113 protein-coding genes (1 of these 113 running past the window's edge) are annotated in these 110466 nt (G+C 65.0%); 56 read left to right on the forward strand and 57 right to left on the reverse strand.

Annotated features, from left to right (window positions below):
- Positions 1-549: the 3' portion of an acyl-CoA thioesterase domain-containing protein gene (locus QRQ56_RS13750; RefSeq protein WP_438740705.1), read on the forward strand. It extends 240 nt beyond the left edge of the window; only the last 549 of its 789 coding nucleotides appear in the window; its start codon lies off the left edge, out of view; the stop codon is at positions 547-549.
- A 60-nt stretch (positions 550-609) separates the two neighbouring features.
- Here QRQ56_RS13750 and QRQ56_RS13755 read toward each other — a convergent pair whose 3' ends face one another.
- Positions 610-1077 carry a nuclear transport factor 2 family protein gene (locus QRQ56_RS13755; protein ID WP_438740707.1) on the reverse strand — a complete coding sequence of 156 codons (468 nt, stop codon included), beginning with the start codon at positions 1075-1077 and terminating at the stop codon, positions 610-612.
- 158 nt (positions 1078-1235) lie between these two features.
- Positions 1236-2045, reverse strand: a complete 810-nt coding sequence (locus QRQ56_RS13760) for an alpha/beta hydrolase (RefSeq protein WP_438740709.1) — start codon at positions 2043-2045, stop codon at positions 1236-1238.
- Positions 2046-2296: 251 nt separating this feature from the next.
- Here QRQ56_RS13760 and infC point away from each other — a divergent pair, with 251 nt between their 5' ends.
- Positions 2297-2836, forward strand: a complete 540-nt coding sequence (gene infC / locus QRQ56_RS13765; protein WP_438741466.1) for a translation initiation factor IF-3 — start codon at positions 2297-2299, stop codon at positions 2834-2836.
- Positions 2837-2974: 138 nt separating this feature from the next.
- On the opposite strand, the gene QRQ56_RS13770 is transcribed toward infC, so the two are convergent.
- Positions 2975-3379 (reverse strand): hypothetical protein, encoded by a 405-nt coding sequence (locus QRQ56_RS13770; RefSeq protein ID WP_438740710.1) that lies wholly within the window; start codon positions 3377-3379, stop codon positions 2975-2977.
- A 273-nt stretch (positions 3380-3652) separates the two neighbouring features.
- Here QRQ56_RS13770 and rpmI point away from each other — a divergent pair, with 273 nt between their 5' ends.
- Together rpmI and rplT are read left to right on the forward strand one after the other, a co-directional pair.
- Positions 3653-3853 (forward strand): 50S ribosomal protein L35, encoded by a 201-nt coding sequence (rpmI, locus tag QRQ56_RS13775; RefSeq protein WP_129270305.1) that lies wholly within the window; start codon positions 3653-3655, stop codon positions 3851-3853.
- Between the two features lie 90 nt (positions 3854-3943).
- Positions 3944-4303: a 50S ribosomal protein L20 gene (gene rplT, locus QRQ56_RS13780; protein WP_220012688.1), complete on the forward strand. Its 360-nt coding sequence runs from the start codon at positions 3944-3946 to the stop codon at positions 4301-4303.
- An 8-nt stretch (positions 4304-4311) separates the two neighbouring features.
- On the opposite strand, the gene QRQ56_RS13785 is transcribed toward rplT, so the two are convergent.
- Positions 4312-4734 (reverse strand): hypothetical protein, encoded by a 423-nt coding sequence (locus QRQ56_RS13785; RefSeq protein ID WP_438740712.1) that lies wholly within the window; start codon positions 4732-4734, stop codon positions 4312-4314.
- 149 nt (positions 4735-4883) lie between these two features.
- On the opposite strand from QRQ56_RS13785, the gene pheS reads away from it, so the two are divergent.
- Genes pheS through QRQ56_RS13800 form a run of 3 tightly spaced genes read left to right on the forward strand, consistent with a single transcriptional unit; the run spans position 4884 to position 9161 of the window.
- On the forward strand, positions 4884-5966 hold the full coding sequence (gene pheS, locus QRQ56_RS13790) for a phenylalanine--tRNA ligase subunit alpha (protein WP_438740714.1): 1083 nt from the start codon (positions 4884-4886) through the stop codon (positions 5964-5966).
- Complete coding sequence (gene pheT / locus QRQ56_RS13795) at positions 5963-8371, forward strand: phenylalanine--tRNA ligase subunit beta (protein WP_438740715.1); 2409 nt, start codon at positions 5963-5965, stop codon at positions 8369-8371. Before pheS ends, pheT begins: the two co-directional genes overlap by 4 nt.
- A 19-nt stretch (positions 8372-8390) precedes the next feature.
- Positions 8391-9161, forward strand: coding sequence for a sulfite exporter TauE/SafE family protein (locus QRQ56_RS13800; RefSeq protein WP_438740717.1), 771 nt, complete (start codon positions 8391-8393; stop codon positions 9159-9161).
- A gap of 177 nt (positions 9162-9338) precedes the next feature.
- On the opposite strand, the gene QRQ56_RS13805 is transcribed toward QRQ56_RS13800, so the two are convergent.
- Positions 9339-10727, reverse strand: coding sequence for a flavin monoamine oxidase family protein (locus tag QRQ56_RS13805; RefSeq protein WP_438740719.1), 1389 nt, complete (start codon positions 10725-10727; stop codon positions 9339-9341).
- 192 nt (positions 10728-10919) lie between these two features.
- Here QRQ56_RS13805 and QRQ56_RS13810 point away from each other — a divergent pair, with 192 nt between their 5' ends.
- A complete protein-coding gene (locus QRQ56_RS13810; RefSeq protein ID WP_438740721.1) occupies positions 10920-11897 on the forward strand; it encodes a YiiX/YebB-like N1pC/P60 family cysteine hydrolase in 978 nt (325 codons plus the stop codon).
- Positions 11898-12177: 280 nt separating this feature from the next.
- Here QRQ56_RS13810 and QRQ56_RS13815 read toward each other — a convergent pair whose 3' ends face one another.
- Positions 12178-12453, reverse strand: coding sequence for a metal-sensitive transcriptional regulator (locus QRQ56_RS13815; protein ID WP_438740723.1), 276 nt, complete (start codon positions 12451-12453; stop codon positions 12178-12180).
- A gap of 61 nt (positions 12454-12514) precedes the next feature.
- On the opposite strand from QRQ56_RS13815, the gene QRQ56_RS13820 reads away from it, so the two are divergent.
- The 3 genes from QRQ56_RS13820 (at position 12515) to QRQ56_RS13830 (ending at position 16524) form a co-directional block, all read left to right on the forward strand.
- Complete coding sequence (locus tag QRQ56_RS13820; protein WP_438740724.1) at positions 12515-14977, forward strand: heavy metal translocating P-type ATPase; 2463 nt, start codon at positions 12515-12517, stop codon at positions 14975-14977.
- Positions 14978-15109: 132 nt separating this feature from the next.
- The gene (gene nikR / locus QRQ56_RS13825) at positions 15110-15556 is read left to right on the forward strand and encodes a nickel-responsive transcriptional regulator NikR (protein ID WP_438740726.1); all 447 of its coding nucleotides are present in this window, start codon (positions 15110-15112) and stop codon (positions 15554-15556) included.
- Between the two features lie 227 nt (positions 15557-15783).
- The gene (locus QRQ56_RS13830) at positions 15784-16524 is read left to right on the forward strand and encodes a sulfate transporter family protein (protein WP_438741467.1); all 741 of its coding nucleotides are present in this window, start codon (positions 15784-15786) and stop codon (positions 16522-16524) included.
- Between the two features lie 10 nt (positions 16525-16534).
- Here the strand turns inward: QRQ56_RS13830 and nth are convergent, their stop codons facing one another.
- Entirely contained in the window at positions 16535-17317 is a 783-nt protein-coding gene (gene nth / locus QRQ56_RS13835) for an endonuclease III (RefSeq protein WP_438740728.1), read from the reverse strand.
- Between the two features lie 22 nt (positions 17318-17339).
- Between nth and QRQ56_RS13840 the strand changes: the two genes are divergently transcribed.
- Positions 17340-17873 (forward strand): DUF2244 domain-containing protein, encoded by a 534-nt coding sequence (locus tag QRQ56_RS13840; protein ID WP_438740730.1) that lies wholly within the window; start codon positions 17340-17342, stop codon positions 17871-17873.
- A gap of 56 nt (positions 17874-17929) precedes the next feature.
- Positions 17930-18826 carry a methylated-DNA--[protein]-cysteine S-methyltransferase gene (locus QRQ56_RS13845; RefSeq protein WP_438740731.1) on the forward strand — a complete coding sequence of 299 codons (897 nt, stop codon included), beginning with the start codon at positions 17930-17932 and terminating at the stop codon, positions 18824-18826.
- 45 nt (positions 18827-18871) lie between these two features.
- On the opposite strand, the gene QRQ56_RS13850 is transcribed toward QRQ56_RS13845, so the two are convergent.
- The 8 genes from QRQ56_RS13850 to dnaK form a co-directional block, all read right to left on the reverse strand.
- Positions 18872-19495 (reverse strand): 2,3-bisphosphoglycerate-dependent phosphoglycerate mutase, encoded by a 624-nt coding sequence (locus QRQ56_RS13850; protein WP_438740733.1) that lies wholly within the window; start codon positions 19493-19495, stop codon positions 18872-18874.
- Between the two features lie 17 nt (positions 19496-19512).
- Entirely contained in the window at positions 19513-20328 is an 816-nt protein-coding gene (gene dapB / locus QRQ56_RS13855; RefSeq protein ID WP_438740735.1) for a 4-hydroxy-tetrahydrodipicolinate reductase, read from the reverse strand.
- 228 nt (positions 20329-20556) lie between these two features.
- A complete protein-coding gene (locus QRQ56_RS13860) occupies positions 20557-20868 on the reverse strand; it encodes a DUF1330 domain-containing protein (RefSeq protein WP_438740737.1) in 312 nt (103 codons plus the stop codon).
- Positions 20869-20893: 25 nt separating this feature from the next.
- Positions 20894-21604 (reverse strand): orotidine-5'-phosphate decarboxylase, encoded by a 711-nt coding sequence (gene pyrF / locus QRQ56_RS13865; protein WP_438740738.1) that lies wholly within the window; start codon positions 21602-21604, stop codon positions 20894-20896.
- 6 nt (positions 21605-21610) lie between these two features.
- Complete coding sequence (locus QRQ56_RS13870; RefSeq protein WP_438740740.1) at positions 21611-22189, reverse strand: NADPH-dependent FMN reductase; 579 nt, start codon at positions 22187-22189, stop codon at positions 21611-21613.
- 57 nt (positions 22190-22246) lie between these two features.
- Positions 22247-22846, reverse strand: coding sequence for a class I SAM-dependent methyltransferase (locus QRQ56_RS13875; RefSeq protein ID WP_027534962.1), 600 nt, complete (start codon positions 22844-22846; stop codon positions 22247-22249).
- A gap of 87 nt (positions 22847-22933) precedes the next feature.
- On the reverse strand, positions 22934-24061 hold the full coding sequence (gene dnaJ, locus QRQ56_RS13880; RefSeq protein ID WP_438740743.1) for a molecular chaperone DnaJ: 1128 nt from the start codon (positions 24059-24061) through the stop codon (positions 22934-22936).
- Positions 24062-24305: 244 nt separating this feature from the next.
- Complete coding sequence (gene dnaK / locus QRQ56_RS13885) at positions 24306-26207, reverse strand: molecular chaperone DnaK (protein ID WP_438740745.1); 1902 nt, start codon at positions 26205-26207, stop codon at positions 24306-24308.
- A gap of 395 nt (positions 26208-26602) precedes the next feature.
- On the opposite strand from dnaK, the gene QRQ56_RS13890 reads away from it, so the two are divergent.
- Together QRQ56_RS13890 and pncA are read left to right on the forward strand one after the other, a co-directional pair.
- On the forward strand, positions 26603-27544 hold the full coding sequence (locus QRQ56_RS13890; protein WP_438740747.1) for a hypothetical protein: 942 nt from the start codon (positions 26603-26605) through the stop codon (positions 27542-27544).
- Positions 27545-27831: 287 nt separating this feature from the next.
- The gene (gene pncA / locus QRQ56_RS13895; RefSeq protein ID WP_438740748.1) at positions 27832-28554 is read left to right on the forward strand and encodes a bifunctional nicotinamidase/pyrazinamidase; all 723 of its coding nucleotides are present in this window, start codon (positions 27832-27834) and stop codon (positions 28552-28554) included.
- A 121-nt stretch (positions 28555-28675) separates the two neighbouring features.
- On the opposite strand, the gene grpE is transcribed toward pncA, so the two are convergent.
- The gene (grpE, locus tag QRQ56_RS13900; RefSeq protein ID WP_438740750.1) at positions 28676-29281 is read right to left on the reverse strand and encodes a nucleotide exchange factor GrpE; all 606 of its coding nucleotides are present in this window, start codon (positions 29279-29281) and stop codon (positions 28676-28678) included.
- Positions 29282-29391: 110 nt separating this feature from the next.
- Positions 29392-30480, reverse strand: coding sequence for a heat-inducible transcriptional repressor HrcA (hrcA, locus tag QRQ56_RS13905; RefSeq protein WP_438740752.1), 1089 nt, complete (start codon positions 30478-30480; stop codon positions 29392-29394).
- A gap of 193 nt (positions 30481-30673) precedes the next feature.
- Here hrcA and rph point away from each other — a divergent pair, with 193 nt between their 5' ends.
- The 3 genes from rph to hemW are packed head-to-tail and all read left to right on the forward strand — an operon-like array spanning position 30674 to position 33234.
- Positions 30674-31387, forward strand: a complete 714-nt coding sequence (gene rph / locus QRQ56_RS13910) for a ribonuclease PH (RefSeq protein WP_438740754.1) — start codon at positions 30674-30676, stop codon at positions 31385-31387.
- 10 nt (positions 31388-31397) lie between these two features.
- Complete coding sequence (gene rdgB, locus QRQ56_RS13915; RefSeq protein WP_438740756.1) at positions 31398-32033, forward strand: RdgB/HAM1 family non-canonical purine NTP pyrophosphatase; 636 nt, start codon at positions 31398-31400, stop codon at positions 32031-32033.
- A gap of 16 nt (positions 32034-32049) precedes the next feature.
- A complete protein-coding gene (hemW, locus tag QRQ56_RS13920) occupies positions 32050-33234 on the forward strand; it encodes a radical SAM family heme chaperone HemW (RefSeq protein WP_438741469.1) in 1185 nt (394 codons plus the stop codon).
- Positions 33235-33350: 116 nt separating this feature from the next.
- On the opposite strand, the gene QRQ56_RS13925 is transcribed toward hemW, so the two are convergent.
- Complete coding sequence (locus QRQ56_RS13925) at positions 33351-34586, reverse strand: penicillin-binding protein activator (RefSeq protein ID WP_438740758.1); 1236 nt, start codon at positions 34584-34586, stop codon at positions 33351-33353.
- A gap of 339 nt (positions 34587-34925) precedes the next feature.
- Here QRQ56_RS13925 and rsmI point away from each other — a divergent pair, with 339 nt between their 5' ends.
- The 7 genes from rsmI to QRQ56_RS13960 all read left to right on the forward strand — a co-directional run bounded on the left by rsmI (position 34926) and on the right by QRQ56_RS13960 (position 42097).
- A complete protein-coding gene (gene rsmI / locus QRQ56_RS13930) occupies positions 34926-35888 on the forward strand; it encodes a 16S rRNA (cytidine(1402)-2'-O)-methyltransferase (protein WP_438740759.1) in 963 nt (320 codons plus the stop codon).
- A complete protein-coding gene (locus tag QRQ56_RS13935) occupies positions 35875-36276 on the forward strand; it encodes a YraN family protein (protein WP_438740760.1) in 402 nt (133 codons plus the stop codon). Before rsmI ends, QRQ56_RS13935 begins: the two co-directional genes overlap by 14 nt.
- A gap of 10 nt (positions 36277-36286) precedes the next feature.
- The gene (gene gshB, locus QRQ56_RS13940; protein ID WP_438740761.1) at positions 36287-37231 is read left to right on the forward strand and encodes a glutathione synthase; all 945 of its coding nucleotides are present in this window, start codon (positions 36287-36289) and stop codon (positions 37229-37231) included.
- Between the two features lie 461 nt (positions 37232-37692).
- The gene (gene cpaB / locus QRQ56_RS13945) at positions 37693-38499 is read left to right on the forward strand and encodes a Flp pilus assembly protein CpaB (protein WP_438740763.1); all 807 of its coding nucleotides are present in this window, start codon (positions 37693-37695) and stop codon (positions 38497-38499) included.
- Positions 38500-38509: 10 nt separating this feature from the next.
- Positions 38510-40027, forward strand: a complete 1518-nt coding sequence (locus QRQ56_RS13950; protein WP_438741470.1) for a type II and III secretion system protein family protein — start codon at positions 38510-38512, stop codon at positions 40025-40027.
- 49 nt (positions 40028-40076) lie between these two features.
- Positions 40077-40811 carry a CpaD family pilus assembly protein gene (locus QRQ56_RS13955; RefSeq protein ID WP_438740765.1) on the forward strand — a complete coding sequence of 245 codons (735 nt, stop codon included), beginning with the start codon at positions 40077-40079 and terminating at the stop codon, positions 40809-40811.
- Positions 40808-42097: an AAA family ATPase gene (locus tag QRQ56_RS13960; RefSeq protein ID WP_438740766.1), complete on the forward strand. Its 1290-nt coding sequence runs from the start codon at positions 40808-40810 to the stop codon at positions 42095-42097. Before QRQ56_RS13955 ends, QRQ56_RS13960 begins: the two co-directional genes overlap by 4 nt.
- A 21-nt stretch (positions 42098-42118) precedes the next feature.
- Here QRQ56_RS13960 and QRQ56_RS13965 read toward each other — a convergent pair whose 3' ends face one another.
- Together QRQ56_RS13965 and QRQ56_RS13970 are read right to left on the reverse strand one after the other, a co-directional pair.
- Positions 42119-42904 (reverse strand): tetratricopeptide repeat protein, encoded by a 786-nt coding sequence (locus QRQ56_RS13965; RefSeq protein WP_438740767.1) that lies wholly within the window; start codon positions 42902-42904, stop codon positions 42119-42121.
- A 79-nt stretch (positions 42905-42983) separates the two neighbouring features.
- Entirely contained in the window at positions 42984-43229 is a 246-nt protein-coding gene (locus QRQ56_RS13970) for a PilZ domain-containing protein (protein ID WP_280709899.1), read from the reverse strand.
- 228 nt (positions 43230-43457) lie between these two features.
- Here QRQ56_RS13970 and QRQ56_RS13975 point away from each other — a divergent pair, with 228 nt between their 5' ends.
- The 5 genes from QRQ56_RS13975 (at position 43458) to QRQ56_RS13995 (ending at position 49832) form a co-directional block, all read left to right on the forward strand.
- Complete coding sequence (locus tag QRQ56_RS13975; RefSeq protein WP_438740768.1) at positions 43458-44996, forward strand: YifB family Mg chelatase-like AAA ATPase; 1539 nt, start codon at positions 43458-43460, stop codon at positions 44994-44996.
- 107 nt (positions 44997-45103) lie between these two features.
- The gene (locus QRQ56_RS13980; protein WP_438740770.1) at positions 45104-45571 is read left to right on the forward strand and encodes a hypothetical protein; all 468 of its coding nucleotides are present in this window, start codon (positions 45104-45106) and stop codon (positions 45569-45571) included.
- A 125-nt stretch (positions 45572-45696) separates the two neighbouring features.
- Positions 45697-47922, forward strand: coding sequence for an ATP-binding protein (locus QRQ56_RS13985; protein WP_438740772.1), 2226 nt, complete (start codon positions 45697-45699; stop codon positions 47920-47922).
- A gap of 107 nt (positions 47923-48029) precedes the next feature.
- Complete coding sequence (locus QRQ56_RS13990; RefSeq protein WP_438740773.1) at positions 48030-48659, forward strand: histidine phosphatase family protein; 630 nt, start codon at positions 48030-48032, stop codon at positions 48657-48659.
- A 114-nt stretch (positions 48660-48773) separates the two neighbouring features.
- Positions 48774-49832: an AI-2E family transporter gene (locus tag QRQ56_RS13995; protein ID WP_438740774.1), complete on the forward strand. Its 1059-nt coding sequence runs from the start codon at positions 48774-48776 to the stop codon at positions 49830-49832.
- A gap of 55 nt (positions 49833-49887) precedes the next feature.
- Here the strand turns inward: QRQ56_RS13995 and coaA are convergent, their stop codons facing one another.
- The 7 genes from coaA to hisB all read right to left on the reverse strand — a co-directional run bounded on the left by coaA (position 49888) and on the right by hisB (position 54625).
- Positions 49888-50844, reverse strand: a complete 957-nt coding sequence (coaA, locus tag QRQ56_RS14000) for a type I pantothenate kinase (protein WP_438740776.1) — start codon at positions 50842-50844, stop codon at positions 49888-49890.
- Positions 50845-50872: 28 nt separating this feature from the next.
- Entirely contained in the window at positions 50873-51199 is a 327-nt protein-coding gene (locus tag QRQ56_RS14005) for a phosphoribosyl-ATP diphosphatase (protein WP_063198762.1), read from the reverse strand.
- Positions 51200-51277: 78 nt separating this feature from the next.
- On the reverse strand, positions 51278-52051 hold the full coding sequence (gene hisF, locus QRQ56_RS14010; protein WP_438740778.1) for an imidazole glycerol phosphate synthase subunit HisF: 774 nt from the start codon (positions 52049-52051) through the stop codon (positions 51278-51280).
- 3 nt (positions 52052-52054) lie between these two features.
- Complete coding sequence (gene hisA / locus QRQ56_RS14015) at positions 52055-52792, reverse strand: 1-(5-phosphoribosyl)-5-[(5-phosphoribosylamino)methylideneamino]imidazole-4-carboxamide isomerase (protein WP_438740780.1); 738 nt, start codon at positions 52790-52792, stop codon at positions 52055-52057.
- Positions 52789-53439 (reverse strand): imidazole glycerol phosphate synthase subunit HisH, encoded by a 651-nt coding sequence (hisH, locus tag QRQ56_RS14020; protein ID WP_438740781.1) that lies wholly within the window; start codon positions 53437-53439, stop codon positions 52789-52791. The genes hisA and hisH overlap by 4 nt, the downstream gene beginning before the upstream one ends.
- Positions 53436-53966: a DUF2628 domain-containing protein gene (locus QRQ56_RS14025; protein WP_438740782.1), complete on the reverse strand. Its 531-nt coding sequence runs from the start codon at positions 53964-53966 to the stop codon at positions 53436-53438. Before QRQ56_RS14025 ends, hisH begins: the two co-directional genes overlap by 4 nt.
- 65 nt (positions 53967-54031) lie before the next feature.
- Positions 54032-54625, reverse strand: coding sequence for an imidazoleglycerol-phosphate dehydratase HisB (gene hisB, locus QRQ56_RS14030; RefSeq protein WP_438740783.1), 594 nt, complete (start codon positions 54623-54625; stop codon positions 54032-54034).
- 191 nt (positions 54626-54816) lie between these two features.
- Here hisB and hslV point away from each other — a divergent pair, with 191 nt between their 5' ends.
- The 5 genes from hslV (at position 54817) to QRQ56_RS14055 (ending at position 59167) form a co-directional block, all read left to right on the forward strand.
- Positions 54817-55377, forward strand: coding sequence for an ATP-dependent protease subunit HslV (gene hslV / locus QRQ56_RS14035; protein WP_438740785.1), 561 nt, complete (start codon positions 54817-54819; stop codon positions 55375-55377).
- 183 nt (positions 55378-55560) lie between these two features.
- Positions 55561-56046, forward strand: coding sequence for a GNAT family N-acetyltransferase (locus tag QRQ56_RS14040; protein WP_438741471.1), 486 nt, complete (start codon positions 55561-55563; stop codon positions 56044-56046).
- Positions 56043-56660 (forward strand): DUF2585 domain-containing protein, encoded by a 618-nt coding sequence (locus tag QRQ56_RS14045; protein ID WP_438740786.1) that lies wholly within the window; start codon positions 56043-56045, stop codon positions 56658-56660. The genes QRQ56_RS14040 and QRQ56_RS14045 overlap by 4 nt, the downstream gene beginning before the upstream one ends.
- A 49-nt stretch (positions 56661-56709) precedes the next feature.
- Positions 56710-58014: an ATP-dependent protease ATPase subunit HslU gene (gene hslU / locus QRQ56_RS14050; protein WP_438740787.1), complete on the forward strand. Its 1305-nt coding sequence runs from the start codon at positions 56710-56712 to the stop codon at positions 58012-58014.
- 28 nt (positions 58015-58042) lie between these two features.
- The gene (locus tag QRQ56_RS14055) at positions 58043-59167 is read left to right on the forward strand and encodes a hypothetical protein (protein WP_438740789.1); all 1125 of its coding nucleotides are present in this window, start codon (positions 58043-58045) and stop codon (positions 59165-59167) included.
- On the opposite strand, the gene QRQ56_RS14060 is transcribed toward QRQ56_RS14055, so the two are convergent.
- From QRQ56_RS14060 to QRQ56_RS14070, 3 genes are read right to left on the reverse strand one after another with little or no spacing between them, the layout of a single operon-like run.
- Positions 59164-59766 carry a Smr/MutS family protein gene (locus QRQ56_RS14060; protein WP_438740790.1) on the reverse strand — a complete coding sequence of 201 codons (603 nt, stop codon included), beginning with the start codon at positions 59764-59766 and terminating at the stop codon, positions 59164-59166. The two genes, QRQ56_RS14055 and QRQ56_RS14060, sit on opposite strands and share 4 nt — an antisense overlap.
- A complete protein-coding gene (locus QRQ56_RS14065) occupies positions 59763-61301 on the reverse strand; it encodes an MltA domain-containing protein (protein ID WP_438740791.1) in 1539 nt (512 codons plus the stop codon). The genes QRQ56_RS14060 and QRQ56_RS14065 overlap by 4 nt, the downstream gene beginning before the upstream one ends.
- Positions 61279-61986, reverse strand: coding sequence for a Tim44/TimA family putative adaptor protein (locus QRQ56_RS14070; RefSeq protein ID WP_438740793.1), 708 nt, complete (start codon positions 61984-61986; stop codon positions 61279-61281). Before QRQ56_RS14070 ends, QRQ56_RS14065 begins: the two co-directional genes overlap by 23 nt.
- Before the next feature lie 401 nt (positions 61987-62387).
- On the opposite strand from QRQ56_RS14070, the gene secB reads away from it, so the two are divergent.
- Positions 62388-62879 carry a protein-export chaperone SecB gene (gene secB / locus QRQ56_RS14075; protein WP_438740794.1) on the forward strand — a complete coding sequence of 164 codons (492 nt, stop codon included), beginning with the start codon at positions 62388-62390 and terminating at the stop codon, positions 62877-62879.
- Positions 62880-62902: 23 nt separating this feature from the next.
- On the opposite strand, the gene dnaQ is transcribed toward secB, so the two are convergent.
- From dnaQ to QRQ56_RS14095, 4 genes are read right to left on the reverse strand one after another with little or no spacing between them, the layout of a single operon-like run.
- On the reverse strand, positions 62903-63619 hold the full coding sequence (gene dnaQ / locus QRQ56_RS14080; protein WP_438740796.1) for a DNA polymerase III subunit epsilon: 717 nt from the start codon (positions 63617-63619) through the stop codon (positions 62903-62905).
- A gap of 51 nt (positions 63620-63670) precedes the next feature.
- Positions 63671-64270, reverse strand: coding sequence for a dephospho-CoA kinase (gene coaE, locus QRQ56_RS14085; protein ID WP_438740798.1), 600 nt, complete (start codon positions 64268-64270; stop codon positions 63671-63673).
- A gap of 21 nt (positions 64271-64291) precedes the next feature.
- Positions 64292-64900, reverse strand: coding sequence for a Maf family nucleotide pyrophosphatase (locus QRQ56_RS14090; RefSeq protein WP_438740800.1), 609 nt, complete (start codon positions 64898-64900; stop codon positions 64292-64294).
- Positions 64901-64909: 9 nt separating this feature from the next.
- On the reverse strand, positions 64910-65749 hold the full coding sequence (locus tag QRQ56_RS14095; protein WP_438740802.1) for a pyruvate, water dikinase regulatory protein: 840 nt from the start codon (positions 65747-65749) through the stop codon (positions 64910-64912).
- A gap of 456 nt (positions 65750-66205) precedes the next feature.
- Between QRQ56_RS14095 and hemJ the strand changes: the two genes are divergently transcribed.
- The 7 genes from hemJ to QRQ56_RS14130 all read left to right on the forward strand — a co-directional run bounded on the left by hemJ (position 66206) and on the right by QRQ56_RS14130 (position 75048).
- On the forward strand, positions 66206-66640 hold the full coding sequence (gene hemJ, locus QRQ56_RS14100) for a protoporphyrinogen oxidase HemJ (RefSeq protein ID WP_438740804.1): 435 nt from the start codon (positions 66206-66208) through the stop codon (positions 66638-66640).
- A 248-nt stretch (positions 66641-66888) separates the two neighbouring features.
- Complete coding sequence (gene rho, locus QRQ56_RS14105) at positions 66889-68154, forward strand: transcription termination factor Rho (protein WP_008133567.1); 1266 nt, start codon at positions 66889-66891, stop codon at positions 68152-68154.
- Positions 68155-68455: 301 nt separating this feature from the next.
- Entirely contained in the window at positions 68456-69811 is a 1356-nt protein-coding gene (gene mnmE / locus QRQ56_RS14110) for a tRNA uridine-5-carboxymethylaminomethyl(34) synthesis GTPase MnmE (RefSeq protein WP_438740807.1), read from the forward strand.
- A gap of 633 nt (positions 69812-70444) precedes the next feature.
- On the forward strand, positions 70445-72325 hold the full coding sequence (gene mnmG / locus QRQ56_RS14115) for a tRNA uridine-5-carboxymethylaminomethyl(34) synthesis enzyme MnmG (protein WP_438740809.1): 1881 nt from the start codon (positions 70445-70447) through the stop codon (positions 72323-72325).
- Positions 72326-72398: 73 nt separating this feature from the next.
- A complete protein-coding gene (gene rsmG, locus QRQ56_RS14120; RefSeq protein WP_438740811.1) occupies positions 72399-73121 on the forward strand; it encodes a 16S rRNA (guanine(527)-N(7))-methyltransferase RsmG in 723 nt (240 codons plus the stop codon).
- 29 nt (positions 73122-73150) lie between these two features.
- A complete protein-coding gene (locus QRQ56_RS14125) occupies positions 73151-74017 on the forward strand; it encodes a ParA family protein (RefSeq protein WP_438740813.1) in 867 nt (288 codons plus the stop codon).
- Positions 74018-74160: 143 nt separating this feature from the next.
- A complete protein-coding gene (locus tag QRQ56_RS14130) occupies positions 74161-75048 on the forward strand; it encodes a ParB/RepB/Spo0J family partition protein (protein ID WP_438740815.1) in 888 nt (295 codons plus the stop codon).
- A 173-nt stretch (positions 75049-75221) separates the two neighbouring features.
- On the opposite strand, the gene holA is transcribed toward QRQ56_RS14130, so the two are convergent.
- The 3 genes from holA to leuS all read right to left on the reverse strand — a co-directional run bounded on the left by holA (position 75222) and on the right by leuS (position 79551).
- Positions 75222-76250, reverse strand: coding sequence for a DNA polymerase III subunit delta (gene holA / locus QRQ56_RS14135; RefSeq protein WP_438740817.1), 1029 nt, complete (start codon positions 76248-76250; stop codon positions 75222-75224).
- 129 nt (positions 76251-76379) lie between these two features.
- On the reverse strand, positions 76380-76931 hold the full coding sequence (gene lptE, locus QRQ56_RS14140; protein WP_438740818.1) for an LPS assembly lipoprotein LptE: 552 nt from the start codon (positions 76929-76931) through the stop codon (positions 76380-76382).
- On the reverse strand, positions 76918-79551 hold the full coding sequence (gene leuS, locus QRQ56_RS14145; RefSeq protein WP_438740819.1) for a leucine--tRNA ligase: 2634 nt from the start codon (positions 79549-79551) through the stop codon (positions 76918-76920). The genes lptE and leuS overlap by 14 nt, the downstream gene beginning before the upstream one ends.
- Before the next feature lie 191 nt (positions 79552-79742).
- Here leuS and QRQ56_RS14150 point away from each other — a divergent pair, with 191 nt between their 5' ends.
- Entirely contained in the window at positions 79743-80789 is a 1047-nt protein-coding gene (locus QRQ56_RS14150) for a GGDEF domain-containing protein (protein WP_438741472.1), read from the forward strand.
- A gap of 11 nt (positions 80790-80800) precedes the next feature.
- Here QRQ56_RS14150 and QRQ56_RS14155 read toward each other — a convergent pair whose 3' ends face one another.
- Both QRQ56_RS14155 and QRQ56_RS14160 read right to left on the reverse strand, forming a co-directional pair.
- Positions 80801-82504: a diguanylate cyclase domain-containing protein gene (locus QRQ56_RS14155; RefSeq protein ID WP_438740821.1), complete on the reverse strand. Its 1704-nt coding sequence runs from the start codon at positions 82502-82504 to the stop codon at positions 80801-80803.
- 93 nt (positions 82505-82597) lie between these two features.
- Entirely contained in the window at positions 82598-82747 is a 150-nt protein-coding gene (locus tag QRQ56_RS14160; RefSeq protein ID WP_438741496.1) for a hypothetical protein, read from the reverse strand.
- On the opposite strand from QRQ56_RS14160, the gene QRQ56_RS14165 reads away from it, so the two are divergent.
- A complete protein-coding gene (locus QRQ56_RS14165; protein ID WP_438741474.1) occupies positions 82683-83303 on the forward strand; it encodes a YggS family pyridoxal phosphate-dependent enzyme in 621 nt (206 codons plus the stop codon). The two genes, QRQ56_RS14160 and QRQ56_RS14165, sit on opposite strands and share 65 nt — an antisense overlap.
- A 177-nt stretch (positions 83304-83480) precedes the next feature.
- Here the strand turns inward: QRQ56_RS14165 and QRQ56_RS14170 are convergent, their stop codons facing one another.
- Together QRQ56_RS14170 and QRQ56_RS14175 are read right to left on the reverse strand one after the other, a co-directional pair.
- Positions 83481-84266, reverse strand: coding sequence for a 2-keto-4-pentenoate hydratase (locus QRQ56_RS14170; protein ID WP_438740822.1), 786 nt, complete (start codon positions 84264-84266; stop codon positions 83481-83483).
- A 6-nt stretch (positions 84267-84272) separates the two neighbouring features.
- On the reverse strand, positions 84273-84842 hold the full coding sequence (locus tag QRQ56_RS14175) for a L,D-transpeptidase family protein (protein WP_438741475.1): 570 nt from the start codon (positions 84840-84842) through the stop codon (positions 84273-84275).
- A 203-nt stretch (positions 84843-85045) separates the two neighbouring features.
- Between QRQ56_RS14175 and QRQ56_RS14180 the strand changes: the two genes are divergently transcribed.
- Both QRQ56_RS14180 and QRQ56_RS14185 read left to right on the forward strand, forming a co-directional pair.
- The gene (locus tag QRQ56_RS14180; RefSeq protein WP_007598630.1) at positions 85046-85732 is read left to right on the forward strand and encodes a response regulator transcription factor; all 687 of its coding nucleotides are present in this window, start codon (positions 85046-85048) and stop codon (positions 85730-85732) included.
- A gap of 59 nt (positions 85733-85791) precedes the next feature.
- The gene (locus QRQ56_RS14185) at positions 85792-86235 is read left to right on the forward strand and encodes a cyclic nucleotide-binding domain-containing protein (protein WP_028133428.1); all 444 of its coding nucleotides are present in this window, start codon (positions 85792-85794) and stop codon (positions 86233-86235) included.
- Positions 86236-86356: 121 nt separating this feature from the next.
- Here the strand turns inward: QRQ56_RS14185 and xth are convergent, their stop codons facing one another.
- The 12 genes from xth to QRQ56_RS14245 form a co-directional block, all read right to left on the reverse strand.
- Entirely contained in the window at positions 86357-87172 is an 816-nt protein-coding gene (xth, locus tag QRQ56_RS14190) for an exodeoxyribonuclease III (protein ID WP_438740825.1), read from the reverse strand.
- A gap of 211 nt (positions 87173-87383) precedes the next feature.
- Complete coding sequence (locus tag QRQ56_RS14195) at positions 87384-88142, reverse strand: outer membrane lipoprotein carrier protein LolA (protein ID WP_438740826.1); 759 nt, start codon at positions 88140-88142, stop codon at positions 87384-87386.
- 152 nt (positions 88143-88294) lie between these two features.
- Positions 88295-90781 carry a DNA translocase FtsK gene (locus QRQ56_RS14200; protein WP_438740828.1) on the reverse strand — a complete coding sequence of 829 codons (2487 nt, stop codon included), beginning with the start codon at positions 90779-90781 and terminating at the stop codon, positions 88295-88297.
- 9 nt (positions 90782-90790) lie between these two features.
- Positions 90791-92005: an aminotransferase class I/II-fold pyridoxal phosphate-dependent enzyme gene (locus QRQ56_RS14205; protein ID WP_438740830.1), complete on the reverse strand. Its 1215-nt coding sequence runs from the start codon at positions 92003-92005 to the stop codon at positions 90791-90793.
- Positions 92006-92351: 346 nt separating this feature from the next.
- Complete coding sequence (locus QRQ56_RS14210; protein WP_438740832.1) at positions 92352-92756, reverse strand: GFA family protein; 405 nt, start codon at positions 92754-92756, stop codon at positions 92352-92354.
- A 203-nt stretch (positions 92757-92959) separates the two neighbouring features.
- Positions 92960-94408 (reverse strand): ammonium transporter, encoded by a 1449-nt coding sequence (locus tag QRQ56_RS14215; RefSeq protein WP_438740833.1) that lies wholly within the window; start codon positions 94406-94408, stop codon positions 92960-92962.
- Positions 94409-94445: 37 nt separating this feature from the next.
- Positions 94446-94784, reverse strand: a complete 339-nt coding sequence (locus QRQ56_RS14220; protein ID WP_008142813.1) for a P-II family nitrogen regulator — start codon at positions 94782-94784, stop codon at positions 94446-94448.
- 402 nt (positions 94785-95186) lie between these two features.
- The gene (locus QRQ56_RS14225) at positions 95187-95789 is read right to left on the reverse strand and encodes an ATP-dependent Clp protease proteolytic subunit (protein ID WP_438740834.1); all 603 of its coding nucleotides are present in this window, start codon (positions 95787-95789) and stop codon (positions 95187-95189) included.
- A gap of 40 nt (positions 95790-95829) precedes the next feature.
- Entirely contained in the window at positions 95830-96186 is a 357-nt protein-coding gene (locus tag QRQ56_RS14230; RefSeq protein WP_438740835.1) for an SRPBCC family protein, read from the reverse strand.
- Positions 96187-96198: 12 nt separating this feature from the next.
- Complete coding sequence (locus tag QRQ56_RS14235) at positions 96199-96513, reverse strand: ArsR/SmtB family transcription factor (protein WP_438740837.1); 315 nt, start codon at positions 96511-96513, stop codon at positions 96199-96201.
- 51 nt (positions 96514-96564) lie between these two features.
- Entirely contained in the window at positions 96565-97866 is a 1302-nt protein-coding gene (locus QRQ56_RS14240; RefSeq protein WP_438740839.1) for an ammonium transporter, read from the reverse strand.
- Positions 97867-97996: 130 nt separating this feature from the next.
- Positions 97997-98335: a P-II family nitrogen regulator gene (locus tag QRQ56_RS14245; RefSeq protein WP_142250739.1), complete on the reverse strand. Its 339-nt coding sequence runs from the start codon at positions 98333-98335 to the stop codon at positions 97997-97999.
- Positions 98336-98581: 246 nt separating this feature from the next.
- Between QRQ56_RS14245 and QRQ56_RS14250 the strand changes: the two genes are divergently transcribed.
- Both QRQ56_RS14250 and QRQ56_RS14255 read left to right on the forward strand, forming a co-directional pair.
- On the forward strand, positions 98582-99478 hold the full coding sequence (locus tag QRQ56_RS14250) for a DUF4339 domain-containing protein (RefSeq protein ID WP_438740842.1): 897 nt from the start codon (positions 98582-98584) through the stop codon (positions 99476-99478).
- Between the two features lie 32 nt (positions 99479-99510).
- Positions 99511-100359, forward strand: coding sequence for a DUF4339 domain-containing protein (locus QRQ56_RS14255; RefSeq protein ID WP_438740844.1), 849 nt, complete (start codon positions 99511-99513; stop codon positions 100357-100359).
- Here QRQ56_RS14255 and QRQ56_RS14260 read toward each other — a convergent pair.
- On the reverse strand, positions 100350-101126 hold the full coding sequence (locus tag QRQ56_RS14260) for an IclR family transcriptional regulator (protein ID WP_438740846.1): 777 nt from the start codon (positions 101124-101126) through the stop codon (positions 100350-100352). The genes QRQ56_RS14255 and QRQ56_RS14260 overlap by 10 nt on opposite strands.
- A gap of 186 nt (positions 101127-101312) precedes the next feature.
- Here QRQ56_RS14260 and QRQ56_RS14265 point away from each other — a divergent pair, with 186 nt between their 5' ends.
- From QRQ56_RS14265 to QRQ56_RS14280, 4 genes are read left to right on the forward strand one after another with little or no spacing between them, the layout of a single operon-like run.
- Positions 101313-102875: an acyl-CoA synthetase gene (locus QRQ56_RS14265; RefSeq protein WP_438740849.1), complete on the forward strand. Its 1563-nt coding sequence runs from the start codon at positions 101313-101315 to the stop codon at positions 102873-102875.
- A gap of 15 nt (positions 102876-102890) precedes the next feature.
- Positions 102891-104030 carry an FAS1-like dehydratase domain-containing protein gene (locus tag QRQ56_RS14270; protein ID WP_438740851.1) on the forward strand — a complete coding sequence of 380 codons (1140 nt, stop codon included), beginning with the start codon at positions 102891-102893 and terminating at the stop codon, positions 104028-104030.
- Between the two features lie 24 nt (positions 104031-104054).
- A complete protein-coding gene (locus QRQ56_RS14275) occupies positions 104055-105278 on the forward strand; it encodes a CaiB/BaiF CoA transferase family protein (protein WP_438740853.1) in 1224 nt (407 codons plus the stop codon).
- Positions 105279-105334: 56 nt separating this feature from the next.
- Entirely contained in the window at positions 105335-106297 is a 963-nt protein-coding gene (locus QRQ56_RS14280) for a Bug family tripartite tricarboxylate transporter substrate binding protein (RefSeq protein ID WP_438740854.1), read from the forward strand.
- A gap of 21 nt (positions 106298-106318) precedes the next feature.
- On the opposite strand, the gene tesB is transcribed toward QRQ56_RS14280, so the two are convergent.
- Positions 106319-107191, reverse strand: coding sequence for an acyl-CoA thioesterase II (gene tesB / locus QRQ56_RS14285; protein ID WP_438740855.1), 873 nt, complete (start codon positions 107189-107191; stop codon positions 106319-106321).
- A gap of 138 nt (positions 107192-107329) precedes the next feature.
- Between tesB and QRQ56_RS14290 the strand changes: the two genes are divergently transcribed.
- On the forward strand, positions 107330-108550 hold the full coding sequence (locus QRQ56_RS14290) for a ubiquinone biosynthesis hydroxylase (RefSeq protein WP_438740857.1): 1221 nt from the start codon (positions 107330-107332) through the stop codon (positions 108548-108550).
- A 178-nt stretch (positions 108551-108728) separates the two neighbouring features.
- Here the strand turns inward: QRQ56_RS14290 and QRQ56_RS14295 are convergent, their stop codons facing one another.
- Positions 108729-108926, reverse strand: a complete 198-nt coding sequence (locus QRQ56_RS14295) for a Trm112 family protein (protein WP_007598651.1) — start codon at positions 108924-108926, stop codon at positions 108729-108731.
- Between the two features lie 44 nt (positions 108927-108970).
- A complete protein-coding gene (locus tag QRQ56_RS14300; RefSeq protein WP_438740859.1) occupies positions 108971-109501 on the reverse strand; it encodes a TetR/AcrR family transcriptional regulator in 531 nt (176 codons plus the stop codon).
- Positions 109502-109589: 88 nt separating this feature from the next.
- On the opposite strand from QRQ56_RS14300, the gene QRQ56_RS14305 reads away from it, so the two are divergent.
- Positions 109590-109940, forward strand: coding sequence for a hypothetical protein (locus QRQ56_RS14305; RefSeq protein ID WP_438740860.1), 351 nt, complete (start codon positions 109590-109592; stop codon positions 109938-109940).
- 187 nt (positions 109941-110127) lie between these two features.
- Positions 110128-110406 carry a PepSY domain-containing protein gene (locus QRQ56_RS14310; protein WP_063198686.1) on the forward strand — a complete coding sequence of 93 codons (279 nt, stop codon included), beginning with the start codon at positions 110128-110130 and terminating at the stop codon, positions 110404-110406.
- Positions 110407-110466 lie beyond the last annotated feature (60 nt).

The raw sequence follows: 110466 nt of genomic DNA on the forward strand, positions 1-110466 counted from the left end.
CGCGTGGTCGAGGCGGAATTCGTCTCCGGCGGCGTCAGCATGGCGCGCGCCTCGTGCCAGCTGCTGCGCAAGACGCAAAACCCCGATGGCAATGTCTGGTCGCCGCCGAATTGGGACGTGCCGAAGCCGGATGACATTCCAAAACCCACCGATCCCAGGCTCGGCATGAACGGCAAATGGACGACGCGCCCCATTGTCGGACATATGGGCGCGCTCGGCCCGCGCCGGCTCTGGATGAGCGAGGTGCGTGAGCTCGTCGCGGGCGTGCCGATGACGCCGTTCGTGCATGTCGCCGCGGGTGCGGATTTCGCCAGCCCGTTCGCCAATGCCGGCGACAAGGGGCTCGGCTACATCAACAGCGACGTCACGATCTATCTGCATCGCCTGCCGGTGACGAAGTGGATCGGCTTCGACGTGATGAACCATCAGGCCACCGACGGCGTCGCGATCGGCGAATGCTGGCTTTATGACGAACAAGGCCCGATCGGCACCGCCACGGTCGCAGCGCTGGCACAGCGCAAGCCGATGACGAAAGTGCCGCCGCCGTAGCCTCCGGTCATTCCGGGGCACGAGCCAATTGGCGCGCCCCGGAATGACGGGAGGAGAAGCTCAGGCCAGATGCCGCTTCATCTCCGGTCGCGCCTTCAGCTCGGCGCCCTGCTTGGCGACGATCTTGGCAATCCGTTCCGGTGCGAATTTCAGATCGACGAATGCCGGCGCGGTGTTGGCCACCTCGTGATAGCCAGCGATCTTGCCCTCGCGTAGCGTCATGATCGCGACGCCCTCGAACATCGCCCGTGCACCATTCGCTTCGGGCAGCGTCGATTTGTAGCTGAAAGTGTAGCGTGCATAGAGCGTGGTGCCGTCGGTGACGGGGTCATGCATGTCCCAGCGGAAATCGGTCGCCGTGCGATAGAACCAGTCGTCGATCATCGCGGCGATCTTCTCGCGGCCTGCGAAGGCGCCGTAGAAGACGTCGTGATAGACGCCGTCCTCGGTGAATAACTCGGCAAACGCACGGCCATTGCGCTGCTCGACGGCGTCGCAGAAGGCGCGCAGCATCGCGGTGGTCGTCATGGGTGTGTCTCCTTCTTCGTCATGCCCCGCGCAGGCGGGGCATCCAGTACGCCGCGGCCCATCGGCTCAATCACGACCGCTGGTGGAATACTGGATCGTCCGCCCCAGCGCGCAATTGCGCACAGGGCGGACGATGACACGGAATTCCGAGCAACACTTCACCCGATCTCCGCGACCGCGGCAAGAATGCGCGCGATGTCTTGCGGGCGGGAGAGGCGGTGATCGCCGTCCTGGATCATGGTCAGCACGACATCGTCGGCCGGCAGGCGATGCGTCAGCGCGAAGGCGTGCTGCCAGGGCACGTCGGGGTCCTGCGCGCCTTGCAGGATGCGGACCGGGCAGCCGAGATCGATGGCGCTGCCGAGCACGAGGTGGTTGCGCCCCTCCTCGATCAGGTTCCGCGTGATCGGATAGGGCGAGCCGTCGCCATACTCCGACGGGCGCAGCCAAAACCCCTTGGTCTCGATCTCCTGCTTCACCGCGGCCGAAAAATTCTTCCACATCAGCTCTTCGGTGAAATCGGGCGCCGGCGCGATCAGCACGAGGCCCGCCAGCGATCCCTTGAATCCCTTGGCCTGTTGTCCTTCTTGTCGCTTTCTGATCTCGCGCGCCAGCAGCAACGCCATCCAGCCGCCCATGGACGAGCCGATCAGGACCTGCGGACCGTCGCAGAAGCGTTCGAAGACCGCGACGCTGTCCGCGAGCCAGCTGCCGATGGTCCCATTGGCGAAATCGCCCCCGGATTCGCCGTGGCCGGAATAATCGAACCGGACGACGGCGCGGCCGTGATCCCGGGCCCAGCCGTCCAGCGCCACGGCCTTGCCGCCCTGCATGTCCGACTTGAATCCGCCCAGCCAGACCAGGCCGGGGCCCTCCCCGGCGCGGTGACGCACCGCTATCCGGCGTCTGGACGGGCCTTCGCCCACGTCGATGAAGTCGAGCACGGCTTCGGGAATGGCATCGGTCATGGAACGTTTACTCTGTCTGTGCGGTTTGAGCTGTCCGGGGTGCCCGCTGGGACGCGTCCAGATGCGGCATTGGCCCTTTGGGACGCTTGCGGAACAGGGGCAAGGTGTCTATGTCGGGCAACGTGTCGGTGGGCGTGACCGAAATGCCTCGCATTTGAGGGTTTTTCACCTTCTGCACGAGCGAATTGCTTGCCGGCAAAGCTATCTTCCTTCAAAATAGCCGCTTCTTTCACAACTTTGGAGAACCACCCATTCGCCGTCCTAATAAAGCTCCGCCCGCTGCCAACAAAGACGGGCCGCGCATCAATGACGACATTCGCAATGCGCAGATCCAGCTGATCGACGCGGCCGGTGACAACAAAGGCACCGTCGAGACGGTCATGGCAATCCGCATGGCTCAGGAAGCCGGCATGGATCTGGTCGAGATCTCGCCGAACGTCAGTCCTCCGGTCTGCAAGATCATGGACTACGGCAAGTACAAGTATTCCGCGCAGAAGAAAGCCGCCGAAGCCCGCAAGCGGCAGAAGACCGTCGAGATCAAGGAGATCAAGCTCCGCCCGATGATCGACGACCACGATTACGACGTGAAGATGCGCGCGATGCAGCGGTTCTTCGAAGAAGGCGACAAGGTCAAGATCACGCTGCGCTATCGCGGCCGCGAAATGGCGCACCAGGAGATCGGCACCAAGCTTCTGGACAAGGTCAAGAGCGACGTCGCCGAGTTCGCCAAGGTCGAGCAGGATGCGCGCTTCGAAGGCCGCCAGGTCGTCATGGTGCTGGCGCCGCGCTGATACCGCTCATTAGGACTTGAGAATGCAACGGCCCGTCCGGATCTCCGGCGGGCCGTTTTGTTTTGGGCGAGATTGCACCGCGCGCGCTGCTGCACCTCCCCGCAAGCGGGAGAGGGAGCATACCGTCCGTGCCGCGAGCTACGTCCGCGTTGCCTGCCAGGTGCCGCTGCACTGATCGCCGGAAATGACACCCCGCCAGGAGCCGGTGCCGTTGACGCCGGCAAGCCGGCCGCCGCCGCTGGCATGGGACGCGCCGACCGAGACCTGGACCGCGACGGCGCCGCCGCGATTGATCTTGCCGGAGACCCGGCCACCGCCAGCCGACGAGACCCGGCTGCCGGTCACGGTAAAGGGGACGCTGTAGCCGGAGCTGCAATTGCCCCGGGTGGTGGCGAAGGTGACGTTCCAGATGCCGTCATAGCCGGCGCCGCGGGCGTCGGCCGTCGACGGCAGGGCCGCCGTGGCGAGCACGGCGAATAGCGCCAGATGGCGCGGGCGGGCGAAATCGGTCAAAAACAAAAGCGATCGGGTAAAATGAGCCATTTTGATCCTGCTCCAGGCGACAAACTTGGACATGAGGGCGTCAATTCCGAATAGTCGCCGCGCCGGTTCCACCGGTTCATCGTTGCCAATTGGCTCGTCCTCTGCCATAAGCCCAACCTTCATCGCCCGGCTGATTAAGGGCTGCCGTGGCGGTGTTTCGTGCGGGTTTCGCGCTTGTTCGTAGAAACCTGAGCACAATCAACGCTCTAACGAGCATTTTTGACGGCCATGCCGCCCTCGCGGGCGGATTTCTTTGGCCATTAGGAGAGCAAAATGCCCAAGCTGAAGACCAAATCGGGCGCCAAAAAGCGCTTCAAGGTGACTGCCACCGGCAAAGTGTTGTTTGCTCATCGCAGCAAGCGTCACGGCATGATCAAGCGGACGAAGAAGCAGATCCGTCAGCTGCGCGGCACCGCGGTGCTGTTCAAGACCGACGGCGACAACGTCAAGAAGTACTTCTTGCCGAACGCCTGATCGCATCCAGCGATCGTCCAAGATCATTGCCCGCTCCGCCGCGTCTTTCGCGGCGATCCGAAAACAAGTCATCTCTGAAGGATATTCGTCATGGCACGCGTCAAACGCGGTGTGACCGCCCACGCCAAGCACAAGAAAGTCTACAAGGCCGCCAAGGGCTTCTACGGCCGCCGCAAGAACACCATCCGCGCCGCCAAGCCGGCCGTGGAAAAGGCCCAGCAGTATGCGTTCCGTGATCGCAAGCGCAAGAAGCGGACCTTCCGCGCGCTCTGGATCCAGCGCATCAACGCTGCCGTCCGTCCGTTCGGCCTGACCTACAGCCGCTTCATCGACGGCATGGCCAAGTCCGGGATCACCGTGGACCGCAAGGTGCTGTCGGACCTCGCGATCAGCGAGCCCGCGGCGTTCCAGGCGATCGCCGAGAAGGCCAAAGCCGCTCTCGCCGCCTGAGACTTGCGCTAGCGGGCTTTCGAGCCCGCAGCCTTCAAAGCTTGTCGCGAGTATCGCTGGGCGGCTTCCGCCCGGCAGAAGGCTGTTGCCGAAATATACATGGTGCCGGACTTGTTCCGGTACTTGCGATCGCAAGCCTGCAGCTCGCTCTGATAGCTGGCCTTCTGCGCGGGCTGCGCCTGGCCGATAAAATCGGCCTCGCACCTCTTCGTCGCCACTTCACCGAGCTGCACGTCACCGCTGGCACCGAAGGCGCAAGCCTCGAACAGCGTCATGGCACGATCACAGCTCGGCGCCGCCTTCAGAACCGCGACGATGTCGTCCATCGACATCGATTTGGCCGGGCATTCCTCGGCGGCGTAGGCCACGCTTCCCAAAACGCTTCCCGACAGAAGCAGCGCCAGACCGGCCAGGCCGGACCTCGAAAGCATCGCAAAAGTCTCCTCTTATCCCGTTGGTGCCGGGCCCCCGCGCGAGGTTCAACCCAGCCGTTCAGAGCCCGAAATGACCGGCTTTTCGCTTGACGTTACGCCCTTCTGGCGGCGACAACCCAGCCGAATTTAGAGCCAAGGATTTGACCGTGTCCGACCTCGCAACGCTCGAAACATCCATCCTCGACCAGATCGCCGCTGCCGGCGACGAAGCCGCGCTCGAAGCGGTGCGCGTCGCCGCGCTCGGCAAGAAGGGCTCGATCTCCGCCCTCCTCGCCACGCTCGGCAAGATGTCGCCCGACGAACGCAAGACGCAAGGCGCGGCGATCAACCAGGCCAAGGACAAGGTCACCGCGGCGCTCGGTGCACGGCGCGACGTGCTGAAGTCGGCGGCGCTCGATGCGCGGCTTGCTTCGGAAACCGTCGATGTCACCTTGCCGCTGCGCGATGCACCGGCGGAAGCCGGCCGCATCCACCCGCTGAGCCAGGTCTGGGACGAGCTGACCACGATCTTCGCCGACATGGGATTCTCGGTCGCCGAAGGCCCCGACATCGAGACCGACGATTACAACTTCACCAAGCTGAACTTCCCGGAAGGCCATCCGGCGCGCGAGATGCACGACACGTTCTTCTTCCATCCGAAGGAGGACGGCTCGCGCATGCTGCTGCGAACCCACACTTCGCCGGTGCAGGTGCGCACCATGCTGAGTCAGAAGCCGCCGATCCGCGTGATCTGCCCGGGCCGCACCTACCGTATCGATTCGGACGCAACCCACACGCCGCAATTCCACCAGGTCGAAGGCCTCGTCATCGACAAGCATTCGCACCTCGGCCACCTCAAATGGATCCTGCACGAGTTCTGCAAGGCGTTCTTCGAGGTCGACCACATCAACATGCGCTTCCGCCCCTCGTTCTTCCCGTTCACCGAGCCGTCGCTGGAAGTCGATATCCAGTGCCGCCGCGACAAGGGCGAGATCCGTTTCGGCGAGGGTGAGGACTGGCTGGAGATTCTCGGCTGCGGCATGGTGCATCCGAACGTGCTGCGCGCCTGCGGCATCGATCCCGACGAGTACCAGGGTTTTGCCTGGGGCATGGGCATCGACCGCATCGCCATGTTGAAATACGGCATCGCCGACCTCCGCCAGCTGTTCGAAAACGACGTCCGCTGGCTGAACCATTACGGCTTCAAGCCGCTCGAAGTGCCAACGCTTGCCGGAGGGCTGAGCTCGTGAAATTCACCCTCTCCTGGCTGAAGGATCATCTCGAGACCGACGAGCCGCTCGACAAGCTCGCCGAGAAGCTCACCATGATCGGGCTCGAAGTCGAGAACATCGAGGACAAGGCGAAGGCGCTCAAGCCCTTCACCATTGCGAAGGTGATCTCCGCCGAGCAGCATCCGAACGCCGATCGCCTGCGCGTCTGCATGGTCGACACCGGTGACGGTGGCGCGCCGGTGCAGGTCGTGTGCGGGGCGCCGAATGCGCGTGCGGGACTCGTCAGCGTGTTCTCGCCGCCCGGCACCTACATTCCCGGCAAGGACATCACGCTCGGCATAGGCACCATCCGCGGCGTCGAGAGTCGCGGCATGCTGTGCTCGGCCGCCGAGCTGCAGATCTCCAACGATCATGACGGCATCATGGAGCTGCCGGCGGATGCGCCTGTCGGCGCCGGCTACGCCGAATGGGCCGCGCTCGGCGATCCCGTGATCGAGATCAATTTGACGCCGAACCGGCAGGACTGCACCGGCGTGCACGGCATCGCGCGCGATCTCGCCGCCGCCGACATGGGCAAGTTCAAGGACCCGACCATCAAGCCGATCAAGGGCGAATTCCCCTGTCCCGTGAAGGTCACGGTCGAGGACGCAACCCTCTGTCCGGGCTTCGCGCTCCGCCTCGTGCGCGGCGTCAAGAACGGCCCGTCGCCGGAATGGCTGCAGAAACGCCTGACCGCGATCGGTCTGCGCCCGATCAACGCGCTGGTCGACATCACCAACTTCATGACTTACGACCGCGCGCGCCCGCTGCACGTGTTCGACGCGAAGAAGGTGAAGGGCAATCTCGTCGTGCGCCGCGCGCGCGACGGCGAGACGCTGCTGGCGCTCGACGGCCGCACCTACAATCTCGATCCCGCGACTTGCGTGATCGCGGACGAGCACGGCGTCGAATCGCTCGCCGGCATCATGGGCGGCGAGGCCTCGGGCTGCGACGAGAATACCACCGACGTGCTGATCGAATCGGCGCTGTGGAACGAGATCAACATCGCCCAGACCGGCCGCAAGCTCGGCATCAACTCCGACGCGCGCTACCGTTTCGAGCGCGGCGTCGATCCCGCCTTCATGGTGCCCGGGCTCGAGCTCGCGACCAGGCTGGTGATGGAGATGTGCGGTGGCACGCCGTCCGAGAACGTCGTCGTCGGCAAATCCTTCGGCGACGACCGCGTCATCGAATTCCCGGTCACCGAGGTCAAGCGCCTCTCCGGCATCGAGGTGCCGCAGCCCGAGATGAAGCGCATCCTGAGCCATCTCGGCTTCATGATGGCCGGTCCCGGCCCGGTCGTGAAGGTCGCGGTGCCGTCCTGGCGCTCCGACGTGCACGGCAAGGCCGACATCGTCGAGGAAGTCGTCCGCATCTACGGCGTCGACAAGGTGCCGATGACGCCGTTCGAGCGCGGCGACGACGCGCGCAAGCCCGTGCTGACCCCGCTACAGCTTCGCACCCGCCGCGCACGGCGCGCGCTGGCGAGCCGCGGCATCACCGAAGCCGTGACCTGGTCGTTCATTACCAAGACCGCGGCGGAACTATTCGGTGGCGGCCAGCGCGAGCTCGAAGTGGCGAACCCGATCGCGTCCGACCTCTCCGACATGCGCCCGACGCTGCTCGCGGGACTGATCGCGGCGGCTCAAGCCAACGCCAATCGCGGCGTGAGCGACGTTGCGCTGTTCGAGGTCGGCCAGGTTTTCAAGGGCGATCGCCCGCAGGACCAGTTCATGGCGGCGAGCGGCGTGCGTCATGGCTTTGCGTCGTCCGAAGGTCTCGGCCGACACTGGACCGGCTCGGCGCAGGCCGATGTGTTCGACGCCAAGGCGGATGCATTGGCGGTGCTGGCAGCGGCCGGCGCGCCAATGCAGGCGCTGCAGATCGTCGCGGGCGGCCCGAAATGGCTGCATCCCGGGCGCTCCGGCACGATCCAGATCGGACCGCAGAACGTGCTCGGCTATTTCGGCGAGGTGCATCCCCGCGCGCTCGAGGCGCTCGGCGCCGACGGCCCGCTCGTCGTGTTCGAGGTGATCCTCGATCGCATCCCCGAGGCCAAGAAGAAGCCGACTCGCGCAAAATCAGTGATCGAGCTGTCCGCGTTCCAGCCCGTGTCACGCGACTTTGCCTTCATCGTCGACCGTACCGTCAAGGCGGCGGACATCGTGCGCGCCGCGCAGGGTGTCGACAAGAAGCTGATCACCGGCGTGAATGTCTTCGACGTCTACGAAGGCAAGGGCATCGACGACGGCAAGAAGTCGATCGCAGTCGCGGTCACGCTCCAGCCGCGCGAAAAGACCCTGACCGACCAGGAGATCGAGGCCGTCGCGGCCAAGATCGTCGCGGAGGTCGCGAAGAAGACCGGCGGCACGCTGAGAGCGTGATGCTCCGGAATAGCAGGGCATGAGCATCACCGACTTCCTTCCCAAGGACGTCAGCCTCACCGTTGCGATGGCGCTTTGCGCCGTCGCGTTCATTTCCGGCACGGCGCGCGGTTTCTCCGGCTTCGGCTCGGCGCTGATCTTCATGCCGCTCGCGAGCAGCATCGCCGCGCCACGGCTGGTCGCGGCGCTCCTTCTCGTCATCGATTTCGTCGCGGCGGCGCCGCTGCTGCCGGATGCGTGGCGCAAGGCGGACCGCAAGGCCACGGCCGTGATCGTGCTCGGCGCGCTGGTCGGCGTGCCCGTCGGCACCTATTTCCTCAGCGTGCTCGAGCCCGTCACCACGCGCTGGATCATCTCCTGCTTCGTCGCCGCGCTGCTGCTTCTGCTGCTCTCGGGCTGGCGCTATCGCGGCAAGGACCATGTCTGGCTCTCGGTCGGCATCGGCGGGCTCTCGGGTTTCTGCAGCGGCCTCGCGCAGACCGGCGGTCCGCCGATCGTCGGCTACTGGCTCGGCCGCCCGATCGCCTCGATCGTCGCGCGTGCCAACATCCTGCTGTTCTTCGGCGCGTCCGATTTCTTCTCGATGGTCAGCTATGCGACCACCGGCCTGATCTCGCGGGAATCGCTGGTGCTCTCGCTGATCGTGGGGCCGGTCTATGCGGTTGGCGTCGCCTTCGGCGCCTCGCTGTTCGGCCGCGCCAGCGAAAAAATGTTTCGCGGCATCTGCTACGCGCTGATCGCGATGGCGGTGGTTTTCGGATTGCCGGTGCTGGACGGGGTGTTGCGCTGACAATCTCCGCCGTCGTCCCTGCGAACGCAGGGACCCATACCGCGTGATCTGTCGATTAAGCACAGAGGGCTATACCGGCGAAGATCTCTTGATCGCGAGTCTTCGCAAATCCACGTCCTGTGGTTATGGGTCCCTGCGTTCGCAGGGACGACGGCGGAGGTTGTTGGTACAATCGCCTTACTGCCGCGGAGTGCGCCGCTTCTTCGTCGATTGCGTCGGCACATCCGCAGGCTCGTCCTTCAGCGCACCGATCTTGCGCAAGGCTGCGTCCGCGGCGCGTTCACCGCTTTCCCAGGCGCCGTCGACCGTGCCCCACAGCGTCTCGTGGGTGGCCTCGCCGGCGAGGAACACATTGCCGATCGGCTCGCTCAGGATTTTTCGCGAGAGCTGACCGCCCGGAGAAGCCGCCGACATCGCACCCATCACGTAAGGCGACGCATTCCAGCGCGTTGCGCTGGTCTTCTCCACCGCGGAAGCGGCCTCGCTGCCGAACAGTTTCGTGATCCATTCCCTGGCGAAGGCGGCCATCGCCTTCTCGCCCTGCTCGGACAGATCCCGGCCGAACGCGCCGCCGACGTCGATCGAGCACAGCGAGGAGCCGCCGATATTGGCGAACATCAGCGCAGTCCGCGTCGAATTGCTCTGCTCGATGAGGATGTCGTCGCGCGACAGGCCGAGCGGATTGCCCGGCAGTTGCAGCACGATGCGATCGTAGCTGCCGAGGCCGAGCTTCGATGCCGCATCCAGCGTCCGCTTGGGAATATCGGGCGCGAACTTGATCGCGCCTGACGTCAGCACGTTGGTCGAGACCGTGATGATGGCGGCGCGCGCGGCGATCTTGCCGGCTTGCGTCTCGACGCTGACGTCGCGGCTGGTCCAGGCGATCCGGCTCGCCGGCGTCGACAGCGCCACCGGCGCCTGCTCGCCAAGCTTGGTGATCAGCGTCCCGAGGCCCTGGCGACAGGCGATCGCCGCGTTGCGGTCCTGCGCACGCCCCTTGTCGATCGCAGAGAGATCCTTCAGGTCCTTGCCGGCAAAGTTCGCACCCAGCATGAACTCCGCCGCGCCTGCCCAATCGCCGAGGTCCTTTGGCAGCACGGAGGCGCAGGAACTATCCAGCTTGCCCCGCGACGCCTCATCGATGGCGCGGTTGGCGCGCACCAGCGCTGCCAAAAATTGCTCGGTTTCGCCCGCGCGCGCGTTGCGGCGGCCGATGCGCATCTTTTGGCCCGTCGGTGCCGGCAGCACGTCCAGCCCGACACTGCGCGCCAGCCGGATCATCGGATTGGTGTCGGGATTGTGCATCCAGCGCGCGCCACGGTCGAACGGCGTGTCGAAGGTGGTGCTGTCGGTGATGCAGCGGCCGCCGATTTGCGATGCCGCTTCCAGCACGACGACCTTGCGGCCCGTCGCCATGATGCGCCGCGCCGCGGCGATTCCGGCGGCTCCCGCCCCGATCACGACGATATCGGCCTCGCGCGGCAGCGGCGCGGCAGCCGCACGCAGGACCGGCATCGCGGCAAGAGCCGTCGACGCGACCAGGAAACCGCGGCGCGTGATTGTCATGGCATGGTTTCCGAGGACTTGCGGCGAACGGGAACAGTCAGCGAACCTTGCCGCATCTGATGTTGCACGGCAACCATCATGGTGAATCAATCGTGCTTGACGTCACGGAGGAATGAACCGAATTGCAACACGTTTGGACCATGATAGAGAAGGGAAAAAGACGGCCGGAAAAGGCCGTGGGGGGAGTTTGAAATGGGGACGGTCCTTGATTCAGTCGGCAAGCTGATTGCCGCGTACCTCTCGAAGGAGGTGCCCGGCTACGAGCCGTTCACGCCGAGTGACCCGGAACATCTGCGCGGCGTCATCGAGCCCGGCGACGTCCTGCTGGTCGAGGGCAACAACCGCATCTCCGGTATCATCAAATATCTGACGCAGTCGACCTGGTCGCATGCCGCGCTCTATGTCGGGCCGGTCGAGGGCGCCGAGGAGCCCGACGGCGAGCCGCATGTGCTGATCGAGGCCAATATCGGCGAAGGCGTCACCTCCGCGCCGCTGTCGAAATATTTCCCTTATCACACCCGCGTCTGCCGCCCGGTCGGTCTGTCCTATGAGGACCGCACCACGGTCTGCCGCTATGCGATCAACCGCATCGGCTTCGGCTACGACACCAAGAACATCGTCGACCTCATGCGCTTCCTGTTCCCGCTGCCGGTGCCGCAGCGCTGGCGACGGCGCATGATCGCGATCGGTTCGGGCGATCCGACCAAGATCATCTGCTCGGCGCTGATTGCGCAGGCGTTCGATGCGGTGCGCTACCCGATCCTGCCGAAGATCACCAAGGCCGGCAGCCGCGCCGCCCGCCGCGAGATCCTGCACATCCGCGATTCCTCGCTCTACATGCCCCGCGACTTCGACATCTCGCCCTATTTCGAAGTGGTCAAACCCACCATCGTGCACGGCTTCGACTACACCGCGCTGCACTGGGCCGACAAGCAGAAGCCGCTCGAGGAGGTAGCGGGCACATTCAGTGTGTTTCCAGAAACGATCAGTGCGCCGCCGCTCGTTCTTGAAGCGGTTGACCAAACGGCGCCGGATGCGATTCCGGCTGAAGAAGTGAGCGCGGAGCTCGCAGAGATGAGCAGCAATTTCTCCGAACATTTCGTGCAGCTGAGCGAGCTCGCGAGGTACCGGGCCCAACACCACGGAGATATTTGCGAGATCGCGGCGTAGCTATCGCTGTCGCTAACCGCTGTCGTCCCTGCGAACGCAGGGACCCATACCGCGTGATGTGTCGATTGCCTGCGGTAGAAGTACCGAACGACTAGGCGTAGCCAAACTCCACCCTGGGGTTATGGGTCCCTGCGTTCGCAGGGACGACAGCTGTTCGTGGGGCGCGTTCACGTCTCAACAGCGGTCATTGCGAGGAGCTCTTGCGACGAAGCAATCCAGAATCTCTCCGCGGAAAGACTCTGGATTGCTTCGCTTCGCTCGCAATGACGACGGTGAAAACCTACCGCTCCGCCCGCCCGATCACCGCCATCAGCTCCGCGATCTTCTCGCGTTGATCGGCCTTGTCGCCGCTCGCGATGGCGTGCTCGACGCAATGGGCGACGTGATCCCTGAGGACTTCCTCCTCGACCCGCCGCAGCGCGGCGCGCACCGCTGAGATCTGCGTCACGATGTCGATGCAGTAGCGGTCTTCCTCTACCATTTTCGACAGGCCGCGAACCTGGCCTTCGATCCGGCCGAGACGTTTTCCGAGGGATGCCTTGATGTCCTTGCGCATGGGGTCTATATACCCCTACCGGGTATGGGTTGCAAGACCCGGATACGGCCGGAGCAGCACAATGAACGACGCGGAACACGGGCATCATCACGACGCAAACGCGCACGCCGGATGCGGCTGCTCGAGCAAGGCGGCGCCGCCGGCCGCCAAGCCGGCTGCGTCCTCATGGTGCGGCGGGCATGGCGATCATGCAGGACATGCGCATCATCACGGTCATGACCACGGTGACACCGCGACCAAGGTTAGGGATCCCGTCTGCGGGATGAGCGTCGATCCCGCGACCTCGAAGCACCGCTTTGACCATCACGGCGAGACCTTCCATTTCTGCTCGGCCGGCTGCCGCACCAAGTTCGAAGCCGACCCCGGCAAATATCTCGCCAAGGAAAAGGCGCCCGAGCCGGAAATGCCCGCGGGCACCATCTACACCTGCCCGATGCATCCGGAGATCCGAAAGGTCGGACCCGGCAGCTGCCCGATCTGCGGCATGGCGCTGGAACCGGAAGTCGCAAGCCTGGAGACCGGACCCAATCCGGAGCTTGCCGACATGACGCGGCGGTTCTGGATCGGCGGCGCGCTGGCGCTGCCGGCCATCGTGCTGGAGATGGGCGGCCATCTCGCAGGCCCGCACAGCTGGATCGACCCGACGCTCTCGAACTGGATCCAGCTCGTGTTCGCAACGCCGGTGGTGTTGTGGGCCGGCTGGCCGTTCTTCGTTCGCGGCTGGCAGTCGCTGCTGACACGCAACCTCAACATGTTCACGCTGATCGCGATGGGCACCGGGGTCGCCTATGTCTACAGCCTCGCCGGCACGCTCGTGCCGCAGCTCTTCCCTGCCGCGTTTCGCGGCCATGAGGGCGCGGTCGCGGTCTATTTCGAGGCAGCGGCCGTCATCACCGTGCTGGTGCTGCTCGGCCAAATGCTGGAGCTGCGCGCCCGTGACGCGACCTCCGGCGCCATCAAGGCGCTGTTGCAGCTCGCGCCCAAGACCGCGCGCCGCGTCGATGCCGACGGTAGCGAGCATGAGGTCGAGATCGACACGCTCCATGCCGGCGACCGCCTGCGCGTTCGTCCCGGCGAGAAGGTGCCGGTCGATGGCGCCATCCTGGAAGGACGGTCCTCGCTCGACGAATCCCTCGTCACGGGCGAATCCATGCCTGTCACCAAGGAGACCGGCGCAAAGGTCATCGCGGGCACGCTGAACCAGTCGGGCAGCTTCATCATGCGCGCGGACAAGGTCGGACGCGAGACGCTGCTGTCGCAGATCGTGCAGATGGTGGCGGACGCGCAGCGCTCGCGCGCACCGATCCAGCGCCTGGCCGATCAGGTCGCAGGCTGGTTCGTCCCGACGGTCATCGTCGTCGCCCTCGCCGCGTTCGGCGCCTGGGCCTGGTTCGGACCGGAGCCGCGGCTGGCCTTCGGCCTCGTCGCCGCCGTCAGCGTTCTGATCATCGCCTGCCCCTGCGCGCTGGGCCTGGCGACCCCGATGTCGATCATGGTCGGCGTCGGGCGCGGCGCGCAAGGCGGCGTTCTGATCAAGAACGCCGAGGCGCTGGAGCGGATGGAGAAGATCGACACGCTGGTGGTCGACAAGACGGGAACGCTGACCGAGGGCAAGCCCAAGGTGGTCGCCATCGTTCCGGCGTCCGGCTTTGCGGAAGACGACATCCTGCGGCTCGCGGCCAGCGTCGAACGCGCCAGCGAGCACCCTCTGGCCGACGCGATCGTGCGCGCCGCCAAGGAGAAGCAGCTGGCGCTCGGCCAGGTCGAGCACTTCGACTCGCCGACCGGCAAGGGCGCCACCGGCAAGGTCGACGGCAAGACCATCGCGCTCGGCAACGCCAGATATCTGTCGTCGATCGGCATCGACACCGGGGCGCTCGACGCCGAAGCCGAACGGCTGCGCGGCGACGGCGCGACGGTGATCAACATGGCCGTCGACGGCAAGCTTGCCGGCCTGTTCGCGATCGCCGATCCGGTCAAGGCTTCGACGCCGGAGGCGCTCAAGGCGCTCGCTGCCGAGGGCATCAAGGTCATCATGCTGACCGGCGACAACCGCACCACGGCGGAGGCGGTGGCGCGCCGGCTCGGCATCGCCGATGTCGAGGCCGAGGTGCTGCCGGATCAGAAGAGCGCGGTGGTCACAAAGCTGCAGAAGGCCGGCCGCATCGTCGCGATGGCCGGCGACGGCGTCAACGACGCGCCGGCGCTGGCCGCCGCTGAAGTCGGCATCGCCATGGGCACCGGCACGGATGTGGCGATGGAGAGCGCGGGCATCACCCTGCTCAAGGGCGATCTCATCGGCATCGTCCGCGCGCGAAAGCTGTCGCAGGCGACGATGAGCAACATCCGCCAGAACCTGTTCTTCGCCTTCATCTACAATGCCGCCGGCATTCCGATCGCGGCGGGCATCCTCTACCCGGCCTTCGGCCTGCTGCTCTCGCCGATCATCGCCGCGGCGGCGATGGCGCTGTCCTCGGTGAGCGTGGTCGGAAACGCGCTGCGCCTGCGCGCGACGCGGCTATAGGGACACTGCGTAGCCCGGATGGAGCGCAAGCGAAATCCGGGTTCTGCCAACAAATCGAGGCTGCCCCGGATTGCGCTTCGCTCCATCCGGGCTACGGTTCACGGGATATAGGCGAGCGGCGGGGAGCATCTGATGCAGCGGATTACGATCACGATCGAAGACGATCTGCTGGCGGAGATCGACGCGGCTGCAGAGGCGCGCGGCTACCAGAACCGCTCCGAGATCATCCGCGACCTCGCCCGCGCCGGCCTGCAACAAAGCACCGAGGATACCGCACAGACCGGTCCATGCGTTGCCGGCCTCGTCTATGTCTACGACCACGCCGCCCGCGATCTGTCGAAACGACTGGTGCAGGAGTTCCACGGCCACCACGAGCTCGCGCTGGCGACGCTGCACGTCCATCTCGACGACAACAATTGCATGGAGATGACGGCGCTGCGCGGCGACGCCTCCGAGGTCAGGCATTTCGCCGACCACATCATCGCCGAACGCGGCGTGCGCTATGGCCGCGTGGTGATGATTCCGACCGGCGAGGGCAAGCCGGCCAAGGCGCGCAAGCACGGGCACCGGCACGACTAGTTGAGAGTTGGGTGCCCCGACGCAGCGCAGCGCGCAATTCAGCGGTGTGCTGCGGAGCCGGTGCCCATCTCGCGTCAAGCTCCTGGGTCCCGGCTCTGCAGCGCGTCATTGCATGCCGCGCTGCGTCCGGGACACGAGACCTTCGGTCCGCCGCAGGCAGCGGCCTCCCTTGCCGAAGCCGCATTGGGTGTCTACCTCTCGCGGGTGATTTCGTGAAAGGGCCCCCCATGCTGGATGCCGCCATCAAGGCGCTGTCGCAAATGATCTCGCCGCCGATGCGCTCGATCCTGTGGCGATCGATCGGGCTGGCGCTGGTGCTGATCATCGTGCTGGCGATTGGCCTGCAGCGGCTGCTCAGCTGGTTTGCGACCTCCGGCGAGGTCTGGCTGGAGGGCCTGCTCGGACCGGGCTGGCACGCTTCCCTCGAAGTCCTGTCCTGGATCGTCTCGATCGCGGCCGGTCTCGGCGTCGTGTTCGGCGGCATCTTCCTGATGCCGGCAATCACCTCGCTGGTGGCGAGCCTGTTCGTCGACGACGTCGCCGACATCGTCGAGCGTGAGCATTATCCCGCCGAGCGCCCGGGCACGGCGCTGCCGTTCAGCCAGGCGATCCTCGAAGGCGTCAAGACCGCGCTGCTGACGATCCTGGTGTATATCGTCGCGCTGCCGTTGGTGTTGTTCGCCGGCGCCGGCTTTTTGATCTTCTTCATCGCCGCCGCCTGGCTGCTGGGCCGCGAATATTTCGAGCTCGCCGCGATGCGCTTCCGCTCGCCGGAGGAAGCCAAGGCGATGCGGCGCGACAATGCCGCGACCATCTTCACCGCCGGCCTGTTCATCGCGGCCTTCGTCTCGATCCCGATCGTCAACCTGGCGACGCCGATCTTCGGCATGGCCTTCATGGTTCACATGCACAAGCGGCTGTCCGGCCCGCGGCCGGAGCTGATCGAGCCGGCGCGGCAGATGCGCTAACGGCGCCGTCTCACACCGTCTTCTCCGGCCATCGGCAGAGATCGTTGATCAGGCACACCTCGCAGCGCGGCTTGCGCGCGAGGCAGGTATAGCGGCCGTGCAGGATCAGCCAATGATGGGCGTGCAGCATGAACTCGGCCGGAATCACCTTTTCGAGGCCGAGCTCGACCTCCAGCGGCGTCTTGCCGGACGCAAGAGCGGTGCGGTTGCCGACGCGGAAGACGTGCGTGTCGACCGCCATAGTGTGCTCGCCGAAGGCCATGTTGAGCACGACGTTGGCGGTCTTGCGTCCGGCGCCGGGCAATGACTCGATCTCGGCGCGCGTGCGCGGAACCTCGCCGCCGAACTCCCTGAGCACCTTGGCCGACAGCGCGATCACGTTCCTGGCCTTGGTGCGATAGAGGCCGATGGTCTTGATGTAGTCGCGCAGACGCTCCTCGCCGAGGTCGAGCATCTTCTGCGGCGTGTCGGCGATCTCGAACAAAGCGCGCGTCGCCTTGTTGACGCCGGCATCGGTGGCCTGTGCCGACAGCACGACCGCAACCAGCAGCGTGAACGGATTGACGTGCTCGAGCTCGCCCTTCGGCTCCGGATTGGCCTTGCGAAAACGGCTGAAAACCTCGTGAACCTCGGCCGGCGTCCAGCGTTTGATCGCTTTGAGCGGTTTCTTGGCCGGCGCCGATTTCTGCGCGGGCTTTTTCTTGGCAGGGTTGAGCTTCGCAACGGCCGCCTTTGCCGTCTTCTTCGGCACGGGCGCTTTGCGCGGAGCCTGCTTGCGGGTGATTTTCGCCATGATCGGGATATACTGAGGGACGATGAGCCCAGGCAACGAAATTGAGCACGAGCGTTTCGAAGATCTGCGCGATCAGCAGATCTTCTCCGCGCTGCTGACGCCGCATCGCTCGCTCAATCGCTCCGGCTTCCTCGCGGTGATGCTGTTTCTGAGCGTCGTCAGCTTCGCCACCGGCCTCGTCTTCCTGATGAAGGGCGCCTGGCCGGTGCTCGGCTTCTTCGGCCTCGACGTGCTCGTGGTCTGGTGGGCGTTCAGGGCCAATTTCCGCACCGCGCAAGCGCGCGAGGAAGTCACCGTCACGACATCCGAGCTGCGCGTACGGCGCATCAGCCACCGCGGCCAGGTGGTCGAATGGAGCTTCAACCCGCTCTGGGTCCGGCTCGACATGGAGGTCGACGAGGATTTCGGCATCGAGCATCTCTATCTGATCTCGCGCGGTCACCAGATCCGGATCGCGCGATTCCTGGGGCCGGATGAAAAGGCGAGTTTTTACAAAGGCTTGGTCGAGGCACTGAATGCCGCCAAGCGCGGCCCGACCTACAATCCAATCACCTGACCGCCGGGTCGGAAATCGGGTGGTTTCACCTCCCTCGGACGCCTACATTTCCGCCCATGATGACACTCGCCATACATGACCAGCGCCTGGCCAAGCCGGGCACCCAGAACGCCGCGTTGCGCGACTATGATTCGGTCCGTCGGGCGATCGCGTTCATCTCGGAGAACTGGCGCGCGCAGCCGACCATCGAAGCGATGGCGGATGCGGCCGGCGTTACGCCGGACGAGCTGCACCATCTGTTCCGCCGCTGGGCCTCGATCACGCCGAAGGCCTTCATGCAGGCGCTGACGCTCGACCACGCCAAGGGATTGCTGCGGGACTCCGCCAGCATCCTTGATGCCGCGCTCGATTCGGGGCTGTCGGGCCCGGGCCGGCTGCACGATCTCTTCGTCACCCACGAAGCGATGTCGCCGGGCGAATGGAAGAACGGCGGCGCCGGCCTCACCTTGCGCTACGGCTTCCACCCCTCGCCGTTCGGCACCGCGATCGTGATCGCGACCGATCGCGGCCTCTCGGGCCTCGCCTTTGCCGATCACGGCGAGGAGAAGGTCGCGCTCGCCGACATGACGCGGCGCTGGCCGAACGCCATCTATGTCGAGGATCACGAAGGCACCGCGCCGCTCGCCGCGCGCGTCTTCGACACCAAGCTGTGGCGGCCGGACCAGCCGCTGCGCGTGGTGATGATCGGCACCGATTTCGAGGTGCGGGTGTGGGAGACGCTTCTGAAGATCCCGATGGGGCGCGCGGTGTCGTATTCGGACATCGCCTGCAACATCAACAGCCCGAAGGCCTCGCGCGCCGTCGGCGCCGCGGTCGGCAAGAACCCGGTCTCCTTCGTCGTGCCCTGCCACCGCGCGCTCGGCAAGAGCGGTACGCTCACCGGCTATCATTGGGGCATCACCCGCAAGCAGGCGATGCTGGGCTGGGAGGCCGGGCAGCTGGGGATGCAGTGATTGTTTTTCTCCCCTCTCCCCGCTTGCGGGGAGAGGAGAAGGAACTCAACCCGCCAGATCCAGCTTCGACGCCACGGTCGAATCCGCATTGAGCCGGTAGATGATCGGCACGCCCGTGGCGAGCTCGCGCTTCAAAATGCCTTCGGGCGAGAGCTTCTCCAGCACCATGATCAGCGCGCGCAGCGAATTGCCGTGGGCGGCGACGAGGGTGCGCTTGCCGTTGAGCACGCCGGGCAGGATCTCCTGGACGTAATAGGGCAATGCGCGCGCCAGCGTGTCCTTCAGGCTTTCGCCGCCGGGCGGCGGCACGTCGTAGGAGCGGCGCCAGATCAGCACCTGGTCCTCGCCCCATTTCTTGCGCGCGTCGTCCTTGTTGAGGCCCGAGAGATCGCCGTAGTCGCGCTCGTTCAGCGCGAGGTCCCTGGTGGTCGGCAGGCCCTTCTGGCCGAGCTCACCGAGGATGAGATCGAGCGTGTGCTGCGCGCGCGTCAGCGCCGAGGTGTAGGCGACGTCGAACTGAAGCCCCTGCGCCTTGAGCTTGCGGCCGGCATCCGTGGCCTCTTTCACACCGAGCTCGGTGAGGTCGGGATCCTTCCAACCGGTGAACAGGTTCTTCAGATTCCATTCGCTCTGGCCGTGGCGCACGAGCACGAGAAGACGTTCGCTCATCAACTTCTTTCCGTTGTTCAGATGTCAGACAGGCCGAGCACGTCGGCCATGGAGTAGTGTCCCGGGCTCTTGCCATGCGCCCATAGCGCCGCCTTCAGCGCACCGTGCGCGAACAGCATGCGGTCCTCGGCCTGGTGCGACAGCGTCAGGCGCTCGAACGGGCCGAGGAAGGTGACGCTGTGATCGCCGGCGACGGTGCCGCCGCGCAACGAGGCAAAACCGATATTGCCCGGCCGACGCGCGCCGGTGATGCCATCGCGGCCCCGCTCGGAATGTTCGTCGAGGGTGACGCCGCGGCCGCTGGCGGCGGCCTGACCCAGCATCAGCGCCGTGCCCGAGGGCGCGTCGACCTTCATGCGGTGATGGGTTTCGACGATCTCGATATCGAAGCTTTGGTCGAGCGCCTTGGCGACACGCTTGACCACAGCGGCGAGCAGATTGACGCCGAGGCTCATATTGCCCGACTGCACCACCACGGCGCGGTTGGTGACGCTCTTGATCACGGCGTTGTCGGAGCCCGACAGCCCGGTGGTGCCGACGACATGGACGATGCCGCGCTCGGCGGCGATGGCGACATTGGCGATGGTCGCGGCCGGGACGGTAAAATCGAGGATGCCGTCGGCCTCCTTCGCCATCGCCCAGAGATCCGCTGAAAGCTTGATCCCGTTGCTGGGAAGTCCTGCGAGCACACCGGCATCCTTGCCGAGCAGCTCGGAGCCCGGTGCCTCCAGCGCGCCCGCCAGCACGGCGCCTTTGGTGTCGGCGATCGCCCGCACCAGCGCGCGGCCCATCCGGCCGCCGGCTCCCGCAACAATCAAGCGCATGTCGGACATGGTGTAATCCTCTTCGCCGCCGTTGTAGCGGGGGGAGCCAGTTCCGGCAACCGAGGGGCTTGGTAAGGTCGCCCGCAGCCATCCTTCGAGACGCCTGCCTGCGGCGGGCCCTCAGGATGAGGTCGGAGTACGTGGTGGCGTTGCGGCCGTTACCGGCGCTGCTGAGCCTCATCCCGAGGAGACCGCGGAGCGGTCGTCTAAGGACGAGGCGCGTGCGCAGATTTCTCTTTACCCGTCCGCCGGCTGCGGGCCGTCATAGCCCTCGATGATGATCAGGTCGGCGATCGAGTGCGGCTGGCGTACCTTGATGTTGGCCTGGTATTCCGGCGAATTGTAGCAGGCGATCGCGGTGTCGTAGTCCGGGAATTCGATCACGACGTTGCGGGTGCGGCTGGCACCTTCGACGGTGGTGAACTTGCCGGCGCGGACGACGAAACGGCCGCCCCATTTCTTGAAGATCGGACCGTTGGCGACGGCATAGGGCTTGTAGCCCTCGTCACTGCTCACGTCGACGCGTCCGATCCAGTAGCCCTTTGCCATTGTTCTTCTCCCTGTGTTGTTTGCTCTAGCCTAGCGCTTGCGCGATCTCGGCCTGGATCGCGTCGGCCGCAGCCTTGGGGTTCGCGGCTTCGAGGATCGGCCGTCCCACGACGAGATAGTCGGCACCCGCGGCGATCGCGCGGCCCGGCGTCATGATGCGCTTCTGGTCACCACTCGGCGCACCCGCCGGTCGGATGCCCGGTGTAACGAGGCTCATCTGATGGCCAACGATCTTGCGCAAGGCGCCGACCTCTTCCGGCGAGCAGACGAGACCGTCGACGCCGAGCACTTGCGCCTGCTGTGCGCGCGCCTCGACCAGCTCGGAGACGCCGAGCCGGTATCCGGCCGCGTGCAGATCGTCGTCGTTGTAGGAGGTGAGCACGGTGACCGCGAGAATCTTCAAGCCCGATCCGCCGCGCCCTTCGACCGCAGCCTTCATGGTCTGCGGATAAGCATGCACGGTCAGAAACGTCGCGCCCAGCCTGGCGACGCTCTCCACGCCCCGCGCGACCGTGTTGCCGATGTCGTGCATCTTGAGATCGGCGAACACCTTCTTGCCCCGGTCGGCGAGCTTGCCGATCAGCGGCAGGCCGCCGGCATAAGCGAGCTGATAGCCGATCTTGTAGAAGGTGACGCTGTCGCCGAGCCCAGCGATCATCGCCTCCGCAGCTTCAACGCTCGGCACATCGAGCGGCACGATCAGGCGGTCTTTCGGGGCGATCTCGGCTGGCGTCATGTCACCTCACATCATGCGTTGGGAAATGTCGATCAATTGCGCGACCAGCTCCTTCAACGCGGCGATATCGCCCTCGTTCTTGAGCTTGTCCATATCGTCATAGGCCTGGTCGGCAAAGGCGAGCGTGAGCTGGCTCGCAATCACATTGGCGTGGCAGGAGGTCAGGATCAGCCTGAGCGCCTGCAGCGCACGCGCCGCGCCGAGCCGGCTCTGCGAGGCGCCGGCAAGCGCGAAGGCGCGATGGCGGAACACTTCGCCGCGCGCCTCGTGCGGATCCTGCACGCGGCTGACCCAGTCGATCGCGTTCTTGAGCAGCGGCGGCACCGAGGCGTTGTATTCGGGCGAGACGAACAGCACGCCGTGATGCGTGCCGATCATACGCTTGAGATTGACGGCGTGCTTGGGGACGCCGGACTTGGCCTGGAGATCGCCGTCATAGATCGGCAGCGGAAAATCGGCGAGCGAGATGCGGGTGATTTCGACGCCGGCCTGGGCGAATTCATAGGCGGCGACCGCCGCCAGCTTCGCATTATGCGAGCCGGTGCGCAGCGAGCCGGGAATGACCAGGATTTTCGGGGCGGACATCCACTTCCATACGTTCGGCGAAACGAGTCCGCCGTGCATCGAAGGAAGCCAGCGGAATTAGTCCTTGCGATACACCCAGACGCGGGCCGGCGGAAGGTTCATCCAGATCCGTTCCGAGGCCTCTGTGGACACGCCGGGCAGCGATTTCGGGATCGGCGGCACCACCGCATAGGTGAACTGGACGAAGGGCGCGCCGGGCGCCAGCGCCGTGAAGGCGTCGCGGATCAGCCGCAGCCGGGTCAGCATCGGTTTGGTCACCAGCGGCAGGCCGGAGACGACCGCGCTCGCCGGCGCACTCAGCACGTTCCAGAGCGTGTCACGCAGGCGATAGGCATCGCCCTGCACCACCTTGGCCTGCGGATACCGGTCGCGCAGCAGCGCGCAGAAGCCGGGATTGTATTCGACCAGGACGAGACGCTTCTGGTCGACGCCGCGCTCGACCAGCGCGGAGGTGATGGCGCCGGTGCCGGGCCCGAGCTCGACCACGGGCGCGTCCGAATCGACGTCCACGTAATGGGCCATGGTCCGCGCGAGCAGCTTGCCCGACGGCATCACCGCGCCCATGTGCAGCGGCTTTTCGATCCAAGATCTGAGAAAACGCACCTCGTCATCGAGACGAGGCTTCTTCAACGCACGCGCGGACGATGGCAATGGCATGTCAGGACCGGACGGGACCGCGGGACGCGGCGTGTCAGAAAATGGTCATAAAGACGTATAGGCCGAAGTCGATACGGTCAAGCCGAGTCAACTCGCCCGATTACCGAAGAAATCCTTGACCTTGGCGAAGAAGCCCTCGGATTCCGGCTGGGTGTTACCGGAAGACAGCTTTTCGAACTCGGCCAGCAATTCCTGCTGCTTCTTGGTGAGATTCTGCGGGGTCTCGACCACGACCTGGACATACATGTCGCCCATCTGGCGCGACCGCAGCACCGGCATGCCTTTTGATGCAATGCGGAATCGGCGGTTGGACTGGGTTCCGGGCGGCACTTTCACCTTGGCCTTGCCCTTTTCGATGGTCGGCACCTCGAATTCGCCGCCGAGGGCGGCCGTCACCATCGAGATCGGCACACGGCAATGCAGATCGGCGCCGTCGCGCTGGAAGAACTGGTGCTGGGCCAGCGACAGGAAGATGTAGAGGTCGCCGGGCGGGCCGCCGCGGACCCCGGCCTCGCCTTCGCCGGCGAGCCTGATCCGTGTGCCGTCCTCGACGCCCTGCGGAATGTTGACCGACAAGGTCCGCTCGCGGGTGACACGGCCCTGGCCCGAGCAGGACGGGCAGGCATCCTCGATCATCTGGCCGCGGCCCTGGCAGCCCGGACAGGTGCGCTCCAGCGTGAAGAAGCCCTGCGACTGCCGCACGCGGCCGGCGCCGCCACAGGTCGAGCAGGTCTTCGGCTTGGTGCCGGCCTTGGCGCCGATGCCCGAGCAAGCCTCGCAGGTGACCGAGACGGGAATCTCGATCTGCGCGGTCTTGCCGCCAAAGGCTTCCTCGAGCGTGATTTCCATGTTGTAGCGCAGGTCGGCGCCGCGCTCGCGGCCGCCGCGGCCGCGCTGCCCGGCCATGCCGAACAGGTCTTCGAAAATGTCGGAGAATGAGGAGGCGAATCCCGCGCCGAAACCGGCGCCGCCGCCGCCCTGCTCGAAAGCGGCATGGCCGTAGCGGTCATAGGCCGCGCGCTTGTCCTTGTCCTTGAGGACCTCGTAGGCCTCGTTGATTTCCTTGAACTTGATTTCGCTGCTGTCATCCCCGGGATTGCGGTCGGGGTGAAACTTCATCGCCAGCTTGCGGAACGACGATTTCAGCTTGCCTTCGTCGGCATCGCGTTCGACTTCGAGGGTCTCGTAGTAGCAGCGCTTGGTGGACGTGGACATGTTGAGCTCGGTCTATCCAATCGCGATTCAAGTCGGAGCGAAGCGACATCGCCGCGCGACGATATGGGCAGCCTTTCGCCTCGCGGCGGAGGACTGCATAGCGGCGTTCAGCATAACGGCTGGAAATTGATCGATCGTAACGGGCACCCGTCCCGTCCGTCCCGACACGTCGGCCTCCCCCGAAGGGGAGGAGGCCGGTTGCGCGTGTGGGGTCCAAGCCGTCCGCATGTCACCCTCTCGGGGCTCAGGCGGACTTCTTGTTGTTCTTGTCGTCGTCGACCTCGGTGAATTCCGCGTCGACGACGTCGTCCTTGGCCGCATCCTTCTTGGCGTCGGCCTCGGCCTGCTGCGTGTACATCGCCTCGCCGAGCTTCATCGAAGCTTGGGCCAGCGTCTGGGTCTTGGCCTTGATCGCCTCGGCGTCGTCGCCCTTCAGCGCTTCCTTGAGGTCGCTGACGGCATCCTCGATGGCGCGGCGCTCGGTCTCTGCGACCTTCGAGCCGTGCTCGGCCAGGGCCTTCTCGGTCGAATGCACCAGACCATCCGCCTCGTTCTTGGCGGTGACGGCCTCGCGGCGCTTCTTGTCCGCCTCGGCATTGGCCTCGGCGTCCTTGACCATCTTCTCGATGTCGGCTTCCGACAGACCGCCGGAGGCCTGGATGCGGATCTGCTGCTCCTTGGCCGTGGCCTTGTCCTTGGCCGAGACGTTGACGATGCCGTTGGCGTCGATGTCGAAGGTCACCTCGATCTGCGGCATGCCGCGCGGAGCCGGCGGAATGCCCATCAGGTCGAACTGGCCGAGGATCTTGTTGTCGGCCGCCATTTCACGCTCACCCTGGAAGACGCGGATGGTGACCGCGTTCTGGTTGTCCTCGGCGGTCGAGAACACCTGGCTCTTCTTGGTCGGGATCGTGGTGTTGCGGTCGATGATGCGGGTGAACACACCGCCCAGCGTCTCGATGCCCAGCGACAGCGGGGTCACGTCGAGCAGCAGCACGTCCTTGACGTCGCCCTGGAGCACGCCGGCCTGGATCGCAGCGCCGATCGCCACGACTTCGTCCGGATTGACGCCCTTGTGCGGCTCCTTGCCGAACAGCTGCTTCACGACTTCCTGGACCTTCGGCATGCGCGACATGCCGCCGACCAGAACCACTTCGCCGATCTCGGCTGCGGTCAGGCCCGCGTCCTTCAGTGCCTTGCGGCACGGCTCGACGGTCCTCTGCACGAGATCGTCGACCAGCGCCTCGAACTTGGCGCGGGTGAGCTTCATCGTCAGATGCTTCGGGCCGGTCTGGTCCGCGGTGATGAAGGGCAGGTTGATCTCGGTCTGCGTCGTCGACGACAGCTCGATCTTGGCCTTTTCAGCGGCTTCCTTCAGGCGCTGCAACGCGAGCTTGTCGTTGCGCAGGTTGATGCCCTGCTCCTTCTGGAATTCGTCGGCGAGGTAGCCGACGAGGCGCATGTCGAAATCTTCGCCGCCGAGGAAGGTGTCGCCGTTGGTCGACTTCACCTCGAACACGCCGTCGCCGATCTCGAGAATGGAGATATCGAAGGTGCCGCCGCCGAGGTCGTACACGGCGATCGTGCCGGTCTTGGTCTTGTCGAGGCCATAGGCCAGCGCCGCCGCGGTCGGCTCGTTGATGATGCGCAGCACTTCGAGGCCCGCGATCTTGCCGGCGTCCTTGGTCGCCTGGCGCTGGGCGTCGTTGAAGTAGGCGGGAACGGTGATGACGGCCTGGTCGACCTTCTGGCCGAGATGGGCTTCCGCGGTCTCCTTCATCTTCTGCAAGATGAACGCAGAGACCTGCGAGGGCGAATAGGTCTGGCCGTCGGCCTCGACCCAGGCGTCGCCGTTGGAAGCCTTCACGATCTTGTAGGGAACGAGCTTCTTGTCCTTCTCGACCATCGGGTCGTCGTAGCGGCGGCCGATGAGGCGCTTCACTGCGAAGAAGGTGCGCTCGGGATTGGTAACGGCCTGGCGCTTGGCCGGCTGGCCGACGAGGCGCTCACCGTCGTCCGTCACGGCGACGATCGAAGGCGTCGTGCGCATGCCTTCGGAATTCTCGATGACTTTGGCGTTCTTGCCATCCATCACGGCGACGCACGAATTCGTGGTGCCGAGGTCGATCCCAATGACCTTTCCCATGGTCCTGATATCCTTGTTTTTGCGGCAGGTTGGCTGGGCCCAGAAGGCACCCGAACCGAAACCCCCTAAGATCAAACATCCGCGATATTGCGATGATTGAGGCTCATATAGGAGGGGGGGAGGGGGCCGCAAGGACCGAAGCTAGGTTTCTGCCGCGAAAACATCGGGTTTTGGAAGAAGATATCCGGACTTCACCGCACTTGCGGGTGAGGAATTATTAACAGGTTCAGGCGTCAGCAAGCCCCCCGCATCCACAAGCCGCCCCGCCCTGTTGCCGCCGGCCCAAACCCGGTAAAAGGCGGGCCGGCCGGGCAGCCACGACAGCTGCCGCGCGCGACAAAGCGGCCCGGTGGGCGACCATCGAACGGCCTCAATGTGAACCAATCAGAGTGCCCATGAAGCTGATCCGCCCCCTCGCCGCGCTCGCCCTTCTCGTTAGCTCCGTGCTTCCGGCCATCGCGGCCGACGCCGTTTTTCCGCCGGGCTTGCGGCTCGGCATGGTGCCGCTGGTCGGCCTCAGCACGGCCAAGAGCTTTCCGGGCTTCGAAAGCGAGGACGGCAGCGTCAAGGTGCTGATCACCGAGCTGCCGCCAGCGGCCTATGGCGAGGTCGTCAGCGCCTTCAACGCCAATCCGGCCGGCGCCAACGGCGTCAAGCAGGACAAGATCGAGACGCCCGCAGGCCTTGCCTATTTCACCACCGAGAGCGGCAAGGCCGGCGAGACCGCAGTGAAGCGCTATTCGATGATCGTGCCGGGGGCCGGCTTCTCCGGCTATGTCGCGGTGCAGATCCCGGAGAATGCGAGCAAGATCTACACGGATGAGGCAGTGCGGCAGATGTTTGCGAGCACCACCACCCGCAAGCAGGTCTCGGCCGAAGAGCAGATCGCGCTGATGCCGTTCAAGATCACAGATCTTGCCGACTTCAAGGACATCCGCACGCTGGCGCCGGGCTCGAGCATCATCCTGGCCGACGGCAACGAGAGCGCAGGCTATGAGTCGAAGCCGTTCATGATCCTCGGCCTGATCGGCTCCACCCCGCAAGCCGCCGACGACCGCGCCCGCTTCGCCCAGGAGGCCGCGCTGCAGATCCCCGGCGTGCGCGAATCCCGCGTCACCATGTCCGAGCCGATCCGCATCAACGGACAGCAGGGCTTCGAGACCCGGATCGACGGTGTCAGCGGCAAGGAAAAGACCCCGGTCACCGTGGTGCAGTGGATCCGCTTCTCCAGCGGCGGCGCCTCGCTGCGCATCGTCGCCAGCGCGCCTCGAGACCAGTGGCCAACCGCCTTCACCCGCTTCCGCGCGGTGCGCGACGGGATTCAGCCGAAGGGCTGAGGCGCGAAAGCGGCGCTACACATTCGGTGTCATCCCCGCGAACGCGGGGATCCATACCGCGTGATCTCGCGGTTGCACGCGGTCGCAGTACCCCACCAAGAGTCTTCGCCAAACTCCTCCCTGGGGGTATGGGTCCCGGGTCTGCGCTTCGCTTGCCCGGGACGACACTGAGGTCGGGTCTGCAAGCCCAACCCCTCATCAAACCCGGCCGCATTTTCGGGCTTCTGTTCGTGTACGAACGGAACTAGGCTTCCCTTCCGTTGGATCATCTCAAGGGGAGGCGAACGATGCTCGATCGGCGACAGATCTTGGCCATGCTGGGAACGACAGCTCTCGCGACTCTCGCGCCAAGCGCGCTGCTTGCGGCGACGTCCATCAAGCCGGACGAGAGCTCCGCGCTGCTCGTGATCGACGTACAAAACTGCTTCCTGCCCGGCGGCAGCCTCGCCGTGAAGGAAGGCGAGCAGGTCGTTCCGGTCATCAACAAGATCTCGAAGGCGTTCGCGAACGTGGTGATGACGCAGGACTGGCACACGCCGGGCCATGTCTCCTTTGCCTCGGTGCACTCAGGCAAGAAGCCGTTCGAGACCGTCGATCTTCCCTACGGCAAGCAGGTGCTGTGGCCCGACCATTGCGTGCAGGGCACCGACGGCGCGTCACTATCGAAGGATCTTGCGATCCCGCACGCCGAGCTCATCATCCGCAAGGGTTTTCACAAGGACGTCGACAGCTACTCGGCGTTCCTCGAAGCCGACGGCAAGACCTCGACGGGCCTCGCCGGCTATCTCAAGGGCCGCAAGATCAAGCGCGTCTTCGTCGTGGGCCTGGCGACAGATTTCTGCGTCGCCTGGACCGCGCTCGACGCGCGCAAGGCGGGCTTCGAGGTCTATGTCGTGGAAGACGCCTGCCGCGGCATCGACACGCAGGGCTCACTCGCCAAAGCCTGGGCCGATATGGCCAAGGCCGGCGTGAAGCGGATCCAGTCCGCGGATATTGCGGTGAGCGCGTAAGGCTTTCGCGCAGTCATTCCGGTTCGGCTCGTAGAGCCGAACCATGGTGCGCAATTGCGCACCCGAGAATCTCGAGATTCCGGGTTCGATGCTTCGCATCGCCCCGGAATGACATCGGGACTCAGTTCACTTCGTTGCTGTTCGCGGCCGGTGCGGGTTTGGCGCCGCCCTTGGCGACACCGACCAGGGCCGGGCGCAGCACGCGTTCGCCGATGGTGTAGCCGGCCTGCATGATCTGCACCACGGTGCCCGACGGCACCGAAGCATCGGGCACTTCGTACATCGCCTGGTGGAAGTTCGGGTCGAACCTCTGGCCCTGGGGATCGAGCTTCTTCACGCCGTGCTTTTCCAGCGCGCTGTGCAGCGAACGCTCGGTGAGCTCGACGCCCTCGATCAGCGCGGTCAGGCCGGGATCGGCCGCAGCACGCGCTTCGGCCGGAACGGCATCGAGCGCGCGCTGAAGATTGTCGGCGATGTCGAGCACGTCGCGGGCAAAGCCGGTGATGCCGTAGAGGCGGGCGTCGGCGACTTCCTTGGTGGTGCGCTTGCGCAGATTCTCCATCTCGGCCAGCGTCCGCAGCATGCGGTCGCGCGCCTCGGCGACGTCCTTCTGCAACATCTCGACCGAGCCGGGCTCGGGATCGTCGGGCATGATGTAGGGCTTCGACACCACGGGTTCGCCGGTCGGCGCGGTCGTGTCTTCGGGTTGCCGGTCTCGATCGGTCATCGGCTCTGTTCTCGAACTCGTCTGGTATTGAGGTGATCTGGGATTGTTGGACCGGATATCGTGCTTTGAGCAGCGAAAATCAAGCGCCCGTGATCGGAAGGAGACGCCGGTCAGCCCCCCAGAAGGCGGCTGACGATGCGGGCGGCATAGTCCACGGTCGGAATCACGCGGGCATAATTCAGCCGCGTCGGCCCGATCACACCGAGAACACCGACGATGTGGCCCGCGGCATCCCGATAGGGCGAGATGATCGTGGAGGAGCCCGACAGGGAAAACAGCTTGTTTTCCGAACCGATGAAGATGCGCACGCCCTCGGCGGTTTCGGCGCGGCCGAGCAGATCGATCACGCCGCGCTTGGTTTCGAGGTCGTCGAACAACAGGCGCACCCGCTCCAGATCCTCCAGCGCATGCAGGTCTTCCAGCAGATTGGCGTGGCCGCGGACGATGAGCTGGCGGTCCTCGCTCTCGCCGCCGGACCAGCTGGCGATACCGGCCGAGATCACCTTCTGCGTCAGCTGGTCGAGCTCGGCGCGGGCTTCCCCGAGCGCGGTTTCGAGCTCGAGGCGCGCCTCGGCCAGGGTCCGGCCGCGGATGCGCGCGTTGAGGAAATTGCCGGCTTCGGTCATCGCCGACGAGGGAACTCCCGGCGGCAGCGTCAGCACGCGGTTTTCGACCTGGCCGTCCTCGCCGACCAGGATCACTAGCGCCTTCTCGGGTTCCAGGCGGACGAATTCGATGTGCTTCAGCCGCGCATTGGACTTTGGCGTCAGCACCACCGCGGCGGCCCGCGTCAGTCCGGACAGCCGGGTCAGCGCCTGGTCCAGCGCCGCCTCGACCGAATGCGCCCGGCCGACGGAGGTCAGCTGGCTCTGGATAGACTGCCGTTCGGCCTCGTTGAGGTCCCCGACCTGCATCAGGGCGTCGACGAAGAAACGCAGGCCGAGTTCCGTCGGCAACCGGCCGGCGGAGGTGTGAGGCGCGTAGATCAAGCCCAGCTGTTCCAGATCGGCCATGACGTTGCGGACCGAGGCCGGCGACAGCGGCACGGCGATCAGGCGCGAGATGTTGCGCGAACCCACGGGCTCGCCGGTCGCGAGATAGCTTTCGACAATTTGACGAAAGATGTCGCGAGAACGCTCGTTGAGCTGGGCAAGGCCCGCGCGCGGCGCGATCAGATTGATCGGATCGTGATGGGCCACAGACGGTAACTCCTCTCAGATGCTCATAATTTGTCCATCCCGGGGGCATCTGACAAGCGTGGCGTTTGCGGGGGGAAAAACAGGGCAAGAAACAGGGGCTGAAAAAGCCTTGTCGTTTCCCCTTGCTGCCTACCCTCACCCCCCCTACAAGCACCGCGAACAGCCCTAACCTGCGAGTTTTGGAGGATTTCCCATGCGGCCAAGCCGCCGTGCGCCCGACGAATTGCGCCCCGTGACGCTCGAACGGGGCGTGGTCAAATATGCGGAAGGCTCCTGCCTCGTGAAATTCGGCGACACCCATGTGCTGGTCACGGCCACGCTGGAAGACCGCCTGCCGCCATGGCTGAAGGGCCAGGGCCGCGGCTGGGTCACCGCCGAATACGGCATGCTGCCGCGCGCAACCTCCGAACGCACCCGCCGCGAGGCCGCCGCCGGAAAACAAAGCGGCCGCACCGTCGAGATCCAGCGCCTGATCGGCCGTTCCTTGCGCACCATCGTCGACCTCGAAGCACTCGGCGAGCGCCAGATCACGGTCGATTGCGACGTGCTGCAGGCCGACGGCGGCACCCGCACGGCCTCGATCACCGGCGCCTGGGTCGCGCTTGCCGACTGCATCAACTGGATGAAGACGCGCAATATGATCAAGGCCAACGTGATGCGCGACAACGTCGCCGCAATCTCCTGCGGCATCTACAACGGCACGCCGGTGCTCGATCTCGACTATGCCGAGGATTCCGAAGCGCAGACCGACGCCAATTTCGTCATGACCGGCGATGGCCGCATCATCGAGGTGCAGGGCACCGCGGAACGCGAGCCGTTCACGCAGGATGAGTTCCTGAAGCTGATCGCGCTGGCGCAGAAGGGTATCGCGCGTCTGGTGGACTTGCAGAAACTGGCCGTCGCGTAGTCAATAAGCCATGCACCGCCGAATCACCGGAAAGCTCGTCATCGCGACCCACAATCCCGGCAAGCTCGCCGAGATGAAGGAGCTGCTCGCGCCTTACGGCATCGAGGCGGTGTCGGCCGGTGAGCTTGGCCTGGGCGAGCCCGAGGAAACCGGCAACGATTTCCGCAGCAACGCCGCGATCAAGGCGATCGCGGCGGCGCAGGCGACGAAGCTCCCGTCCTTCGCCGATGATTCCGGCATCGTGGTCGACGCGCTCGACGGCGCGCCCGGCATCTACAGCGCACGCTGGGCCGGTCCCTCCAAGGACTTCAACGCGGCGATGGCGCAGATCGAGCGCCTGTTGCAGGAGCGCGGCGCCACCTCGCCCGACAAGCGCACAGCGCATTTCGTCTCCGCGCTCTGCGTCGCCTGGCCCGACGATCATCTCGAAGAGGTCGAGGCGCGCGTCGACGGCACGCTGGTCTGGCCGCCGCGCGGGAATGCCGGCTTCGGTTACGATCCGATGTTCCTGCCCAACGGCCACGACCGCAGCTTCGGCGAGATGACCAGCATCGAGAAGCACGGCCTTCCGCCGATCGGCCTTGGCCTGTCGCACCGCGCCCGCGCCTTCGTGAAACTGGCGGAGATCTGCCTTGAGCCGCGATAGAGCGTTTTCGAGCGAAGTGGATACCGGTTCGCGCCAGGAAAACGCGTCAAAAGAACAAGCTCAAGCTTTTGGCGTCTACGTGCACTGGCCGTTCTGCCTGTCGAAGTGCCCCTATTGCGACTTCAACAGCCATGTCCGCCACGCCGCGATCGACGAGGCGCGCTTCGCGTCCGCCTTCGCGCGCGAGATCGCGACGACGGCCGAGCGCGCGCCCGGCCGCGAAGTCACCTCGATCTTTCTCGGCGGCGGCACGCCGTCATTGATGCAGCCTTCGACCGTCGGCGCCGTGCTCGATGCGATCGGCAAGCACTGGACGGTCGCCAAGGACGTCGAAGTCACGCTCGAAGCCAACCCGACCAGCGTCGAAGCCACCCGCTTCGCCGGCTATCGCACGGCCGGCGTCAACCGCGTTTCGCTCGGCGTGCAGGCGCTGGACGATGCTTCGCTTAGGGCATTGGGCCGTTTGCACAGTGCGCGCGAAGCGCTCGACGCCGTCGCCATCGCGCGCCGCTCGTTCGACCGTTACTCGTTCGATTTGATCTATGCCCGCCCCGACCAGACGCCGGCGATGTGGTCCGACGAGTTGCGTCTCGCCATCAATGAGGCGGCCGAACATCTGTCGCTCTATCAATTGACGATCGAGGAAGGCACGCCGTTCTTCGGCCTGCACCAGGCCGGCAAATTGAAGACGCCGGACGAAGCGGTGGCGCGTGCGCTCTACGACGTCACGCAGGAAACCTGCGACAAGCTCGGCCTGCCCGCCTACGAGATCTCCAACCACGCGCGGCGCGGCGCCGAGTGCCGGCACAATCTCGTGTACTGGCGCGGCGAGGAATATGCCGGCATCGGCCCCGGCGCGCATGGCCGCCTCGACATCGACGGCGTGCGCCATGCCACCGCCACCGAGAAGCGTCCCGAGGCCTGGCTGATGCGCGTCGAAACCAACGGCCATGGCAACATCACCGACGATCTCCTCAACAGCGAAGAACGCGCCGACGAGTTCCTGTTGATGGGGCTGCGTCTCGCCGAGGGCATCGATCCCGAGCGTTACAGAGCGCTCTCCGGCCGCCAGCTCGATCCCAAACGCATCGCGCTGCTGCGCGAAGAAGGCGCGATCACCGTCGATGCGACGGGCCGTCTGCGCGTGACGAGCAGCGGATTTCCGGTGCTCGATGCTGTGGTTGCGGATCTCGCGGCGTGACGAGGTCTCGTAGGGTGGGTTAGCCGAAGGCGTAACCCACCAACTTCGTTCGGCGTGTGCGGAAGCATGGTGGATTACGCCTTCGGCTAATCCACCCTACGGCACCGCTTTCTGGGCTACGCCCCAAAACTCTTCGGCGAGCCCGCAACAGCCACACCGCCGCCCTGCGTCACCTTCATCACCGCAAGTCCGCGCTCGTTCGTGCCGTCGGCGCGGAAGCGGAACAGGCCGTCGATGCCGGCGAAGCCGGAGGGGTTGGTCAGCACGTCGGGCGAGAAGCGCGTGGTGCCTTGCGTGCGCGCGAGCGCGGCGACGAGCGCGACCGCGTCATAGGCGAGCGTCGCGGTGCGGATCGGCTCGGCACCGTACTTGGTGCGATAGCGGCCGGAGAAGGCGCGGAAGCCCGCCGGATCCGGCGCGGCGTAGAGACCGCCTTGCAGGCTGGCATTGGCATAGACGCGCGGATTGTCCCACAGGCCGGTGCCGAGCAGCTGGATGTTGCGCAGGTTCGCGCCCGCGGCAGTCATCGCATCCGCGACCGACACGACGGCATCGCCGTCATCGGCAATGAACAGTGCATCCGCGCTGCCGAGCTGCTGCGCCACGGTGCGCGCCGGCGCGGCGCGGTCGGCGCCGTATTTCTCGAACGCGACGATGCGCCCGCCGCGGCGCGGCACCGCCGCCTTCACCGAAGCCTCGACGACATTGCCATAGGCATTGTCGGGCAGCAGCACCGCGACCGAACGCTTTCCGATGCTGGCGGAATATTCGACGATGCGATTGACGTCGGATTCCGGCAGGAACGACAGCAGATAGACGCCGCGCCCCGCGATGCTGGAATCAGTCGAGAACGCAATCACGGAAATGCCGCGCGTGCGCGCGACTTGCGCCACCGCCGGCACTGATTGCGCGAACAGCGGTCCCAAAATGATCTCGGCGCCCTCGTCGACGGCCTGCTGCGCGCCGGCCTGCGCGCCCTGCGGGCTGCCATTGTCGTCCTTGATCAGGAGCTGGATGTTCGGGTTCTGGAACTCCGCCAGCGCCATCTCGGCGGCATTGCGCATGGATTGCGCGGCAAGACCGGCATTGCCGGCGGCCGAGAGCGGCAGAATCACCGCAACCTTCACCCCGCCGGTGCCGGCGGTCGTGGCCTGTTGCGGAGGCCCGGCCGGTTGGGCCGGCGGCGGAGAAGAGCTCGAGAACGGGTTGGAGAACTGGCTGAGGCTCTGCTGCACGCCGGCACAGGCCGACAGCAAGGGCGTACCGAGCAACAGGCCGAGCGCGCTCCGCCGGGTCGCTCCCGATAATCGGGGTCCCTGCACGGGAGGCTTTGGATCACTCGGGCCCAGCATGGCAGCTTCTCTTCTGACCAGCGATCGCCAGCCGGTCACAACAAACTCGCCGCGACAGAAGCCGCGGATTCAGGCATAATGTCGGCAAATAGTTAACTAAAACAAAAGGATAATAACCGCTTAACGCGGCCGTCCCTTCACGCTCTGGCTAGCTGTCCACCGTCCGTCACCAGCATCAAGGCGGCGTTTCCGCCGTGAATATGACGCTGGCGCTTCACTCCCTCAGGAATGTGATGCCTGTTCGATCACATTCCAGTCCTTCCCGCCCCTTGCCTCGGCGCGATCTTTTTCAGGGGACCGGTTCCCAGCCCCGGAGATCATGCCTAAGTTCGATTCATTATGCGCGCAAAGCCGGCCCCGATAAATACGCCTGAAGGCACAGACGCCGCCTCGCGCGGTTTCTCCATCGACGCCCATCGGCTCCCGGCCCCCAAGGCCGCGCCGGGCCTTTATCTCGTCGCAACTCCGATCGGCAATCTCGGCGACATCACGCTGCGAGCGCTGCAGACGCTCGCCGGCGTCGATGTCATCGCCTGCGAGGACACCCGGATCACGCGCCGCCTGACCGAGCGCTACGCCATTACCGCGCAGCTCAAGCAATATCACGAGCACAACGCCGAAGCCGCGCGCCCGAGGATCCTGGAGGCGCTCGCCGCCGGCGGCTCGATCGCGCTGGTCTCTGATGCCGGCACGCCGCTGATTTCCGATCCAGGCTTCAAGCTGGTGCGCGAGGTCTGCGCCGCCGGCCATGCGGTCTATGCCCTGCCCGGCCCCTCCTCGGTGCTCGCCGCGCTGTCGGTCGCGGCGCTGCCGACCGACCGGTTCTTCTTCGAGGGCTTTTTGCCGGCGAAATCAGCCGCGCGAAAATCGCGGCTGACCGAGCTCGCGCGCATCGACGCGACTCTTGTGATGTTCGAATCCGGCAACCGCGTGCAGGACACGCTGGCCGAGCTCGCCGAAATCATGGGCACGCGCGAGGCCGCGATCTGCCGCGAGCTGACCAAGCTGCACGAGGAGATTTCGCGCGCAACTCTGCATGAGCTGGCGCGCGACGCCGAAGGGCTGGAAACCCGCGGCGAGTTCGTGCTGGTGATCGCTCCGCCAGCTGATGACGCCGACGTGCTGACATCGGATGCACTGGACGACCTGCTGCGCGCGCAGCTTGCCGCGCACAGCGTCAAGGATGCCGTGGCGCACGCCGTCGCGCTGTCGGGCCGGCCGCGCCGCGAGGTCTATGCCCGCGCGCTCGAACTCGCCAAGGCTCTGCCCAGGGATTTGCGGGGCGGCGATGGCGAAGGCTGAGACCCCCAGGGAACCGAAAGTCGCCTCGCCCGAGCGCGTCGCCGCGTTCCGCACCGGCATCTCGGCCGAGAGCCGCGCCGCCGCCTATCTCATGGCCAAGGGCTATCGCATCCTCGCCAAACGCTTCCGCACCCCGCATGGCGAGATCGACCTCGTGGCGCGACGGCGCAACCTGATCGCCTTCGTCGAGGTCAAGGCCCGCGCCAGCCTCGATGACGCCGCCTATGCCGTCACCCCGCGCCAGCAGCAGCGCATCATCGACGCCGCGCAAGGCTGGCTCGTAGCGCATCCCGAGCATGCCGAATTCGAATTGCGATTCGACGCCATGCTGATTGCGCCGCGCTCACTTCCACGCCATGTGTTGGCGGCATTCGACGCCTCGACCTGAAAGGCAGACCATGAAACTCAACGTCGCCGTCCAGATGGACCCCATCGCCCGCATCAACATCAAGGGCGATTCCACCTTTGCGCTGCTGCTGGAGGCGCAAAAGCGCGGCCATGGCCTGTCCTATTACACGCCCGACAAGCTCTCGATGGTCGGCGAGGAGATTGTGGCGCCCGTCCAGCTCCTCACGGTCCGCGACGAGCCCGGCGATCATTTCACCCTCGGCGAGCCCAAGCGCGAGGCGTTGAACGGTTTCGACGTGGTGCTGCTGCGCCAGGACCCGCCATTCGACCTCGCCTACATCACCTCGACGCACATGCTCGAGCGCATCCATCCGAAGACGCTGGTCGTCAACGATCCTGCCTCGGTGCGCAACGCGCCGGAAAAGCTGTTCGTGATGAACTTTCCGCAGCTGATGCCGCCGACGCTGATCTCGCGCGATCTCGACGAGATCAACGCCTTTCGCGACAAACACGGCGCCGTCGTGATGAAGCCGCTGCACGGCCATGGCGGCGCGGCGGTGTTTCGCGTGATGCCGCAGGACATGAATTTCGGCTCGCTCTACGACATGTTCTCGGTGACGTTCAGGGAGCCCTGGGTGATCCAGCAGTTCATCCCCGAGGTGAAGCACGGCGACAAGCGCATCATCCTCGTCAACGGCGAGTTCGCCGGCGCGGTGAACCGCGTGCCGGCCGCCGACGACCTCCGCTCCAACATGGTGCGCGGCGGCGCGGCCCAGGAGACCGAGCTCACCCCGCGCGAGCGCGAGATCTGCGCCACCGTCGGCCCGGCGCTGCGCGAGCGCGGCCTGTTGTTCGTCGGCATCGACGTCATCAACGGCAGTCTCACCGAGATCAACGTGACGTCACCGACCGGCATCCGCGCCATCGCGCGGCTCGGTGGCCCCGACGTCGCGGCAAAGGTCTGGGACGTGATCGAGCAGAAGCGGAAGAAGTAGCGATCGGTGACTACGTGGGAGAGACCGCAATCTCTCCCCATCGTCGTCCCCGCGCACGCGGGGACCCATACCGCGGAATCCATCAGTTGCGGACGGTCGAAGTACCGACCGACCAGTCTTCGCCAAATTTCTGCCTGGGGTTATGGGTCCCTGCGTTCGCAGGGATGACAGCGATCGTGTGGCGCGCTGTACGGTCTCACGCGCATCGTCATGTGACCATCACTAACCATGCATTCACCATGAGGGCCCGCGTCTGGTTCGAACGCAGGAGCCGCCCTGCGTGAATCTACGGGGCCGCTGGCCGACCTAATAACGCCGCGTTCACCATCTGCCGAGAACCAGCAGCGTCGCCGGCCATCGCACTCCGCCTCGCAAGACCCCTTATACTTTTACTCCCTACTCATCGACACGGGGGAACCCGCCACGTGCGGTTCGAGTGCCCCGCGTAAGAGTAGAAGCGTATGAATACCGCACGCATTGTCGTTCTCGTCATCGCGCTGGGCGCCGGCGGCGTCGCTGCGTATCTGGCGAGCGGCTACCAGAACGCACCCGCGCCCGTCCTTGCCGTCGCCGAGAAGTTGCCGACGGTCGAAGTCCTCATCGCCAAGAACGACATCCAGCTCGGCCAGGCGCTCAAGCCCGACGATCTGCAATGGCAGACCTGGCCGGCGGCGACTGCGAGCAACGCCTTTATCCGCCGTGACAACAGGCCCGAGGCCCCGACCCAGATCGCCGGCTCGATCGCGCGCGTCCCCCTGATGCAGGGCGAGCCGATCCGCGAGCAGAAGCTGGTCAGGGCCGAAGGCTCCGGCTTCATGGCTGCGATCCTGCCGTCGGGCATGCGTGCGGTCTCCACCGAGATTTCAGCCGAGACCGGCGCCGGCGGCTTCATTCTGCCGAACGACCGCGTCGACATCGTCCTGACCCGCCGCCTGAAGACGCCCGAGGGCGCGCTCGCCGGCAACGATCTGATCCTGTCCGAGGTCATCCTGAGCAACATCCGCGTGCTCGCGATCGATCAGGCGCCGAAGGAAAAGGACGGTCAGAACGCCGTGGTCGGCAAGACCGTCACGCTCGAGCTCAAGCCCGAGCAGGTCGCCACGCTGTCGGCCGCGCGCCAGGGGGGCACGCTTCAGCTCGCGCTGCGGAGCATCGTCGATGCCAACGCAGTGGATGGTGCGATCGAGGACAAGGTGGCCAAGGGCTCCGAAGGCGTCAACGTCATTCGCTACGGCGTGCAGGCGCGGCAACTGACGTCACAGAAGTGATGGGGACATGATGAAGGACGGGGATGATCGGACCGGGCTGCGCATTCGGGGGAAGCGCGCAAGCTCGTTCCTGACGGGGACATTGCTGATGCTGGGGCTGCTTGCGGCTCCGGATTGCGTCGGCGCTGCGGATGCGCCGGTCGGCGACCAGGCGCCGATGCAGGGGTCGGATCTCGGTCTGTCGCCGGTCGCGACGATCGCATCGGCGAGGACGCGGTCTCTGTCGCTTGGCGTCGGCAAATCCGTCGTCATCGACCTGCCCCGCGAGGTCAAGGACGTGCTGGTGGCCGATCCCAAGATCGCCAATGCCGTCATCCGTTCGGCCCAGCGTGCCTATATCATCGGCGGCCAGGTCGGCCAGACCAACGTCGTATTCTTCACCGCCGACGGCCAGCAGGTCGCCGCCTATGACATCGCGGTCAAGCGCGACCTCAACGGCATGCGCACGGCCCTGCGCCAGTCGCTGCCGGGCGTGCAGATCGAAGGCGTCGGCGACAGCGTGATGCTGACCGGATCGGTGTCGAGCCCGATCGAGGCACAGCAGGCCGGCGACGTCGCCGCGAAGCTGGTCGGTGGCTCGGAAAAGGTCGTCAACAACATCGTCGTGCGCGGCCGCGATCAGGTGATGCTCAAGGTCGTGGTCGGCGAAGTGCGCCGCGACATCGTCAAGCAGCTCGGTGTCGATCTCAGCGCCAGCCTGAATGCCGGCACGGCCGTGGTGAATTTCAACAACTCCAACCCGTTCTCGGTCTCGGGCGGGCCGATCGTCGGCAGCAACGGGCTCGGCCTCGCCGGCCTTGCCAAGGGCGTCGCCACCGTCAGCGCCACCATGCGCGCGATGGAAAGTGCCGGCGTCATGCGCACGCTCGCCGAACCGAGCCTGACCGCCATTTCCGGTGAATCCGCCACCTTCATCGCGGGCGGCGAATTCCCGATTCCCGCGGGCTATTCCTGCGATCCGGTTACCCACGTCTGTACCACCCAGATCACCTACAAGAAGTTCGGCATCTCCCTGAACTTCACCCCGGTCGTGCTGAGCGAGGGCCGCATCAGCCTGCGCGTGATGACCGAGGTCTCGGAGCTGTCGAATACCAACGCGATCACGCTGACGCAGTCGGTATCCTCGACCTCGAGCAATTCGGTCACCATCCCCTCGATCCAGACCCGCCGCGCCGAGACCACGCTCGAAATTCCCTCCGGCGGCTCGATGGCGATGGCCGGCCTGATCCAGCAGAAGACCAAGCAGGCGATCAACGGCCTGCCCGGCATCGACCAGGTGCCGATCATCGGCGCGCTGTTCCGCAGCCAGGACTTCGTCAACAACGAGACCGAGCTGATGGTCATCGTGACGCCCTATGTGGTGCGCGCGGTCGCCCAGAAGGAACTGGCGCGTCCCGACGATGGCTTCGCGCCCGCCTCCGACGCGCAGACGGCGCTACTCGGCCGCATGAACCGCCTCTATGGCGTCACGCGCCGCGTCGATCCGCTCAACGGCGCGCCGGATGATTTCGGCTTCATCATCGACTGAGACGGACGGTTTGGGGACCGGACAGGGCAGGGCAAGAGGGGACCAGGCGATGAGGACAACATCAGCCGATCGACGTCGCAAGCTGCGAATCGCGCTGGCCATGACGGGCCTCGCAATCATGCTGGGCGCCTGCAACACGACCGGCGAGATCGTCACCCAGACGGTGCCGACCGACTATCGCCAGCGTCATCCGATCGCGGTGCAGGAAGGCAAGAAGTCGATCGTCATCTTCGTCGGCAAGGCGCGAGGCGGCCTCTCGGCCGCCCAGCATTCCGACATCGCCGGCATCGCGCGCGACTGGGTGCGTGAAGGCACCGGCTCCGTCGTCGTCGACGTTCCCGTCGACACCGCCAATTCGCGCGCGGCGGCCGCGACCTATCAGGAAATCCGCTCTGTGCTCGCCGCCGGCGGCGTGCCGTCGCGCGCCGTCGTCCAGCATCCCTATCGCCCCGAGGATCCCGGCCTGCTGCCCACCATCCGCCTGACCTATTCCAGGATCGCCGCAGTCGCCGGCCCCTGCGGGCTGTGGCCGGAAGACGTCGGGCCCAACATCCTCGATCCCGGCTACAGCGAGAACCGGCCCTACTTCAATCTGGGCTGTGCCAGCCAGCGCAATCTCGCGGCGATGATCGACAACCCCGCCGATCTCGAGCAGCCGCGCTCCGAGGCTCCCTCTTATACCGCGCGACGCGACATGGCCTTCGAACGCTACCGCAAGGGCACCGCGATCTCGACCCCCGCACCCGAGGCCGACAAGGCCAAACTCAGCGATATCGGCAAATGACAACGCCCCACGAAGACGACGCGGACGACCTAGGGCATCCCGAGGAACACATTGCGCCGGTTCCTCGCATCTCGGTGCAGGCCTTTTGCGAAACCGAGAAGACGCTCGCCGCGGTGACCGCGGCGGGACAGGACCGCCGTCTCGCCAAGGCCCACCTCACCGCCAAGGATGGTGGCCTCGCCGCGGCGATCGAAGTCTACGAAACGATGCCGACGCCGAACGTGATCGTGATCGAATCCGACGGCACGCGCGACATCCTCGAAGGGCTCGACGACCTCGCCGGCGTCTGCGACCCCGGCACCCGCGTGGTCGTGATCGGCAATCCCAACGACACCGCGCCCTATCGCGAGCTGGTGCGCCGCGGCGTCAACGACTATGTGGTCGGACCGGTCGAAACCCTCGATGTCGTCCGCTCGATCTGCAGCCTGTTCTCCGCGTCCGAAGCCATCATCACCGGCCGCGTCATCGCGGTGGTCGGCGCCAAGGGCGGCGTCGGTGCCTCCACCGTCGCGCACAATTTGGCCTGGACCATCGCACGCGACCTTTCGCTCGATTCGGTCGTGATCGATCTCGACCTCGCCTTCGGCACCGCCAGCCTCGACTATAACCAGGACCCGGTGCAGGGCATCGCCAACGCGGTGCTGTCGCAGGACCGGCCGGACACCGCGCTGATGGAGCGCCTGCTGGCCAAATGCACCGAGCGCCTCAGCCTGCTCGCGGCGCCTGCCAGCCTCGACCGTGTCTACGATTTCGGCGCCGAAGCTTTCGACGCGGTGTTCGACACGCTGCGCATGACCACGCCCTGCATCGTGCTCGACGTCCCCCATCAATGGTCGGGCTGGACGCGGCGCGCACTGGTCAACGCCGACGACATCGTGATCGTCGCGGAACCCGATCTCGCGAACTTGCGCAACACCAAGAACATGCTGAGCGTGCTGAAAGCGGCGCGACCGAACGACCGGCCGCCGCTGTACTGCATCAACCAGGTCGGCATGCACAAGCGCGCGGAGATCGAGGTCAAGGCGTTCACCAAGACCATGGAAAGCCAGCCGATCGCGGTGATCCCGTTCGATTCGAAGCTGTTCTCGACCGCGGCCAATAACGGCCAGATGATCGCGGAGGTCTCCAAGAACCACCGCACCACCGAGCTGTTTCAGAACATGGCGAACCGCCTCGCCGGCCGCGGCGAGGTGAAGAAGCCGAAGCGCTCGCTGCTCGAGCCGCTGCTGAGGAAGCTGAAGGGCCGGTCGGGGCGTGGATCCGCCCCGCATCGCAAAGCGTCGTAGACGTACACCAAACCGGGCGGATTACTTGTCCGCCCGCTGCTGCTTCTTGGCCAGCAGCTGCCGCAGCGCCGCGACCTTGGCCGCGGCCTGGTCCGGCGGCAAATCTGCCTTCACGAGGATCTCGGCCTCGGACTCGCGGCCCTGCAATCCCAGCACGAGCGCCAGATTGGCGCGAACCCGCACGTCGTTCTGATTGCGCTGATAGGCGCGGCCGAGCACCTGTTCGGCTTTCGGCAGATTGTTCTGCAGCATGTAGGACAGGCCGAGATTGGACAGCACGGTCGGCTCGTTCGGCACGATCTTCAGCGCCGCGGCGTAGTATTGCTGCGCTTCCTCGTTGCGGCCGAGCTGATCGAGCGCGGCGCCTTGCGCCGACAGGATGCGCCAATCGGGATCCTCAGGGCTATGCGCGCGGCCGAGGACATCGAAGGCCTGCTGGAAAGTACCGTTGTCGGCGAGCGCGCGGCCATAGCCGGCGAGCAGCGCCTTGTTGCTGGGATGGGCGAGCACGGCCTGCTCGAGCACCGCGACCGCCTGGGCGCGCTGGCCGCTGCCGCGCAGCGCCTTGCCGTATTCGAGGGCAATTGCGGGATCGCTGGGCCGGGCGCGGTACCGCTCGCGCAATGCGTCCATCTCCGGCCTGGCGTCCGATTTGGCGTCAGCTTTGGCGGCGGATTCCTGCTTGTCGCCGAGCGCTCCGGTGACGTCCTCGATGCCGGTGGTCTGACAGCCGCCGAGGGCAAGGATCAGAACGGCGGAACACAGATATCTCGCCGGGGGGAAGGCGAGGGGCAAACGCTTGGACATACTCTGATCACTCGGCAACTGATCAGAGATGCTTACCGATTAACGCTAAAGTCCCGTTAAGGACGCGGCCCGTGAGACCTCAGTCGGTGAATTCAGCACCGAATTCGCAGCCGATGCGCCAGCGCAGGCGGCACTGCCGGGAATAATCCGGCGCGAAGATGATGGTGAATTGCGGCGGCACTTCCAGGAATTCGGCCACGACCTTCACGCCACCAGCCGAAATATCGGTGATGGTGCAGTCCCGCGGCAGCGAGCCCGCGCCAAAATGGATCTTGGCGAGACGGCTGCACACCCGACGTTCGCTTCTCCGGCGATTTGCAAGCATTTGAACTGTTCACCCGTTAGACCACGGCCCATCCCGCAGGCTTAGAAGTAGCGGACATATGTTGGGATGTGCTGAGCACGGACGCCGGCATTCGAGACGTAGTGTCCCGGCCGTGTTTACGATTGGTTAGGACTTACCCGCCCCACAATAGTTGTTCCCGTATTGTTCTTGCGCCGCGGGCCGGGCTCTGCTACCCCTAATTGTGCGAGAGGGCAGGCTGGTTTGAGCATGGTTCAGCGGGTTTCCACCGTCGCCTTTGAGGGGATCGAGGCCCGCGCGGTCGACGTGCAGGTGCAGGTCGCACCGGGACTTCCGGCCTTCGCCATCGTCGGCCTGCCGGACAAGGCCGTGTCGGAAGCGCGCGAACGGGTCCGCTCGGCATTGATCGCCTCGGGGCTCGCGCTGCCGGCGCGGCGCATCATCGTCAATCTGGCACCCGCCGACTTGCCGAAGGAAGGCAGCCATTACGACCTGCCGATCGCGCTCGGCCTGATGGCGGCGATCGGAGCGATTCCGCCGGACGCGCTGACCGGTTTCACCGTGCTCGGCGAGCTCGGCCTCGACGGCTCGATCGCGCCCGTGGCCGGCGTTCTTCCCGCCGCCATCGGCGCCAATATGCGCGAGGAAGGACTGATCTGCCCGGCCGCCTGCGGCTCCGAAGCAGCGTGGGCGAGCCCGGACATCCAGATCATCGCCGCGCACTCGCTGATCCAGATCGCCAACCATTTCAAGGGCACGCAGGTGCTGTCGCGGCCCTCGCCCAGGGTGCACGAGGCCGCCGCCTCCACGCTCGACCTGCGCGACATCAAGGGCCAGGAAAGCGCCAAGCGCGCGCTGGAGATCGCGGCGGCCGGCGGACATCATCTGCTGATGATCGGCGCGCCGGGCGCCGGCAAGTCGATGCTGGCGGCGCGCCTGCCCTCGATCCTGCCGCCGCTGTCGCCGGGCGAGCTGCTGGAAGTCTCGATGATCGCCTCCGTCGCCGGCGAGATCGAAGGCGGCGCGCTGACGGCGCGGCGGCCGTTCCGCTCGCCACATCATTCCGCCAGCATGGCCGCGCTCACCGGCGGCGGCATGCGCGCCAAGCCCGGCGAGATCTCGCTGGCGCATCAGGGCGTGCTGTTCCTCGACGAGCTCCCCGAATTCGATCCGCGCGTGCTGGATTCGCTGCGCCAGCCGCTGGAGAACGGCGAGGTCGCGGTGTCGCGCGCCAATCACCGCGTCACCTACCCTGCCCGCTTCATGCTGGTCGCTGCGATGAATCCGTGCCGCTGCGGCAACGCGTTCGAGCCAGGCTATGCCTGCAAGCGCGGCCGCATCGATCGCTGCACGAGCGACTACCAGGCGCGCATCTCGGGCCCGCTGATGGACCGTATCGATCTGCGCATCGAGGTTCCCGCCGTGACCGCGGCCGACCTGATCCTGCCGCCGCCTGCGGAAGGATCGGCCGAGGTCGCTGCGCGCGTCGCCGCCGCACGCGATATCCAGCTCGCGCGTTACGCGGATGCCGGTCTGCCCAACATCCGCACCAATGCCGAAGCGCCCGCCTCCGTGCTGGAGGAGATCGCCAAGCCCGATGCGCAGGGCGCGAAGCTGCTGCGCGAGGCCGCCGAGACGATGCGGCTGTCGGCGCGTGGCTATCACCGCGTGCTTCGGGTGGCGCGCACGCTCGCCGACCTCGATTCCGCCGACAAGATCGGCCGGCTGCATCTCGCCGAAGCGCTGTCCTATCGCGCACTCGCGGAGGATGTACGGCAGCTCGCCTGATCATTCCGCGCATCAACCCGGCGGTAACGAGTTTCCTTTACGCTCTGCAAACCATAAGGCCCGCTCATCTTCGTTCAGAGTTCCCGGGGCCTGGCGAGTAGAGTGTCATGTTGCGTCTCAAGATCCTTGCCTCGGTTGTTCCCCTGTTGGCGGCTGCGGTGTTCGCCCGCGCGGAGATCGGATCGGTCTCGCATCCCTGCATCGCCCTGGGCGACACCTCGGTCGAGCTCACCTCGCTGTTCTGGACCGCCGGCGTGCATGTCGCCTTCACCGAAGATCCGGAGCGCGCCACGGTGCGGGTTCAGATCACCGACGATGCCGACGCGGCGGACTTCGCCGTGGTCGACGACGGCCTCGGTTCCGAGCCGGATTCCTGCCAGGCCAATCCCGCGACGCGCCTCGTCTCGATTGCCGCCCAGCCCGTCGACGGCGGCCAGGTGATCTATCTGACCACCGAAGGCCCGGCGGATTACCGCATCTATGTGCGCTCGAAATCGTTCTCGCAGCGCGAGGCCGCCGCATTGATCGTCGGCGCCAACGGCAACCGCCGCCAGCTCCAGTCCGCCTCGCTCTGAGGCGTTAACACCTCGTCAACCCTGTTTGGAGGCGGCACCAAGGCCTCAAACTGTTTGCAAGGTCGAGGCGACATCGTCGCTCGCGGCGAGCACGAAGTTTCGGACAAGAGTCGGGGTCGGTGGCGATGGGTCGGACGTTCCGGATCAAGGTGCGCATGCGCCGCTTCAGGCGAAAGCACCCCCGCATCGCCTTTGCGATCCGCTCTTTCGTGATCTTCTCGGCGACGTTCGGCGGCGCCTATGGCTTCGTCACGGGCAGCCGGTCCGAGACCTCCGGCTACAATCCCCACGCCTTTGCGATCGGCGCGAGCTTCCTGTTCGCGATCGCCTGCGTCGGCCTTGCGACGCTGAGCATGCGCCTGCGTTTCGTCAACAAGCGGATGCGCACGCTCGCCGCCCACAACGAGGCGCTGATCGACCGCAATTGGGAGCTGAAGGAAGCCGAGGAACGCGCCCGCAGCCTGTTCGAGCAGCAGGGCGACCTCATCGTGCTGCGCGCGACCGACGGCCGCATCACCTTTGCCAACGAGGCCTATTGCGCACTCGCGGCACAGGCGCGCAGCGCGCTGGTCGGCACGCGTTTCGATTTCGACGTGCTGGAGCAGGGCGACAGCGCCCGGGAAAGTAACGGCACGCGCATCCACGACCAGAAGATCGCAACCCCGCTCGGCGCGCGCTGGATCGCCTGGCGCGAAGGCTATGTCCGCCTCGATGCCGGCCAACCCGCCGAATTGCAGAGCGTCGGGCGCGACGTCACCGACCGCACCGAGACCGAGCGCGCGATCTCCGACGCGCGCGACCAGGCCGACGCCGCCAACCGCGCCAAATCGCGCTTCCTCGCGATGGCCTCACACGAGATTCGCACGCCGCTCAACGGCATCATCGGCATGGGCGGTCTTTTGCTCGACACCCATCTAACGCCGGAGCAGGCGACCTACGCCAAAGCAGTCAAGACCTCGGGCGAAGCCCTGATGGCGCTGATCGAGGAGTTGCTCGACTATTCCAAGATCGAAGCCGGGAAGCTCGACCTCGAGCAGCGCCCCTTCGCGCTCTCCACCCTGGTCGAGGAAATCACCGAGCTGCTCGCGCCCCGCGCGCAGGCGAAGACGCTCGAGATCGCCGCCTATGTCGACGAACGCCTGCCGCTCGAGGTGATCGGCGATTCCGCGCGGCTGCGCCAGGTGCTGCTCAATCTCGCCGGCAACGCCATCAAGTTCACGGCAAGCGGCGGCGTGGCGCTGATCGTCGAGCCCGGCATCTGGCCGAACGAGATCAGCTTCCTCGTCCGCGACACCGGCATCGGCATCGCAGCCGAAGCCCAGCAACGCATCTTCCGTGAATTCGAGCAGGCCGACGAGCGCGTCGCCCGCACCTATGGCGGCACCGGGCTCGGCCTCGCCATCAGCGAGCGCATCGTCAAGCGGATGGGCGGCCGGATCAACCTCACGAGCGAGCCGGGCAAAGGCTCGACCTTCGAGATATCAGTGCCGCTTCCGCCGTCGCAGGCGAGCGCGGGCCAGACCGCCTTTCCGAGCCCCGACCTCAGCGGCAAGTCGATCCTCCTCGTCGCCGACGGCATCGAGGCGTCGCTGATCGCGCGGCGCCTGGAGCGCTGGGGCGGCCAGACCTGCCTGGTCGCGGATGCCGCGGTTGCGCAGGCGCTGCTGCCGGAACGTTCCTGGCACGCGATACTGGTCGATCGCGCGATCGACCCCACCATGGCCGACCAGCTCGGCGAAAGCGCACGCGCGCATGCGCAGCAGCGCCTCGTGCTGCTGACCTCGAGCTCGCGGCATGAAAAGCTGTCGCCGGCCTTCACCGGCTTCCTGGTGAAGCCGCTGCGGGCGGCCTCGCTCGCGGCACGTCTTGCGCTGACGCCGGAGGTCGCCTCGCCCGATCTCGCGCCGGAGCCGACGGCTGAAGTTGCCGGCGCGGCCGCCGCAAAGGGCCTGTCGATCCTCGTCGCCGAGGACAACGAGATCAACGCGCTGCTGATGCGCTCGCTGCTGACGAAGCTCGGCCATCGCGTCGTCATCGCCGTCCACGGCGAGGCCGCGCTGGAATCCTGGCTCGCCGCCTCATCGGCCGGCACGCCCTATGATCTCGTGCTGATGGACATCCAGATGCCGCAGCTCGACGGCATCGAAGCGACGAAGCGCATTCGTGCGCATGAGGCCGCCACCGGCGGTCACCACACGCCGATCCTCGCGCTCACCGCCAATACGCTGGTGGAGGATCGCTATGCCTGCTTCGAAGCGGGCATGAACGGATTCCTGATCAAGCCGCTCGATCGCGACAAGCTCGACGAGGCGCTGGCAGGGCTCGCGGCGTCGCGGCGGCTGGCCGTGTGATCGAGAATCTCACGGGAACTCAGGTCCCGTCGGGCAATCGCTGATTGAATTCGACCGCGTGGCGCGTCACCATCCTCCCCGGGGGCACTCGCAGGAGGACTTTGCACATGAATGTGCTGTGCCGCCTCGTACTCATCATTCTCGCCATCGGATTCGCTCGACCCGCCGCCGCCGATACGCCGGAGCTCATCGCCTCGCTCAAGCAGGGCGGCTATGTGCTGGTCTTTCGGCACACCGCGACCGACGACAGCCAAAAGGACATCTACCCCTTCAAGTTCGACGACATGAGCGCCCAGCGTCAGCTCAGCGAGAAGGGCAGGGACATGGCGCGCCAGATCGGGGCGGCGATCAAACAGCTCGCGATCCCCATCGGCGATGTCTACACCAGCCGGCTCAACCGCGCGATCGAAGCCGGCAAGCTGATCTCCGGCCGCGAGGTCAAGCCGGTCGATGCCTTGACGGACAGCAGCAACGCCAGCGCATCGGGAATGGCGAACCCGGCCGGCGCCAACGCGAAGGCGGGGCAGGCCGTGCGACAGCTCGTCGATGCGCCGCCCAAGGCGGGCACCAATAATGTCCTGGTCACCCACAAGACCAACATCGCCGATGCCTTCGGCAAGGAGGCCGGCGACGTCCAGGAGGGCGAGGCCTTCGTCTACAAGGCCAGCAGCCCCGGTCCCGCCACCTTCGCGGGGCGTATCAAGATCGCCGATTGGAGTACGACGATCGGCAAGTGATCGACCGTATTCGATTCGGCCGCCGGCGCGACGGAGGCAGGGCGTGACTTGCCGCTCCGCCACAGTCCTGTGCTACCAACGTCCCCGCAAGGTGCGACTGGAGGCCGGCGACACGTGAGAACATCGGAAGACCGCTCATTTCTCGTCTGGCTCGGCGTGATTTCCCTCGCGTTCGGCTGGCTGCTCTGGCCGTTCTCGGGCGCCGTGTTGTGGGCCACCCTGCTGGCGATCATCTTCGCGCCCTTCTATCGACGCTGCCTGCAAACCTTTCCGGACTGGCGCAACGCTGCCGCACTTTTCACCGTCATCGTCGTGGTCGTCATGGTGCTGATCCCCGTCGGGGTCGTGATCGCGTCGCTCATAGACCAGGGTGGCGAGCTCTATCAGCGCGTCCAGACCGGCGAGATCAATCTGGCTCATCCCCTGCAACAGCTGAAAGACGCGTTGCCGGGTTGGGCCGCGTCCATGTCCGATCGCCTGGCCGGCATCGATCTGACCGCACTGAAGGAACGCCTGTCGAGCCTGGTGGTCCCGGCCGGCCAGCAACTGGCCGGGCACGCGATCAACATCGGTCAGCTGACGCTGGAATTCGTCGCGAGCCTGCTCGTGATGCTGTACTTGCTGTTCTTCTTCCTGCGCGACGGCGACGAGCTCAATTTGCGCATCCGCAATGCGCTGCCGCTGCGCGCGAGCCACACCGCCGAGATCCTCGATGCGTTCACGCTGGCGGTTCGCGGCACGATCAAGGGGATCATCCTGGTTGCCATGATCCAGGGCGCGCTCGGCGGGCTGATCTTCTGGCTGCTCGGCCTGACTGCGCCGCTGCTGGCGGGCGCCATCATGGCACTGCTCTCGCTTCTGCCGGTGCTCGGCTCCGCCCTGGTCTGGGTTCCCGCCGCGATCTATTTGCTGCTGTCGGGCGCCGTCACCAAGGGGCTCATCCTGCTCGCCTTCGGGACCTTCGTGATCGGCCTTGCCGATAATTTCCTGCGCCCGATTCTGGTCGGCCAGTCGATCCGGATGCCGAGCTATGTCGTGCTGCTCGCGACTCTGGGCGGCCTTGCGACCTTCGGGGCGAACGGCTTCGTCATCGGCCCGCTGGTCGCCGCCATGTTCCTGACAGCGTGGCACATCTTCGTCGGCGCGAAAGAGCGGCAGGTGGCTCGCAAGTGACAGGCGACGCGGCGTGAGCTGTAAAGCGCGGCGCGGATAACTCGTCCCGCTCCGATTACAGCCGCCTGAGCGCCACGCTTTCCACCGCGTGATCCGCACCCTTCTTCAGGATCAGCGTCGCACGGGGGCGAGTCGGCAGGATGTTGTCCTCGAGATTGGCGAGGTTGGTCCGCTCCCAGATCGCGGTGGCCGTGGCGGTCGCCTCCTCGTCCGAGAGCAGCGCATAGCGGTTGAAGTAGGATTTTGGATTGGTGAACGCGGTGTCGCGCAGCGCCAGGAAGCGCTTGATGTACCAGCGGCGCAATGCCTCCTCGTCGGCGTCGATATAGACCGAGAAGTCGAAGAAGTCGGAGACCACGGGCACGGCCTTGCCGTCGCGCGGCAGCTTGCCGGTCTGCAGCACGTTGACGCCCTCGACGATCAGGATGTCGGGCTGGTCGATCTCGGCCCATTCGTTCGGCACGATGTCGTAGGTCAGATGCGAATAGACCGGCGAGCGGACGTGGCGGCGTCCTGACTTGATGTCCGACAGGAAATTGAGCAGCAGCGGCAGGTCGTAGCTCTCCGGAAAGCCCTTCTTCTGCAAAATGCCCTGCTGCTCGAGCAAGGCCTTGGGGTAGAGAAATCCGTCCGTGGTGATTAGCTCGACCTTCGGGCGCGGCGACCATCGCGCCAGCAGTGCCTGGAGCACGCGAGCGGTGGTGGATTTTCCGACCGCGACCGAGCCGGCGACGCCGATGATGTAGGGCATCTTGCGGTCGCGGATATTGAGGAACTGGCGCTCCGCATAATACAGCCGCTGCATCGCATCGACATAGATCGAGAGCAGGCGCGACAACGGAAGATAGATGTCCTCGACTTCCTTGAGATCGAGGCGATCGTGCAGCGAGCGCAACCGGTCGAACTCGCCCGGCTCCAGCGTCATCGGCGTATCGTCGCGCAGACGCGCCCACTCCTTGCGCGAATAGATGCGGTACGGATTGTACTGCTGCTCGGGTGCGCGGATATCCATGACGCGACCTTCTCCGTTGAGAGCCCGGCTAGCTGCCGCTCTTGCGAGACGCTTTCTCTTCCAGCCCCGACATATTCGTCCGCTTGTCCAGGGCCGCTTCCACCTCTTCCAGCTTTACGCCGCGGGCCTTGAGCAAGACAAGGAAGTGATAGAGCAGGTCGGCGCTTTCGGCGATCAGATGCGCGCGATCGTTTTCGACTGCTGCGATTACGGTTTCGACTGCCTCCTCACCGAACTTCTTGGCGCAATGCTCGGCGCCCTTGTCGAGGAGCTTGCGGGTGTAGGAGGCTTCTCCGCCGGCCGCGGCGCGGGCGTCGATGGTGTCGGCCAGATCGTGGATCGTGAAACGCGGCATCGGACTTACTCGGAAACACATGAGGCCACGGAGGCCATTCCCCGCCGGCCTGTGTAGCATTTTTGCAGGCGGGAGTCGTCAGGCATCGAGGCGCATCGGCAATCCGCGCCGGGCCATGTGCTCCTTGGCCTCGCGGATGGTGAATTCGCCAAAATGAAAGATCGAGGCCGCCAGCACAGCCGTGGCGTGTCCGTCGCGGATGCCGTCGACGAGGTGGTCGAGATTGCCGACGCCACCCGAGGCGATGACAGGAACGGCAACGCTGTCGGCGATCGCGCGGGTCAGCGGGATGTCGAACCCCTGCCTGGTGCCGTCGCGGTCCATCGAGGTGAGCAGGATTTCGCCTGCGCCGAGCGAGACCACTTCCTGGGCATATTCGATCGCGTCGATGCCGGTCGAGTTGCGGCCGCCATGGGTGAAGATTTCCCAGCGCTCGCCGCCCGGGCGCTTGACCCGCTTGGCGTCGATCGCGACCACCACGCACTGCTCGCCGAACTTCTCGGCGGCTTCCTTGACGAATTCGCGCCGCGACACCGCAGCGCTGTTGATCGAGACCTTGTCCGCGCCGGCGCGCAGCAGCGTCTTGATGTCGTTGACCTCGCGCACGCCGCCGCCGACGGTCACCGGCATGAAGCAGGCCTCCGCCGTGCGCCGGACCACGTCCAGCATGATGCCGCGGTTCTCGTGGGTGGCGGTGATGTCGAGAAAGGTGAGCTCGTCGGCGCCGGCGGCGTCATAGGCGATCGCGGCTTCGACGGGATCGCCGGCATCGCGGAGATCGACGAAATTGACGCCCTTGACGACCCTTCCGTCCTTGACGTCGAGGCAGGGGATCACGCGCACCTTGAACATGTGTCAGCTCCTGCGCGCGTCGCGGATCAAGGTGAGCGCGGCGGCGGGATCGAGCCGGCCGTCATAGAGGGCGCGACCGGCGATCGCGCCGGCGAGCTTTTTGGCGCGCGGCGTCAGCATCGCCTTGACGTCCTCGATCGAGGCGAGGCCGCCCGAGGCGATCACCGGAATGGAGATCGCATCCGCCAGCGCGATGGTGGCGTCCAAATTCAGGCCCTTGAGCAGGCCGTCGCGCGCGATGTCGGTGAAGATGATGGCGGCAACGCCGGCATCCTCGAACCGCTTTGCGATCTCCAGCACGGTGACCTGCGAAGTCTCGGCCCAGCCTTCGACCGCGACCTTGCCGTCGCGGGCATCGAGCCCGACCGCGACGCGGCCGGGGAATTTCTTCGCGGCAGCCTTCACCAGCTCAGGGTCGCGCACCGCGGCAGTGCCGATGATGACGCGGGTGATGCCCTTGGCGAGCCAGGCTTCGACGGTCTTGAGGTCGCGAATGCCGCCGCCGAGCTGCACCGGAATCTTGATCGTCTTCAGCATCGCCTCGACGGCCTCGGCGTTCACCGGCTTGCCGGCGAACGCACCGTCGAGGTCGACGACGTGGAGATACTCAAAGCCCTGCTCGACAAAGCTCTGCGCCTGCGCCGCCGGATTGAGGTTGAACACCGTCGCGCGCGCCATGTCGCCTTGCTCGAGGCGCACGCACTGGCCGTTCTTGAGGTCGATCGCGGGAAAGAGAATCACGGCTTCCATCGCAAAAAGTTCGAGATCAGAGCGAGGCCGAAGCGCTGGCTCTTCTCGGGGTGAAACTGCGTGCCGATCGCGGTGTCCTTGCCGACGATCGCGGTCACGGGCCCGCCGTAGTCGGCGCGCGCCAGCACATCCGCCTCGTTGGCGGCGTTGAGGTGGTAGGAGTGCACGAAATAGGCGTGCTGGCCTTTCGGGCCGAGCGGCAGCTTGTTCAGCACCGGATGCTCTTGCAGCAGGTCGAGCGTGTTCCAGCCCATGTGCGGGATCTTCAGGCTTTCGTCGCGCGGCGTGATCTTCTCGACGTCGCCGCCGATCCAGTTCAGGCCTTCGGTGATGACATGCTCCTTGCCGCGGCTCGCCATCAGCTGCATGCCGACACAGATGCCGAAGAACGGCCGCGCCTTGACGCGCACCGCTTCCGTGATCGCATCGACCATGCCGTTGACGGCGTCCAGCCCGCGCCGGCAATCGGCAAACGCACCGACGCCCGGCAGCACCAGACGGTCGGCCTCGTAGGCCTGGTCGGGGTCGCTGGTAACGAAAACCTTCTGCGGATTCTCGAGGTTGCGCGCGGCACGCTCGAAGGCTTTCGCGGCGGAATGCAGGTTACCGGAACCGTAATCGATGATGGCGACGCTCATCTTGACCCTCCCGGTTCTGGAAACAAACCAATGATGCCGCCGGCCGGAATCGGCGGCGGGTTCGAGAATTGCTGACCCGGCGTTGAGCGGGTCGGCGGCGGGCCGCCGCGATCGACGGCCCATTGATCGTTGACGATGCCGTGCTGCTTCTGGCTCCAGCGCTCGAAAAAGCGGCGCTCGGCCGTATCCTCGTCGTCGGCAACCACCACGTCGAGCTGCCGCCATTTGCCGCGCGACAGCGTCCAGCGGCGCAGGCTTGCGGCCTCGAGACCCATCAGCAGCGCAACGATGAGATCGGCGAAGAAGATCGACGAGCGTCCGATACCGAGGCTCGACAGCCCGGAATTGAACGCCGCCACGAAGATCAGATAGCCGACCAGGGCCAGCCACAGCCGGTTCCAGAGCAGCCAGAACGGCCCGAAGATCATCGCCCAGAAATGAAAGCCGTCGCGCACGAACACGAACTTGTCGGTCGCACGCAGATCGGCTCCGGCCGGAGAGGGAGCATGAACTGTGTAGACAGGCATGGTGATGCCCCGTTCCCAAAAATTCAGTGATACCGCAAGCGGCGCGCGCCGCCGGCCGGAAGAGGTCAGCCGCCGAGCGAGCCCTTGGTGGACGGGATTTCGCCCGCCGCCTTCGGATCGATCGCAACGGCGGTGCGCAGCGCCCGCGCCAGACCCTTGAAGCAGGATTCGGCGATATGGTGGCTGTTATCGCCATATAGGGTCTCGACGTGGAGAGTCACGCCGGCGTTCATGGCAAAGGCCTGGAACCACTCGCGCACCAGCTCGGTGTCGAACTCACCGATCTTGTCGCGGGGGAAATCGGCCTTGAACACCAGGAACGGGCGGCCCGAGATGTCGATGACCACGCGCGACAGCGTCTCGTCCATGGGCATGTGCACGCCGGCATAGCGGGTGATGCCCGCCATGTTGCCGAGCGCCTGCTTGACCGCCTGGCCGAGCGCGATGCCGGTGTCTTCGGTGGTATGGTGATAATCAATGTGCAGATCGCCCACCGCCTTGACCGTGAGGTCGATGCGGGAATGGCGGGCGAGAAGATCGAGCATATGGTCGAAAAAGCCGATGCCGGTCGCGATATTGGACACGCCGGTGCCATCGAGGTTCACGGAGACCTCGATGTCGGTTTCCTTGGTCTTGCGCTTGATCGTCGCGGTGCGCATTGAAATGCGGTTTCCATTCTAGCTTGGGAGCCGAAAACGCCAGTCTCTTAACAGCCAAATGACGCCTTCGCTACTGCGGGAACGGCTGGCCGGGCCTCTACTTCTGCCTATGGTGAGCGAAATTCGGCCCGGAACGGCCCGTTGTGCGCCTGCGCCGGACCGCCTAAATCAGGCGGACAACGAGGTATTTCATGCAGGATTCCCAGAACAGCTCGCCGGGCTGGCACGGCACCACGATTTTGACGGTCCGCAAGGGCGGCAAGGTGGTGGTCGGCGGCGACGGCCAGGTCTCGATCGGCCAGACCGTGATCAAGTCCAACGCCAAGAAGGTCCGCAAGCTCGGCAAGGGCGACGTCATCGGCGGCTTCGCCGGGGCCACCGCCGACGCTTTCACCCTGTTTGAGCGGCTGGAAGCCAAGCTCGAGCAATATCCGGGGCAGCTGACCCGGGCCGCGGTGGAGCTGGCCAAGGACTGGCGCACCGACCGCTATTTGCGGCGGCTGGAGGCCATGATGATCGTGGCCGACAAGGATGTCTCCCTGGTGCTGACAGGCACCGGCGACGTGCTGGAGCCCGAGGCCGGGGTGATGGCGATCGGCTCCGGCGGCAATTACGCGCTGTCTGCCGCCCGCGCCCTGCTCGACACCGACAAGGACGCCGAGGCCATCGTCCGCCGGTCGCTGGATATCGCCGCGGATATTTGCGTCTATACCAACCGGAATTTGACAATCGAGAGCCTGGCGACCGGGTAGGGCCGGAGCTCCAAACAGCGGAGCTCAGAGCTGGCTGTAACCTCGCCCGCTTGCGGGAGAGGTCGGCGCGTAGCTCCGGGTGAGGGCTCTCTCCTCTGGGGGGCTGTCCCATTGCGGAAACACCCTCTCCCCGACCCTCTCCCGCAAGCGGGAGAGGGAGTGAAGCACCGCCGTCGGCGCCAGATGACGATAACCTACACCTTCCGCGCCATGACCTCCGACGACCTGCCGCTGATCCGGCGGTGGCTGGGGGAAGCGCATGTACGGGAGTGGTGGGGCGATCCGAACGAGCAGTTTTCGCTGGTCGGCGGCGACCTCACTGAGCCCGCCATGGACCAGTTCATCGTGTTGGCCGGCGAGCGGCCCTTCGGCTACATTCAATGCTACCGCCTGACCGCCTGGAATACGGGGCTCGGGCCGCAACCGGAGGGCACGCGTGGGATCGACCAGTTCATCGGCGAGAGCGACATGATCGCGCGCGGTCATGGCTCGGCCTTCATCCGCCAGTTTGTCGATGAGCAGTTTCGCTCCGGCCTGCCCCGCATGGTCACCGATCCCGATCCGCTCAACGCGCGTGCGTTACGGGCCTATGAGAAGGCCGGCTTCGTCCGCGAGCGCATGGTCGAGACGCCCGACGGCGCCGCGCTGTTGATGGTGCGCGAGCCGTGACGCTGACGAGCACGCACGAGAGCAAGCCCGCCTTGCCGGCGCTCGGCTGGGTCGGCATCGCGCTGTTGCTGCTGGCGCTGCAGGCCGCGATCCTGTTCGGCATGGGGCGGGTGCCGATCTGCACCTGCGGCTACGTCAAGCTGTGGCACGGCGTGGTAAACAGCTCGGAGAATTCGCAGCACATCGCCGATTGGTACACTTTCTCGCACATCCTGCACGGCTTCCTGTTCTACGGCCTGACCTGGCTGCTGTTCGTGCGCCTGCCGTTCCTTTCGCTCTCGTGGCCCGCCCGTCTGATCATTGCCATGCTGATCGAAGGCGCCTGGGAGATCGTCGAGAACTCGCCCTTCATCATCGAGCGCTACCGCGCCGGCACGATCTCGCTGGATTATTTCGGCGACAGCATCGTCAATTCGGTCTCCGACAATCTGGCCATGATGCTCGGGTTCCTGGTCGCGCGCGTCCTGCCGGTGCCGGTGACCGTCCTGATCGGCCTCGCCTTCGAGATCATGCTGGCGCTGCATATTCGCGACAATCTGACGCTCAACATCCTGATGCTGATCCATCCGATCGAAGCCGTGAAACAATGGCAATCGGGTCCGCCCATCATCTGACCGAAAATGCGGCTTGTCCTTGGCCGCCTCCCGCCCTAGCTAGACAGACATGACAGACTTCTCTCCTCGCGAAATCGTTTCCGAACTCGATCGTTTCATCGTCGGCCAGACCGATGCCAAGCGCGCCGTCTCGATCGCGCTGCGCAACCGCTGGCGGCGGCAGCAACTCACCGGCTCCCTGCGCGAAGAGGTGCTGCCCAAGAACATCCTGATGATCGGGCCCACCGGCGTCGGCAAGACCGAGATCGCGCGGCGGCTCGCCAAGCTGGCGAACGCGCCGTTCCTGAAGGTGGAAGCGACCAAGTTCACCGAGGTCGGTTATGTCGGCCGCGACGTCGAGCAGATCGTGCGCGATCTCGTCGAGGTCGCGATCGCCCAGGTCCGCGAGAAGAAGCGCAAGGACGTCCAGGCCCGCGCCCAGCTCGCCGCCGAGGAGCGCGTGCTCGATGCGCTGGTCGGCGCCAATGCCTCGTCCGCGACGCGGGAATCGTTTCGCAAGAAGCTGCGTGCCGGCGAGCTCAACGACAAGGAAATCGAGGTCGAGACGCAAAGCGGCGGCAGCGGCATGCCGATGTTCGAAATCCCGGGCATGCCGGGCGCGCAGATGGGCGCGATCTCGATCGGCGACATCTTCGGCAAGTTGGGGGGCCGCAGCAAGACGCGCCGGCTGACGGTCGAGGGCTCGCACGAGATCCTCATCAACGAAGAATCCGACAAGCTGCTGGACACCGACCAGCTGACGCTGGAGGCGATCAGCGCGGTCGAGAACAACGGCATCGTGTTCCTCGACGAGATCGACAAGATCTGTGCCCGCGAAGGCCGCGCCGCCGGCGACGTCTCGCGCGAGGGCGTGCAACGCGACCTGCTGCCGCTGATCGAGGGCACCACAGTCTCGACCAAGCACGGCGCGGTCAAGACCGACCATATCCTGTTCATCGCCTCCGGCGCCTTCCACGTCGCCAAGCCGTCCGACCTGCTGCCGGAACTGCAGGGCCGCCTGCCGATCCGCGTCGAGCTGCAGGCCCTGACCCGCGACGACATGCGCCGCATCCTGACCGAGCCCGAGGCCTCGCTGATCAAGCAATATGTCGCCCTGATGCAAACCGAGGGCGTGACGCTCGACATCACCGACAGCGCCATCGACGCGCTCGCCGACGTCGCGGTCGCCGTCAATTCGACCGTCGAGAACATCGGCGCGCGGCGGCTCCAAACCGTGATGGAGCGGGTGCTCGACGAGATTTCCTTCACCGCCCCCGACCGCAACGGCGAGACCGTCCAGGTCGACGCGGATTTCGTGCAGAAGCACGTCGGCGATCTCGCCAAGAACGCGGATCTGAGCCGGTTCATTTTGTAATTCTGGACGGTCACGCTATGGATGCAGCGTGACCGTACCCATCCTGCAAAACCCCTGGCGCCTGCTGCTCGCGATCAACGCGGCGGTCATAGTCGGCGTGTTCGTTCACAAGATCCAGCTGCCGCCTTACGTCCCCTACATCCACCTCCTGGTCGACTACCATTTCGGCTTCATCAAGCGCGCGCTGATCGGCGCGGCCGTCGCGCTGTTCACCGACAAGGTGCCGGTGTGGCTGGTGTTCGCGCTCGGCGGCGCAACCTGGCTGGTGACGCTGGGTCTTTATGCAAGACTGTTCCAGAAAACCTTCGGCTTCACCGCCAAGACGCTGCCGCTGTTCGTTTTCATCGCGGGCTCGCCGTTCTTCCTGAAGAACTTCATGCATACGCTCGGCCATTTCGACATCTATGGCTGCGCGCTGGCGCTCGTGCTGTTGCTGATGCCGGCAGGCTCGTTGCTGTTCGTCGCGATGGCCGCGCTGTTCTCGATCATTCTCGTGCTGATCCACCACATTCATCTCTTGATGTATGTGCCTGTTATCATCACCATCGTCGTGATCAGGCACTATCTCGCTTACGGCTGCACCCGCGGCAATGTCGCCTTCGGCATCGTCGCCCTCGGCCTCGTCTTCGCGCTGTTCTTCGCCGCGCAATTCCTGGGAACGATGCCGATCCCGGAAGCGGATTTCGTCGCATACCTGAAAACCCGGATGGCCGATCCCGCGCGCACCGATCTGCTGCAGTTCGCCTATATCTGGTACCAGCCGCTGGCAAAGGAGATTTCGGACACCTGGGGAAGACTGCCGCACAACATCCTCGGCGTGCCGGTCTTCGCGCTGCTGATCTGGCTGCACACGCCGCTGTGGCGCTTCTTCGCGAAGCTCATCGGCGCGCTCGCGAGCGAGACGCACCGCCGCCTCGTGATCGCGGCCCTCATCGGTGTCAGCCTCGCCTATCTCGTGATGTTCGCGATGGTGTTCGACTATTCGCGCTGGATCTCGAACTGGGCGGTCTGCATGTTCCTGATCCTGCATGCGGTGAAGATGCTGCCGGCCGCGCGGGAAGCGACGCTGATCCCGGCAGAGGATCGGAAGACAAATACTTTCGGCCTCATCCTTACGCTGATCCCGCGCGTCGGAATCATCCGGCCGTTCTAGAATCTCGCCCGTCTGATCCGCACATACAGCGCGCCCTCGCCGCCATGGCCGATATGCGCGGTCTCGAAGCCGACCACGAAGGCGCGGAATTCCGGCAGGCTCAGCCATTCCGGCACCTGGCGCCGCAGCACGCCGCTTTCGCCGCCGCTGCGGCCCTTGCCGGTGATCACGAGCACGAAGGTCAGACCGTCGTGATGGGCGCGGTGCAGGAAACCGGTGAGGGCGCGGTGCGCGCGCGTCTGGGTCATGCCGTGCAGGTCGAGCCGCGCCTCGATCTCGCTACGGCCGCGCGACAATTTCGTGCGCTCGCGCTTGCCGAGCGGCGCCAGCGGCGGGACCTGCGGTTTCGCAACGCGCGGCGCGGGCGCCGCAATCACCGGCCTTGCCGGAGCTGAAGGCCGGCTCGCCGGAGCCACGGGAGGGTGCCCTGCGGACGGCGCGGCATGCACCTTGACGGCCGCCTTGGCTACACGCTGCTTCCTGAGCGGCTTGACCTGCTTTGCGACCGTATCCCACAACGCGCGCTCTTCCTCGCTCAGCGCGCGGCGGCGCGGCGAGGGGCGTGGCTCCAACACGGGCGGACGGGACGATCGCTTCATTGCTGCCGATGAGGACGTTTCTTCGCCGGCCGCTGTGGTTCGGGAGCGGGCTCGATCACGGGGCGCGGCGCTGGCAGTGGGACAGGACCTGCGATCGCGACCGTGTCAGTCTTGGTTTCCGTAGCGGCAGTTGCGCCAGCCGGCTTGGCCGTCCCCTTGCCCGGATCGGCCTGCGGAAACAGCTTTGCGATCTTCTCCGAGGGCCTGGGGTCCGGCACCGGCAACTTCGCGGCACGCGCGCTGGGATCGAGACCCTTCGGCACCAGCATCACGAAGTGCATGGGATGGCGCAGCCGCCCGGAGACGCGGCCAGCTTCCTGCCCGGCGCCGAAGAACAGATCGGCGCGTGCAGGGCCGATGATGGCCGAGCCGGTATCCTGCGCGATCATCAGCCGATGGAACGGCGTCTTGGCGCGATCGGATTCAATCGGCAGCTCGCCCTCGATGAAGAACGGCGTTCCGTAGACATGCAGCGCTTTGTCGACCGCGATCGAACGTCCCGCCGTCAGCGGAATGCCTTGCGCACCGACTGCCTCGTCCTTGTCGGAGAGGTTGACCTCGCGGAAGAAGATGTAGGCGCGGTTCGCGCGGCGCAGCTCTTTGGCGCCGTCAGGGTTTTGCGTCATCCACTCCCTGATCTTCTGCATCGACATCTCCTCTTTCGGGATGATGCCGCGCTCGATCAGGATGCGCCCGACGGCGGTGTAGGGATAGCCGTTATAGGCGTCGTAGTTGAGCCGGACCGAGCTGCCGTCGTCGAACTTAATCCGTGCCGAACCCTGGATCTGCGCGAACAAGAGATCGGTTGGGTCTTTCAGCCAGGCGATCTCCAGGCCGCGGCCGGCGATCTTGCCATCCTCGATCTCACCGCGATCATAGTAGGGGACCAGCTTGCGCCGGCCGATCTTGCGATAGACCGGCCCCTTGTTCGGCAGGCTCACCGAATCCTGCTTGTAGCCGCGCACGAACAGGTTCGAGGGACGCCGATAGACCGGAACATTGTAGATGTCGGTCTGGGTGCGCGATCCCTCCAGCACCGGCTCGTAATAGCCGGTGACGAAACCGTCGGGTTCGCCGAGACGCGAGATCCGCAGCGGCGCGAAATTCTCCTCGAAGAAGGTTTTTGCTCTGGCGTCGTCGGCAAGCTCGAGCGTCTTGGCGACCCGGCAAGGTTCGCTCAGCGAGCCCGCCAGCGCCTTCGGCTCGCCTGCGCCGGTTTGCGCATTGATCGGCTTGCAGCTCGCGCGAAACGTCTTGTACGCGGCGAGATGATTGTCGTCGCCCCAGCCCTTCACGTCGGCCCAAGCCAGCGGCAGATATTGCGCGCCGGATATTTCGAACGGCAATGGGAGTTGCGGATAGGGCAAGGCCCGCGCCGGAGCCGCAGGCAGCGCCGGAGCATGATGGTGATGGCTGCGGTAGTGGCGTCGCGCAGCCTCGGCGCCGAGCGAAAACGACGACAGCACGACGACGCCTGCGCAAAGCGCCGTCGCGCTGTTCTTCAGGAAGACCTTAATTCGCGCTTCCGGTGCCAACCAGCTTCCAGTTCGGATCGCGAGAGGTGATGTCGCGGGCGAAAGTCCAGATGTCGGTGATGTCGGCGACCGTGTCGGCGCTGCCGTCGACGATGTTGCCGGCCTTGTCGCGGGTGGCGGAGATCATCTGCGAGACGAAGCGGATCGTGAGCTGGGCGGTGCGGTCGCGCAGCTCGGCGCCGACGAGCTCGGCCTTGTCGATCGAGACGAAGCGGGTCTCGGTCTTCTGCTCGTTCTTCTCGCGTTCCTTGATGGCGGCGTCGAAGCTGTCATAGACCTCCGACGACAGCAGGTCGCGCAATGCGCGGCGGTCGCCGTTGGCAAAGGCCAGCACGATCATCTCATAGGCGCCGCGGGCGCCCGAGATGAAATGGCGGGGGTCGAACGTGGAATCCTTGTCTACGATGGCGTCCAGGCCCTGCGCCAGCACCGTGCCGGGCTCGGTCAGGCCCTTCCAACGGTCGGACGGCGGGGTCGGCTCGGCCGTGGGCGCCAAGGGGGCTTGGTCGATCACCTTGCCCGGCATGGTCACGACGTTGTTGTCCTGGCCACTCCCTAGCGCATTGCGGGCGGCAGTCCGGTCGAACGGCGGCCGTTCATTGCCGGTCCGCTGGCCGAGCACGCTGCGCAGCCGCAGAAAGATGAAGACCGCCAGCGCCAGGAAGATGATGGTGTAGATGTCCACGTCGTATTCGCTTTCTGGTCTTTGCGCGGGGTCTTCGCTTTGGGGTCGTCGCCGGGAAAAATAGATCCGGCCAGTAGACCGTTCCATACGGGAACGGCAAGTCTACATCACCATTTTAGGTCCGCGTCAGGTCCGTGGGATGTAGGCACGAAATCTTGCCCGGCCAATGGCGCCTTTTGGCACAGCACCGAGTGTAGCGCGTTTTATCCTTAAGGGGAAACCCGATCCTGCCTGGAAATCGCGCATCTTCAATCGTTTAAGGTGCTATTTTCCGCGAAAGGCAGGGTTGTCGGCGCGGCCCGAATTCCGCCTCCGGGGCCGTTCGTCCTTGTCGAATGAGGCGGCCCTATGTTAGCCAACCGCCGCGAAATTCAGCCCCAATCGGGTAAGGAGAGACTCTCATGACCAACGGTAACGGCACCCCACCCGAGGCGGCCCAGGCGCCCCAGCTCAACGTGCTGGCGCAATATACCAAGGACCTTTCGTTCGAAAATCCGAACGCGCCGAGCTCGCTGCAGCAGCAGGGCCAGCCGCCCCAGATCAACATCCAGATCAATGTCAGCGCCAACAACCTCAGCGAGCAGGAGTTCGAGGTGACGCTGTCGGTCGAGGGCAAGGCCGAGACCGCCGGCAAGATCATGTTCTCGTTCGAGCTGGCCTATGCCGGCGTGTTCCGCATCGCCAACGTGCCGCAGGAGAATCTGCATCCGCTGGTCATGATCGAATGCCCGCGCCTGCTGTTCCCGTTCGCGCGCGAGATCATCGCGACCGCGGTGCGCGACGGCGGGTTCCCGCCCCTGATGCTGGATCCGGTCGATTTCGTCGGTCTCTATCGCCAGAACATGGAGCGGCAAATGGCCGCCCAGGGCGGCGGCCAGACCGGCCAAGCCTAAATCAAAGCCTAAGTCAGGCCTGACTAACCGGCCGGAGGGGCGACTGGGGCGGCGAGATACTCGTTCCAGATCGCCTTTTCGCCCATCGTCGCGATGAAGGCCCGATGGGCCTCGCGCTCGGCATCCGAAACCCGCGGCACGAGCGGCAGCAGGCGTTGCCGCCGCGGTGCATCGCCGGAGCCATTGGCGCGAATCTCCTGTGCTTCCGAAGCCAGGAGCAGTTGCGACTGCCGCGCCCCGACCAGATCGACATAGACTTCGGCCAGCAGCTCGGCGTCCAGCAGCGCGCCGTGCTTGGTGCGGCGTGAATTGTCGATCGAATACCGCGAGCAGAGATCGTCGAGCCGGTTCGACACGCCCGGGTGCTTGCGCCGCGCCAGCAGCAGCGTATCGACCAGCCGCTCGCGCGGGATCGCCGCGCGCTTGATCTTGTCGAGCTCGGCATTGATGAAGCCGATATCGAACGAGGCGTTATGGATCACCAGCGGCGCATCGCCGATGAACTCCAGAAACGCGTCGACGACCTCGTGGAACAGCGGTTTGGTCGACAGGAACTCGGCCGACAGCCCGTGTACCGCGAAGGCTTCCGCCGGCATGTCCCGCTCGGGGTTGATATAGACGTGGTACGTCTGTCCCGTCGGCATGCGGTTGAGCATCTCGACGCAGCCGATTTCGACCAGGCGATCACCGCGAAGCGGATCCAGGCCGGTGGTTTCGGTGTCGAGGACGATTTCGCGCATGTTGAGATGAGTGGCTTGAGATCGGTGTCGTGAGGGCCGTAAGGCGGCGAATCAGGCCCGCCGCTGCGGCATCTTAACGACCTCGGCCAGGATGTGCGTGATCTGGGCGCGCACCGGGTCAAGTCCGTGTGAGGTATCCACCACGAAATCCGCCCGCTTGCGCTTTTCGGCGTCCGGCGTCTGCTTGGCGATGATGGCATCGAGCTTGGCTTCGTCCATGGTGCCCCGTGCCAGCACCCGCTCGCGCTGCAGTTCCGGCGAGGTTGAAACCACGACCACGGCGTCCATCCGCTTCTCGCCGCCGGTCTCGAACAGCAGGGGGATGTCCAGCACCACGACCGGCGCCTTGGCCGCTTCGGCCTCGGCAAAGAATTTTTGCCGGGAGGCACCGAGCATCGGATGGACGATCTGCTCGAGCTGCTTGATGGCGGCGGGGTCGTGCACGACGCGCGCCGACAGCTTGGGCCGGTCGACCTTGCCGTTGACGGTGGTGCCGGGAAAGGCGGCCTCGATCGCGGGGGCGGCCTCACCCTCATAGAGCTGATGCACGGCGGCATCGGCGTCGTAGACGGGCACGCCAGCCTCCGCGAACAGTTTCGCGGTGGTGGATTTTCCCATCCCGATCGAGCCGGTCAGTCCCACGATCCGCATCAGTGCTCAGCCATCTCTCGTTTAAACCGCAACTAGCCGTTCGCGCCGCAGGAACGCAAGCAGCGGCAACAGCGGCAGGCCGAGGATGGTGAAATGATCGCCCTCGATGCGCTCGAACAAGTGAATGCCAAGGCCCTCGAGCTGATAGGCGCCGACGCTGGTGGTGACGGCATCGCCGGCGACGTCGAGATAGGCCGACAGCTGCGCCTCGGTCATCTCCCGCATCGTCATGCGGGCCACCGAGACGTCCTCGAAGACGATCTTGCCGTCATGCGCCACGGTGACGGCGGAGTTCAGCTCGTGGCTTTTGCCGGCGAGGTCGCGCAACTGCGCCATCGCCTGGTCGCGGCCGGCGGGCTTGTTGAAGAGACGGTTGCCCAGCGCCAGCGTCTGGTCGGCGCCGATCACATGGCTTCCGGAATGATGTGCGGAGACGGCTTTGGCCTTTTCGCGCGCAAGCAACAGACCGATCTCGCGCGGGCTCGACATTTTCGACGCAGCCTGAATGCCGCGCTCGTCGATATCGGCGGTCACAGTCTTGAATTGCAGCCCGGCATTGGCCAGCAGCATCTTTCGTGCGCTGCTTTGCGAGGCCAGGATCAACGGAGATTTGCCGAGCCACAGAGCCATCGCGAACGACTATCCCGTCGGCCGGTTGCGCTGGCGATCGCTGTAGAGCTTCATGATCGCCGCCGCGGTTTCCTCGATCGAGCGACGCGTGACGTCGAGCAGCGGCCAATCATGCTTGGCGCTGAGCTTGCGCGAGAACGCGACTTCCTCGGTGACAGATTGCTTGTCGGTGTAGGTGTCGCTGCCGGAATCGGCGCCCATGGAGAGCAGGCGATTCTGACGGATCTGGATCAGCCGTTCCGGCGTCGCATGCAGGCTGACGACCAGCGGCCGCGTCAGCTTCTCCAGTTGTTCGGGCACCGGAATGCCCGGCACCAGCGGCACGTTGGCGGTGCGGATGCCGCGATTGGCGAGATAAATCGATGTCGGCGTTTTCGAGGTTCGGGACACACCGACCAGGACCACGTCGGCGTCGTTGAGACCTTCGACGTGCTGGCCGTCGTCATGGATCATCGTGTAGTTCAGCGCGTCGATGCGCTTGAAATATTCCGCGTTGAGGACGTGCTGAGCGCCGACGCGGCCCGTGGTCGCAGCCCCGAGATAGGCTTCAAAGAGTTGCATCACCGGCCCGATGATCGACAGGCTGGGGACGTTGATCTCCTTGCACTTGTCCTCGAGCCTGGACACTAGATCCTTCTCGAGCAGCGTGAACAGCACGATCCCCGGCGCTTCCTCGATCTCGTCGAGGACCCGATCGAGCTGCTTCTGGCTGCGCACCAGCGGATAGACATGCTCCACCGGCGTCACATTGGCGTATTGGGCCGCGACCGCGCGTGCCACGGTGATCAGCGTCTCGCCGGTGGAGTCGGAGACGAGGTGCAGATGGAAATAATTGTTCGAGGTCGGCACAAAAACTCTTTGTATGAGGACGGTGTGGTTTGTGGATTTCTGTGGAGCTTAACCCCTCGGAAAGGGATGTGCGACACCAGGGGCGGGACAAGTGCCAATTTTCTTCACACCGCTGCCCGTCTGAACAAGTTCGCCTGCCTGCCGAGACGGAAACGGGATTGCGCGGACAACCCCCTTGATAAGCTGCCGACAAAAAGGCGCAAGCCTTTGAAGCTGGCCGACTTATCGCAAGGCGCGGGGAGCGCCGGGGATATGTTGATGGGTGTGAACAAGCGCGCGTGAACCCGCGGACGGAATTGCATGAGTCCAATCCACGGTCACATAGACTCAAACCTTAAGAATCTAAGATTCTAGATTTGAGGAAGGCGCTACCGAAGGATATGTGTGGAGGTGAGACCTTAACGAGTTCTTACTATCCCCAGTTCCTTTCGCTGGGCAGCAAGCGGACCCGCGAAAATGTTCGAGGACGTCTATCTCTGGATCAAGGCGCTGCATGTCATCGCCGTCATCGCCTGGATGGCTGGTATGCTCTATCTGCCTCGGCTGTTCGTCTATCATTCGGAAGCCGAGATCGGCTCGAAGCAGTCGGAAACGTTCAAGGTGATGGAACGCCGCCTGCTCAAGGCCATCATCAACCCCGCCATGATCGTCACCTGGCTCGCCGGGCTTTATCTCGCCTGGTCCGGCCACTGGTTCTCCTTCGGCTGGCTGCACGTAAAACTGGCACTGGTCCTGGCGATGTCGGCGGTCCACGGCTTTTTTTCCCGCTGGCTGAAGGATTTCGCTGCCGACCGGCGCCTGCGGACCCAGAAATTCTATCGAATTATCAATGAGGTGCCGACCGTTTTGATGATTTTCATCGTCATCATGGTGATCGTGAAGCCGTTCTAGGCAAGGCTTGCGACCATCCGCTCAGCGCTTCGGCTTGCGGAGTGGGAAGCGATTTTCTATATTGGCGATATCCCACCCAACGCAGGCGGATGTGGTTGTGTCTGAGCTTTCCAGAGGCCGGACACCGCATCAGGTTTGAAGCCTCACCGGCACTCTCCTTGCCAGACCTGCGGACCTTACCTTCTCACGTCCGCATTTCAGAGCCTCCTCGCACCCCCTCTCCCCAGGTACCCCACAGGACCACCCCAATGCGGGAAATTAAACTCGAAGACCTCAAGTCCAAAACGCCGGCCGAGCTCGTCTCGTTCGCGGAGGAGAATGGGGTCGAGAACGCCAGCACCATGCGCAAGCAGGAGCTGTTGTTCGCCATCCTCAAGCAGCTCGCGCTGGCCGAGACCGACATCGTCGGCCAGGGCGTCGTCGAGGTGCTCTCCGACGGTTTCGGCTTCCTCCGTTCGCCCGATGCGAATTATCTGCCGGGTCCGGACGATATCTACGTTTCGCCCTCGCAGATCCGCCGTTTCGGTCTGCGCACCGGCGACACCATCGAAGGCCACATTCGCAGCCCGAAAGAGGGCGAGCGCTATTTCGCGCTGCTGAAGGTCAACACGCTCAATTTCGAGGACCCGGAAAAGGCCAAGCACAAGGTCAATTTCGACAACCTCACGCCGCTGTTCCCGAATCAGCGTTTCCGCATGGAAATCGACGATCCGACGCGGAAAGACCTGTCTGCACGCGTGATCGACATCGTCGCGCCCATCGGCAAGGGCCAGCGCGCTCTGATCGTGGCGCCGCCGCGCACGGGTAAGACCGTGCTGATGCAGAACATCGCGCATTCGATCACCCACAATCATCCCGAATGCTATCTGATCGTACTCCTGATCGACGAGCGTCCGGAAGAAGTCACGGACATGCAACGCTCGGTGAAGGGCGAGGTCGTGTCCTCGACCTTCGACGAACCGGCCGTGCGCCACGTCCAGGTCGCCGAAATGGTGATCGAGAAGGCCAAGCGCCTGGTCGAGCATGGCCGCGACGTCGTCATCCTGCTCGATTCGATCACGCGCCTCGGCCGCGCCTACAACACCGTGGTGCCGTCATCCGGCAAGGTGTTGACCGGCGGTGTCGACGCAAACGCGCTGCAGCGCCCGAAGCGCTTCTTCGGCGCCGCCCGTAACATCGAGGAGGGCGGCTCGCTGACCATCATCGCGACCGCACTGGTCGATACTGGCAGCCGCATGGACGAAGTCATTTTCGAAGAGTTCAAGGGCACCGGTAACTCGGAACTGATCCTGGACCGCAAGGTCTCGGACAAGCGCACCTTCCCGGCGATCGATATCTCGCGCTCCGGCACCCGCAAGGAAGAGCTCATCACCGATCCGCAGGTGCTCAAGAAGATGTACGTGCTCCGCCGCATCCTCAATCCGATGGGCACCATGGACGCGATCGACTTCCTGCTCGACAAGCTGCGCTCGACCAAGAGCAATTCGGAGTTCTTTGACTCCATGAACACCTGAGTGCAGTGCAATATGAGATCCAAGGGCGCCTTCGGGCGCCCTTTTTCGTTGTGCAGCTTTGCTGCGGAGAGAGCGCAGCATGACGGGCGTCCGGAGCGGGGATCGGCTATATATATTTATATAATACTTGACTTCGATCGCTGTTGATTTGCCGCCGAGAGCAGATGTTGCAGCAAATATCGCGTACTATGTTGCGCTGCAATATTCGTTTTGCTGCGCGTGGGTCCGCAGCAAAACGAGGCGCTTGGGGTGATCTGAAAGGCGGCGTTTGCCTTTTCCCCACCAGCCGGACAAATAGGCCATGCATCCGCGAGACCAGACCATCTTTGCGCTGTCGTCCGGCCGTGCGCCGAGCGCAATCGCCGTGGTGCGCGTCTCGGGCCCGCAAGCAAACATGGTGCTGACGACGCTGGCGGGAAAACTTCCGGCGCCGCGGCAGGCGAGCCGCCGGCTGCTTCGTGACCGTGAGGGCCAGCCGATCGACGATGCGGTCGTGCTCTGGTTCCCCGGGCCGGCGAGTGCGACCGGCGAAGACATCGCCGAATTCCACGTCCACGGCGGCCGGGCCGTGCTGGCCGCGCTGCTCGCCGCTATTTCTCAAATTCCGAATTCACGTGCAGCCGAGCCCGGAGAGTTCACGCAGCGCGCGTTCGAAAATGGCAAGCTCGACCTCACGGAAGCCGAGGGCCTCGACGACCTCATCCACGCCGACACGGACCGTCAGCGCCGCCAGGCGCTGCGCCAGTTGCAAGGTCTGCTCGGCGACCGTGCGCGCGACTGGCGCGATCGCATCATCGAAGCGTCGGCCTTGATCGAGGCCGGCATCGATTTCTCCGACGAAGGCGATGTGCCCGCGGAATTGAGGGCGCCAGCCGTCAAGGCGATCAAGGCGCTGCACGATGAGATTGCAAAAGTCCTTGCGGCACGGGGACATTCTGAACGCCTGCGCGAAGGCCTCGTAGTGGCGATCGCCGGCGAGCCGAATGTCGGCAAGTCGACGCTGATCAACCAGCTTGCGCGCCGCGACGTCGCGATCGTCTCGCCTTACGCCGGGACGACTCGCGACGTGATCGAGGTGCAGCTCGATCTCGACGGCTATCCCGTCACCGTGATCGACACCGCCGGCATCCGGGAGACCGACGATCCCGTCGAACAGGAAGGCGTGCGCCGCGCACGGGCGCGGGCCGAGGACGCCGATCTGGTGTTGTGGCTGGTCGAGGCAGAGCAGGCCGTTGAGCCCGACGTGATGCGCTCCCTTCGGAAATCCGAAGGCGGCGATCGGTCGGACGGGGCGGTCTGGATCGTGCGCAACAAGGTTGATCTGAACGGCGCGGGCGGCGGGGGTTCGCCCGTCGAGTTCGGGATCTCGGCGAGCCGGGGCGACGGCATCCCCGAGCTAGTCGAGGCCCTCGTAAAATTCGCCGCCGAGTTTTTCGGAACCAGCGAGGGCGCTCTGGTGACCCGGGCCCGGCAGCGGGATTTGCTGAGCCGGGCATCGAACAGCTTGCGCCGAAGCTTGGACCTTGTAGAAGACGGCGAAGAACTCGCCGCCGAAGAGCTCCGGGCCGCCGCCTTTGCCCTGGGCCGGCTGCTCGGCCGGGTGGACGTCGAGGACGTCCTTGGAGCCATCTTCCAGAAATTCTGTATCGGCAAGTAGCGTTAGTTCTACATTGTAGAATTAGCGCTTGTTCCATTCTTTGTGTTTCACGTGAAACGGGCGTGGAACCGATTTTGTTTCGCGTGACACTGCTTAAGCGGATAGCTCCTCGTAGCCCGGATGGAGCGAAGCGAAATCCGGGAAGGTCCTCCGCAGACACACTGTTCCCGGATTGCGCTGCCCTCCATCCGGGCTACGGGGTCGTTTCACGTGAAACACTAGCGCCCAAATCATTCGTTCGCTGCGGGGGCCGTCGCCCAGTCTAGACCAGCAACAGCCGAGACTTGGAAACACAGCTCTCAATCCCGTCATTGCGAGGAGCCCTTGCGACGAAGCAATCCAGGCTGCCTCCGCGGTGACAGTCTGGATTGCTTCGCTGCGCTCGCAATGACGTTTGCGGTACCGACTTCGACTTCCATCGCTATGACCACCATCGAGATGCGACGGCTGCTCGGCCACGTCGTCAACCTGAACGTTGTTTCACGTGAAACACCAATCCCTTCAATGTCCGTTCTACTGTGCATGGGGTTGTTTTCGCGAAATCGCTTTTCCCGTCCGCCCCGTTTCACGTGAAACACGCGCCTCCCCAGTTTCCGCTTCCGGCTTTTCCGGCTCTGAGCTAGAAGTCCGCTCATGCGAACAGAGCGAGAGAGCTTCGACGTCATCGTGATTGGCGGCGGTCATGCCGGCTGTGAAGCCGCTGCCGCGTCTGCCAGGATGGGCGCGGCCACCGCGCTGGTCACCCACCGCTTCTCGACTGTCGGCGCGATGTCCTGCAATCCCGCCATCGGCGGTCTCGGTAAGGGCCATCTGGTTCGCGAAGTCGATGCCCTCGATGGCCTGATGGGTCGGGTCGGTGATGCCGGCGGCATCCAGTTTCGTGTCCTCAACCGCCGGAAGGGTCCTGCTGTGCGTGGCCCCCGGGCACAGGCGGACCGGAAGCTCTATGCAGCCGCCATGCAGGCCGCGATCACGGCCACTGAGGGTCTGTCCGTCATCGAAGGCGAGGCCGATGAGCTGATCGTGGTCGAGGGTCGGGTCACCGGACTGCGCCTGGCCGACGGCCGGGAGCTTCGGGCAGGGGCTGTCGTCGTCACCACCGGCACCTTTCTCCGCGGTCTGATTCATCTCGGTGAGAAGAACTGGCCCGCCGGCCGGGTCGGAGAGGCCCCCGCAATGGGTCTTTCGGCCTCTTTCGAGCGCGCCGGCTTCACCCTTGGACGCCTCAAGACCGGCACTCCGCCGCGTCTGGATGGCTCCACGATCGACTGGTCCGCGGTCGAGATGCAGCCCGGAGACGAGCCGCCGGAGCCGTTCTCGGTGATGACCGAGCGGATCACGACCCCGCAGATCCAGTGCGGCATCACCCGGACCACAGCCGCGACCCATGAGGTCATCCGGGCGAACGTGCATCGCTCTCCCATGTATTCCGGCCAGATCAAGAGCTCCGGTCCCCGCTATTGCCCCTCGATAGAGGACAAGATCGTCCGCTTCGGCGACCGCGACGGCCACCAGATCTTCCTGGAGCCGGAAGGTCTCGACGACTCCACGGTCTATCCCAACGGCATCTCGACCTCGCTGCCGGAGGAGGTCCAGCTCGCGATCCTCGCCACCATCCCCGGTCTCGAGCGGGTGAAGATGGTCCGCCCGGGCTATGCCATCGAGTACGACCACGTCGATCCCCGCGAGCTCGATCCGACCCTCCAGACCAAGCGTCTGCGCGGTCTGTTCCTGGCCGGACAGATCAATGGCACCACAGGGTACGAAGAGGCCGCCGGGCAGGGCATAGTGGCCGGTCTGAACGCCGCGCTCTCCGCCAGTGGCGCGGCTTTGACGGTGTTTGATCGTGCGGACGGCTATCTCGGCGTGATGATCGACGACCTCGTCACCCGCGGCATCAGCGAGCCCTATCGGATGTTCACCTCGCGCGCCGAATACCGGCTGACGCTGCGGGCGGACAATGCCGATCAACGGCTGACCGAGAAGGGGATCGCCTTGGGGTGCGTCGGCAGTGCCCGGACTCAGCATCACCGTGCCAAGATGGACGCCCTCAACGCTGCCAGGACGCTCTCGAAGTCGCTGACGATCACCCCGAACGAAGCGATCAAGCACGGTCTAACCCTGAACCGGGACGGCCAGCGCCGCTCGGCGTTCGAGCTGATGGCCTATCCGGATATCGGCTGGAGCCAGGTCCGCGCGATCTGGCCGGAGCTGTCCGCGATCGATCCCGTCATTGCTACCCATCTCGAGATCGACGCCAAGTACGATGTCTATCTGGAGCGCCAGAGCGCCGACGTCGAATCCTTCCGGCGCGACGAGGGGATGGTGCTGTCGGAGGTCGACTACAGCCTGGTCCCCGGTCTCTCCAACGAGGTCCGCGCCAAGCTGGAGAAGGCGCGGCCCTTCACGGTCGGCCAGGCCGGCCGGATCGACGGCATGACCCCTGCGGCACTCGGCATCCTGGCGGCCTATCTCCGCCGCGAGGCACGGAAGACTTCCAAGGCAATCGCATAAGCCAATCGCATAGGCGTTTCACGTGAAACAGCGCGGACGGGGCGGTGACAGACCGCTATCGCGACGACCGGGAGTGGGTGAGGGCGCAGGTCACCGACCTGACCCGGCGCCGAACAAACCGAAGATCAACAAGGCCAGCGCCAACGATCAGGCGCTCGATTCCGTCATCGCCGCCGACAAGCGCGAGGCCTTGAAGCTCGCGCCCGTTTCACATGAAACAGAGGCTCGGCTCGATCGCTACATCGCACTACTGAGGGAGTGGCAAGCCAAGACCAACCTGGTCGCGCCCTCGACGCTGCCGCAGCTCTGGACCCGGCACATCGCCGATTCGCTCCAGCTCGTCGATCTCGCGCCGGGTGCCAAACGTTGGGCCGATCTCGGCAGCGGCGGCGGCTTTCCCGGCGTCGTCCTGGCCTGTGCCATGGCCGGCACGCCGGAGGCCCGCGTCCATCTCGTCGAGCGAATCGCCAAGAAGGCCGCCTTTTTGCGCGAAGCGATCCGCGTCACCACATCTCCAGGAGTCGTACATCTCGCTGAGATCGGGGATAATGTGGATAGAATCACCGGCCCCGTCGATTGCGTCACCGCGCGTGCGCTGGCTCCGCTACATCAACTCATCGGCTTTGCGGAGCCGCTGATGCGCCAGGGCGCAAAGGCGTTATTTCTCAAGGGTCAAGATGTAGAGGCTGAATTGACCGAAGCCGCTAAATATTGGAATATTCAGCCGCAGCTCCACCAAAGCCGCACCGGCGACGGGTGGATCGTCGAGCTGACTTCAGTTGAACGGCGCGGGTGAGGCGTTCAGGGGTTGAGTGGGGAATTTCGATGACCGTGATTGACGAGCCGCAGCAAGACCAGACCCGAGATGAAGCCGGCGCAGTCCCGCACGGGCACCCACGCATCCTTGCGCTGGCGAATCAGAAGGGCGGCGTGGGAAAAACAACCACGGCGATCAACCTCGGCACCGCACTCGCTGCGATCGGCGAGCGGGTCCTGATCGTCGATCTCGATCCCCAGGGCAACGCCTCGACCGGTCTCGGCATCGATCGCCGCAACCGCTCCTGCTCGACCTACGACGTGCTGATCGGCGAAGCGCCGCTGCGTGAAGCCGTGGTCTCGACCGCCGTGCCGCGGCTGCACATCGCGCCTTCGACCATGGACCTCTCCGGCCTCGAGCTCGAGCTCGGCACCACGCCCGGCCGCGCCTTCAAGCTGCGCGACGCCATCGGCGCGCTCAACAACAACGTCTCGCCGGACGCCGACTACACCTATGTGCTGATCGACTGCCCGCCCTCGCTGAACCTGCTCACGGTCAACGCGATGGCGGCGTCGGACGCGATCCTGGTGCCGCTGCAGTGCGAGTTCTTCGCGCTCGAAGGTCTGTCGCAATTGCTGCAGACGGTGGAGCAGGTGCGCTCGACGCTCAATCCGAACCTGTCGATCCACGGCATCGTGCTGACCATGTTCGACTCGCGCAACAATTTGTCGAACCAGGTCGTCGCCGATGTGCGCCAGTTCATGGGCGAGAAGGTCTACAAGACCATGATCCCGCGCAACGTGCGCATCTCCGAGGCGCCGTCCTACGGCAAGCCGGTGCTGGTCTACGATCTCAAATGCGTCGGCAGCGAAGCGTATTTGCGGCTCGCCACCGAAGTGATCCAGCGCGAGCGCGAGCTGCGCGTTACGCATTAGCGCCGATCCGTAGGATGGGTAGAGCGCAGCGAAACCCATCATCACGGGCGTGAAGGGCGATGGGTTTCGCTTCGCTCTACCCATCCTACAAGTTTCGAAATTCAGTTCTGGAGTGCTGCACCGTGAATCCAAGGGAGCTGGCAATGGCCGACGAAGCGCGTTCGCGACTGGGCCGGGGTCTTGCAAGCCTGATCGGCGATGTCGGAGGCGAGGCCCAGCATGTCGATCGGCCGCGCGCGCAGCGCAAGGTGCCGATCGAGTTCATCAAGGCCAACCCGCGCAATCCGCGCCGCACCTTTCTGGACGCGGAGCTGAAGGAGCTCTCGGAGTCCATCAAGCAGCACGGCGTGATCCAGCCGATCGTGGTGCGCCCGGTGAAGGGCACGCAGGATCGCTTCGAGATCATCGCCGGCGAGCGGCGCTGGCGCGCCTCGCAGATGGCCGGCCTGCACGAGGTGCCGATCGTCCCCGTCGACATCAGCGACAGCGATGCGCTGGAATTCGCGATCGTCGAGAACGTGCAGCGCGAAGACCTCAACCCGATGGAAGAGGCGCAGGGCTATCACGCGCTCGCCAACGAGTTCAAACGCAGCCAGGACGATATCGCCAAGGTCGTCGGCAAGAGCCGCAGCCACGTCGCCAACATGATGCGGCTGACCAAGCTGCCGGCCGAGGTGCAGGCCTTCATCGCGACCGGGGAGTTGACGGCCGGTCACGCCCGCGCGCTGATCGGTGTGCCGGATCCGCTCGCCGCCGCCAAGCGCATCGTCGAGGAAGGTCTCAACGTCCGCCAGGCCGAGGCGCTCGCGCATGAAGAGGGCGTGCCGGAGCGCAAGCCGCAGAAGGCGCGCAGCACCGGCGGCAAGGAAAAAGACCCTGACACGGTCGATCTCGAAAAGCGCGTCAGCGATGCGCTCGGTCTCAAGGTCACCGTCAATCACCGCGACCCCGGCGGCTCTGTCCAGATCAATTACCGGAACCTCGATCAGCTCGACGAGGTGATGAAGCGGCTGGCCAAGGGCGCGCTGTAACTCTGCTGCCTCGTGCCGCGGGCACCTCAGGATGACGGAATTGGCGCTTGGTGCGCGCCTCCATCAGCGCCGTCATTGCGAGGAGCACTTGCGACGAAGCAATCCAGAATCTTTCCGTGGAGGGGTTCTGGATTGCTTCGCTGCGCTCGCAATGACGGGGAGAGAGCGGTGGCCTATCCCCGCCGCTTCGCATTCGCTGCGATCGCCATCAGCGTGCGCTGGGCGATGGCAGCGGCGAGCGTCGATTGCTTGCGGGTATCGAGGGCTGCGGTCGCAAGCTGCTCGATAATGGTGGCTAGCCGGGCCGGGCTGAAATTGCGCAGCGCGGTCTCGACCGCAGGCTTTCGCGAAAAATGCAGGCGCGGATAGCCGCCGTCGAGCACGGCGGAGGCCGGCTGGCCGTCGGCGATGGCGAGTGCGGATTTGTGCAGCCACGCCGCCTGGCGCTGCGCGGCGGAGATGATCACGCCGGGATAGGTGCCGGCGATCATGGCCTTTGCGAATTCGGTCTCGACGATGTCGGGCCTGCCGGCAAAGGCGCCGTCGACGATCGGATCGAGCTTCAGCTCGGAGGCGTCGGCAACCACCGCCATCACGTCGTCCAGCGTGACCTCGCCCTTGCCGTGGGCGTAGAGCGTCAGCTTGCGCAGCTCGTTGCGCGAGGCCTGGCGGTCACCGCCGAGGAACGACATCAGCGCCGCGCGGGCGTCCTGCGCGATCCGCAGATTCGCGATGCGCAATTCATCATCCATCAGCTTGGCGAGGTCGCGTTCGGTGTCGGGATAGCAGCCGATCGCCACCGCGGCCTTGGCCTTTTCGCAAGCCTTGCGCAGCGGCGATTCCGGGCGCAGCTCGCCGGCCTCGATCACGATGCGGCAATCCTTCACGCTCATCTCGGCGAGCGTATCGATCCCGCTGGCGAAGCTGCGCGAGCCTGCACGGATGCGGATGGCGCGGCGGCCGCCGAACAGCGGCACCGTCATGGCCTCGTCGACGAGGCGCGAGGGCTCGGCGGAGAGCTCGTCGCCGTCGAGCTTGACCAGCGAGAAGGGATCGTTGGGATCGTCGACGGCGGAGGCGATCAGCGCATCGGCGCGCTCGCGCACGAGGCCGGCATCGGGGCCGTAGAGCAGGATGATCGGACGGCCCGCATCGGGGCGGGCGAGGAAGGCGTCGATCTCTTTTCCGCGCAGCGCGACCATCGGACCCGATTGTCATTCCGGGACGCGCGCAGCGCGTGTCCGGAATCCAGAGGTTGGGGATCGAGATTCTCAGATGCGCAATTGCGCACCGTAGTTCTCGCTGCGCGAGCCCCGAATGACGGGGTTGCCTTAAGTGCCCGCGGTGAAGAACGAGGCGAGCCGGGTCGTGATGTTCTCGGCGATCTCGTTGGCGGCGCGATCCTCGGCATCGCGCACGGCGCGGTTGCGCGAGAAGCGCTGGTAGGAGCCCGGCATGTCGTAGGACACGCGTGAGAACGTCGAGCCGGTCATGACCGACTTGCCGGTCACGACCTCGATCAGATTGTATTGGGCGTCGATGCCGAGATTTTCGCTGGTCGGCAATCCCGTCGTGGCGCTGACGATCAGCGACGAGCGGCTGGTGGTGAAGCGAATGTCCAGCCGGTGGGTCGGCGGCATTCCGGTCGCGTTGCCGTAGAGCTTGAAGGCGAGGGCGTTGCGGACCTCGACGCCGACGCGGGCTTCGCGCGAGGCGTTGGGCTTGTTGATCGGGGGCAGCTCGACCCCCATCAGCTTCTCGCGCAAACCGGGGAGGCCGTCACCACGCTCGGCATACATCGGCTGGAAGCAACCAGCCGTCAGCGCCGCCAATGCGGCGACCGCCAGCAACCGGGCTGCGATGCGAATCCTAGCCGACAACATTTACGATCCTCTTGGGAACGATGATCACCTTGCGGACGGGCTTGCCATCCAGGGCCAGTTTTACCGCATCAAGGGCCAAAACGGCAGCCTCGATTTCCGGATTCTGGGCCGCTGTTGCAACTGTGACGTCGCCCCGCTTCTTGCCGTTGACCTGGACCACCAGGGTCACGCTGTCTTCAACCAGCAAATCGCGTTCGATTTGGGGCCAATTGGCCTCGGAAACCAGCCCGCTCTGGCCCAAAGCCTGCCAGCACTCCTCGGCGAGGTGCGGCATCATCGGGGAGAACAGCTGGACCAGGATCTGGCTGGAATCGCGGATCGCCCAAGCCAGATCCGGCGCGAGCCCGGCCGGCTGGCCGGCGCGCTGCAGGATCTCGGAGAAGGTGTTGGCGAATTCGCGGATATGGGCGAGGCAGACATTGAAGTGCAGCCGCTCGATCCCGGTGGTCACCTTGTCCAGCGCACCATGGGCGGCCTTGCGCAGGGCGGTGGCGTCCGGGCCGAAGCTGGCCGGCCGGGCCGCTGGCGCGCCCTTGCCGAGCTCCATGGCATCGTTCACCAGCCGCCACAGCCGCTGCACGAAGCGCGAGGCGCCCTGGACGCGCTCGTCGCTCCAGATCACGTCGCGGTCGGGCGGGGAGTCCGACAGCATGAACCAGCGGGCAACGTCGGCGCCGTAGGTCTCGATGATGTCGTCGGGGTCGACCGTGTTCTTCTTCGACTTCGACATCTTCTCGATCGGACCGATCTGGACGTCTTCGCCTGAATTCAGCAGCGTGGCGCGGCGCCCATTACCGCCGACCTCGATTTTCACCTCGGCCGGCTGCACATAGGTACCGTCGGCCTTCTGGTAGGTCTCGTGCACCACCATGCCCTGCGTGAACATGCCGGCGAACGGCTCGTCCAGCGCGATGTGCCCGGTGGCCTTCATCGCGCGGGTGAAGAAGCGGCTGTACAGCAGATGCAGGATCGCGTGCTCGACGCCGCCAATATACTGGTCGACCGGCAGCATCCGGTTGGCGACCGCGGGCGTCGTCGGCGCGGTCTCGTTCCAGGGATCGGTGAAGCGCGCGAAATACCAGGACGAATCCACGAAGGTGTCCATGGTGTCGGTTTCGCGGCTCGCCTTACCCCCGCATTTGGGGCAGGTGACGTGCTTCCAGGTCGGATGATGGTCGAGCGCGTTGCCCGGCTTGTCGAAGCTGACATCCTCCGGCAGCACCACCGGCAAATCGGCATCCGGCACCGGCACGACGTCGCACTTCGGACAGTGGATGACCGGTATCGGGCAGCCCCAATAGCGCTGGCGCGAAATGCCCCAATCGCGCAGGCGGAAGTTGACCTGGCGCTCGCCGACCGGCGCATTCCCCCGCAGCTCGGTTTCCAGCCGCTTTGCGACCTCGTCCTTGGCCTGATCGATGGTCATGCCGTCGAGGAAGCGCGAATTGATCATGCGGCCGTCACCGTCATAGGCGGTGTCGGTGATCACGAACGCCTTCGGGTCCTGGCCCTCGGGGCATACGACGGGTGTGTTGCCGAGACCGTATTTGTTGACGAAGTCGAGGTCGCGCTGGTCATGCGCAGGGCAGCCGAAAATAGCGCCCGTGCCGTATTCCATCAGCACGAAATTGGCGACATAGACCGGCAGCTTCCAGCTCGGATCGAACGGATGCACCGCGCGGATGCCGGTGTCGAAACCCTGCTTCTCCGCCGTGTCGATGATCGACTGCGCTGTGCCGATCTTCTTGATGTCGGAGATGAACTCCGCAAGCTCAGGGTTTTTCGCGGCGGCGGCCTGCGCCAGCGGATGATCCGCCGAGATTGCCATGAACTTTGCGCCGAACAGCGTGTCCGGGCGGGTCGTGAAGATCTTCAGCTCGTTTTCGCCGGCAGGCGTGGTTGAAGCGTCCAGCGCGAAGCGGACCAGGAGGCCCTCGGAGCGGCCGATCCAGTTGCGCTGCATCAGCCTGACCTTGTCGGGCCAGCGGTCGAGTCCGTCCAGCGCGGACAGCAATTCCTGCGAATACTTCGTGATCTTGAAGACCCACTGGCTCATCTCGCGCTGCTCGACGACGGCGCCCGAGCGCCAGCCGCGGCCGTCGATCACTTGCTCGTTGGCGAGCACGGTCATGTCGACCGGATCCCAGTTGAGCTTGCGCTTCTCGCGCTCGGCCAAACCTGCGGCAAGCATGTCCAGAAACATCTTCTGCTGATGCTTGTAGTAGCTGGGGTCGCACGTCGCGAATTCGCGGGACCAGTCCAGCGACAGCCCGATCGAACGGAGCTGCTTCTTCATCGCGGCGATGTTGTCGTAGGTCCAGGCCTTCGGGGCGACCTTGCGCTCGATCGCGGCATTCTCGGCCGGCAGGCCGAAGGCGTCCCAGCCCATCGGGTGCAGCACGTTGAACCCCTTGGCGCGCATGAAGCGGGCCAGCACGTCGCCGAGCGTGTAATTCCGGACATGGCCGATATGGATCCGCCCCGACGGGTAGGGAAACATCTCGAGCACATAGTACTTCGGCCGGGAATCGTCGTTCTTGGAGACGAAGATCGCCTGTTCGTCCCAGAGGCGTTGCCAGCGCGGTTCGGCGTCGCGGGCGTTATAGCGTTCGGAGGTCATGGAATCGTTGGGGTTTTTGTGGGTCCGGCCGTCTCAAGACGGCGGACTAGGCCATAGAAGTCCGCAAGGGGTCAATGGGTTGCCGTGGTTTGGAACTTTGCCGGCGCCTCCGCATAACTACGAGTGCCCGCGTTGGGGTGCGATTAAGGGGTCAATGCCAATTTGCGGCCCGACATGACCGCATGAGCGCGATGGATTCCAGCTTCGACGATCCCGATTACGACTATGCCGCCTCCATCGCCGGACGGGCGATGCGGAGCATGGCCGAGCAGCGGATTGCGCCGACGCCGGCCAATTTCGCGGTGTGGTACCAATATTTCGCGGGCAGCCACGACGATCTGCGCAACGCGATCGACCTCCTGATCGACCACAATCGCCCCTTCGACAGCAGGACCAATCAGGAGCTGTTCGAGACCTATGTCGCCCCCCAGGTGAGTGCCCTCGTGGTCGACACGTCCGAGCGGCTGCAGGGCCTGATGGGGACGGCCAGGGATTTCCTCACGACCGCGATCGCCGACAACCATTCGCAGATTCAGGCCATCAGCGAGGTCGCGGACCAGGGTAAGGCCGGGGTCGATCCGAAGGCGCTGGTCGCCCAGCTCATGAACGAGCTGGCGCGGGCCGCCACCAGGGCGACGCGGCTGGAGGCGGGCTTTGCGGAAAAGACCCGCGAGCTCGACGTGATCCGCGATTCGCTGTCGCGGTCCGAGGAGCGCGCCCGGACCGACACGCTGACGGGCCTCGCCAACCGGCGGGCGCTCGACGAATTCCTGCGCAAAGCCCTCGCGACCGCGGAATGGGGCGAGCCGCTCAGCGTGCTCCTGCTCGACATCGACCACTTCAAGGCCTTCAACGACAATTTCGGCCACGGCGTCGGCGACCAGGTGCTGCGCCTGATGGCAAAGGTGCTGCGCGAAAAGGTCCGCGAGCAGGACCTGCCGGCGCGCTATGGCGGCGAGGAGCTGATCGCCGTGCTGCCGGACGCCGATCTTGCAGCTTGCACCGAGATCGCCGAGCGCATCAGGCGTGCGCTCGCCGAATGCACGATCACCCGCCGCTCGACCGGCGAGACCCTTCCCAGCATCAGCGTGTCGATCGGCGTGGCGCAGTACCGGGTGGGCGAAGCGATCACCGATCTCATCGAGCGTTGCGATCGCGCGCTCTATCTGGCCAAGGGCAGCGGTCGCAACCGCGTGGTGACGGAGACGGAGCTCGATCCCGGCGGGGCTGCAGGCTAGCGATCAGCGCATTACGCGCTGGCGGCCATCATCATGTCGGCCGCACCGCTCTCGATCGCCTGGACGCCGTGCTCGACGACGTTGTTGCGGCCGCGGTGCTTGGCGGCGTAGAGCGCGGCGTCGGCGGCTTCGATCAGGTCGCCGGGACGCAACGCCTCGTTGGGCTTCGCTGCGGCGACGCCAATCGATACCGTGACGATCATATGGGCCGAGGTGATGTGCGGCAGGCACAGCTTCAGTACGGCCGCACGTACCAGTTCGCCGATCTCCACGGCGCGATTCACATCGGTGTTCGGCAGCAGCAGACAGAATTCCTCGCCGCCATAGCGCGCCGCAAAGCCCATCGTGTCGGCGGCAATTCCGGATAGCGATTCGCCCAGCCGGGTCAGGCAGGAATCGCCTTCGAGATGGCCGTAGGTGTCGTTGAACAGCTTGAAATGATCGACGTCGATCATCAGCAGCGCGAGTTCGCTGCCATATTGCTGTGCGCGCATCCATTCGAAGTCGAGCCGGCTCTGGAAGCCGCGTCGATTGGCGAGGCCCGACAGCATGTCGATCGACGCCATCACGGTCAGGCGGTCGTTGCTCGCGATCAGCTCGCGCTCGCGCTGGCTCAATTGTGCGGCCATCGCGTTGAAGGCGCGCGCCAGCGGCACGAACTCGGCCGGCAGGCGATTGCGCGCCGCGCGGGCCGACAGGTCGCCCTCGCCGAGTCGCTTGGCCATGTCGGCGAGCATCTCGATCGGCTTGATGACGAGCTTTTCAGCGGCAATCAGCGCGCCGAGCAGGACGAACACGACGACGAACGCGAGCTGGAGATAGGCGGTGCGGATGTCGCGGCTCACCGCCGCCGACACCTTGTCCTCGTCGATGCTGGCGATCAGGCGGGCATTGGTGCCGGCGATGCGGATGTAGCTGACCGCGCGGCGCGAGCCGTCGGCGGCGAGAAAGGACAACGAGCCTTCGTCCTGGTCCGAGCGCAGCGCCCGGTCGGCGATCGCCGACATCAGCGGCATGTTGTCGAGCGGACGTCCGACCGCGCTGTGCTGATCGGCCGGAGCTGCCAGGACGGTGCCCGCGCTGTCGACCAGCACCGCGGTAATGCCGGCGCGGCCGCCGAGATTGTTCATCACCTTCGACATCCAGTCGAGGTTGACGGTGGCGAGTACGACGGCGTCGGCGACGCCGCTGAAGGCGGACACCGGATAGACCGCCATCACCGTCGGCGCCAGCACGGGGCGCGACAGGATGAAGTCGCTCAGCACGAAACGCCCGGTTTCCTGGGCCTGCTGAAAATAGGGCCGGTCGCTGAGGTCGAGGCCGACATACATGTTGTTGGTGGCGCACTGGATGCGCCCGTCCTGGCCCGCGATCAGAAGCGTCCGGATCCAGGGCAGGTTCGACGGCAGGCTCGCGCGCAGCACGTCGCAGCTCTTGCTGACGCCGCCGGCGGAGGCGCGGATGAAGGCTTCCGATTTCAGGATGGTCTCGACCGACGAAATCACCTCGCGCTGCGCATCGGCGCTGTGCCTCGCAACGGTGGTGAATTCGATCGTGGCTTGCGCGATCTGGCGGGTGCGGGTGTCTTCGAGCGAACGGATGCGCTCGAGCATCAAGGGCGCCACCAGAATCACCGCGAGCAACGCAAGCCGTGCCCGGATTCCGAGAACCTGCTTGAGTTTCGCTCGCTTGCGGTTGAGACTAATGCTTGCCATCTTCGCTACCCACCCCGATGGGGCAAGGTAAAGCGAAGGGTTCAAAAACTCTTTCTTGAACTCGGTAAAATTGGACTTACCTCGGTTACGACCTTAATCAATCGACATCATGACAGACGAAAACGCCGCGCCGGTAACCGGCCATTCACCAAACGCGCTCGCCGCGGTCGAAGCCGAAATCGCCCGCGCCTGCAAGGATGCGCGGCGCGATCGCGCCGCCGTAACGCTGATCGCGGTGTCCAAGACTTTCGCCGCGGATGCAATTACCCCGGTCATCGAAGCCGGACAGCGTGTATTCGGCGAGAATCGGGTGCAGGAGGCCAAAGGCAAGTGGCCGGCGTTAACCTCCGTTTACCCCGGCATCGCGCTGCATCTGATCGGACCGCTGCAATCCAACAAGGCGAAAGAAGCGGTTGCGCTGTTCGATGCCATCCATTCGGTCGACCGTCCGAGCATTTGCCAAGCGTTAGCCAAGGAAATCGAATCCCAGAACAAGCACCCGCAGCTGTTCGTCCAGATCAACACCGGTGAGGAGCCGCAGAAGGCCGGCATCGCGCCCGCCGAGGCCGACGCCTTCCTCGCCAGCTGCCGGGAGACCTATGGGCTGACGATCTCCGGTCTGATGTGCATCCCGCCGGTCGACGAGCCGCCGGCGGCGCATTTCGCGCTGACCGCCAAGATCGCCGCGCGCAATGGCCTGGCGAACCTCTCGATGGGCATGAGCGCGGACTTCGCGACGGCGATCATGCTCGGCGCCACCCATGTGCGGGTGGGCAGCGCGATCTTCGGGCACAGGTAGGAGCCGTTAGCGAGGATCGTGCCCCGCAACCGCTATTGATGTCGTCATTGCGAGCGTAGCGAAGCAATCCAGAGTGTCTCCGCGGTGGGACTCTGGATTGCTTCGTCGCAAGGGCTCCTCGCAATGACGTAGAGAGAGAATTGCGTTCGCAGGGACGACAGGAGAGTGTGAGGTCGCCTACGCGAACCCCACCGACACTTTCCCCAGCACGCCAAAGTCCACCGCCATGTGATCGCCCGCCGCGATCGGCAGCGGCGGATGGCATGTGCCTGTTGTCACCACCTGCCCTGCCCGCAAGGTGATGTCGAGCCCGGAGAGCTCGTTGGCGAGCCAGGCCAGTGCAGCACGGGGATCGCCGAGCACGTTCTTGCCGTGGCCGATATAGCGCTCGCCGCGCAGGGTGATCTGCGGCCGCTCCTCGACGAGATCCATCGCACGCCAGTTCGCGCCTGTCGCCGCTCCCAGCACGAACAGATGCGCACAGGCATTGTCGGCGATCAGTTGCGCCTCGCCGGCGCGGACGAAATCGGCAAAGCGCGAATCGGGAATCTCGATCGCGGGATGGAAGCTCTCGACGGCGGCCAGAACCTCGTCGACCGAGTACGGCACGGCGCGCGGCGGCAGGTCGCGTCCGAACCGGAAGGCGAATTCCGGCTCGCCAACGCGCATCTCGTTGCCCTTCATCGCGGCGGTGCCGCCATCGGCGATCACGGTGTTGCTCATGATGCGACCGGCCAGCGGCCCCGTGACATTGATGTGCTGCTGTCCTGACACGCTCGTGGCAGCGATCTTCCAGCCGAACAAATTTCCGAGCGACTGGGTTTCGAGCGCAGCCTGGATGGCGTAGCCGTCGGTGCGGCTCTGCGGACGCAACCGCGGCTCCAGCGCATCAAGCTTGGAGCCTTCGCGCCAATGTTGAACGAGCACGCGCGATGCGGCCGCGATCTGATCCCTGTCGAGCATGCGTCCTCACCCGATGATGATTTTTGTTCGCGGACCAAGGCGCCGCAACAATTGCAGCATCGCAGATTTCGTCATCGAGACGCAGCCCGCGGTCGGGCCAAAATTGTCGCGGGCCAGGTGCAGAAATACCGCGCTGCCCCGGCCGGCGATCCGCGGCCGCGTGTTGTGGTCGATTTCGATGATGAAGTCATAGAGGTTGTCGACGCGCTTGAGCCGGTCACCACCCTGCCCCTCGGCGAGACGAATTCCCTGATTGTAATGGCGGTCGCCGGGATCCTCGCACCAGGCGTCCTCGCCGGTGATGGCTCGGGCCGGCAGGAAACTCCGCGGGCGGCTGTGCCGGTCGCCCCGCCACCACAGCTGCCGGGGCCGGAAGCTGCCTTTGGGGGTACCGCCGTCGCCCTCGCGCTTGTTGGCGAGGATGCCCCCCCGTCCCAGCGCGACCGGGATGGTCAGCGAGCCCGCCGTCAGCCAGCCTCGACGCGGATTCCCGGCGGCAGGCTTAACGCGGATCGCGGAAAGCGGTCCGGCACTTCGATTCATGGGATAACCGACTGAAGCAGCTCTGGTTTTCATGTGACCGTGCAATGTCGAATTCATTACAGGACATTCATCAAAACGCCCTGCTATTCTGCGTTAGAGTGGTTCTGGCTTGTGAATCGGTGACAGCCCACTACTTCAACACGAACAACAATAACAAAAGCGACCCCTAAACTTCCCCTCACGGTCAGGTGCAGCATGGATGCGCGCCGAGCCGGACCCCAAAAGGATGATCCCCTATGGCCAATGCCCGCAAGATCCTGATCGTGGATGACGATACCGATCTGCGCGACACGTTGGTGGAGCAATTATCGCTACACGAAGAATTTGAAGCCTCCGCCGTCGATACCGGCGCCAAGGGTGCAAGCGCCGCCAAGGCCAATGCCCCCGATCTCGTCCTGATGGATGTCGGCCTGCCCGACACCGACGGCCGCGAAGTAGTCCGCTCGCTCCGCAAGGGCGGCTTCAAGGCCCCCATCATCATGCTGACCGGGCACGACACCGATTCCGACACGATTTTGGGGCTGGAATCCGGCGCCAACGACTATGTGGCCAAGCCCTTCCGTTTTGCCGTCCTGCTGGCCCGCATCCGCGCCCAGCTCCGCCAGCACGAGGCCAGCGAGGACGCGGTGTTCTCGGTCGGCCCCTACTCCTTCCGTCCCGGCTCGAAAATGCTCACCGCGGCCAATGCGCGCAAGGTGCGGCTGACGGAGAAGGAGACGGCCATCCTCCGCTTCCTCTACCGCGCCGGCCAGATGCCGGTGTCGCGCGAGACCCTGCTCCAGGAGGTCTGGGGTTACAATTCCGGTGTCACCACCCACACGCTGGAAACCCATATCTACCGCCTGCGCCAGAAGATCGAGAAGGATGCCGCCAACCCGGAAATCCTGGTCACCGAAGCCGGTGGCTACAAGCTGGTGCCGTGATACGCTTGAAGGGCGTGCGAATCGTTTTAGATCGCATGCCCTTTGAGTCCCGGATCTGAATGTCAATCGACGACGACGTAGCGCTTCTCGAGCGAGTCCCGACACTGCGCCTGTTGGGCGACGCCTCGTTGCGCATGCTGGCGATCGGCTCCGAGCAGCGCGACTTCGTCCGCGGCGACACCCTGTTCAACCTCGGCGACGACGCCGATGCCGGCTTCGTGGTCCAGCGCGGCGCCTTCCGGGTCGAAGACGGTGCCGGCGCCGAGATGATCGCCGGTCCCGGCGCGCTGATCGGCGAGCTCGCGCTGGTGGTGCCGATGAAGCGGCCCTCGAGCGCGATCGCGCTCGAGCATTCCTCCGTGATCCGGGTCGCGCGCAGCCTGTTCCAGCGCGTCCTCGAGAGCGACCCCGCCGCCGCCGTCCGCCTGCGCGACGAATTCGCGGTGCGCTCCAGCCAGATCGCGAGCGATATATTGATGGCCGGTGCGAAGCTGACATCGTAGGTCTCTCCGCCCGTCATTCCGGGGTGCGCAACGCGCGAGCCCGGAATCCATCCATCCACCAACTCTGCCGCCCGATGGATTCCGGGCTCGCGACTTTGTCGCGCCCCGGAATGACGAAAGATCAAACCTCCAGCGTCACCGTGACAGGGACATGGTCCGACGGCCGCTCCCAGCTCCGCGCATCGCGCAGAATCTTGAAATCGCTGACCGCATCCTTCAGCGCGCGCGACACCCAGATGTGGTCGAGCCGGCGGCCGCGGTCGCCGACGGTCCAGTCGGCGGAGCGATAGCTCCACCAGGTGTAGACCTTCTCCGACATCGGAATGCGGTCGCGCGCGACGTCGACCCATTCGCCGGCTTCGAGCGCCGCTTTCAGCTTCTCGGTTTCAACCGGCGTATGCGAGACCACTTTCAGAAGCTGCTTGTGCGACCACACGTCGTTCTCGTGCGGCGCGACATTGAGATCGCCGACCAGGATGTGGCGATCCTCACCGCGCGGATGCAGCGGCTCGCACGCCTTCATCTCGTCGAGGAAGCGAAGCTTGTGGTCGAACTTCTCGTTCAGCGCGGGATCGGGAATGTCGCCGCCGGCGGGGACATAGAAATTATGCACCACCAGCGGCTTTGCGATGTTGGCCTTCTCGCCGAACGACACGGAGATGTGGCGCGAATCCACCTTGTCGCAGAAGGTGCGGATGTCTTTCGATTCAAACGGAATCTTCGAGACGATGGCGACGCCGTGATAGCCCTTCTGTCCGTTCAGCGCGACGTGCTCATAGCCGAGCCGTTTGAAGCGCTTCAGCGGAAAGGCGTCGTCGATGCACTTGGTCTCCTGCAGGCACAGCACGTCCGGCCGCGCGCTCTTGAGGAATTTCGCGACCAGGTCGATGCGCAGCCGCACCGAGTTGATGTTCCAGGTTGTGAGGGAAAAACGCATGAGGGACGCGTCTTAGCATGGATTGGCGCGACGAAAGCACTCATGCCCGATAGGCCAACGTTGGCCATCCACGACAATCTCTCGTGCCCCGGGCGCAGCGCAGCGCGACAGCGGTGCGCTGCTGAACCGGGGCCCATGTGAGCCGCGTTCTGGGTCCCGGCTCTGCGCCGCACCGCTACGCGCTGCGTCGCGTCCGGGACACGAGACCGGGCTATCCCGGCGCGGGGCCGTAATTGGTGAAATCGATCTTGAACATGCTGGGATCGAGCTTCTTGCCCGAATCCAGATTGTACACCGCGATCGTGGTGTCGTAGCCCTGCGGATCGGTGACGGTCCATTGCTTGAGCTGGCCGTCCTTGGCGCCGAACATCAGGAGAAGGCGGCTGGTGCCGACCAGGGCCTGCTTCTCCTCGATGGTGACGCTGACGAAGACGTCGTCGGCCGAGACGCCGACGACATTGGTGTCCTTCATCAGGTCGATGCGGTCGGACAGCAGGAAGCGCAGCGGCGTCTGCGAGAGCGGATAGACGTCCTGTGTCGCGAGCTTGCGGTCACGCACCACCAGCGACGAACCATCGGCGACGATGTCGATCGGGCTCGGCGCGTCATATTCGAAGCGCACCTTGCCGGGCTTCTGGATGTAGAAATCGCCCTGCGTCTTGCTGCCGTCGGGACCGACCTGGACGAAATTTCCGACCAGCGTCGACAGCGACGACAGATAGGCGCTGACCTTGGCCGCTTGCGCCTTCTGGTTGGCATCGAAGGTCTGGAAGATGCTGCTCGGCACGTTGCGGCGCGGATCCGGGATCACCGGATTCGGCGGCGCCTGCGTCGCGCCGGTGACAGCGGGTCCGCCGCCTCCGCTTTGAGCACCATCGCGGCCCTTCGGTGCGGGCTTCGGCACGGGAACGTTCTGCGCGAATGACGACGCGGTCACCATCGCGGCGGTGACGAGCAGCACGCTGGCCACGCGCGCGCCTCGCGCAGCGATGGTGGCAGCGAATCGAATGTCCGGATGTCTGATCAACGCGTCGTCCTGATGTGGCTGGCGCCTTTTTAGCGTGATTTCGGGCAAAAGCAGATAACGATTTCGCGTGAAATTCTGTTTTGAGGCTCCTCGCCTCACATATGGCTGTCTTCTTCCTCGACCAGAATCTCGCGCTTTCCGGCGTGGTTGGCCGGTCCGACGATGCCTTCCAGTTCCATCCGCTCCATCAGCGAGGCCGCGCGGTTGTAACCGATTTGCAGGCGGCGCTGGATGTAGCTGGTCGAGGCCTTGCGATCGCGTTTGACGATAGCAACGGCCTGCTGGAACAGATCGCCGCCGCCGTCGGCGCCCATGCCGCTGGCGTCGAACACGGCGCCGCCGTCCTCGTCCTCGGACGGCTCTTCCGCCGTGACCGCTTCGAGGTATTCCGGCTGGCCCTGGGTCTTGAGGTGGCGCACCACCTTCTCGACTTCCTCGTCGGAGGCAAAAGGTCCGTGCACGCGGCTGATGCGGCCGCCGCCGGCCATATAGAGCATGTCGCCCTGGCCGAGCAGCTGCTCGGCACCCATCTCGCCGAGGATGGTGCGGCTGTCGATCTTGGACGTGACCTGGAAGGCGATGCGGGTCGGGAAGTTCGCCTTGATGGTGCCGGTGATGACGTCCACCGACGGACGCTGCGTGGCGAGGATCACGTGCAGGCCGGCGGCGCGCGCCATCTGCGCGAGGCGCTGCACCGCGCCTTCGATGTCCTTGCCGGCGACCATCATCAGGTCGGCCATTTCGTCGACGATGATGACGATGTAGGGCAGCGGATCGAGCGAGAGTTTCTCTTCCTCGTAGATCGCCTTGCCGGTCTCCTTGTCGAAGCCGGTGTGAACCGTCCGCGTCGGCTCCTCGCCCTTGGCCTTCAGTTCGAGCAGACGCGTGTTGTAGCCGTCGATGTTGCGCACACCGAGCTTGGCCATGTTCTTGTAGCGCTCTTCCATCTCGCGCACGGCCCATTTCAGCGCGACCACCGCCTTCTTCGGGTCGGTCACGACGGGCGTGAGCAGATGCGGAATGCCGTCATAGACGGAGAGTTCGAGCATCTTCGGATCGACCATGATCAGGCGGCACTGGTCCGGGCGCAGCCGATAGACCAGGCTGAGGATCATGGTGTTGATGGCGACCGACTTGCCCGAGCCGGTGGTGCCGGCGATCAGCATGTGCGGCGTGCGCGCGAGGTCGATGATGACCGGATCGCCGCCGATGGTCTTGCCGAGGCAGAGCGGCAGCTTCGCCACCGTGTCGGTCGCTTCCTTCGCGATCAGCAGCTCGCGCAGATAGACCTTTTCGCGATGCGCGTTCGGCAGCTCGATGCCGATGGCGTTGCGGCCGGGTACGACCGCGACGCGCGCCGACAGCGCGCTCATCGAGCGCGCGATGTCGTCGGAAAGACCGATCACGCGCGATGACTTGATGCCGGGCGCCGGCTCGAGCTCGTACAGCGTGACCACGGGGCCGGGATTGGCCTTCACGATCTCGCCGCGCACGCCGAAATCCTGCAGCACACCTTCGAGCGAACGCGAATTGGCTTCCAGCTCGGCCTTGCTGAGCGGCTGGCGATCGCCTGCCTTGGGCGCGGCCAGCACGGAGACGGAGGGAAGCTCGAACTTGTCGGAGGACTTCTTGGCAGGGGCCTTCGGCGAAGCCTTCTTGCGCGGCGCGCGCGCGACGGGCTCCTCCTCTTCCTCCTCCTCGTCTTCCTCTTCCTCGTGCTGATCCTCGTCGTCCTCGTCTTCGTCCTCGGCGTGCGGCGAGATCGAGGGCGCGGCACGGCCGCCACCGAGATTCGGCTCCTGGCGGCTGAACGCGACGGCCTTGGTCTTCGGTCCGCTCGAGACCAGCGAGCGGTAGGCAGCGCCACACAGCCAGATCAGACGCGCCTTCGTGCTCATCAGCGCGTGGAACAACCAGCCCAGCGACACCGAGCCGCGATCGCTCTCCTCATCCTCGTCGAGCGGCTTGTCGTCGTCCTCGATCTCCGCAAGCTCGTCGTCATGCGCACGGGCGCCAAGCCCGCAGGCGATCAGGAAGGTTGCGGCCATCGCGGCAAACAGGATCGTGCCGAGCACGATGCGATAGATCGTGCCGGGCGGCCCGAAGATCACCGCGGGCGCGCGCACCAAGGCATCGCCGACCACGCCGCCAAGCCCGGTCGGCAGCGGCCATGCGCCGCCATGCGGCCAGCAGCTGACGAAACCCGCCGCGATCACCGTGCAGAGAACCCAGGAGCCGAGCCGCAGCGCTTCGCGGTCGAACGGCCGGTGCGTCATCATCCGCCAGCCCCAGACCGCGACGGTCAGCACCAGCATGATGGCGCCGAGCCCGAGGATCTGCATCGCAAGATCGGCGCCGATTGCGCCGGCATAGCCGAGGATATTTCGGATCGGCCGCGAGGTGGCGTGGCTGAGGCTGGGATCCTGCACCGACCAGGTGATCAGCGCGGCCGAGGCGATCCCCGCCAGCGCGATCAGGCCAAGGCCCGTGAGCTCGCGCATGCGCCGCGCCAGACCCTCACGGATCGATGGCGGCAGATGGCCAACCAGTGGAATGACACGTTCGATTGCCGACATGCTCATGGGCCCCGCCTAACCCAGAGTCTCGACCAGGCGATGCAGCGCCTGCGCCGTGGTCTCACCATCCTGAACTAGCGCGAGGCGAATATAGCCTGCGCCGGGATTGAATCCGTCAGGCTGCTGCCGCGCCAGGAAGCTGCCGGGCACCACCCGCACGCCTGCCTCCTTGAAAAGCCGGAGCGTCACGGAGACGTCGTCGCCGATGTCGGACGTATTGAGCCAGACGCAGAAGCCGGCATCGGGCCGACGATAGCTATAGCGATTGCCGATGATCTGGTCGGCGAGATCGAACTTGATCCGGTAGAGCCTGCGGTTCTCCTCGACATGCGCTTCATCGCCATAGGCGAAGGTCGCGACATGCTGGAGAGGCACCGGCACCTGGGGCGCTGCGATGTTGCGTAGCTCCAGGAACATGCCGATGAATTTCTTGTCGCCGGCAGCAAAGCCGACGCGCAGGCCCGGCAGGTTCGAGCGCTTCGACAGCGACTGGAACGCGGCCACGCGGGTAAAATCAGGGCCAGCACATTCGAGCGCGCTGCCCGGTGCCTCGCGCGTGTAGATCTCCGAATAGCACTCGTCGCTGAGGATCATGAAGCCGTAGCGATCGGCGAGGCTCTTCAGCCGCGTGAAGTAATCGCGTGAGGCGACTGAGCCCTGCGGATTGGCCGGAGAGGCCAGATAGAACGCCACGGTGCGCGCCAGCGTCGCCTCGTCGATGGCGTCGAGATCCGGCAGAAAACCGTTCTCGACGGTGGTCGGCAGATAGACCGGCTCGCAGGCGGCAGCCAGGGCGCCGGCGCCATACACCGGATAGAACGGGTTCGGCATCAGAATGGCGGGCTTGCCGGGGCGCGGGCCGACATAGCGCGCAGCCGCGATCGCGGCGAGGAACAGCCCCTCGCGGCTGCCATTGAGGACGAGAATCTCGCTCTTGGGGTCGAGCTGTCGCGGCAGCTTGAAGCGCGACGACATCCACTTGCTCGCAGCCTCGCGGAACGGGTCGGTGCCCTGATTCATCGGGTAGCGGCCGAAATCGGCGATGTGCTTGGCCAGCACCGGGCCGACAAAATCAGGCACGGGATGCTGCGGCTCACCGACGGCGAGCGAAATCAAAGGCTTGCCGGGCTGATGCGGCGCCAGCAACTCGTTCAGCCGGACGAATGGCGAGCGTCCGCCATCGGAGCTTCCACCGGCCTGCGGCGCGCGGGATGAAGCGGTCATGACCATTCTGGGCGCCAGTACTCTTGGAACGGCCGGTCGCAGCACGGCGCCGGCGGGAAACGGTTCAGTTCACCATAGATAGGGCGAGGTTAAGACGCGATTAACCATCGGCCGGCGGGTGCGTCCAGAGTGGGAAAAATGGGGCCGGATAACAACGGGATGCATGGGGGGCTGCGACCCGGGCCGTCGCTTCCGATCGGAAGCGAGGTCGCTCGTGCGATTGGGGCGAGGATATTTCGGCAGCGTCATGGCCGGGCCTGTCCCGGCCATCCACGACCTTCTTCCGGCCCCGCTTGAGAACGTGGATGCCCGGGACAAGCCCGGGCATGACGAACTTCGCGCGATCACGCTCTCAATGCCCCGGCAGCTTCTCGAACGTCTTCATGCCGGCCGGGATCGCGTGGAACTCCTGGCTGTCGCAGGTGTAGATCGCCATCTGCGGATGGAACTGGGCCGGATCGTCCAGCGTGCCGACCTTGAGGATCGCCGCTGGCAGGCCCGGGACCTTGGTCACCAGATGGGTGCCGCATTCGGCGCAGAACTCGCGCGTGACGGCGCGTTCGAGGTCCTTGCGGGTGAATTGCTTGGGCTGACCCTTGGTGTAGCCGAAGCCGGCCACCGGCATCGCGATGAAAGTGTTGGGCGCGCCGCCCGAGATGTACTGGCACTCGCGGCAATGACACTGGGCCTGCATCATCGGATCGCCCTCGGCCTTGTAGCGCACCGCGCCGCAATAGCATCCACCTTCCAAATGCATGACGTCCTCCCGATTGTCGTTCGTTGTGGTCGATATTTCTGCGCCGCGGGCGCGGAATGGCAATCTTTTTCTTCCCTCGCATCCGGCAAAAAGAAAGGGGCTCCAGCTTGCGCTGGAGCCCCTCAACGGTCAGGGCATTGCCGGGTATGTGCCCGGACCGTAGTTCTGGGCGCGATCCCCTGGGAGACCGCGCCCGGGAGGAGTTACATGTTGTAGGCGCGCTCGGTGTGCTCGGTGATGTCGAGACCTTCACGCTCGCTCTCGACATTGGTGCGCAGACCGACGATCACGTCGACGACCTTGTAGAGGATCGCCGAGCCGATGCCCGACCACACCAGCGTGGTGCCGACGCCCCAGATCTGGGACATCATCTGCGCTGCGAAGTCGTAATCGGCGACCTTTGGCGGGATCGCCGTGTAGTCGATGATGCCGGCGCCGCCGAGGGCGGGGTTGACGAGAATGCCGGTGCCGAGGGCGCCGACGATGCCGCCGACGCAGTGCACGCCGAACACATCGAGGCTGTCGTCATAGCCGAGCGCGTTCTTCACGACGGTGCAGAAGAACAGGCAGACCACGCCGACGATGAGACCGAGGACGATCGCACCCATCACGCCGGAGAAGCCGGCGGCAGGGGTGACAGCCACGAGACCCGCGACAGCGCCGGAGATGACGCCGAGCACGGAGGGGTGACCCTTGATGATCCACTCCGCGAACATCCACGACAGCGCGGCGGCTGCGGTGGCGACGAAGGAGTTGGTCATGGCAAGCGCAGCGCCGCCATTGGCTTCGAGGTTGGAGCCGGCGTTGAAGCCGAACCAGCCGACCCAGAGCAGCGAGGCGCCGATCATCGACATGGTCAGCGAGTGCGGAGCCATCAGCTCCTTGCCGTAACCGACGCGCTTGCCGATCAGCAGAGCGCCGACGAGGCCTGCGATGCCGGCGTTGATGTGCACCACGGTGCCGCCAGCGAAGTCGATCGCGCCCTTCTTGAAGATCCAGCCGGCGTCGGCGTTGATCTCGTCGAGCTTGGCCTGCGCCGCGGTCTTCGCCGCCGCGTCAGTGGCCGCGGCAAGAGCCTTGGCAGCGTCCTGGATCATGTCCGGGCCCGGCCAGTACCAGACCATGTGCGCGATCGGGAAGTAGATCAGCGTGACCCAGAGCGGGATGAACAGCGCGATCGCCGCGAACTTCATGCGCTCGGCGAATGCGCCGACGATGAGGGCGGGCGTGATCGCCGCGAAGGTCATCTGGAAGCACATATAGATGAGCTCCGAGATGTTGGCGTCGACCGAGAAGGTCGCGGCCTTCGAGTCGGTGGTGACGCCCATCATGAAGGCCTTGGAGAAGCCGCCGATGAAGTCGGAGCCGCCGGTGAAGGCGAGGCTGTAGCCGTACACGGCCCAGATCACGGTGACGACGCAGACGGTATAGAACACCTGCATCAGGACCGAGAGCATGTTCTTGGAGCGGACGAGACCGCCGTAGAACAGCGCGAGGCCGGGGATCGTCATCAACAGCACCAGCACTGTCGATGTCAGCATCCAGGCGTTGTCTCCCTTGTTGACCGTTGGCTCGGCGTAGGCTGCGGTCGCAGCGAACAGGCCGGCTGCGAGAGCCGCCAATCCCGCGCCATAGGGACGCTTGAACGTCATATTATTCACTCCTGATTGGATAAGGTTGAGCGCGAAATCAAAGGGCCGCGGCATCGGCCTCGCCGGTGCGGATACGCACTGCGTGGTCGAGGTTGATGACGAAGATCTTGCCGTCGCCGATCTGTCCGGTTTTCGCGGCGGACGTGATGGCGTCGATGGTCTTGTCGACCTGGTCGGAGGCGACAGCGACTTCGATCTTGATCTTGGGCAGGAAGCTCACGGCATATTCGGCGCCGCGATAGATTTCCGTATGGCCCTTCTGGCGGCCATATCCCTTGACTTCCGTGACCGTGAGACCGTGAACGCCGATGGCGGTCAGGGCGTCACGGACTTCTTCCAGCTTGAATGGCTTGATAATCGCCATAACAATTTTCATGGGTCCTATCCCCGCTTGGGCCCGGTCCGGACATGGCCGGGCGTTCTCGACTGGTTCGCCACGAGGGAGAAGTTCACTACGCGGGCACAGCCAGGACCCCTAGAATCAAATGCCGTGCCAGATCGGGCGCGTTGCCTAACGGACTATGAAAGCGGGGGTTTTCGCGTTCGGCTTGCATTGCGCTGCGGTGCGCCATTCCGTCGCGCTCAAAACCTGGTCAGCTCTGCTCAAAATGCGAGCACGACAGCCTGCCGACACAATGTTGCTCATGGGTCAGGCAGATTGGCGGTATATAATTACAGGCGAGCGAGGGCCGGGGTGGCCGCTGCTCACGGGATACGCGTCGGGCGGGCGGACAAATCTCCAAAGCGCTCCCGGCAGGACTTGGTGGCTTCGCGGCCGTCAAGCGGCGTCGCGCTCGGCAAAAACCCGATCGACCAGGCCCCATTCGACCCCCTGCTGGGCAGTCATGAAGTGGTCGCGGTCCAGGGTCCGCTCGACCTCCTCTTCCGAGCGCCCGCAATGCTGCGCATAGAGCCGGATGATGCGCCGCTTGGTCTCCTGCATCTCATTGGCATGGATCAGGATGTCAGAGGCCTGGCCCTGGAAGCCGCCGAGCGGCTGATGCACGTGAAGGCTGGCATTGGGCAAGGCTGCACGGTGGCCCGGCTCTCCGGCCATCAGCAGGAAGGAGCCCATCGAACGCGCCGTTCCCATGCACAGCGTATGAACCGGCGCCTTGATGAATTGCATGGTGTCGTACATCGCAAGGCCGGAGGTGACCACGCCGCCATAGGAATTGATGTAGAGATTGATGGGCCTGTTGGGATTCTCCGCCTCGAGAAACAGGAGTTGCGCGCAGACGAGGCCCGACATCGCATCATTGACCTCGCCATTGAGGAAGATGATGCGCTCGCGCAGCAGCCGCGAGTAGATGTCGAAGGATCGCTCGCCACGCGCTGATTGTTCGACGACCATAGGGACGAGCTGAAGCATGTCGCGCATCGGCGACCTCCATATCTGCAGGTGATGAGGTTTCTTTGGGCTAGGCCGCCGCGCGCATCAGGCGGCAATTGGTGTTGGCCGGCTGCGGCAGCGTCATTGCGACATCGCAGGCTTGCTGGATGATGTGCAGGCGGGTGCCGCCGTCCTCATGCGGCTCGATCCGGAAGATGACGTGGCTTTCGCGAAACGGCGGTTCGGAATCGCGAAGCCGGTAGCGCACCTCCTTGCCGGCGATCGATGATTCCGGCTCCGCCTGCGCCAGGTCGCGATCCGGCAGCCAGCGCTCGCGCAAGGCCGGAATGGTGACGGCGCGCCAGACCTTTGCCGGCGGCGCGTCGAAATCAAATTCGAGCACCAGGCTCGTCTCGGAGTGATCGGGCTTCACGAGGTCGCTCATTGATCCAGATCCTTATTGATCCATGTCCTTGAGGAGATCGGCGAGTGCTTCCATGCGCTTCGGCCAATAGGCGCGGTAGCGCGCAAGCCATGCCCCGATGGCGACGATTCCGTTCGGGTCGACTTCGTAATTCACAAAGCGGCCTTGCCGCTGCTCGCGCACGAGGCCGGCATTGCGCAGCACGGCGAGGTGCTGCGACATCGCGGGTTGGCTGATCTCAAGGCCGTCGCGCAAAGCGCTCGCATTCAGGCTTCCGCAAGCGAGCTTCTCAAAGACCTTGCGGCGCGTTGGGTCGGCCAGTGCCTTGAAGATGTCGGCTTCGATCATGACGATACATAAGCAGATGCTTATGTATCGCGCAAGCCCTTACTGCAAGCCTTACTGCAAGGCTTCGCCGTGCTGCGAAATATCCAGCCCCTCGAGCTCGTGCTCGCGGGACACGCGCAAGGGCACGAACAGGCCGACCAGCTTGAGCAGGATGAAGCTCACGCCCGCCGACCAGACGAAGGTGACGGCGACGCCGTAGAACTGGATCAGCAATTGCTGCGGGTGGCCCTCGATCAGGCCGGCGGTGCCGCCGATGGCGCTGGTCGCGAACACGCCGGCAAGCAGCGTTCCGGTCAGGCCGCCGATGCCGTGGACGCCGAAGACGTCGAGCGAATCGTCATAGTTGAAACGGTGCTTCAGCCAGGTGCAAGCCCAGTAGCAAACCGCACCGGCGATGATGCCGATGACGATGCCGTGCCACGGCGCCACGAAGCCGGAGGCCGGCGTGATGGTGCCGAGGCCTGCGACCGCACCGGAGATCATGCCGAGCACGGAGGGCTTGCGCCGCGTCGACCATTCGATCGCGCCCCAGGTCAGCGCGCCCGAGCAGGCGGCAAGATGCGTGGCGATGATCGCCATCACCGCGCGTGAATTGGCCGCGCCCGCCGAACCGCCGTTGAAGCCGAACCAGCCGACCCACAACAGGCCGGTGCCCATCACCGCGAGCGATAGGTCGAACGGCGAGAGATTTTCGGTGCCGTAGCCGTGGCGCCGCCCCATCACCTTCGCCGCAACGAGACCGCCGGTGCCGGCCGACAGATGCACCACGAGACCGCCGGCGAAATCCAGCACGCCCATGCTGTTGAGGAAGCCGCCGCCCCACACCCAATGTGCCAGCGGAATGTAGACGAAGATGAACCAGGCGACGGAGAACAGGAGATAGGCGGAGAACCGCATGCGGTCGGCGACCGAGCCCGCGACCAGCGCCACCGTGATGATGGCAAACGTCATCTGGTACAGCATGAACAGCGCTTCCGGGATGGTCTTCGCGGCCGGATTGACGCTGTCCATGGTCATGCCCGCGAGAAACCAGCGGTCGAGCGTGCCGATCCACGGGCCGTCGCCGACGAAGCACAGCGAATAGCCGAACGCGACCCAGAGGATGGAGATCATGGTCACGGCGGCAAGGCTTTGCGCCATGGTGGCGAGCACGTTCTTCTTGCGCACCATGCCGGAGTAGAACAGCGCGAGCCCCGGGATCGTCATCATCAGCACCAGCGCGGTGGCGACGATCATCCAGGCGGTGTCGGCCGTGTTGATCTCCCCTTCCGCGGCATGCGCCGGCGCGGCCATGACCAACGCAAATCCGATCGGCGCAGCCATCGCGGCTGCGCGGCGCAACAATCCCGCCATATCGTTCCCCCCGGCATCAATTGGCGTCGCACGATCCGGCATCGTTGCCCGGTGCGATCGAAGAAGATCAAGGCGTTTTCAAGCGAGGCGGATACTGCTTCGCGTGAAGAAAACGCGTCAAAGCAAAACTCTAGAGCGCGTCGCTGTCGGTTTCGCCGGTGCGGATGCGCAGCGCGTGGTCGATCGGCGTGACGAAGATCTTGCCGTCGCCGATCTGTCCGGTGCGCGCGGTCGCGGTGATCACGGCGACCGCCTTGTCGGCGACGTCGGAGGCGACCGCGATCTCGATGCGCAGCTTCGGCAGGAAGTTCACGACATATTCGGCGCCGCGATAGATCTCGGTGTGGCCTTTCTGGCGGCCATAGCCCTTCACCTCGGTCACGGTCATGCCGTGGACGCCGATCGACGTCAGGGCCTGGCGGACCTCATCGAGCTTGAATGGTTTGATGATCGCGACGACGAGCTTCATGGTCAGGCCTATTCCCCGGGATGCGCCGCGCCGTATGTCCCCGGCGCTGCGTCAATCTGGCATCTTTCCGGGCAAATGGCACAAAAAAGTTGCAGATTGAAGCGGAAAAACGTTTGGCCGAGGGCGGTCATGTGAATGGCCGCCTCTGTACAGGGCAACCGTTCATCCTTCACAATGCATTTTTGGTATGGATGCGGTGAACCCGCGCCTGCCATGCGGTACATAAGTATTTTGAGGGGACGCTTCATGGCGAGTTGGTTCTACGCATCCGAGGGCAAGCAGCAGGGGCCCTATCCGGAAGGGCAATTCCGCGACCTCATCTCCCAAGGCGTTGTCCGCCCGGATACACTGGTGTGGACCGAGGGCATGGCCGGCTGGCAGAAGGCCGTCGAAATTCCCGGCCTGGTCGGTGGTGGCGGCGCGCCGCCGATGATTCCGGCGGGCGGCCCGCCGATGATGGGCTCCGGCGGCTATGCCGGCGGGGGCGGCGGCGCAGGATCGCTGGCGGTCGATTTCGGCGTTCTCGACTTCACCTGGCGCACGCTCGTGCTCGTGATCGGCTCGTGCTTCGTCATCCCGGTGCCGTGGCTGTTCGTCTGGTACCTCAATTGGCTCGTGCCCTGCATCAAGGTGCCCGGGCGGCCCAATCTCAGCTTCACCGGCAGCGCGATGACGCTGGTGCCCTGGTTCTTCGGCTTCATCGTTCTCGCCATCGCGCTCGGCTTTGTCGGCAGCCAGATTCTGAGCAATTTGCTGTTCATCGTCCAGATCGTGCTCTACTGGCTGCTGATCAAATGGATGATCGCGAACCTCGCCTCCAACGGACAACCGCTCGGCTTGAGCTTCACCGGTACGGTGTGGGCGTATGTCGGCTGGAATCTGCTGTTCGCGATTTCCATCATCACCATCATCGGCTGGGCCTGGGTCGCTGCAGCCCAGATGCGCTGGTTCTGCCGCAGCATCGAGGGCACGCGGCGCGAGATCGTGTTCAAGGGCTCGGGTCTCGACATCCTCTGGCGCGGCATCGTCGCTGCGATCCTGTGCAGCCTGATCATCCCGATCCCGTGGGTGTATCGCTGGATCATGAACTGGTTCGCGTCGCAAACCGTCCTCGCGCCGCGCGGATCGCAGGCGGCCATGTGATGGCTGCCGGCTTTCGGTAGCGAGCAGACGAGATGTCGAATCGAATCTGGTTTCACGCATCCGAGGGCCAGCAGAAGGGGCCGTTTCCGGAGGCCCAGTTCCGTGATCTGATCGCGCGGGGAATCGTGCGATCAGACACGCTGGTCTGGACCGAGGGGATGGCGGGCTGGCAAAAGGCCGGCGCGGTCCCCGGTCTGGTGTCCGGCGCATCGCCGGCAGCGGCTTCGAGCGGCGGCGGGCAAGGCCGGTTGTCGGTGGACCTGCCACTGTGGTCGTTCCTGGGATGGTGCATCCTGCTGTTGATCGGCAACGCACTCGTGGTGCCGTCGCCCTGGACCGCGACCGGCTACTACCGCTGGCTGTTCCCGCGCATCCACGTTCCGCAGCGGCCTGACATCAGCTTCACCGGTCAGGTCGGCGATATCTGGTACGTCTTCATCGCGCTGGCGCTGGCCGGCTATGCGGGACTTATCGGCGACCTGTTCCAGATCGTGTCGATCCCGATCCAGGCCTTCCTGTCCTGGATGGTCATGCGCTGGGTTATCGCCAATGTCAGCTCGAACGGTCAGCCGATTCCGATGACGTTCAACGGCAGCCCCTGGGTCTTCGTCGGCTGGCAGGTGCTGATGTTTCTCTCCATGTTCACGATCGTCGGCTGGGCCTGGGTCATGGCTGCATGGATGCGCTGGATCTGCCGCAACATCGCGGGAACGCGGCGTGAGATAATCTTCGTCGGCACCGGCCTGCAACTGCTCTGGCGTACACTGGCATTCGCCTTCGGCTGTCTTCTGATCATCCCGATTCCGTGGCTGCTGCGCTGGTATTTCGCCTGGACCATGACGCAATTCGAGCTCGTCGAGCGTCCGGCGCTTCAGGCGTGAAGGGCCAGCTGCGGCGCGATCGCCTCCGCAACCCCGCGCATGTCGCGTGCAAGTGAGAGCGCGGTTGGGCGGTCGAGCTGGCTGCCGAGACCGACGGCCGCGATCGTATGCGAGATCGTTCCCTTCGCGTTGAGGACCGGGACGGCGACGATGGTCACGCCGGCGATGTAATTGCCGCGGTCGATGCTGAACCCCTGCTTGCGGACCTGATCGACTTCCTTGCGCCAGGCATCATAGGTCGGCGCATTGTGCCAGCGCAGCACGCGAAAGCGCTTCTCGATCTCCTTTTCCGGCTGGCCGCTGAAGGCGGCGACGCAGCGGCCCGTGGCGCTGATCAGTGCCGGAAATCGGCTGCCGATATCGACATGAAGCCGCACCGGCGCCTGGCTTCGCGCCAGCGCGACCACGATCATGTCGTCGAGATCGGGCACCTCGACGCCGATCGCCGTGACTCCGTAGCGGCTTGAAAGCTCATCGAGCTTCGGCCGCAGCAGGCTGGGAAAATCGGCATGCTCGAGCACGGCGCGCGCGAGCGGCAGCATACCGACGCCGAGACTGTAGCGCTTGGTTTGCGGATCGACCTGCAACAAATCTTCCGCCAGCAGCGCGCGCACGATGTGCAGCGCCGTGCTCGGCACGAGATCGAGAGTCTCCGCAATCGCCTTGAGAGTCTGCGGCGTGGCGCTGCGGCTGAGCAGGCGGAGGATGGCGACGGCACGCGTGACCGCAGGGACGGCGCGCACACGGGGTGATTTGGCATTCGGCATGATCGTATCGGTACAACAGCGGCCCGGGTGCAACAACACCATCCCGTCGAAACAGCGTCTGCGCAACCGTGCCGCTCGCTGACGAGCCGGGAAGAGAGGGCCAGTTTGCGGCAATTCTAATAATTGTACATATACAATTCGAAGTGCTATTTGACAATTATCGCGTCGTCGGTATCTTGCCGGTCCATGAGCAAGCTGACCGAGTTCACGAGCTACGCCGCCGCGCAGACGATCTTCTCTCCGGAGAAGCTCTGGGAGTTGTTCGACGGCGATCGCGCGCAGTTGAACATTGCGCATGAATGCATCGACCGGCATGCCGGTCGCTCCAATCCGGCCGTGATCGTGGTTCGCGCGGACGGACCGGACGAAGTGCTCACCTTCGCCGAGCTTTCCGAAGCGTCATCGCGCTTCGCGCATTATCTGGTGAGCCGCGGCATCAAGGCCGGCGATCGCGTCGCGATCATGCTCGAGCCGTCGCGCGCATTCTACGTCACGGTGTTCGGTGCCATGAAGGCCGGCGCCATCGCCGTTCCACTGTTCACGCTGTTCGGGCCCGACGGCGTCAAGCTGCGTGTCGACGATTGCAAGCCGCGGCTGATCGTGACCAACGTCGAGAAGGCGCCGGCGCTGGCCGGCATCGGCCCGGAAGTCGTCGTCGCCGATGACGCATTCCTGGACGGCTTGCAGCGCTTCGCGCCGCAGTTCACCGCCGACACGGCGGCCGAAGCGATGGCGCTGTATCAATATACATCGGGCACGACGCGTGAATTGCCTGAAGCCGTCAAGCACACCCATCGCTCGATCGTCACGCTGATGGTCGCCGCGCTGTACGGCACCGGCCTGCGTCCGGGCGATCGCTTCATCTGTCCGTCGTCGCCGGCCTGGGGGCATGGGCTCTGGCACGGCACGCTTGCGCCGCTCGCGCTCGGCATCACTGTCGGCGCCTATGCCGGCAAGTTCAATCCGGAACGGCTGCTGGCCGCACTGGAGCAGCATCGGTTCACCAACATCTCGGCCGCCGCGACGCATTATCGCATGATGCGCAATTCCGGCGCCGCGCCGCGCTACCGCTACGCGCTCGAGAAGATGTCGTTCACAGGCGAGCCCATCGACAGCGAGACGGCAACCTTCATCAGCGACACCTTCGGCCATCAGGTGTGCAGCATGTACGGCACCACCGAGATCGGCGTGATCCTGGTGAGCTATCCCGGTGCGCGCGATTTCGTCGTCAAGCCGGGATCCCTGGGCAAGCCGATCCCCGGCGGGCGCGTCGAAGTGCAGGACGCCGAAGGCAAGCCCTGCGCGACCAACGTCACCGGCGAGCTGAAGGTCTGGCGCCGCGGCGAGTGGATCGCGACCAAGGACCTCGGCCGCATCGACGAGGACGGCTATTTCTATCACGGCGGCCGCGCCGACGACGTCATCATCTCCGCCGGCTGGACCATGAGCGCGGTCGAGATCGAGGATGCGATCCTGAAGCATCCGCAAGTGCGCGAGGCCGCGGCCATCGGCGTTCCCGATGCCCTGCGTGGACAGGTGGTGAAGGCGTTCGTGGTCACGGAGCGGCCGGGCGACACCTCCTTCGAGCACGAGATCCAGGACGTCGTGCGCCAGCGCCTCAGCCATCACGAATATCCGCGTCTGGTCAGCTTCGTCACGGAGCTCCCCAAGACGCCGGCCGGCAAGGTCAACCGCAAGGTGCTGCGAGACCGCGAACAGGCCGCCAGACAATCAGAAGCAGCGAATTAGAGGAAAGGAACGTCAATGCTGGACAAGATCGAAACCAGGTTTCCGAAGATCACCGAAGAGGGCCTCGATGATCTGCGCAAGCGCATCGGCGTCGCCATCGGCGTGACCGCCGAGCCCTGGTGCTACGAGGCGACGCGCGACAACATCCGCCACTACGCGCACGGCATCGGCGACGACAATCCGCTCTGGTGCGATCCCGACTATGCCGCCAAGACCAATCATGGCGGCATCATTGCGCTGCCGAGCTTCCTGTTCTCGACCAGCCGCATCGTGTCGGGCTATGTCGGCGGCATGCCCGGCGTTCATGCGATGTGGTCGGGCGCGGACTGGACCTGGCACAAGGCCGTCCGCCGCAACGACGTGATTTCGACCGAAGCCAAGCTGAAGGACCTGGTCGAGCACCAGACGCGCTTTGCCGGACGGGCCATCCAGCAGACCTATCACGTCGATTTCTTCAACCAGCAGGGCGATCTCGTCGCCGAGGCGGACAGCTGGTGCTTCCGCACCGAGCGCGACCATGCGCGCGACCAGGGCACCAAATATCGCGAGGTCAAGGCCCGCGCGCCGCGCCGCTACAGCCAGGAGGAACTGGCCGCCGCCTACAAGCTCTACGCCGAGGAGCGCATTCAGGGCTCGCGCCCGCGCTATTGGCAGGACGTCACCGAAGGCGAGGCGCTGCCGACGATGCTGAAGGGCCCGATGACGGTCACCGGCTTCATCGCCTATGCGCAGGGCTGGGGCGGTCTCTACATCCGCGCCAACAAGCTCGCCTGGAAGCTGCAGGACGCCCATCGCGGTCTCGGCATTCCGAACCGCTTCGGCATCCCCGACTGTCCCGAGCGCGTGCATTGGGAAGAAGAGTTTGCGCTCGAGGTCGGCGCGCCCGGCGCCTATGATTACGGTCCGGAGCGTTGCTCCTGGCTCACCCATCACCTCACCAATTGGATGGGCGATGACGGCTTCCTGCGCCGCGCCAGCTGCAAGATCCGCCGGCACAATCCCGAGGGCGACATCCTGTTCATCAAAGGCAAGGTGAAGCGCAAATTCATCGAGAACGGGCGTCACCTGGTCGAGATCGAGCAGGAAGCTCACAACCAGGACAACGAAGTCTCGGTGCTCGGAACCGGCATCGTGCAACTGCCAAGCCGCGGCTGACGGCAACCAACAGGGCGAATGAGCATGCCCGCACCTGACCTCACGCGCGGAGCGGTGACCGGCCTCAAGGTCGTCGATCTCTCGCGCGTGCTGGCGGGGCCGCTCTGCACGCAGATGCTGGCCGATCATGGCGCCGACATCGTCAAGATCGAGCCGCCGTCAGGCGACGAGACCCGCGGGCTCGGGCCTCCCTTCGACGCCGCGGGACAGGCGGCGTATTTCGGCGCCGTCAATCGCGGCAAGCGCGGCATGGCGCTCGATCTGTCGCGGGCCGAGGGGCGCGCGGTTCTCGAAGCCCTGCTTGGAGATGCCGACGTGCTGGTGGAAAACTTTCTGCCCGGCACGATGGAACGCTGGGGGCTCGGCTACGAGGCCCATCTGTCCGAGCGATTTCCGCGCCTGATCTATTGCGCCATCTCCGGCTTCGGCGCCGACGGGCCGCTCGGCGGACTGCCGGGCTACGATGCCGTCCTGCAGGCCATGTGCGGACTGATGAGCATCAACGGCTCGCAGGATTCCGGCGCGACGCGCGTCGGCGTTCCCATCGTCGATTATGTCACCGGCTACAACGCGCTCGTTGGTGTCCTCCTCGCACTTGCGGCGCGCGAACGAAGCGGGCGCGGGCAGCGCGTTGAAGCGACTCTGTTCGACACTGCGCTCGGCCTTCTGGTCCCGCACGCCGCGAACTGGATCTGCTCGGGCAACGTGCCCGGCCGTCTCGGCAGTGCCCATCCCAACATCGCCCCCTATGACAAATTTGCGGCGGCCGACGGCGAGATCTTTCTCGGCATCCTCAATGACGGCCAGTTCCGCCGCTTCTGCCAGAAGGTGAGACGCGGCGATCTGCTCGACGACCCACGTTTCCGCACCAATGCCGATCGGCTCCGTCACGTGGCGGCGCTTCGCACGGAGCTGGAGCGTACGTTGGCCGGATTCAAGTCCGATGATCTCTGCCGCGAGCTGATGCAGGCCGGCGTTCCCGCCGGCGCCGTCAACACCGTGCCGCAGGCATTCGCGCAGGCCCATGTCACCCATCGCGATATGCTGGTGGACCGCGAAGGCCATCGCGCCCCCGGCATTCCCGTGAAGCTGGCAGAGACGCCCGGCGGCGTGGGGCGACGGCCGCCCCGCTTCGGCGAGCATAGCCGCGAAGTTCTGGCGGAGGTCGGTCTTGACGACGCGATGATCGACCGTCTGATCGAAGCGGGCATCGTCACGCTGCAACGGAAGGACACTGCACGACGATAAGACGACGGCCAACAACAAGAAGACCATCAAAACAATCATAAAGGGAGGAAACGAGCATGCTGAAATCCGCGAAATGGGCCGTGGGATGGCTGGCCCTGCTATGGAGCTGCGCAAGCCTGGCGCAGACCTATCCGACGAGGCCCGTCAGGATCATCGTTCCCTATCAGGCTGGGCAAGGCACCGACGTCGTCGCACGCTACCTCGCCGACCATCTGTCGCGAACGCTCGGGCAACGCTTCTATGTCGAGAACAAGCCCGGAGCCGGCGGCAATATCGGCGCCGAGCAGGCGGCGCATTCGGAGCCCGACGGCTACACGCTGCTGATGGGCACCAACGCCACCCAGACCATGAATGAGTTCATGTACCCCGCGATGGGTTTCGTGCCGGACAAGGATTTTGCGCCGATCATCCTGGTCGGCAAGCTGCCGCTGGTGATCACAGCCAGCCCGTCCTTTGCCGGCAACAGCGTGGCTGACCTGATCAGTGCCGCGAAAGCAAAGCCCGACAGGATCGACATCGCCCTGCCCAGCACGACGGCGCGCGTCATCTTCGAGTTTCTCAAGGAGGTGACGGGCGCGCCGATGTTCGGCGTTCCCTACAAAGGATCCGCGACGGCGATGACCGACGTGCTCGGCGGGCAGGTGCCGCTGATCATCGATACGGTCACGGCGGTGCGCACCCAGATCGACGACGGCAAGCTCAAGGCGCTCGGCATCACCGTGCTGAAGCCGAGCGAGCTGCTGCCGGGTGTGAAACCCGTCGCCGAGCAGGGCGTGCCGGATTTCGAGATGGCCGGATGGAACGCGTTCTACGCCCCGCGCGATACGCCCCGCGCCATCATCGAGCTTCTGAACGGCGAGTTCGCCAAGGCGCTGGCCCTGCCCGAGACCAGGAAGCGGCTGCACGAGCTCGGGCTTGATGCGGCCGGCGGAACGCCGGCGGACCTTGCCCGTTTCGAAACGCGGGAAAGGCTGAAATGGGGCCCGGTGATCAAGGCGACGGGCCTTCAGGGCGGCTGATGGAGTTAGGCCTTGTGGGGGCTAGGCCTTGCGCTCGCGCACCGAGCCCTCCTGTGCGACCGAGGCCACCAGTGTGCCGTCGGGCTTGAAGATGAGGCCGCGCGACAGGCCGCGGCCGCCGCGCGCGTTCGGCGAATCCTGGGCGTAGAGCAGCCATTCGTCGGCGCGGAACGGGCGGTGAAACCACATCGCGTGATCGAGGCTCGCGGGCATCATGCGCTTGTCGAACAGCGTGCGGCCATAGCGCGCCATGATGGCGTCGAGCAGCGAGAAGTCCGAGGCGTAGGCGAGCGCGCACAAATGCAGCGCGGGATCGTCAGGAAGCTTTGCCGCCGTGCGGATCCAGATATGGATGCGGCCGTCGTCGACCTTCTGGCCGAAATAGCGGCCGATCTCGACGGGACGCAATTCGATCGGCCGGTCCATCTCGTAATAGCGGCGGATGAACTCCGGCATCTCCTTGAACAGCGGCTGCTTTGAAACCTCCTCCGCGGTCAGCTTCTCCGGCGGCGGTACGTCAGGCATCTTGTCCTGGTGATCGAACGCGCTCTCTTCCTCGGCATGGAACGACACCATGATCGAGAAGATCGCGTTGCCGTGCTGGATCGCGGTGACGCGGCGGGTCGAATAGCTCTTGCCGTCGCGCAGGCGCTCGACCTGGTAGATGATCGGGACCTTGGGGTCACCCGGCAGGATGAAATAGCAATGCAGCGAATGCGGCAGGCGCCCTTCGACGCCTTCGACGGTGCGGCAGGCTGCGACCATCGCCTGCCCGATCACCTGGCCGCCGAACACCCGCTGCCAGTCCGTGTTCGGGCTGGTGCCGCGGAACAGGTTCACCTCGAGCTGTTCGAGGTCGAGGATCGAAATGAGGTCGAACAGGCTTTTGGACATCGTGCGAACTTTCTTGCCGTCCCACCGGGCCGGATGCTCCGGAATGGCACATTTGGGCCGCTCCGCCCTTGTTTCACCGCACTGTTTCGCCCAGCTCAAGTCTGCTAGCAAGACCGAGAATTGGCCGGGAATTTGGGTATGTCGGTACAGGGTAGCATTGTCATTGGCGGCGGCGCGTTTGCCGGCCTCGCACTGGCCTTGGCGTTACGCCAGGGGCTCGGGCCCGAGATCCCCGTCATCGTCGCCGATCCCGCGCTCAGCACGCGGCCGAGCCGCGACCCCCGCGCCACCGCGATCGTGGCCGCCTGCCGCCGGCTGTTCGAAGCGATCGGCGCCTGGGACGACGTCAGGGCCGAGGCGCAGCCGATCCTCGACATGGTCGTCACCGACTCCAAGCTGGAAGACGCCACCCGTCCGGTGTTCCTCAATTTCGCCGGCGACGTCGCGCCGGGCGAGCCGTTTGCGCATATGGTCGAGAACCGCCGCCTGATCGATGCGCTGACGGCGCGGGCCGAGGCGGAAGGCATCGATCTGCGCGCCACCACCGTTGCCTCCTATGACGCGCGCCCCGAAGGCATCGATGTGACGCTCGGCGACGGCAGCGTGGTCGCCGCCAGTCTCCTGGTCGCCGCGGACGGCGCGCGGTCGAAACTGCGCGAGCGCGCCGGCATCGCGACCCATGGCTGGGAGTATGACCAGTCCGGCATCGTCGTCACCGTCGGTCACGAGCGCGATCACGAAGGCCGCGCCGAGGAGCACTTCCTGCCGGCAGGCCCCTTCGCGATCCTGCCGCTCTCGGGCAAGCGCTCGTCGCTGGTGTGGACCGAGCGCCGGACTGAGGCCGCGCGCATCATTGCGCTCAGCGATGAGGAATTCCACGCCGAGCTCGAGCAGCGCTTTGGCCTGCATCTCGGCGAGGTGAAGGCGCTCGACAAGCCGCGCGCCTTTCCGCTGTCCTATTTCGTCGCGCGCTCCTTCATCGCCACCCGCCTCGCGCTGGTCGGCGATTCCGCCCATGTCATTCATCCCATCGCGGGCCAGGGCCTCAACATGGGTCTGAAGGATGTCGCTGCGCTGGCCGAGGTCGTCGTCGATGCCGCGCGGCTCGGCATGGACATCGGCGGGGCCGACGTGCTCGAGCGCTACCAGCGCTGGCGTCGCTTCGACACCATGGCGATGGGCGTTGCCACCAACTCGCTGAACTTCCTGTTCTCGAACCAGTCGACGCTGCTGCGCACCGTCCGCGACATCGGCCTCGGCCTCGTCGACCGCGCCCCGCCGCTGAAGAATCTCTTCATCCGCCAGGCCGCCGGATTGACGGGCGAGGTGCCGCGGCTGTTGAAGGGCGAGGCGCTGTAAGCGGCGCGTTTAGTGAGCGCTCGTGCCTCACACTCCGCCGTCGTCCCGGACAAGCGAAGCGCAGATCCGGGACCCATACGCCGCAGCAGGAATTTGGCGAAGACTCGGAGTGATCAGTTAGCCACATAACCACTCCCTGTGGTTATGGGTCCCTGCGTTCGCAGGGACGACGCCGACCTCAATCGATCTTTCGTGCCTCTTCCGGCAGCATGATCGGAATCCCGTCGCGGATCGGATAAGCGAGCTTGGCGCTGCGCGAGATCAGCTCCTGCTTCGCGGAGTCGAACTCCAGCGGCCCCTTCGTCAGCGGGCAGACGAGAATCTCCAGCAATTTGGGATCGACGCTGGCTTCGGGACGTTCGGTGGGCGCGTTCATTGGGGTCTCCGGCAATCGATTGCCTCTAGCACAAAAACCGCGGTCTAGGCGGAAACCATCCGCATAATTTCGTCGAGCGGGCCTTCGAGCCTGGCAGCCGGGACCGGTGCTCCCGACAGGGCGAAGCCGAGAAACGTCCAATAGAGGATCTGGGCGCGGGCCTGCGCCGTCGCCGGAGCGAGGCCGCGCTTTGCCAGCAACTGCTCGATATAGTCGATGCGGCGGCGGTCGATTGCGCGCACCGCTCCTTGCGCCGCCGCGTCGAACGCGGCCCAGTTGCGCACCGCGCGCTCGAGGTCGAGCCGCGCGCCGAACGATCTGCGCAGCAGCGCCTTCAGCGGCTCGTCGTCGGCGGCCTCGACGTCGGCGATGATCTGCTCCGCCGCGATCTCGCGCCAGCGCTTCAGGACGGCGGCGTGGAACGCCGCGAGATCGGCGAAATGCCAATAAAAGCTGCCGCGTGAGACGCCCATGGCCCTTGCCAGCGGGTCTGCCTTCAGCGCCGTGAAGCCGCTCTTGCCGAGCGCCTTCAGCCCTTCCTTGATCCAGTCGTCCGCGGAAAGCTGTTCGGTCATATCGGCTCCAAATCCAACCATACATTAGTGTATTGACAGGCCGCGCGCCAACACCTATGTCACCATACATATATGTATGGTGACAATGATGCGTGATCTCTTGCTCCAGTGCGCCGGCGTGCTGACCATCGTCGTGGCGCTCATTCACGGCTACCTTGGCGAAGCCAAGGTGTTCGCCCGCGCCCGCATCGAGCCGGAACGGCTTCGCACCCTGATCCGCCTGGTTTGGCAGGCCTCGACCATTGCCTGGATCGGCGGCGGCGTGCTCCTGATCGCGGTGCCCTGGATGGGATCGGAGCCGGCCCGTCATTGGATCGTCGCCACCATGGCCTGCGTGTTCGGCTTCTCTGCGCTCGCCAACGCCTGGGCCACGCGCGGCCGGCACTTCGGCTGGATGGCGCTCAGCGCCGTCGTCGCGATGGCGGTGGCCGGCTATTAGCAACACCTACCGTCCGTGAGACGTAAGGCCGCAGCATTCGTCGCACGGAGAGCACACGGCTTTTGGCTGCCGTTAGAACTTATCTAAATGCGCCAAGCCCGTACCGGATTGACTTCATCATCCCCTTTGCTTCCTTCGGTCTCGCTTCGCGGCTCGCGTAGCTCGCACGACAGAGGAGGAGATGTTCGTGAAGGTCATTCGTGTTGTTGCCATTGCACTGACGGTCGGGATCGGCATGGGGTCGGCGGCCATGGCCGACGGTTTCAAGGACTGCACCAAGCTCGACAAGGCGTCGTGGAAGCCGGCCAGCGAAGCCGAAGCCAAGGCGAAGGCGCTGGGTTACGAGGTGCGGCGCTCCAAGATCGAAGGTTCGTGCTACGAGGTCTACGGCGTCAAGGAAGGCAAGCTCTACGAGCTGTTCTACAGCCCCGAAGATCTCAGCCTGAAGCACACGATCGCCAAGTAAGTTGCGAAGCAAGGCGTGACATAGACGGCGCGACGCGATCTGCGCGAAGCAGGGCTTTGA

The sequence above is a fragment of the Bradyrhizobium sp. U531 genome, from assembly GCF_051710265.1.
In the GTDB taxonomy this organism is placed as follows: domain Bacteria; phylum Pseudomonadota; class Alphaproteobacteria; order Rhizobiales; family Xanthobacteraceae; genus Bradyrhizobium.

What these genes read in the sequence shown, in the direction of transcription:
- coaE (WP_438740798.1), bottom strand. Translation starts at nt 64,270, where the DNA reads ATGCGGATCGTGGGACTGACCGGCTCGATCGGGATGGGAAAATCCACC.
- mnmG (WP_438740809.1), top strand. Translation starts at nt 70,445, where the DNA reads ATGCGAACAGAGCGAGAGAGCTTCGACGTCATCGTGATTGGCGGCGGT.
- tesB (WP_438740855.1), bottom strand. Translation starts at nt 107,191, where the DNA reads ATGTCCAAAAGCCTGTTCGACCTCATTTCGATCCTCGACCTCGAACAG.
- QRQ56_RS13970 (WP_280709899.1), bottom strand. Translation starts at nt 43,229, where the DNA reads ATGCTTGCAAATCGCCGGAGAAGCGAACGTCGGGTGTGCAGCCGTCTC.
- mnmE (WP_438740807.1), top strand. Translation starts at nt 68,456, where the DNA reads ATGCATCCGCGAGACCAGACCATCTTTGCGCTGTCGTCCGGCCGTGCG.
- secB (WP_438740794.1), top strand. Translation starts at nt 62,388, where the DNA reads ATGACCAACGGTAACGGCACCCCACCCGAGGCGGCCCAGGCGCCCCAG.
- dnaQ (WP_438740796.1), bottom strand. Translation starts at nt 63,619, where the DNA reads ATGCGCGAAATCGTCCTCGACACCGAAACCACCGGCCTGGATCCGCTT.
- QRQ56_RS13980 (WP_438740770.1), top strand. Translation starts at nt 45,104, where the DNA reads ATGTTGCGTCTCAAGATCCTTGCCTCGGTTGTTCCCCTGTTGGCGGCT.
- QRQ56_RS14155 (WP_438740821.1), bottom strand. Translation starts at nt 82,504, where the DNA reads ATGGCAAGCATTAGTCTCAACCGCAAGCGAGCGAAACTCAAGCAGGTT.
- QRQ56_RS13955 (WP_438740765.1), top strand. Translation starts at nt 40,077, where the DNA reads ATGAGGACAACATCAGCCGATCGACGTCGCAAGCTGCGAATCGCGCTG.
- hisH (WP_438740781.1), bottom strand. Translation starts at nt 53,439, where the DNA reads ATGAGCGTCGCCATCATCGATTACGGTTCCGGTAACCTGCATTCCGCC.
- dapB (WP_438740735.1), bottom strand. Translation starts at nt 20,328, where the DNA reads ATGTCCGACATGCGCTTGATTGTTGCGGGAGCCGGCGGCCGGATGGGC.
- QRQ56_RS14305 (WP_438740860.1), top strand. Translation starts at nt 109,590, where the DNA reads ATGCGTGATCTCTTGCTCCAGTGCGCCGGCGTGCTGACCATCGTCGTG.
- dnaK (WP_438740745.1), bottom strand. Translation starts at nt 26,207, where the DNA reads ATGGGAAAGGTCATTGGGATCGACCTCGGCACCACGAATTCGTGCGTC.
- QRQ56_RS13965 (WP_438740767.1), bottom strand. Translation starts at nt 42,904, where the DNA reads ATGTCCAAGCGTTTGCCCCTCGCCTTCCCCCCGGCGAGATATCTGTGT.
- QRQ56_RS13935 (WP_438740760.1), top strand. Translation starts at nt 35,875, where the DNA reads ATGGCGAAGGCTGAGACCCCCAGGGAACCGAAAGTCGCCTCGCCCGAG.
- grpE (WP_438740750.1), bottom strand. Translation starts at nt 29,281, where the DNA reads ATGACCGATCGAGACCGGCAACCCGAAGACACGACCGCGCCGACCGGC.
- QRQ56_RS14090 (WP_438740800.1), bottom strand. Translation starts at nt 64,900, where the DNA reads ATGGCTCTGTGGCTCGGCAAATCTCCGTTGATCCTGGCCTCGCAAAGC.
- QRQ56_RS14300 (WP_438740859.1), bottom strand. Translation starts at nt 109,501, where the DNA reads ATGACCGAACAGCTTTCCGCGGACGACTGGATCAAGGAAGGGCTGAAG.
- QRQ56_RS13805 (WP_438740719.1), bottom strand. Translation starts at nt 10,727, where the DNA reads ATGACAATCACGCGCCGCGGTTTCCTGGTCGCGTCGACGGCTCTTGCC.
- QRQ56_RS14170 (WP_438740822.1), bottom strand. Translation starts at nt 84,266, where the DNA reads ATGCTCGACAGGGATCAGATCGCGGCCGCATCGCGCGTGCTCGTTCAA.
- QRQ56_RS13870 (WP_438740740.1), bottom strand. Translation starts at nt 22,189, where the DNA reads ATGTCCGCCCCGAAAATCCTGGTCATTCCCGGCTCGCTGCGCACCGGC.
- QRQ56_RS13810 (WP_438740721.1), top strand. Translation starts at nt 10,920, where the DNA reads ATGGGGACGGTCCTTGATTCAGTCGGCAAGCTGATTGCCGCGTACCTC.
- cpaB (WP_438740763.1), top strand. Translation starts at nt 37,693, where the DNA reads ATGAATACCGCACGCATTGTCGTTCTCGTCATCGCGCTGGGCGCCGGC.
- hisB (WP_438740783.1), bottom strand. Translation starts at nt 54,625, where the DNA reads ATGCGCACCGCGACGATCAAGCGCAAGACCAAGGAAACCGACATCGAG.
- QRQ56_RS13860 (WP_438740737.1), bottom strand. Translation starts at nt 20,868, where the DNA reads ATGGCAAAGGGCTACTGGATCGGACGCGTCGACGTGAGCAGTGACGAG.
- QRQ56_RS13830 (WP_438741467.1), top strand. Translation starts at nt 15,784, where the DNA reads ATGCTGGATGCCGCCATCAAGGCGCTGTCGCAAATGATCTCGCCGCCG.
- QRQ56_RS14130 (WP_438740815.1), top strand. Translation starts at nt 74,161, where the DNA reads ATGGCCGACGAAGCGCGTTCGCGACTGGGCCGGGGTCTTGCAAGCCTG.
- coaA (WP_438740776.1), bottom strand. Translation starts at nt 50,844, where the DNA reads ATGGATATCCGCGCACCCGAGCAGCAGTACAATCCGTACCGCATCTAT.
- QRQ56_RS14245 (WP_142250739.1), bottom strand. Translation starts at nt 98,335, where the DNA reads ATGAAGCTCGTCGTCGCGATCATCAAACCATTCAAGCTCGATGAGGTC.
- QRQ56_RS14225 (WP_438740834.1), bottom strand. Translation starts at nt 95,789, where the DNA reads ATGCGCGACATGCTTCAGCTCGTCCCTATGGTCGTCGAACAATCAGCG.
- QRQ56_RS13760 (WP_438740709.1), bottom strand. Translation starts at nt 2,045, where the DNA reads ATGACCGATGCCATTCCCGAAGCCGTGCTCGACTTCATCGACGTGGGC.
- QRQ56_RS14290 (WP_438740857.1), top strand. Translation starts at nt 107,330, where the DNA reads ATGTCGGTACAGGGTAGCATTGTCATTGGCGGCGGCGCGTTTGCCGGC.
- rph (WP_438740754.1), top strand. Translation starts at nt 30,674, where the DNA reads ATGCGGCCAAGCCGCCGTGCGCCCGACGAATTGCGCCCCGTGACGCTC.
- QRQ56_RS14250 (WP_438740842.1), top strand. Translation starts at nt 98,582, where the DNA reads ATGGCGAGTTGGTTCTACGCATCCGAGGGCAAGCAGCAGGGGCCCTAT.
- QRQ56_RS14040 (WP_438741471.1), top strand. Translation starts at nt 55,561, where the DNA reads ATGACGATAACCTACACCTTCCGCGCCATGACCTCCGACGACCTGCCG.
- QRQ56_RS14060 (WP_438740790.1), bottom strand. Translation starts at nt 59,766, where the DNA reads ATGAAGCGATCGTCCCGTCCGCCCGTGTTGGAGCCACGCCCCTCGCCG.
- rpmI (WP_129270305.1), top strand. Translation starts at nt 3,653, where the DNA reads ATGCCCAAGCTGAAGACCAAATCGGGCGCCAAAAAGCGCTTCAAGGTG.
- leuS (WP_438740819.1), bottom strand. Translation starts at nt 79,551, where the DNA reads ATGACCTCCGAACGCTATAACGCCCGCGACGCCGAACCGCGCTGGCAA.
- QRQ56_RS14255 (WP_438740844.1), top strand. Translation starts at nt 99,511, where the DNA reads ATGTCGAATCGAATCTGGTTTCACGCATCCGAGGGCCAGCAGAAGGGG.
- QRQ56_RS13975 (WP_438740768.1), top strand. Translation starts at nt 43,458, where the DNA reads ATGGTTCAGCGGGTTTCCACCGTCGCCTTTGAGGGGATCGAGGCCCGC.
- QRQ56_RS13845 (WP_438740731.1), top strand. Translation starts at nt 17,930, where the DNA reads ATGATGACACTCGCCATACATGACCAGCGCCTGGCCAAGCCGGGCACC.
- QRQ56_RS14180 (WP_007598630.1), top strand. Translation starts at nt 85,046, where the DNA reads ATGGCCAATGCCCGCAAGATCCTGATCGTGGATGACGATACCGATCTG.
- pncA (WP_438740748.1), top strand. Translation starts at nt 27,832, where the DNA reads ATGCTCGATCGGCGACAGATCTTGGCCATGCTGGGAACGACAGCTCTC.
- lptE (WP_438740818.1), bottom strand. Translation starts at nt 76,931, where the DNA reads ATGTTGTCGGCTAGGATTCGCATCGCAGCCCGGTTGCTGGCGGTCGCC.
- hisF (WP_438740778.1), bottom strand. Translation starts at nt 52,051, where the DNA reads ATGTTCAAGGTGCGCGTGATCCCCTGCCTCGACGTCAAGGACGGAAGG.
- QRQ56_RS14280 (WP_438740854.1), top strand. Translation starts at nt 105,335, where the DNA reads ATGCTGAAATCCGCGAAATGGGCCGTGGGATGGCTGGCCCTGCTATGG.
- rsmI (WP_438740759.1), top strand. Translation starts at nt 34,926, where the DNA reads ATGCGCGCAAAGCCGGCCCCGATAAATACGCCTGAAGGCACAGACGCC.
- pyrF (WP_438740738.1), bottom strand. Translation starts at nt 21,604, where the DNA reads ATGACGCCAGCCGAGATCGCCCCGAAAGACCGCCTGATCGTGCCGCTC.
- nikR (WP_438740726.1), top strand. Translation starts at nt 15,110, where the DNA reads ATGCAGCGGATTACGATCACGATCGAAGACGATCTGCTGGCGGAGATC.
- QRQ56_RS13875 (WP_027534962.1), bottom strand. Translation starts at nt 22,846, where the DNA reads ATGCCATTGCCATCGTCCGCGCGTGCGTTGAAGAAGCCTCGTCTCGAT.
- QRQ56_RS14270 (WP_438740851.1), top strand. Translation starts at nt 102,891, where the DNA reads ATGCTGGACAAGATCGAAACCAGGTTTCCGAAGATCACCGAAGAGGGC.
- QRQ56_RS14205 (WP_438740830.1), bottom strand. Translation starts at nt 92,005, where the DNA reads ATGGTCATGACCGCTTCATCCCGCGCGCCGCAGGCCGGTGGAAGCTCC.
- QRQ56_RS13815 (WP_438740723.1), bottom strand. Translation starts at nt 12,453, where the DNA reads ATGCGCAAGGACATCAAGGCATCCCTCGGAAAACGTCTCGGCCGGATC.
- QRQ56_RS13820 (WP_438740724.1), top strand. Translation starts at nt 12,515, where the DNA reads ATGAACGACGCGGAACACGGGCATCATCACGACGCAAACGCGCACGCC.
- QRQ56_RS14005 (WP_063198762.1), bottom strand. Translation starts at nt 51,199, where the DNA reads ATGCCGCGTTTCACGATCCACGATCTGGCCGACACCATCGACGCCCGC.
- QRQ56_RS14260 (WP_438740846.1), bottom strand. Translation starts at nt 101,126, where the DNA reads ATGCCGAATGCCAAATCACCCCGTGTGCGCGCCGTCCCTGCGGTCACG.
- QRQ56_RS13840 (WP_438740730.1), top strand. Translation starts at nt 17,340, where the DNA reads ATGAGCCCAGGCAACGAAATTGAGCACGAGCGTTTCGAAGATCTGCGC.
- rho (WP_008133567.1), top strand. Translation starts at nt 66,889, where the DNA reads ATGCGGGAAATTAAACTCGAAGACCTCAAGTCCAAAACGCCGGCCGAG.
- QRQ56_RS14220 (WP_008142813.1), bottom strand. Translation starts at nt 94,784, where the DNA reads ATGAAAATTGTTATGGCGATTATCAAGCCATTCAAGCTGGAAGAAGTC.
- QRQ56_RS14230 (WP_438740835.1), bottom strand. Translation starts at nt 96,186, where the DNA reads ATGAGCGACCTCGTGAAGCCCGATCACTCCGAGACGAGCCTGGTGCTC.
- hslU (WP_438740787.1), top strand. Translation starts at nt 56,710, where the DNA reads ATGACAGACTTCTCTCCTCGCGAAATCGTTTCCGAACTCGATCGTTTC.
- QRQ56_RS14235 (WP_438740837.1), bottom strand. Translation starts at nt 96,513, where the DNA reads ATGATCGAAGCCGACATCTTCAAGGCACTGGCCGACCCAACGCGCCGC.
- rplT (WP_220012688.1), top strand. Translation starts at nt 3,944, where the DNA reads ATGGCACGCGTCAAACGCGGTGTGACCGCCCACGCCAAGCACAAGAAA.
- QRQ56_RS14295 (WP_007598651.1), bottom strand. Translation starts at nt 108,926, where the DNA reads ATGAACGCGCCCACCGAACGTCCCGAAGCCAGCGTCGATCCCAAATTG.
- QRQ56_RS13785 (WP_438740712.1), bottom strand. Translation starts at nt 4,734, where the DNA reads ATGCTTTCGAGGTCCGGCCTGGCCGGTCTGGCGCTGCTTCTGTCGGGA.
- QRQ56_RS14215 (WP_438740833.1), bottom strand. Translation starts at nt 94,408, where the DNA reads ATGACGTTCAAGCGTCCCTATGGCGCGGGATTGGCGGCTCTCGCAGCC.
- holA (WP_438740817.1), bottom strand. Translation starts at nt 76,250, where the DNA reads ATGGTCGCGCTGCGCGGAAAAGAGATCGACGCCTTCCTCGCCCGCCCC.
- QRQ56_RS13755 (WP_438740707.1), bottom strand. Translation starts at nt 1,077, where the DNA reads ATGACGACCACCGCGATGCTGCGCGCCTTCTGCGACGCCGTCGAGCAG.
- QRQ56_RS13800 (WP_438740717.1), top strand. Translation starts at nt 8,391, where the DNA reads ATGAGCATCACCGACTTCCTTCCCAAGGACGTCAGCCTCACCGTTGCG.
- QRQ56_RS14265 (WP_438740849.1), top strand. Translation starts at nt 101,313, where the DNA reads ATGAGCAAGCTGACCGAGTTCACGAGCTACGCCGCCGCGCAGACGATC.
- QRQ56_RS13990 (WP_438740773.1), top strand. Translation starts at nt 48,030, where the DNA reads ATGAATGTGCTGTGCCGCCTCGTACTCATCATTCTCGCCATCGGATTC.
- QRQ56_RS13850 (WP_438740733.1), bottom strand. Translation starts at nt 19,495, where the DNA reads ATGAGCGAACGTCTTCTCGTGCTCGTGCGCCACGGCCAGAGCGAATGG.
- QRQ56_RS14125 (WP_438740813.1), top strand. Translation starts at nt 73,151, where the DNA reads ATGACCGTGATTGACGAGCCGCAGCAAGACCAGACCCGAGATGAAGCC.
- QRQ56_RS14185 (WP_028133428.1), top strand. Translation starts at nt 85,792, where the DNA reads ATGTCAATCGACGACGACGTAGCGCTTCTCGAGCGAGTCCCGACACTG.
- QRQ56_RS13985 (WP_438740772.1), top strand. Translation starts at nt 45,697, where the DNA reads ATGGGTCGGACGTTCCGGATCAAGGTGCGCATGCGCCGCTTCAGGCGA.
- QRQ56_RS14175 (WP_438741475.1), bottom strand. Translation starts at nt 84,842, where the DNA reads ATGAAAACCAGAGCTGCTTCAGTCGGTTATCCCATGAATCGAAGTGCC.
- QRQ56_RS14025 (WP_438740782.1), bottom strand. Translation starts at nt 53,966, where the DNA reads ATGCCTGTCTACACAGTTCATGCTCCCTCTCCGGCCGGAGCCGATCTG.
- QRQ56_RS13770 (WP_438740710.1), bottom strand. Translation starts at nt 3,379, where the DNA reads ATGGCTCATTTTACCCGATCGCTTTTGTTTTTGACCGATTTCGCCCGC.
- dnaJ (WP_438740743.1), bottom strand. Translation starts at nt 24,061, where the DNA reads ATGTCCACGTCCACCAAGCGCTGCTACTACGAGACCCTCGAAGTCGAA.
- QRQ56_RS14210 (WP_438740832.1), bottom strand. Translation starts at nt 92,756, where the DNA reads ATGCATTTGGAAGGTGGATGCTATTGCGGCGCGGTGCGCTACAAGGCC.
- QRQ56_RS13890 (WP_438740747.1), top strand. Translation starts at nt 26,603, where the DNA reads ATGAAGCTGATCCGCCCCCTCGCCGCGCTCGCCCTTCTCGTTAGCTCC.
- QRQ56_RS14150 (WP_438741472.1), top strand. Translation starts at nt 79,743, where the DNA reads ATGGATTCCAGCTTCGACGATCCCGATTACGACTATGCCGCCTCCATC.
- hemJ (WP_438740804.1), top strand. Translation starts at nt 66,206, where the DNA reads ATGTTCGAGGACGTCTATCTCTGGATCAAGGCGCTGCATGTCATCGCC.
- QRQ56_RS13960 (WP_438740766.1), top strand. Translation starts at nt 40,808, where the DNA reads ATGACAACGCCCCACGAAGACGACGCGGACGACCTAGGGCATCCCGAG.
- xth (WP_438740825.1), bottom strand. Translation starts at nt 87,172, where the DNA reads ATGCGTTTTTCCCTCACAACCTGGAACATCAACTCGGTGCGGCTGCGC.
- hslV (WP_438740785.1), top strand. Translation starts at nt 54,817, where the DNA reads ATGCAGGATTCCCAGAACAGCTCGCCGGGCTGGCACGGCACCACGATT.
- QRQ56_RS13925 (WP_438740758.1), bottom strand. Translation starts at nt 34,586, where the DNA reads ATGCTGGGCCCGAGTGATCCAAAGCCTCCCGTGCAGGGACCCCGATTA.
- nth (WP_438740728.1), bottom strand. Translation starts at nt 17,317, where the DNA reads ATGGCGAAAATCACCCGCAAGCAGGCTCCGCGCAAAGCGCCCGTGCCG.
- QRQ56_RS14240 (WP_438740839.1), bottom strand. Translation starts at nt 97,866, where the DNA reads ATGGCGGGATTGTTGCGCCGCGCAGCCGCGATGGCTGCGCCGATCGGA.
- gshB (WP_438740761.1), top strand. Translation starts at nt 36,287, where the DNA reads ATGAAACTCAACGTCGCCGTCCAGATGGACCCCATCGCCCGCATCAAC.
- rdgB (WP_438740756.1), top strand. Translation starts at nt 31,398, where the DNA reads ATGCACCGCCGAATCACCGGAAAGCTCGTCATCGCGACCCACAATCCC.
- QRQ56_RS14200 (WP_438740828.1), bottom strand. Translation starts at nt 90,781, where the DNA reads ATGAGCATGTCGGCAATCGAACGTGTCATTCCACTGGTTGGCCATCTG.
- QRQ56_RS13950 (WP_438741470.1), top strand. Translation starts at nt 38,510, where the DNA reads ATGAAGGACGGGGATGATCGGACCGGGCTGCGCATTCGGGGGAAGCGC.
- QRQ56_RS14275 (WP_438740853.1), top strand. Translation starts at nt 104,055, where the DNA reads ATGCCCGCACCTGACCTCACGCGCGGAGCGGTGACCGGCCTCAAGGTC.